105 protein-coding genes, 3 tRNA genes and 4 pseudogenes (1 of these 112 running past the window's edge) are annotated in these 112394 nt (G+C 70.4%); 54 read left to right on the top strand and 58 right to left on the bottom strand.

Annotation, left to right across the window (positions count from 1 at the left end):
- From AC5JOC_RS03720 to AC5JOC_RS03740, 5 genes and pseudogenes are all read right to left on the bottom strand, one after another.
- The gene (locus AC5JOC_RS03720; protein WP_494245410.1) at positions 1–1266 is read right to left on the bottom strand and encodes a GNAT family N-acetyltransferase; all 1266 of its coding nucleotides are present in this window, start codon (positions 1264–1266) and stop codon (positions 1–3) included.
- A gap of 119 nt (positions 1267–1385) precedes the next feature.
- Entirely contained in the window at positions 1386–1706 is a 321-nt protein-coding gene (locus AC5JOC_RS03725; RefSeq protein WP_494245411.1) for a cupin domain-containing protein, read from the bottom strand.
- Positions 1707–1791: 85 nt separating this feature from the next.
- The gene (locus AC5JOC_RS03730) at positions 1792–2244 is read right to left on the bottom strand and encodes an Lrp/AsnC family transcriptional regulator (protein ID WP_056013555.1); all 453 of its coding nucleotides are present in this window, start codon (positions 2242–2244) and stop codon (positions 1792–1794) included.
- Between the two features lie 191 nt (positions 2245–2435).
- On the bottom strand, positions 2436–2825 hold the full coding sequence (locus AC5JOC_RS03735) for an aldehyde dehydrogenase family protein (RefSeq protein WP_494245628.1): 390 nt from the start codon (positions 2823–2825) through the stop codon (positions 2436–2438).
- Positions 2767–3894, bottom strand: a pseudogene (locus AC5JOC_RS03740) (aldehyde dehydrogenase family protein); the annotation flags it as partial. The pseudogene AC5JOC_RS03740 and the gene AC5JOC_RS03735, both read right to left, overlap by 59 nt.
- A 247-nt stretch (positions 3895–4141) precedes the next feature.
- Between AC5JOC_RS03740 and AC5JOC_RS03745 the strand changes: the two are divergent.
- The 3 genes from AC5JOC_RS03745 (at position 4142) to AC5JOC_RS03755 (ending at position 8642) form a co-directional block, all read left to right on the top strand.
- Positions 4142–5617, top strand: a complete 1476-nt coding sequence (locus AC5JOC_RS03745) for an APC family permease (protein ID WP_079706530.1) — start codon at positions 4142–4144, stop codon at positions 5615–5617.
- A gap of 48 nt (positions 5618–5665) precedes the next feature.
- Complete coding sequence (locus AC5JOC_RS03750; RefSeq protein ID WP_494245414.1) at positions 5666–7099, top strand: NAD(P)/FAD-dependent oxidoreductase; 1434 nt, start codon at positions 5666–5668, stop codon at positions 7097–7099.
- A 163-nt stretch (positions 7100–7262) separates the two neighbouring features.
- Positions 7263–8642, top strand: coding sequence for an NAD-dependent succinate-semialdehyde dehydrogenase (locus AC5JOC_RS03755; protein WP_494245416.1), 1380 nt, complete (start codon positions 7263–7265; stop codon positions 8640–8642).
- Positions 8643–9200: 558 nt separating this feature from the next.
- On the opposite strand, the gene AC5JOC_RS03760 is transcribed toward AC5JOC_RS03755, so the two are convergent.
- Positions 9201–10763 carry a PucR family transcriptional regulator gene (locus AC5JOC_RS03760; RefSeq protein ID WP_494245418.1) on the bottom strand — a complete coding sequence of 521 codons (1563 nt, stop codon included), beginning with the start codon at positions 10761–10763 and terminating at the stop codon, positions 9201–9203.
- Positions 10764–10825: 62 nt separating this feature from the next.
- Between AC5JOC_RS03760 and AC5JOC_RS03765 the strand changes: the two genes are divergently transcribed.
- From AC5JOC_RS03765 to AC5JOC_RS03775, 3 genes are all read left to right on the top strand, one after another.
- Positions 10826–12148: an aspartate aminotransferase family protein gene (locus AC5JOC_RS03765; protein WP_411557013.1), complete on the top strand. Its 1323-nt coding sequence runs from the start codon at positions 10826–10828 to the stop codon at positions 12146–12148.
- 109 nt (positions 12149–12257) lie between these two features.
- Positions 12258–13793 carry a CoA-acylating methylmalonate-semialdehyde dehydrogenase gene (locus tag AC5JOC_RS03770; RefSeq protein WP_494245420.1) on the top strand — a complete coding sequence of 512 codons (1536 nt, stop codon included), beginning with the start codon at positions 12258–12260 and terminating at the stop codon, positions 13791–13793.
- 244 nt (positions 13794–14037) lie between these two features.
- Entirely contained in the window at positions 14038–14328 is a 291-nt protein-coding gene (locus tag AC5JOC_RS03775; RefSeq protein ID WP_426737603.1) for a DUF1905 domain-containing protein, read from the top strand.
- 71 nt (positions 14329–14399) lie between these two features.
- Here the strand turns inward: AC5JOC_RS03775 and AC5JOC_RS03780 are convergent, their stop codons facing one another.
- The 10 genes from AC5JOC_RS03780 to fdhA all read right to left on the bottom strand — a co-directional run bounded on the left by AC5JOC_RS03780 (position 14400) and on the right by fdhA (position 21162).
- On the bottom strand, positions 14400–14813 hold the full coding sequence (locus tag AC5JOC_RS03780; protein ID WP_124767521.1) for a hypothetical protein: 414 nt from the start codon (positions 14811–14813) through the stop codon (positions 14400–14402).
- A gap of 1 nt (position 14814) precedes the next feature.
- Positions 14815–15981, bottom strand: coding sequence for an Asp23/Gls24 family envelope stress response protein (locus tag AC5JOC_RS03785; RefSeq protein WP_494245423.1), 1167 nt, complete (start codon positions 15979–15981; stop codon positions 14815–14817).
- Positions 15982–15988: 7 nt separating this feature from the next.
- The gene (locus AC5JOC_RS03790) at positions 15989–16201 is read right to left on the bottom strand and encodes a hypothetical protein (RefSeq protein WP_494245425.1); all 213 of its coding nucleotides are present in this window, start codon (positions 16199–16201) and stop codon (positions 15989–15991) included.
- Between the two features lie 85 nt (positions 16202–16286).
- A complete protein-coding gene (locus tag AC5JOC_RS03795; protein WP_430893416.1) occupies positions 16287–16889 on the bottom strand; it encodes a hypothetical protein in 603 nt (200 codons plus the stop codon).
- On the bottom strand, positions 16889–17464 hold the full coding sequence (locus AC5JOC_RS03800; RefSeq protein ID WP_124767524.1) for a DUF6286 domain-containing protein: 576 nt from the start codon (positions 17462–17464) through the stop codon (positions 16889–16891). The genes AC5JOC_RS03795 and AC5JOC_RS03800 overlap by 1 nt, the downstream gene beginning before the upstream one ends.
- Positions 17461–17814 (bottom strand): hypothetical protein, encoded by a 354-nt coding sequence (locus tag AC5JOC_RS03805; protein ID WP_064296820.1) that lies wholly within the window; start codon positions 17812–17814, stop codon positions 17461–17463. The genes AC5JOC_RS03800 and AC5JOC_RS03805 overlap by 4 nt, the downstream gene beginning before the upstream one ends.
- On the bottom strand, positions 17811–17999 hold the full coding sequence (locus AC5JOC_RS03810; RefSeq protein ID WP_064296821.1) for a DUF2273 domain-containing protein: 189 nt from the start codon (positions 17997–17999) through the stop codon (positions 17811–17813). The genes AC5JOC_RS03805 and AC5JOC_RS03810 overlap by 4 nt, the downstream gene beginning before the upstream one ends.
- Positions 17996–18415 (bottom strand): Asp23/Gls24 family envelope stress response protein, encoded by a 420-nt coding sequence (locus tag AC5JOC_RS03815; protein WP_085513765.1) that lies wholly within the window; start codon positions 18413–18415, stop codon positions 17996–17998. The genes AC5JOC_RS03810 and AC5JOC_RS03815 overlap by 4 nt, the downstream gene beginning before the upstream one ends.
- Positions 18416–18583: 168 nt before the next feature.
- The gene (locus AC5JOC_RS03820) at positions 18584–19618 is read right to left on the bottom strand and encodes a helix-turn-helix transcriptional regulator (protein WP_494245428.1); all 1035 of its coding nucleotides are present in this window, start codon (positions 19616–19618) and stop codon (positions 18584–18586) included.
- A gap of 323 nt (positions 19619–19941) precedes the next feature.
- Positions 19942–21162: a formaldehyde dehydrogenase, glutathione-independent gene (fdhA, locus tag AC5JOC_RS03825; RefSeq protein WP_079706515.1), complete on the bottom strand. Its 1221-nt coding sequence runs from the start codon at positions 21160–21162 to the stop codon at positions 19942–19944.
- A 370-nt stretch (positions 21163–21532) separates the two neighbouring features.
- Between fdhA and AC5JOC_RS03830 the strand changes: the two genes are divergently transcribed.
- The 3 genes from AC5JOC_RS03830 (at position 21533) to AC5JOC_RS03840 (ending at position 22884) form a co-directional block, all read left to right on the top strand.
- Entirely contained in the window at positions 21533–21781 is a 249-nt protein-coding gene (locus AC5JOC_RS03830; protein ID WP_064296825.1) for a type II toxin-antitoxin system Phd/YefM family antitoxin, read from the top strand.
- Positions 21778–22038: a type II toxin-antitoxin system RelE family toxin gene (locus AC5JOC_RS03835; RefSeq protein ID WP_079706514.1), complete on the top strand. Its 261-nt coding sequence runs from the start codon at positions 21778–21780 to the stop codon at positions 22036–22038. The genes AC5JOC_RS03830 and AC5JOC_RS03835 overlap by 4 nt, the downstream gene beginning before the upstream one ends.
- Positions 22039–22296: 258 nt before the next feature.
- Positions 22297–22884, top strand: coding sequence for an HNH endonuclease family protein (locus tag AC5JOC_RS03840; RefSeq protein ID WP_494245430.1), 588 nt, complete (start codon positions 22297–22299; stop codon positions 22882–22884).
- A gap of 143 nt (positions 22885–23027) precedes the next feature.
- Here the strand turns inward: AC5JOC_RS03840 and AC5JOC_RS03845 are convergent.
- A tRNA-Arg gene (locus tag AC5JOC_RS03845) sits at positions 23028–23100 on the bottom strand.
- 294 nt (positions 23101–23394) lie between these two features.
- On the opposite strand from AC5JOC_RS03845, the gene AC5JOC_RS03850 reads away from it, so the two are divergent.
- The 5 genes from AC5JOC_RS03850 to AC5JOC_RS03870 all read left to right on the top strand — a co-directional run bounded on the left by AC5JOC_RS03850 (position 23395) and on the right by AC5JOC_RS03870 (position 27889).
- Positions 23395–25344 carry a hypothetical protein gene (locus AC5JOC_RS03850; protein WP_494245432.1) on the top strand — a complete coding sequence of 650 codons (1950 nt, stop codon included), beginning with the start codon at positions 23395–23397 and terminating at the stop codon, positions 25342–25344.
- A complete protein-coding gene (locus AC5JOC_RS03855; RefSeq protein ID WP_079706510.1) occupies positions 25329–25658 on the top strand; it encodes a PadR family transcriptional regulator in 330 nt (109 codons plus the stop codon). The genes AC5JOC_RS03850 and AC5JOC_RS03855 overlap by 16 nt, the downstream gene beginning before the upstream one ends.
- Positions 25659–25660: 2 nt before the next feature.
- The gene (locus AC5JOC_RS03860; RefSeq protein ID WP_494245434.1) at positions 25661–26023 is read left to right on the top strand and encodes a DUF1048 domain-containing protein; all 363 of its coding nucleotides are present in this window, start codon (positions 25661–25663) and stop codon (positions 26021–26023) included.
- Positions 26024–26249: 226 nt separating this feature from the next.
- Positions 26250–27086 carry an ABC transporter ATP-binding protein gene (locus AC5JOC_RS03865; protein ID WP_494245435.1) on the top strand — a complete coding sequence of 279 codons (837 nt, stop codon included), beginning with the start codon at positions 26250–26252 and terminating at the stop codon, positions 27084–27086.
- Positions 27083–27889, top strand: coding sequence for an ABC transporter permease (locus AC5JOC_RS03870; RefSeq protein ID WP_426737430.1), 807 nt, complete (start codon positions 27083–27085; stop codon positions 27887–27889). The genes AC5JOC_RS03865 and AC5JOC_RS03870 overlap by 4 nt, the downstream gene beginning before the upstream one ends.
- A gap of 54 nt (positions 27890–27943) precedes the next feature.
- On the opposite strand, the gene AC5JOC_RS03875 is transcribed toward AC5JOC_RS03870, so the two are convergent.
- The 5 genes from AC5JOC_RS03875 to AC5JOC_RS03895 form a co-directional block, all read right to left on the bottom strand.
- Positions 27944–28459: a hypothetical protein gene (locus AC5JOC_RS03875; protein WP_494245437.1), complete on the bottom strand. Its 516-nt coding sequence runs from the start codon at positions 28457–28459 to the stop codon at positions 27944–27946.
- A 106-nt stretch (positions 28460–28565) separates the two neighbouring features.
- Entirely contained in the window at positions 28566–29252 is a 687-nt protein-coding gene (locus AC5JOC_RS03880; RefSeq protein ID WP_494245439.1) for a GNAT family N-acetyltransferase, read from the bottom strand.
- A 49-nt stretch (positions 29253–29301) separates the two neighbouring features.
- Positions 29302–29628 (bottom strand): DMT family transporter, encoded by a 327-nt coding sequence (locus AC5JOC_RS03885; protein WP_071260538.1) that lies wholly within the window; start codon positions 29626–29628, stop codon positions 29302–29304.
- Positions 29625–29987 (bottom strand): DMT family transporter, encoded by a 363-nt coding sequence (locus AC5JOC_RS03890; RefSeq protein WP_086475329.1) that lies wholly within the window; start codon positions 29985–29987, stop codon positions 29625–29627. Before AC5JOC_RS03890 ends, AC5JOC_RS03885 begins: the two co-directional genes overlap by 4 nt.
- Complete coding sequence (locus tag AC5JOC_RS03895) at positions 29984–30520, bottom strand: TetR/AcrR family transcriptional regulator (protein WP_086475328.1); 537 nt, start codon at positions 30518–30520, stop codon at positions 29984–29986. The genes AC5JOC_RS03890 and AC5JOC_RS03895 overlap by 4 nt, the downstream gene beginning before the upstream one ends.
- Positions 30521–30713: 193 nt before the next feature.
- Between AC5JOC_RS03895 and AC5JOC_RS03900 the strand changes: the two genes are divergently transcribed.
- The 3 genes from AC5JOC_RS03900 (at position 30714) to AC5JOC_RS03910 (ending at position 34781) form a co-directional block, all read left to right on the top strand.
- The gene (locus tag AC5JOC_RS03900; protein WP_191941931.1) at positions 30714–32183 is read left to right on the top strand and encodes an NtaA/DmoA family FMN-dependent monooxygenase; all 1470 of its coding nucleotides are present in this window, start codon (positions 30714–30716) and stop codon (positions 32181–32183) included.
- Complete coding sequence (locus AC5JOC_RS03905) at positions 32180–33442, top strand: acyl-CoA dehydrogenase family protein (protein WP_494245442.1); 1263 nt, start codon at positions 32180–32182, stop codon at positions 33440–33442. The genes AC5JOC_RS03900 and AC5JOC_RS03905 overlap by 4 nt, the downstream gene beginning before the upstream one ends.
- Before the next feature lie 100 nt (positions 33443–33542).
- Positions 33543–34781, top strand: a complete 1239-nt coding sequence (locus AC5JOC_RS03910; RefSeq protein WP_494245443.1) for an acyl-CoA dehydrogenase family protein — start codon at positions 33543–33545, stop codon at positions 34779–34781.
- Between the two features lie 101 nt (positions 34782–34882).
- On the opposite strand, the gene AC5JOC_RS03915 is transcribed toward AC5JOC_RS03910, so the two are convergent.
- The 4 genes from AC5JOC_RS03915 to AC5JOC_RS03930 all read right to left on the bottom strand — a co-directional run bounded on the left by AC5JOC_RS03915 (position 34883) and on the right by AC5JOC_RS03930 (position 38778).
- Positions 34883–36265 (bottom strand): LLM class flavin-dependent oxidoreductase, encoded by a 1383-nt coding sequence (locus tag AC5JOC_RS03915; RefSeq protein ID WP_494245445.1) that lies wholly within the window; start codon positions 36263–36265, stop codon positions 34883–34885.
- A 23-nt stretch (positions 36266–36288) separates the two neighbouring features.
- Positions 36289–37827: a hypothetical protein gene (locus AC5JOC_RS03920; protein ID WP_494245446.1), complete on the bottom strand. Its 1539-nt coding sequence runs from the start codon at positions 37825–37827 to the stop codon at positions 36289–36291.
- Between the two features lie 95 nt (positions 37828–37922).
- Entirely contained in the window at positions 37923–38324 is a 402-nt protein-coding gene (locus tag AC5JOC_RS03925) for an MmcQ/YjbR family DNA-binding protein (RefSeq protein WP_137244098.1), read from the bottom strand.
- Between the two features lie 25 nt (positions 38325–38349).
- Entirely contained in the window at positions 38350–38778 is a 429-nt protein-coding gene (locus AC5JOC_RS03930; protein ID WP_494245447.1) for a winged helix-turn-helix transcriptional regulator, read from the bottom strand.
- A gap of 79 nt (positions 38779–38857) precedes the next feature.
- On the opposite strand from AC5JOC_RS03930, the gene AC5JOC_RS03935 reads away from it, so the two are divergent.
- Positions 38858–39664, top strand: coding sequence for an NAD(P)H-binding protein (locus AC5JOC_RS03935; protein ID WP_494245449.1), 807 nt, complete (start codon positions 38858–38860; stop codon positions 39662–39664).
- Positions 39665–39722: 58 nt separating this feature from the next.
- On the opposite strand, the gene AC5JOC_RS03940 is transcribed toward AC5JOC_RS03935, so the two are convergent.
- Together AC5JOC_RS03940 and AC5JOC_RS03945 are read right to left on the bottom strand one after the other, a co-directional pair.
- Positions 39723–40760 carry a DUF418 domain-containing protein gene (locus AC5JOC_RS03940; RefSeq protein WP_274500224.1) on the bottom strand — a complete coding sequence of 346 codons (1038 nt, stop codon included), beginning with the start codon at positions 40758–40760 and terminating at the stop codon, positions 39723–39725.
- A gap of 79 nt (positions 40761–40839) precedes the next feature.
- Entirely contained in the window at positions 40840–41082 is a 243-nt protein-coding gene (locus tag AC5JOC_RS03945; RefSeq protein WP_064296841.1) for a hypothetical protein, read from the bottom strand.
- A 38-nt stretch (positions 41083–41120) separates the two neighbouring features.
- Between AC5JOC_RS03945 and AC5JOC_RS03950 the strand changes: the two genes are divergently transcribed.
- Positions 41121–41612 carry a MarR family winged helix-turn-helix transcriptional regulator gene (locus AC5JOC_RS03950; RefSeq protein WP_191941939.1) on the top strand — a complete coding sequence of 164 codons (492 nt, stop codon included), beginning with the start codon at positions 41121–41123 and terminating at the stop codon, positions 41610–41612.
- Between the two features lie 27 nt (positions 41613–41639).
- Here the strand turns inward: AC5JOC_RS03950 and AC5JOC_RS03955 are convergent, their stop codons facing one another.
- Positions 41640–43022, bottom strand: coding sequence for an MFS transporter (locus AC5JOC_RS03955; protein WP_191941940.1), 1383 nt, complete (start codon positions 43020–43022; stop codon positions 41640–41642).
- Between the two features lie 143 nt (positions 43023–43165).
- Here AC5JOC_RS03955 and AC5JOC_RS03960 point away from each other — a divergent pair, with 143 nt between their 5' ends.
- The 6 genes and pseudogenes from AC5JOC_RS03960 (at position 43166) to AC5JOC_RS03985 (ending at position 50366) form a co-directional block, all read left to right on the top strand.
- Positions 43166–44437, top strand: a complete 1272-nt coding sequence (locus tag AC5JOC_RS03960; RefSeq protein WP_494245451.1) for a coiled-coil domain-containing protein — start codon at positions 43166–43168, stop codon at positions 44435–44437.
- A gap of 629 nt (positions 44438–45066) precedes the next feature.
- A pseudogene (locus tag AC5JOC_RS03965) lies at positions 45067–45444 on the top strand (MetQ/NlpA family ABC transporter substrate-binding protein); the annotation flags it as partial.
- Between the two features lie 124 nt (positions 45445–45568).
- Entirely contained in the window at positions 45569–46048 is a 480-nt protein-coding gene (locus tag AC5JOC_RS03970) for a MetQ/NlpA family ABC transporter substrate-binding protein (protein ID WP_494245629.1), read from the top strand.
- Positions 46049–46148: 100 nt separating this feature from the next.
- Positions 46149–47333: a methionine ABC transporter ATP-binding protein gene (locus AC5JOC_RS03975; protein WP_494245453.1), complete on the top strand. Its 1185-nt coding sequence runs from the start codon at positions 46149–46151 to the stop codon at positions 47331–47333.
- Positions 47326–47991, top strand: a complete 666-nt coding sequence (locus AC5JOC_RS03980; RefSeq protein WP_079706489.1) for a methionine ABC transporter permease — start codon at positions 47326–47328, stop codon at positions 47989–47991. The genes AC5JOC_RS03975 and AC5JOC_RS03980 overlap by 8 nt, the downstream gene beginning before the upstream one ends.
- The gene (locus AC5JOC_RS03985) at positions 47988–50366 is read left to right on the top strand and encodes an acyl-CoA dehydrogenase family protein (RefSeq protein WP_494245455.1); all 2379 of its coding nucleotides are present in this window, start codon (positions 47988–47990) and stop codon (positions 50364–50366) included. Before AC5JOC_RS03980 ends, AC5JOC_RS03985 begins: the two co-directional genes overlap by 4 nt.
- A 74-nt stretch (positions 50367–50440) precedes the next feature.
- On the opposite strand, the gene AC5JOC_RS03990 is transcribed toward AC5JOC_RS03985, so the two are convergent.
- From AC5JOC_RS03990 to AC5JOC_RS04010, 5 genes are all read right to left on the bottom strand, one after another.
- Positions 50441–51370: a carbohydrate ABC transporter permease gene (locus AC5JOC_RS03990; protein WP_079706486.1), complete on the bottom strand. Its 930-nt coding sequence runs from the start codon at positions 51368–51370 to the stop codon at positions 50441–50443.
- Positions 51363–52292, bottom strand: a complete 930-nt coding sequence (locus AC5JOC_RS03995; protein ID WP_494245457.1) for a carbohydrate ABC transporter permease — start codon at positions 52290–52292, stop codon at positions 51363–51365. The genes AC5JOC_RS03990 and AC5JOC_RS03995 overlap by 8 nt, the downstream gene beginning before the upstream one ends.
- A gap of 11 nt (positions 52293–52303) precedes the next feature.
- Positions 52304–53638 (bottom strand): ABC transporter substrate-binding protein, encoded by a 1335-nt coding sequence (locus AC5JOC_RS04000; protein ID WP_240044100.1) that lies wholly within the window; start codon positions 53636–53638, stop codon positions 52304–52306.
- Between the two features lie 23 nt (positions 53639–53661).
- Entirely contained in the window at positions 53662–54894 is a 1233-nt protein-coding gene (locus AC5JOC_RS04005) for a Gfo/Idh/MocA family protein (protein ID WP_494245459.1), read from the bottom strand.
- Positions 54895–55195: 301 nt separating this feature from the next.
- Positions 55196–55984: a DeoR/GlpR family DNA-binding transcription regulator gene (locus AC5JOC_RS04010; protein ID WP_079706484.1), complete on the bottom strand. Its 789-nt coding sequence runs from the start codon at positions 55982–55984 to the stop codon at positions 55196–55198.
- Between the two features lie 176 nt (positions 55985–56160).
- On the opposite strand from AC5JOC_RS04010, the gene AC5JOC_RS04015 reads away from it, so the two are divergent.
- From AC5JOC_RS04015 to AC5JOC_RS04045, 7 genes are all read left to right on the top strand, one after another.
- On the top strand, positions 56161–57045 hold the full coding sequence (locus tag AC5JOC_RS04015) for an SIS domain-containing protein (RefSeq protein ID WP_159876038.1): 885 nt from the start codon (positions 56161–56163) through the stop codon (positions 57043–57045).
- Positions 57042–57920: an ROK family protein gene (locus AC5JOC_RS04020; RefSeq protein WP_494245462.1), complete on the top strand. Its 879-nt coding sequence runs from the start codon at positions 57042–57044 to the stop codon at positions 57918–57920. The genes AC5JOC_RS04015 and AC5JOC_RS04020 overlap by 4 nt, the downstream gene beginning before the upstream one ends.
- Positions 57917–58867, top strand: a complete 951-nt coding sequence (locus tag AC5JOC_RS04025) for a 1-phosphofructokinase family hexose kinase (protein ID WP_494245464.1) — start codon at positions 57917–57919, stop codon at positions 58865–58867. The genes AC5JOC_RS04020 and AC5JOC_RS04025 overlap by 4 nt, the downstream gene beginning before the upstream one ends.
- The gene (locus tag AC5JOC_RS04030; protein ID WP_494245466.1) at positions 58864–59703 is read left to right on the top strand and encodes a class II fructose-bisphosphate aldolase; all 840 of its coding nucleotides are present in this window, start codon (positions 58864–58866) and stop codon (positions 59701–59703) included. Before AC5JOC_RS04025 ends, AC5JOC_RS04030 begins: the two co-directional genes overlap by 4 nt.
- Positions 59704–60274: 571 nt before the next feature.
- Positions 60275–60445: a hypothetical protein gene (locus AC5JOC_RS04035; RefSeq protein ID WP_159876045.1), complete on the top strand. Its 171-nt coding sequence runs from the start codon at positions 60275–60277 to the stop codon at positions 60443–60445.
- Between the two features lie 145 nt (positions 60446–60590).
- Positions 60591–62171, top strand: coding sequence for a cation:proton antiporter (locus tag AC5JOC_RS04040; RefSeq protein WP_064296856.1), 1581 nt, complete (start codon positions 60591–60593; stop codon positions 62169–62171).
- A 73-nt stretch (positions 62172–62244) separates the two neighbouring features.
- Positions 62245–63273: a YdcF family protein gene (locus AC5JOC_RS04045; protein ID WP_494245468.1), complete on the top strand. Its 1029-nt coding sequence runs from the start codon at positions 62245–62247 to the stop codon at positions 63271–63273.
- 96 nt (positions 63274–63369) lie between these two features.
- Here AC5JOC_RS04045 and AC5JOC_RS04050 read toward each other — a convergent pair whose 3' ends face one another.
- Positions 63370–63744 carry a hypothetical protein gene (locus AC5JOC_RS04050; RefSeq protein WP_124767560.1) on the bottom strand — a complete coding sequence of 125 codons (375 nt, stop codon included), beginning with the start codon at positions 63742–63744 and terminating at the stop codon, positions 63370–63372.
- A gap of 126 nt (positions 63745–63870) precedes the next feature.
- Between AC5JOC_RS04050 and AC5JOC_RS04055 the strand changes: the two genes are divergently transcribed.
- Complete coding sequence (locus tag AC5JOC_RS04055; protein WP_494245470.1) at positions 63871–64761, top strand: alanyl-tRNA editing protein; 891 nt, start codon at positions 63871–63873, stop codon at positions 64759–64761.
- Positions 64762–64787: 26 nt separating this feature from the next.
- On the opposite strand, the gene AC5JOC_RS04060 is transcribed toward AC5JOC_RS04055, so the two are convergent.
- Positions 64788–65300: a DUF4190 domain-containing protein gene (locus AC5JOC_RS04060; RefSeq protein WP_494245472.1), complete on the bottom strand. Its 513-nt coding sequence runs from the start codon at positions 65298–65300 to the stop codon at positions 64788–64790.
- 180 nt (positions 65301–65480) lie between these two features.
- On the opposite strand from AC5JOC_RS04060, the gene AC5JOC_RS04065 reads away from it, so the two are divergent.
- Positions 65481–67718: a HelD family protein gene (locus AC5JOC_RS04065; protein WP_411557053.1), complete on the top strand. Its 2238-nt coding sequence runs from the start codon at positions 65481–65483 to the stop codon at positions 67716–67718.
- 102 nt (positions 67719–67820) lie between these two features.
- Positions 67821–68531 carry an endonuclease/exonuclease/phosphatase family protein gene (locus tag AC5JOC_RS04070; protein ID WP_079706474.1) on the top strand — a complete coding sequence of 237 codons (711 nt, stop codon included), beginning with the start codon at positions 67821–67823 and terminating at the stop codon, positions 68529–68531.
- A gap of 132 nt (positions 68532–68663) precedes the next feature.
- Here the strand turns inward: AC5JOC_RS04070 and AC5JOC_RS04075 are convergent, their stop codons facing one another.
- The 4 genes and pseudogenes from AC5JOC_RS04075 to AC5JOC_RS04090 all read right to left on the bottom strand — a co-directional run bounded on the left by AC5JOC_RS04075 (position 68664) and on the right by AC5JOC_RS04090 (position 71493).
- The gene (locus AC5JOC_RS04075; protein ID WP_494245475.1) at positions 68664–69407 is read right to left on the bottom strand and encodes an RNase H family protein; all 744 of its coding nucleotides are present in this window, start codon (positions 69405–69407) and stop codon (positions 68664–68666) included.
- A gap of 106 nt (positions 69408–69513) precedes the next feature.
- Positions 69514–69879, bottom strand: coding sequence for a hypothetical protein (locus tag AC5JOC_RS04080; RefSeq protein WP_494245636.1), 366 nt, complete (start codon positions 69877–69879; stop codon positions 69514–69516).
- A 415-nt stretch (positions 69880–70294) separates the two neighbouring features.
- Positions 70295–70408: pseudogene (locus tag AC5JOC_RS04085) on the bottom strand (hypothetical protein); the annotation flags it as partial.
- 398 nt (positions 70409–70806) lie between these two features.
- On the bottom strand, positions 70807–71493 hold the full coding sequence (locus AC5JOC_RS04090; protein WP_494245477.1) for a hypothetical protein: 687 nt from the start codon (positions 71491–71493) through the stop codon (positions 70807–70809).
- Between the two features lie 102 nt (positions 71494–71595).
- On the opposite strand from AC5JOC_RS04090, the gene AC5JOC_RS04095 reads away from it, so the two are divergent.
- Positions 71596–71844, top strand: coding sequence for a DUF2795 domain-containing protein (locus AC5JOC_RS04095; RefSeq protein ID WP_139382499.1), 249 nt, complete (start codon positions 71596–71598; stop codon positions 71842–71844).
- Between the two features lie 203 nt (positions 71845–72047).
- On the opposite strand, the gene AC5JOC_RS04100 is transcribed toward AC5JOC_RS04095, so the two are convergent.
- The 6 genes from AC5JOC_RS04100 to serS form a co-directional block, all read right to left on the bottom strand.
- A tRNA-Ser gene (locus AC5JOC_RS04100) sits at positions 72048–72136 on the bottom strand.
- The gene (locus tag AC5JOC_RS04105) at positions 72122–73651 is read right to left on the bottom strand and encodes an LCP family protein (RefSeq protein ID WP_494245479.1); all 1530 of its coding nucleotides are present in this window, start codon (positions 73649–73651) and stop codon (positions 72122–72124) included. The genes AC5JOC_RS04100 and AC5JOC_RS04105 overlap by 15 nt, the downstream gene beginning before the upstream one ends.
- Before the next feature lie 167 nt (positions 73652–73818).
- Positions 73819–73903 (bottom strand) — tRNA-Ser (locus AC5JOC_RS04110).
- A 96-nt stretch (positions 73904–73999) separates the two neighbouring features.
- Positions 74000–75247 carry an LCP family protein gene (locus AC5JOC_RS04115; RefSeq protein WP_274500201.1) on the bottom strand — a complete coding sequence of 416 codons (1248 nt, stop codon included), beginning with the start codon at positions 75245–75247 and terminating at the stop codon, positions 74000–74002.
- 146 nt (positions 75248–75393) lie between these two features.
- Positions 75394–76218, bottom strand: coding sequence for an HAD family hydrolase (locus tag AC5JOC_RS04120; RefSeq protein WP_086475291.1), 825 nt, complete (start codon positions 76216–76218; stop codon positions 75394–75396).
- Positions 76215–77480, bottom strand: coding sequence for a serine--tRNA ligase (gene serS / locus AC5JOC_RS04125; protein ID WP_202939426.1), 1266 nt, complete (start codon positions 77478–77480; stop codon positions 76215–76217). Before serS ends, AC5JOC_RS04120 begins: the two co-directional genes overlap by 4 nt.
- A 57-nt stretch (positions 77481–77537) precedes the next feature.
- On the opposite strand from serS, the gene AC5JOC_RS04130 reads away from it, so the two are divergent.
- The 6 genes and pseudogenes from AC5JOC_RS04130 to AC5JOC_RS04155 all read left to right on the top strand — a co-directional run.
- On the top strand, positions 77538–78506 hold the full coding sequence (locus AC5JOC_RS04130) for a diacylglycerol/lipid kinase family protein (protein ID WP_079706466.1): 969 nt from the start codon (positions 77538–77540) through the stop codon (positions 78504–78506).
- A 268-nt stretch (positions 78507–78774) separates the two neighbouring features.
- Positions 78775–80445 carry a urocanate hydratase gene (gene hutU, locus AC5JOC_RS04135; RefSeq protein ID WP_192019160.1) on the top strand — a complete coding sequence of 557 codons (1671 nt, stop codon included), beginning with the start codon at positions 78775–78777 and terminating at the stop codon, positions 80443–80445.
- Complete coding sequence (locus AC5JOC_RS04140; protein ID WP_494245482.1) at positions 80442–81659, top strand: allantoate amidohydrolase; 1218 nt, start codon at positions 80442–80444, stop codon at positions 81657–81659. The genes hutU and AC5JOC_RS04140 overlap by 4 nt, the downstream gene beginning before the upstream one ends.
- The gene (locus AC5JOC_RS04145) at positions 81656–83125 is read left to right on the top strand and encodes a formimidoylglutamate deiminase (RefSeq protein WP_494245484.1); all 1470 of its coding nucleotides are present in this window, start codon (positions 81656–81658) and stop codon (positions 83123–83125) included. The genes AC5JOC_RS04140 and AC5JOC_RS04145 overlap by 4 nt, the downstream gene beginning before the upstream one ends.
- Positions 83122–84447, top strand: a complete 1326-nt coding sequence (gene hutI, locus AC5JOC_RS04150) for an imidazolonepropionase (RefSeq protein ID WP_494245486.1) — start codon at positions 83122–83124, stop codon at positions 84445–84447. The genes AC5JOC_RS04145 and hutI overlap by 4 nt, the downstream gene beginning before the upstream one ends.
- Before the next feature lie 95 nt (positions 84448–84542).
- Positions 84543–84956: pseudogene (locus tag AC5JOC_RS04155) on the top strand (HutD family protein); the annotation flags it as partial.
- Positions 84957–85257: 301 nt separating this feature from the next.
- On the opposite strand, the gene AC5JOC_RS04160 reads toward AC5JOC_RS04155, so the two are convergent.
- The 5 genes from AC5JOC_RS04160 to AC5JOC_RS04180 form a co-directional block, all read right to left on the bottom strand.
- Positions 85258–86832 (bottom strand): ABC transporter substrate-binding protein, encoded by a 1575-nt coding sequence (locus tag AC5JOC_RS04160; RefSeq protein WP_426739137.1) that lies wholly within the window; start codon positions 86830–86832, stop codon positions 85258–85260.
- Positions 86829–88055, bottom strand: coding sequence for an FAD-dependent oxidoreductase (locus tag AC5JOC_RS04165; protein WP_494245488.1), 1227 nt, complete (start codon positions 88053–88055; stop codon positions 86829–86831). Before AC5JOC_RS04165 ends, AC5JOC_RS04160 begins: the two co-directional genes overlap by 4 nt.
- A complete protein-coding gene (locus AC5JOC_RS04170; RefSeq protein WP_494245490.1) occupies positions 88052–89344 on the bottom strand; it encodes an NAD(P)/FAD-dependent oxidoreductase in 1293 nt (430 codons plus the stop codon). Before AC5JOC_RS04170 ends, AC5JOC_RS04165 begins: the two co-directional genes overlap by 4 nt.
- Positions 89345–89516: 172 nt before the next feature.
- On the bottom strand, positions 89517–90872 hold the full coding sequence (gdhA, locus tag AC5JOC_RS04175; protein WP_064296885.1) for an NADP-specific glutamate dehydrogenase: 1356 nt from the start codon (positions 90870–90872) through the stop codon (positions 89517–89519).
- A 188-nt stretch (positions 90873–91060) separates the two neighbouring features.
- On the bottom strand, positions 91061–92350 hold the full coding sequence (locus tag AC5JOC_RS04180; protein WP_425357596.1) for an MFS transporter: 1290 nt from the start codon (positions 92348–92350) through the stop codon (positions 91061–91063).
- Positions 92351–92443: 93 nt separating this feature from the next.
- Between AC5JOC_RS04180 and AC5JOC_RS04185 the strand changes: the two genes are divergently transcribed.
- Complete coding sequence (locus AC5JOC_RS04185; protein WP_192006256.1) at positions 92444–93112, top strand: GntR family transcriptional regulator; 669 nt, start codon at positions 92444–92446, stop codon at positions 93110–93112.
- A 120-nt stretch (positions 93113–93232) separates the two neighbouring features.
- Here the strand turns inward: AC5JOC_RS04185 and pheA are convergent, their stop codons facing one another.
- Positions 93233–94195 (bottom strand): prephenate dehydratase, encoded by a 963-nt coding sequence (gene pheA, locus AC5JOC_RS04190; protein WP_086475276.1) that lies wholly within the window; start codon positions 94193–94195, stop codon positions 93233–93235.
- Between the two features lie 289 nt (positions 94196–94484).
- On the opposite strand from pheA, the gene AC5JOC_RS04195 reads away from it, so the two are divergent.
- The 4 genes from AC5JOC_RS04195 (at position 94485) to pgm (ending at position 98512) form a co-directional block, all read left to right on the top strand.
- Positions 94485–96053: an alpha/beta hydrolase gene (locus AC5JOC_RS04195; protein WP_494245493.1), complete on the top strand. Its 1569-nt coding sequence runs from the start codon at positions 94485–94487 to the stop codon at positions 96051–96053.
- Between the two features lie 125 nt (positions 96054–96178).
- Complete coding sequence (locus tag AC5JOC_RS04200; protein ID WP_192006260.1) at positions 96179–96421, top strand: ribbon-helix-helix protein, CopG family; 243 nt, start codon at positions 96179–96181, stop codon at positions 96419–96421.
- Positions 96422–96423: 2 nt separating this feature from the next.
- A complete protein-coding gene (locus tag AC5JOC_RS04205; protein WP_236555280.1) occupies positions 96424–96864 on the top strand; it encodes a type II toxin-antitoxin system VapC family toxin in 441 nt (146 codons plus the stop codon).
- Positions 96865–96892: 28 nt separating this feature from the next.
- Positions 96893–98512 (top strand): phosphoglucomutase (alpha-D-glucose-1,6-bisphosphate-dependent), encoded by a 1620-nt coding sequence (pgm, locus tag AC5JOC_RS04210; protein WP_079706448.1) that lies wholly within the window; start codon positions 96893–96895, stop codon positions 98510–98512.
- Positions 98513–98652: 140 nt separating this feature from the next.
- Here the strand turns inward: pgm and AC5JOC_RS04215 are convergent, their stop codons facing one another.
- Positions 98653–99504, bottom strand: coding sequence for a M15 family metallopeptidase (locus AC5JOC_RS04215; protein ID WP_229939707.1), 852 nt, complete (start codon positions 99502–99504; stop codon positions 98653–98655).
- An 81-nt stretch (positions 99505–99585) separates the two neighbouring features.
- Here AC5JOC_RS04215 and AC5JOC_RS04220 point away from each other — a divergent pair, with 81 nt between their 5' ends.
- From AC5JOC_RS04220 to AC5JOC_RS04235, 4 genes are all read left to right on the top strand, one after another.
- The gene (locus AC5JOC_RS04220) at positions 99586–100680 is read left to right on the top strand and encodes an alpha/beta hydrolase (RefSeq protein WP_494245495.1); all 1095 of its coding nucleotides are present in this window, start codon (positions 99586–99588) and stop codon (positions 100678–100680) included.
- Positions 100681–100789: 109 nt separating this feature from the next.
- The gene (locus AC5JOC_RS04225) at positions 100790–102586 is read left to right on the top strand and encodes an MDR family MFS transporter (RefSeq protein ID WP_079706445.1); all 1797 of its coding nucleotides are present in this window, start codon (positions 100790–100792) and stop codon (positions 102584–102586) included.
- A gap of 300 nt (positions 102587–102886) precedes the next feature.
- Entirely contained in the window at positions 102887–104335 is a 1449-nt protein-coding gene (locus AC5JOC_RS04230) for a GH1 family beta-glucosidase (RefSeq protein ID WP_494245498.1), read from the top strand.
- A gap of 137 nt (positions 104336–104472) precedes the next feature.
- Positions 104473–105486 carry a LacI family DNA-binding transcriptional regulator gene (locus tag AC5JOC_RS04235; protein ID WP_159876110.1) on the top strand — a complete coding sequence of 338 codons (1014 nt, stop codon included), beginning with the start codon at positions 104473–104475 and terminating at the stop codon, positions 105484–105486.
- A gap of 78 nt (positions 105487–105564) precedes the next feature.
- Here the strand turns inward: AC5JOC_RS04235 and AC5JOC_RS04240 are convergent, their stop codons facing one another.
- Complete coding sequence (locus AC5JOC_RS04240) at positions 105565–106431, bottom strand: DNA-methyltransferase (RefSeq protein ID WP_079706442.1); 867 nt, start codon at positions 106429–106431, stop codon at positions 105565–105567.
- 70 nt (positions 106432–106501) lie between these two features.
- Here AC5JOC_RS04240 and AC5JOC_RS04245 point away from each other — a divergent pair, with 70 nt between their 5' ends.
- The 3 genes from AC5JOC_RS04245 (at position 106502) to AC5JOC_RS04255 (ending at position 108411) form a co-directional block, all read left to right on the top strand.
- Positions 106502–106795, top strand: coding sequence for a GNAT family N-acetyltransferase (locus tag AC5JOC_RS04245; protein ID WP_159876114.1), 294 nt, complete (start codon positions 106502–106504; stop codon positions 106793–106795).
- Positions 106796–106948: 153 nt separating this feature from the next.
- Positions 106949–107869: a polyphosphate kinase 2 gene (ppk2, locus tag AC5JOC_RS04250; RefSeq protein ID WP_124767589.1), complete on the top strand. Its 921-nt coding sequence runs from the start codon at positions 106949–106951 to the stop codon at positions 107867–107869.
- A 41-nt stretch (positions 107870–107910) separates the two neighbouring features.
- Positions 107911–108411, top strand: a complete 501-nt coding sequence (locus AC5JOC_RS04255) for a hypothetical protein (protein ID WP_079706439.1) — start codon at positions 107911–107913, stop codon at positions 108409–108411.
- Between the two features lie 72 nt (positions 108412–108483).
- On the opposite strand, the gene AC5JOC_RS04260 is transcribed toward AC5JOC_RS04255, so the two are convergent.
- The 4 genes from AC5JOC_RS04260 to AC5JOC_RS04275 all read right to left on the bottom strand — a co-directional run.
- Positions 108484–109029, bottom strand: a complete 546-nt coding sequence (locus AC5JOC_RS04260) for a HEAT repeat domain-containing protein (protein ID WP_192006272.1) — start codon at positions 109027–109029, stop codon at positions 108484–108486.
- A 91-nt stretch (positions 109030–109120) separates the two neighbouring features.
- Positions 109121–110170: a lipoate-protein ligase LplAB gene (gene lplAB / locus AC5JOC_RS04265; RefSeq protein WP_079706437.1), complete on the bottom strand. Its 1050-nt coding sequence runs from the start codon at positions 110168–110170 to the stop codon at positions 109121–109123.
- A 57-nt stretch (positions 110171–110227) separates the two neighbouring features.
- Positions 110228–111646: an NAD(P)/FAD-dependent oxidoreductase gene (locus tag AC5JOC_RS04270; protein WP_494245502.1), complete on the bottom strand. Its 1419-nt coding sequence runs from the start codon at positions 111644–111646 to the stop codon at positions 110228–110230.
- A 169-nt stretch (positions 111647–111815) separates the two neighbouring features.
- Positions 111816–112394 carry the 3' portion of an alpha/beta hydrolase gene (locus AC5JOC_RS04275; RefSeq protein WP_494245504.1) on the bottom strand. Its footprint extends 306 nt past the window's final position, so 579 of the gene's 885 nt are visible here — the last part of the coding sequence; its start codon lies off the right edge, out of view; it ends in the stop codon at positions 111816–111818.

A 112394-nucleotide genomic window follows, 5' to 3' on the forward strand; every position in this document is an offset into this window, starting at 1 on the left:
TTAGAAGTGCGTCCGCAGGAAGGGCGCCTGCTCCGTCGCGAAGGCGAGGTCGAGCGCTCGTACCGCCTCCGATGACCCGGTGATGAGCCCTGCTTCGGCGAGCGCCGACACGCGCGGGCCGCCGAGGAGGACGGCCGACAGCTCGTTGATGGTGAGGCGCACAGCGTCGTCGTCGGTCGATTCCGGCACGTCGCCGATGCGTTCCGCGACCGCGGCACCGTGCTCGTCGATGCGGAGCGCGAACCGACCGCCGGCGAGTCCGAGGGCGTCCTCGACATCGAGCAGGTGCTCGCGAGGATCGGACGCCGCAGGGACGGTGAACCGGCGCGCGCCGAGCACGGTCGGCACGTCGACGATCCGGAGCCAGAGCGAGTCGGCTCGCGCGGTGGTCTTGACGGCGCGACGGTCGACGAGTCGCCACTGGATGGCTTCGACCGTCGGAGCCTGGTGGAAGGTGACCTTCGTGGTGAGGCTGATCCCGGTGAGGTGCCGCCAGAGGGCGTAGCGGGCCTCCGGGGTGGTGGCGACGAGGTCGTCGACGACGATCGTGCCCCACTCCTCGCCGACGCGGTAGAGCGCGTAGCCCTGCGGCTCGCCGTCGGCGTCGTCGTAGCGGAGGGCGAGCGTGTCACCCTCACCGTGGCTGAAGTGGCGGATGGTCACCTCACGGAGGGCCTGCTTCCACCAGGCGACCCCGCGGTCGATGTCGCCGGTGCCGCGGGAGCGCTCGAACAGCCCGGGCGCGACGGTGGCGAGCGAGCGCGGGTCGAGCGTGTGGACGCGGCCGGCGGGCGGCGCACCCCGCCAAGCGACGCGCTTGGGGTCGACCTCGTGCGTGAACTCCCAGGTCGCCGGGGCGAAGCCGTAGCGACCGTAGATGGTCGCCTCGCTCGCGGTGAGCGCGACGACTGCGGCACCGGTGGCCTTCGCGTGGTGGAGTCGGTTCTCCATCAGTGACCGGGCGATCCCTCGACGTTCGTGGGAGGTCGAGACGGTCACCTCGGTGATGGCCAGGGCGCGGACGGTGCCGCCGGGGATCGACAGTGCGGTCGGGAAGGAACCGAGCGTGCCGACGGGGACGAGCGGTTCGGCCGCGGTGTCGTCGTAGACCCCGAGGATGGAGCTGCCGACGAGGAGCTGACGCCGCTCGGCACGCACCGCCACGTCGGTGTCGGGCTTCGAGAGGAAGCCGCGGGACGCTGCACCCCACCAGAGGTCGAGGGCGGCGTGGTCCGTGTGGTCGAGCTCGACGGTGCGCAGGTTCATGCGACAAGCCTATTGGGGTGGCTCGGAACGCAGGAGATCGGCGCGAGAGCAGGACGGGCGGGCGCGAAGCGTCCTGCTGTCGGGCGGATGTCCTGCTGCCGCGCCGGGAGTCGCGCGGGTCAGGCGACGTAGACCTTGCGGAGGGTCTCGCGGACGGTCCAGGTGGTGCGGGCGCCGGCGGCGAGTCGGCCGATGGAGCCGGCACGGAGCTCCAGCGACGGGGTGCCGTCGGCGAAGTCGACGGTCGCCTCGCCGGAGAGGACCACGAACACCTCGTCGATCTCGGTGTCCTGCACGACGCCGACACCCAGCTCCCAGACGCCGACCTCGGTGTCACCGACGGCCGTGAGCGTCACGATCCCGCTCCGCGGCGACCCCGAGACGACGTCCTCGGGCGCGAGCGGGTTGTCGGCGAGCGCCACGTCGGCGCCCTGGAGCACCGCGTTCGGGAGCGAGCAGGTGGTCGGTCATGAGGTACCTCTCTGAGCAGGACGGAGACGAGCGGGGTCGGCGCGGCCCGACGACCTACCCGACGCCCCAGCCGTAGGCGAGCTTGTGGGCTTCGAGCACGAAGAAGGTCTCGGTCGACCGCACCCCGGGCGTCGGCTGCAGGGTGTCGAGGAGGAAGGTCTTGTAGTGGTCCATGTCGCGGCACACGGCCTCGACCATCACGTCGAAGCCGCCGCTCGTGAGCACCACGTAGCTCGTCTCCGCGTGCTTCGACAGCTCCTGGCACACCCCGCGCGCCATCCCCGGCTCGCAGCGGATGCCGATGAGCGCCAGGTGGTCGAAGCCGATCGACAGCGGGTTCGCGATGCCGACGATCTGCAGGATCCCGGTGTCCTCGAGTCGCTGGATCCGGTAGCGGACGGACGACGCCGGCAGCCCGGTCTCGGTGGCGATCTCCGAGAACGCCTTCCGTCCGTCCTGCTGCAGGATCGCGATCAGCCGACGGTCGATGTCGTCAAGGTCGTTCATGTGGCTCCTCCGGCAGCGGGCGGATGGTCATCTGGCAAGCGTAGCGAGGGAAGCCGTGCGGCCCGGGTGCGGTGTCCGCCCCACCCGAGCCACGAGCCCCGGCCGACCGACCGACCCGAACGCGGGCGGTCGACCGGGGCGACGCCGATCGAGCGGACCGAGGGAGGTCGCTGATCGGCGGATCGGTCCGACTAGCGGACGTGGATCGCGCCGGTGCGGAGGTCGGTCATGTCGTGCAGCGTGTACATGCCACCGATCCGACCCCAGCCGGTGCCCTTGCCGCCCGCACCACCGAACGGCATGTTGATGTCCCACCAGCCGTTGGAGTCGTTGACGATGACCTGACCGGTCTCGAGCTCCTCCATGAAGCGGTAGGCCTTCGACAGGCTCTCGGTGAACACCGCGGACTGCAGGCCGAGCGCGTCGGCGTTGGCGATGCGGAGGATGTCGTCGTCGTCCTTGCGCCGTGAGGATGGGGAGGACCGGACCGAACGACTCCTCGCGCGACAGCAGGCTGTCCTCGGAGACGCCGTCGACGATCGTGAAGTCGTAGTAGAGGTCCGTCGGGTGGCCGGTGGCACGACCGCCGCCGAGCAGGATGTCGAAGCCGAGCGAGCGGGCCTCGTCGAGGTGGCGGTCCATCTTCGCGGCGACGCCCTCGTTGTTGAGCGGGCCGAGGTTGATCCCCTCGTCGAAGGGGTTGCCGAGTCGCACGGTGGCTTTCGCGTAGGCGAGGGCGGCCTCGACGAAGGCGTCGTGGACGTTGTGGTGGACGATGAGCCGCTCGGTCGCGCAGCAGACCTGCCCGCCGCTGTAGAACGCGGAGTCGACGGCGGCCTTCGCGGCGCGTTCGATGTTCGCGTCCTCGAGGACGACGATCGGGCCGTTGCCGGAGCACTCCATGAGCGAGCGCTTGAGGCCGGCGGTGCGGACGATCTTCGCCCCGGTGGCGGACGAGCCGATGAAGCCGATCGCGTCGATGCCGTCGTGGGAGACGAGCTCGGAACCGAACGCGCCGTCGCCGGGGAGGACGCTGACGAGCCCGGCCGGGACGCCCGCCTCGACGAGGCAGTCCATCGCCGCGAGGACCGCGAGGGGCGTGTTGCTCGGCGGCTTGACGATGCAGGCGTTGCCGGTCGCGAGGCCCGGGGCGACGAACTCGCTGAACATGAGGAGCGGGAAGTTCCAGGGCGTGATGATGCCCCAGACGCCGACCGGTGCGCGCCAGGTGAACATGCGCTTGTCGATGTCGCTCGACGGCAGCGTCTCGCCGTAGAGGCGGAGGGCGTCCTCGGCGTGGAGGTGGAAGAGCTGCGCGGCCTCGGCGATGTCGGCGATCGACTCGGCGAGCGGCTTGCCCTGCTCCAGCGTCTGCAGGCGGGCGAGCTCCTCGACGCGGGCGTTGATCGCGTCGCCGACCCGGTGACAGATCTCCGCGCGCTTGAACACGCCGAGCTTCCGCCACTCCCGCTGCGCCTCGTGCGCACGTCGCACCGCCTCGTCGAGTTCGGCGGTGCCGGCGACGGGGATCGACGCGATGACGTCACCGGTGACGGGGCTGATCACCTCCGAGCGCTCCGAGCTGGTTCCGTCGGTGAACTCGCCGGCGATGAAGAGCTGGGTGCGAGTGGGTGTCGGCAACGTGGTCATTCCGGACCTCCTGGTGTCGTGGCTGGGCCGACGACGCCGAACAGCGTCGTGCGGATGTCGTCGGGAGAATGTGGGATCAGCCTAGGACCTTGCGATTCCTCGAACAAGCAGTATTGTTTCGTCAAAGTTACGATTACAACAACTGAGAGCGATCACTGATCTTGTCGTTCACGACAATCCTTCGGCACATTGAGTGCACCAGCAGCGAGACAGCGACGTCTCGTCCCCCACGAATCGAGAAGAGCCCATGTCGACCGAACACGTCACCAGCACCGACGAGACCACGCACCTGCCGAAACGGATGCGCTGGTTCGACGGCTTCGCCATGGCGATGACCATGCCCGCCGCGCTCATCGCCACCCTCGGCGCCTCCATCACCGGCCTCGGCGGCTGGGGGGCCGCCGTCCTGTGGGCGATCTCCATGATCCTCGCCATGGGCGTCAACTGGATCTACACCGAGCTCGCCACCATGTTCCCGAACTCCTCCGGCGGCATCGCGCACTACGCGGCCGAAGCGTGGAAGTCGCGTGCACCCTGGGTCGCACCGATCACGGGCGTCGGCTACTGGCTCCCCTGGGGCACCAACCTCGCCACCTACGGCGCGGTCACCGGTGCACTCATCCAGGCCCAGTGGTTCCCGAACGAGGACTGGGTGATCCAGCTCGGCCCGATCTCCATCACCTTCCCGATCCTCATCGGGCTCGGCGTCATCGGCGTGATGTACCTCATCAACGTCATCGGCGTCCGCGTCACGATGGCGTTCGTCTACATCACGGCGGGCATCCTGCTCATCCCCCTGTTCGTGTTCATCGTCTTCCCGCTCTTCAGCGCCGACTGGGCACCGCTCGACCTCACCTGGAAGCTCGAGGGCATCGAGGGCCTGCACACCGCGATCGTCTGGCTGTACATCATGGCGTGGACCACCTTCGGTATCGAGGTCTGCGCGACCTTCGCCCCGGAGTACCGCGACTCGGTGAAGGACACGACCAAGGCGATCAAGGCCTCCGTCCTCTTCTGCCTCGGCGTCTTCTTCGTCATCCCGCTGACCCTCGGCGGCTACGCGGGTGAAGCGGCGATCGCCGACAACCCGGCGACCTTCTTCGTCGCGAGCTTCGCCTCGCTCGTCGGTGGCGCTGCGGACGTCATGGTGCTCTGCCTCATCGCCTCGCTGCTGCTCATCATGACCACCTCGGTGGCCGACGCCTCGCGCGTGCTGTTCAACATGGGCAAGGAGCGCGTCACCGTCCCGTCCCTCGGCGTGCTCAACCGTCGCGGGGTGCCGTTCCGCTCGCTCAACGTGATGCTCGTCATGAACGTCGTGATCCTCGTGGTGCTGCAGAACCCGCTCGCGATCATCGTGACCGGCAACCTCGGCTACATCCTCACGCACTTCTTCGCCGTCTCCGGCTTCTTCCTGCTGCGCAAGGACCGCCCCGACGCCGTCCGCCCGATCCGCCTGCCGCGCTTCTTCGTGCCGCTGTCGGTCGTGCTGTCGGTGCTCCTCGCGATCATCCTCATCGTCGGTGCCACCGGGTTCTCCACCACGGGCTACGGCGGGTTCCTCGAGCTCGGCATCGCGCTCGGCCTGCTCGCACTGGGCGTCGTGATCTGGCTGTTCGTGCAGCGGAGCACCAAGCGCGACGCGGGCCTCGGGAGCGGCGGGGCATCCGCCGGAACCCCACGTGCCGAGGCCGAACGCACCGACGCCGCCCGCACCGACTGACCGCGCACCACGCGACCGCACCGAACCACGCACCACAGGGGACCCACCATGAGAACCACCTACGAACTGGCCGAAGAGCTCGCCGACACCGCACGCCTGCGGGACCAGCTGGCCTCGGCCGAACCGGAGCCGTACTGGCTCGACGACCCGGCACGGCCCGCTCCACTCCCCCGCCTCGAGGCGGACGTCGAGACGGACCTGGCGATCGTCGGTGGTGGGTACTCGGGCCTGTGGACCGCCCTGCTCGCGAAGGAGCGCGACCCGGACCGCCGGGTCGTGCTCCTCGAGGGCCGGCGCATCGCGTGGGCGGCGTCCGGTCGCAACGGCGGGTTCTGCGAGCCGAGCCTCACCCACGGATCGTCGAACGGCAAGAGTCGCCTGCCGCACGAGTTCGACCGCCTGGAGGAGCTGGGGCGCGAGAACCTGCGCGAGATCGGCGAGACCATCGCCCGGTACGGCATGGACTGCGACTGGGAGGAGACGGGGCTGCTGCAGGCGGCGACGGCCCCACACCACGTCGACTGGTTGCGGGAGAGTGCCGAGGAGCACGGCGCCCGGTTCCTCGACCGCGAGGCGATGCAGGCGGAGGTCCACTCGCCGATCTTCCAGGCCGGCCTGTTCGAGCCCACCGGAGCGGCGCTCGTCAACCCGGCCAAGCTGGCGTGGGAGCTGCGACGCGTCTGCCTCGACCTGGGTGTGGAGATCCACGAGTACACGCACGTCCGCTCGATCCGGTCGGACGCGACGTCGGTCACCCTGACGACGACGCACGGCTCGGTCGTCGCGAAGCACGTCGCCCTCGGCACCAACGTCTTCAAGGCACTCATCCCGAGTGCCCGGAAGTACACGGTGCCGGTCTACGACTACGCGCTGATGACGAACCCGCTCTCCGCCGAACAGCTCGAGAGCCTGGGTTGGAAGGGCCGGCAGGGCATCTCCGACCTCGACAACCGCTTCCACTACTCGCGACTCACGACCGACGCGAACGGGTCGACCCGCATCCTCTACGGCGGCTACGACGCGGTGTACAACTACGGCGGGCGCGTCGAGCCGCGGTTCGACCAGCGCGAGGAGTCGTTCCTCAAGCTCGCCGCCCACTTCGCCCACACCTACCCGCAGCTCGCCGACCTCGGCTTCTCCCACAAGTGGGGCGGCGCGATCGACACCTGCGGGCGGTTCTTCTCCTTCTTCGAGACCGCGCACGGCGGCAAGGTCGCGCACGCGGCCGGGTTCACCGGCCTCGGCGTCGGGGCGACGCGGTACGGCGCGAACGTCATGCTCGACCTCCTCGCCGGCACGCCGACCGAGCGCACGACGATGGACTTCGTCCAGAAGAAGCCGACGCCGTTCCCGCCCGACCCGCTCGCGTTCATCGGCGCGCGCATCTCGCTGTCGGAGATGGCCCGAGCCGACCGCAACGAGGGCAAGCGCGGGCTCTGGCTCCGCACGATGGACGCCGTCGGGCTGGGCTTCGACTCCTGAGCCGGGTTTCGACGCAGGAGCCGCAGTCCAACCCATGACAGGCGGAGCGTGGTTCGATACGGTGCAGGTGGTGGTCCCGCTCCCGTCGAACCCGCACAGCTCGCATCGGCCGGCAACGGACACCGCACCGCACCAGCAGCACCTCAGACAAAGGAGCACACCAGTGAGCGACTACGCCGTCGTCAACCCCGCGACCGGAGAGACTCTCCGCGACTACCCGACGATCACGGACGAGGAGCTGCAGCAGGCGATCACCGCCGCGTCCGCCGCCCACGAGGAGTGGTCGCGTCGCGCTCCCGTCGCCGACCGCGCTGCGCTCGTCGCCCGCGTCGCCGCCCTCCACACGGAGCGCCGTGAGCAGCTGGCCGAGATCGCCGTCCGCGAGATGGGCAAGACGTACGAGCAGGCGCTCGGCGAGGTCGACTTCGCCGCCGCGATCTACCAGTACTACGCCGACAACGGCGAGGCCTTCTCCGCCGACGAGCCGATCGAGCTGTCCGACGGCACCGGCTCGGCGTTCATCCGTCGTGCGTCGCTCGGCGTGCTGCTCGGCATCATGCCGTGGAACTTCCCGTACTACCAGGTGGCGCGGTTCGTCGGCCCGAACGTCGTCAACGGCAACACGATCCTCCTCAAGCACGCACCGCAGTGCCCCGAGTCGGCGCTGGCGATCGCGCAGATCTTCGACGACGCCGAAGCCGAGCTGGGCGCCCACGATTCCGTGTACGTGAACATCTTCGCCACGAACGACCAGATCGCGACGGTCATCGCCGACCCGCGCGTGCAGGGCGTCTCGGTCACCGGTTCGGAGCGCGCCGGTTCCGCCGTCGCCGAGCTGGCCGGCAAGCACCTCAAGAAGGTCGTGCTCGAGCTCGGTGGGTCCGACCCGTTCATCCTGCTGTCGACCGACGACCTCGACGCCGCCGTCCAGGACGCCGTCAACGCCCGCATCGACAACAACGGGCAGTCCTGCAACGCCGCCAAGCGGTTCATCATCATCGACGAGCTGTTCGACGACTTCGCCGCGAAGTTCACCGAGGTCTTCACCGCGAACGCGCCGGCCGACCCGATGGCGGAGAGCACGCAGCTCGGCCCGCTGTCGTCGGCCGCCGCGACCGAGCGACTCGGCGAGCAGCTCGGCCGCGCGAAGGCGCAGGGCGCGACGATCCTGGCATCGGGCGAGCCGAATGGGAACTTCTTCCCGCCGGCCGTGCTCACCGACGTGACGCCTGAGATGGACGCGTTCCACGAGGAGTTCTTCGGACCCGTCGCGTCGCTGTACCGGGTCGCGTCCGAGGAGGAGGCCGTGCGCCTCGCGAACGACACCCCGTTCGGCCTCGGCTCCTACGTCTACACGACCGACCAGGAGCAGGCGCTGCGGGTCGCGGACGGGATCGACGCCGGCATGGTGTGGATCAACCTCGTCCTCGGCGACGCGGCGGAGCTGCCCTTCGGCGGCGTGAAGCGCTCCGGCACCGGCCGCGAGATGGGCAAGCCCGCGATGGACGAGTTCGTCAACAAGAAGCTCATCCGCATCGCCTAGGCGCTTCGGCCCCGGTCGCCGAGCTCGCACCACGGTCACTGACGCCCCATCCAGTCTCTGAGCTCGCACCACCGGTCACTGACGCCCCCATCCGGTCACTGAGCCTGTCGAAGTGCGGTCCCGCCCCATGTCGACCGCCCTTCGACAAGCTCAGGGACCGGGATGGGGTGCGCGCGAGGACCGGGACACGGTGCACCCGCTCACCGCGCTCCTCACCCGCGGAACGCTTTCCGGTCACTGAGCTTGTCGAAGTGCGGTCCCGTCGTGCGGTCGCTGCCCTTCGACAAGCTCAGGGACCGAGAGGAGTGCGACTCAGGGACCGGACCGGGATGGTGCAGCTCAGGGACCGGGACGGCAGGGTGCGGCTTGGGGACCGGAACCCCCGCTGGGGTTCGTCAGCAAGCGGCGGTCACCCCGAACCGTGCACCCTCTCCGCTCCCTGAGCCTGTCGAAGGGCCCACGGTGGCACCTCGACAAGCTCGGTGACCGGGGTGGGCTCGGTGACCGGGGTGGGCTCGGTGACCGGGGTGCGCTCAGCGACCGGGGCCCGAAGGACCTTCAGCCGTCGGTGAGCTGGAGGGCGCTCCACAGCTCGGCGCGGTCGCCGAAGCGCGAGAGGTCGAGGTCGAGCAGCGACTCCAGCGTGGTGATGCGCGCCCGGAGGGTCTGCCGGTGGATCCCGAGGCGGCCAGCCGCCTGATCGGTCACGCAGTTCGCCTCCAACCACGCCCGGGCCGTCTCCACGTGGACCGCCCGAGCCTCGGCTCCGAGCCCGCCCAACGGCTCCAGCAGCCGATTCGCCAGCACCGACCCGCCCGACGCGCTCAGCAACCCGAGCAACCCCTGCTCGGCGAGTGCCTCGTACCGCACGAGTCGCGGCGTCTCCCCGGCCGACGCGCGCGCCCGCTCGGCCTCGGCCAGCCCGTCCCGCAAGCCCTCCCAGCTCGTCCTCGCCGACACCCCGCCCGACAGCCCGTGGCGGCCGACGACGGCGTCCCAGAGTCCGGTGTCCGCGTCGCTCGACACGATGACGATCCGCTCGTCCTGCTCGGCGAAGAACAGCTTGCCGCCGTGCGCCGCGGCCTGCACGTCGAGTTCCGAGAGGAAGCCCAGCTCACCCACGGGGATGTCGACCACGGCGACGCGGATCGGGTCGGGCGGCAGCGGCCCCCAGAGCCGCTGGGCGGTGCGCTCGGCGACGGCGCGGTCCCCGGAGAGCAGCAGCTCGAGGAGCCCCGACCGCAGCTGCCGGCGTGCGAGGTCGAGGGCGCTGTGCTGCTCGAGGGCGATGCTCGCGAGGCCGATGACGCTGGAGACGAGGTCGTGCTCGGCGTGGTCGAGCGGCACGCTGGAGCCGACCGCGAGGATGCCCCGCAGCTCGCCCCGGCGACCGAGCGTCAGCAGCGTCGCGCCCTCGGCTCCGTCCGCGAGGTGCAGGCCGGCCCGCGACCCGCGGCGCAGCACCTCGGCGACGGCGGCCTCCACACCCTCCGGCACCGGCTCGCGCGTCCTCGTGGTGACCCGGTTGCCGAGCGCGTCGTACAGCGCGACCCAGCAGCCGAGCTGCTGCCCCAGCTCCGCGAGGATCGCCGTCAGGCCGTCGGGTCGGAGCGCCGCCCTCGCGACCGCACGCTGGGCGGCGAGCGACCATTCGAGCGACGCCACGCGCGCGGCCGCGACCGCGTCGGCGACGAACCGGATGATGCCGATGAACGGGGTCCGCTCGCCCACCTCGAGCAGGGTGAACCCGTGACGCTCGCACGCGTCGACGAGACGCTGCGGGATGTCGGCGTGGATGATCCCGGTGGCGAACCCGAGCGCGAGCACGCCCCGGGCGGAGAGGCGGCGGACGTACTCGTCGGCGCGGCGGTCGGCGAGCTCGTCGCTCATCTCGCCGGTGAACTGCATGCCGTCGGTGAGGAGCAGCTGGCCCGGTTCCAGCCAGGGTGTCGGGTCGCCGAGGTCCGAGCTGTGCACCCAGGCGATGTCGCGATCGAGGACGTCGGCGTCACCCGCGACGACGAGGCCGAGCTTGAAGACCGGCTCGGCCATGAGCGTGCGCAGGGACACGTTCGAGGACGCACGGCCGACCTCGCCAGCGATCACTGAAGTGGTGGACATGTGCCGAAGCTATCACCGATCCCGCCATGTACATCGGCCGCGTCGATTGCCAGGCTGCAGGAGTGATCAATGACTTCCTCTCCGGCCTCGACAACGCCGGCGTCCGCGACGCCGACACCCAGCGCGTCCTGCACTCCTGGTCCGCCCAGAGCACGCTCAAGCCACTCCCCATCGCGGGCGGGCTCGGCAGCACCGTGTGGGACCACGACGGACGCCACTACCTCGACTTCTCCAGCCAGCTCGTCAACGTGAACCTCGGGTACCAGCACCCGAAGGTGGTCGCGGCGATCCAGGAGCAGGCGGCGCAGCTCACCACGATCGCGCCCGCCGCGGCGAACGCGACCCGTGCCGAGGCGGCTCGGCTCATCCTCGACCGCGCCCCCGAGGGCTTCGAGAAGGTCTTCTTCACCAACGGCGGCGCCGACGCGAACGAGAACGCGATCCGCATGGCGCGCATCGCCACCGGCCGCGACAAGGTCATCTCGACCTACCGCTCGTACCACGGCAACACGGGCGCGGCCATCGTCGCGACGGGCGACTGGCGCCGCATCCCCAACGAGTACGCCCGCGGCCACGTGCACGTGTTCGGCCCGTACCTCTACCGCACCGAGTTCTGGGCGACGACGCCGGAGGAGGAGTCGGAGCGCGCCCTCCGCCACCTCGAGCGCACCGTCCAGGCGGAAGGCCCCGGCTCGATCGCCGCGATCCTCCTCGAGACCGTCCCCGGCACCGCCGGCATCCTGACCCCGCCGCCCGGCTACCTCGCGGGTGTCCGCGCGATCGCCGACCGCTACGGCATCATGCTCATCCTCGACGAGGTCATGGCCGGCTTCGCCCGCACCGGCGAGTGGTTCGCGTTCGACGCGTTCGACGTGCGCCCCGACCTCATCACCTTCGCGAAGGGCGTCAACTCCGGCTACGTGCCGCTCGGTGGCGTCATCGTCTCCGAGCACATCGCCCGCGTCTTCGACGAGCAGGTGTTCCCCGGTGGGCTCACGTACTCCGGCCACCCGCTCGCCGCCGCGAGTGTCGTCGCGACGCTCACCGCGATGGCCGAGGAGGGCGTCGTCGAACACGCCAAGGCGATCGGCGCCGACCACATCGGGCCCGCGCTCCGCTCCCTCGCCGAGCGTCACGAGCTCATCGGCGAGGTCCGCGGCAGCGGCGTGTTCTGGGCGGTCGAGCTCGTCGAGGACCGCGACACCCGCGCACCGCTCGATGCGGCGGCGATGGGTCGGTTCAAGTCGTCCCTGCTCGAGGCCGGCCTCCTGCCGTTCATCAGCGAGAACCGCATCCACGTCGTCCCGCCCGCCGTCGTGACCGCCGACGAGGTCGCCTCGGGCATCGCGATCATCGACGCCGCCCTCGGGGAGCTGCGCGCATGAGCGGCGACCCGGACCCGTTCTGGGACTCGGTGTCGGGACTCCCGGCACCCGTCCCGGCACGACCAGCACCCAGCACCCCTGCACCCCACGACGCCCAGGAGCCCTCCGCATGACCACCACCGCCACGAGCACCACCCCCACCACCGACGCCGGTTCGCTGCCGGTCGTCCCGCACTGGATCGACGGAGCCGAGGCCCCGTCCAGCTCCGGTCGCACCGCCCCGGTCTACGACCCGGCGCTCGGTGTCGCGACGAAGCACGTCGCGCTCGCGAACCAGTCGGAGATCGACCGCGCCGTCGCATCCGCCGCCGCGGCCTTCCCGGCCTGGCGCGACCTGCCGCTCGCGAAGCGTCAGCAGATCGTGTTCAAGTTCCGTGAGCTGCTCGAGGCGAAGAAGGGTGAGCTGGCGGAGATCATCACCGCGGAGCACGGCAAGGTCGTCTCCGACGCGCTGGGTGAGATCACGCGCGGGCAGGAGGTCGTGGAGTTCGCGACCGGCCTCGCGCACCACCTGAAGGGCGAGTTCTCCGAGCAGGTCTCCACCGGTGTCGACGTGTACTCCACGAAGCAGCCGCTCGGGGTCGTGGGCATCATCTCGCCGTTCAACTTCCCCGCGATGGTGCCGATGTGGTTCTTCCCGATCGCGATCGCCGCCGGGAACACGGTCGTGCTGAAGCCGAGCGAGAAGGACCCGTCCGCGGCGATCTGGCTCGCGAAGCTGTGGCAGGAAGCCGGGCTCCCCGACGGCGTGTTCACGGTGCTGAACGGTGACAAGGAGGCCGTCGACGGGCTCCTCACCCACCCCGACGTCCGCGCGATCTCCTTCGTGGGTTCCACGCCGATCGCGAAGTACGTGTACGAGACCGGCACCGCACACGGCAAGCGCGTCCAGGCGCTCGGCGGGGCGAAGAACCACATGCTCGTGCTGCCCGACGCCGACCTCGACCTCGTCGCCGACTCCGCCATCAACGCCGGCTTCGGCTCCGCCGGGGAGCGGTGCATGGCGATCTCGGTCGTCGTCGCCGTGGAGCCCGTCGCGGACGAGCTCATCGCCAAGATCGCCGAACGCGCAGCGACCCTGCGGATCGGTGACGGACGCCGGAACTGCGACATGGGCCCGCTGGTGACGAAGGTGCACCGCGACAAGGTCGCGTCCTACCTCGACATCGCCGAAGCCGACGGCGCGACGATCGTCGTCGACGGCCGCAACACGCCCATCGACGGCGACCCGAACGGGTTCTGGCTCGGCCCGACCCTCATCGACAACGTCCCGACGACGTCGAAGGTGTACACGGAGGAGATCTTCGGACCCGTCCTCGCCGTCGTCCGCGTGCAGTCCTACGAAGAGGGTGTCGCGCTCATCAACGGTGGTGCGTTCGGGAACGGGACGGCGATCTTCACCAACGACGGCGGCGCCGCCCGACGGTTCCAGAACGAGATCCAGGTCGGGATGATCGGCATCAACGTGCCGATCCCCGTCCCGGTCGCGACGTTCTCCTTCGGCGGGTGGAAGGACTCCCTGTTCGGCGACACCAAGGCCCACGGCGCCGAGGGCGTCCGGTTCTTCACCCAGCAGAAGGCCATCACCTCCCGCTGGCTCGACCCCTCCCACGGCGGCATCAACCTCGGCTTCCCCCAGAACTGAGGTTCCCGGCCCCTCGGCGGCGCTCCCCGCGAGCCTGCCGAGGGGCCGAGTGCTTCCGGGGCCCTTCGACAAGCGGTCCCTGAGCCTGTCGAAGGGCCATGCCTCCCCAGCTGCCCTTCGACAAGCTCAGGGACCGGACGTTCGGTCCGAGATCTCCGTGCGGCGGACGCTTGGGCCCTTGCCACGGGTCGGACTCAGCCGCGACAATGGCCCCGCCGACCACGACCGACGAGGGGCACCACCGATGGCCATCGAACCGACCGAGCTCGATCACCGCTTCACCGCGCCGATCGGCGTCGACGTGAAGGGCGACGTCTGGTCCTGCGTCGAGATGCCCGGCTCGGCCGAGTTCTTCGGCACCGGCAAGTCCGTCCGCGTCGATGCGACCGTCGACGGTGTCGACCTCCCGAACGTCGGGCTCATGCCGACCGGCTCCGGTGGTCACATGCTGTCCATCAGCGCGAAGCTGCGGAAGCGTCTCGGCAAGGACATCGGCGACACCGTCGACGTCCACCTCACCCGCCGCCTGAGCTGACGACAGGAGATCCGCGCGGCAGCAGGAGATCCTGAGGGAGGACCTCCTGCTGTCGGGCGGATCTCCTGTGCTCAGCCGCCCGTGACCCGGCGGATGAGGTCCTGGATGAACGGCACCACGTCCGATGCCTGGTCGACGCCCGCGAAGGCGACCGCCAGCAGCGGCCACAGCGACACGAGGAGCGCCGAGATCACCGCCGCGACGGCCAGCACCCAGGAGAGTGCGCCGTTGCGGCTGCGGACGCACCCGAGCAGGAACAGCAGCGCGAGGACGTACCCGATGAGGAGCGCGACCACGATGCCACCGACCGGGACGTTGAGCGCACCGACCGTCGCGCCGTCGGCCGCACCGATGAGCCCGAGGATCGGGATCAGCACCCCGACGACGATCAGGACGAGGAGGACGACTCCCGTGATCGCGGCCGCCCACACGGCACGCGGACGCGGACGGGCGCCGTACGACGTGGTCCGGCTGAAGAGCGGCATGTCACTGCTCCTTCGTCGGCGCCGCAGCTTGGACGGCCGTGGCCTCGGCGGGAGCGTCCGCCACCTCGTCGACGTCAGCGACCTTCGGGGCAGGCTGGTCGTGCGTGTCCTCGTCGGCGGGCTCGAGCGCGCTCGGGGTTCCGTCGACGGGCGCCGCGGCGCCGCCGTCCTGCTCGGGGGCCGAAACCAGGTCGGCATCAGCGATCGTTGCGGCAGGCTCTTCCGCTGGAGCGTCCTGGATCACGTCAGCCGCCCCGACGGGCTCAGCGTCGGCGAGGTTCGGGTCGGCGCCGTGCGTCACCTCGTCAGCGACGGTCGCGAGCGAGTCGGCCGCGGTGGCCAGCTGGCGGGCGGCCTCGGCGAGTTCCTCCGACACGTCGTCGGAGGATTCCGACACCACCTCATCGATCGGTTCACCGGCGACGTCGCCGTCGGCCGTGAGCTCGTCGTCGGCACCGGCGACCACGACCGGCTGCTCGTTCCCCAGCGACCGGCCGTCGTCGCCCTCGGACCGGCCGGTCCGCTGCTCCACCGCGTCGCCGGCGGCGTCGGCCAGGTCGGCCGCTCCGGCTCGCGCCGAGTCCACCGCGTCCGATGCAGCAGCCTTCGCCGTGCCGAGGGCATCCCCGGCGGCCTCCGCCGCATCGCCGATCGCGGCACCCGCCGCGGACGTCGCATTGCCGATGGCGGCCTTGGCGTCGTCGATCGCCTCGCCCGGATCGGGCTCGATCGGGTCGAACGGCCCGTGGATGTCGGTGACCGTGATGTCGATGTCGACCGGTCCGGGGTGGCGGGCCTCCAGCACGGCCGCGACGTCGGCCCGGACCGTGTCCGCGACCTCGTCGATGCCGGCCGGGTACTCGGCCACCAGTGAGACCTCGACGTTCAGCACGTCGTCGTCGGCCAGGACGTTGACGCCGGGGACGGCGGTGCGGCCGAGCAGGCGGGTGCGGGCGCTGTCGATGGCGCGGGCCGTCGGGGAACCGAGGGCGTGCACACCGGGGACCGTCTCGGCCGTCGTGGCGATGACCTGGGCGAGCTCGTCGGCCTCCTGCTCACGTCGCCGGCCGGCGTCGAGCTCGACCACCGGTGCGTCCGCCGGTTCCGGCGAAGCCACCGGCTCCGACACCGACACCGCCGGCGTCTCGGCGGAGACCGAGTCGGACACGGCCGGTTCAGCGGTCTCCGGTCCAGCGACCGCCGTGTCCGCCGGCAGCGACCGCCACAGGAGCGGGAGCGGTCCCGCCCACGTGCTCGCCGTCGTGCGATTCGATGCGGCGGACCTCGTCATCCGGATGCGCGGGCACGAGCACCGTCGGGTGCTCAGCCCGGACCTCGGCCGGGGTGGGGATGTGGTGCTGGTCCGGGTGCTTCGTGTCGTCGCTCATGCGATCCTCCTCGCACCGCGTCGGCGGTGCATCGGTCCTACTGCTGTCGATTCGGGTGCCGCAGGCGGCACCGCGGGGTGTCGGGTCAGACGACCCGGTTCGTGCTGGCGAGCCGCGTGCGCAGTCCGCTGACGATCTGGATGACCACCGGGGTGGACGTCCCGAGGACGCCGTCCCACTCGTGGATGGCCGCCTCGATGTCGCGCCGCAGCTGAACGGGCGAGGCGCCGCGACGAGCGTGTGCGGTGAGGCGCAGCGTGGACTGCTTGCGGATCCGGAAGCCGGTGACGTCGACGGCGACCACGTCGGGGTTGCGCCCGATCGCCTCCTCGAGGACCTGCTCGGCGACCTTCACGTCGAGCAGGACGCGACCACCGGTCGGGGTGTCCTTCGTCCGCTGCTCGTCGACCTGCAGCAGCGTTCCGGTGTGCCCGCGGCCCTGCCGGAACACGAACCAGAGGATGACCAGGATGAGCAGCAGGGCGACGACCGCCGCGACCCACAGGATCCACGGCTGGGCGTCGATGGTGTCGTTCGTCGGTCCGACGGCTCGCTCGGCGTTCTCGCTGATCGTGCGCTGCACGTCCGGCAGGAGCGCGCCCACGGACAGGGCCGCGCCGGCCGCGAGGACGACGAGTCCCACGACGAAGATGAAGAACCGGTTGAGGAATCGATTCGTGGAGTTCATCAGGCCACCGTTCCCTTGCTGCTCACGCGGACCTTGGCGCGGAGCGCCGGCCGGTAGTCGTAGGACGCGACCTCCGCGTCCACGGCCTGCTGGATCTCGCGCTGGTCGACGCGTCGGCCGCTCGTCGGCGTGACGTCGACGCGGGCGCTCCTGGCGCCGACGCTGACACTCACCTGCGAGGGGTCGATGTCACCGGCGTACGAGGCGACGCGGGCGAGCGACTGCGCGATCACGCGGTCGTCCACGACGGCCGCGGTGCGGTCGGCGATCGACCCGCGACGCCCTTGGCGGGCGGGGGCCAGCGACAGGACGATCAGCACGAGGCCGATGATCGCCGCGACCGCGCCGATGGCGACGAGCAGCGGGGCCGGAGCGGTCGCCGCGGTGAGCACCGCGGTGACGATGTCCTTCGGTGCGACGAGGAGCGCCGGCTGCCCGATCGCGGCCAGGACCGATTCGGTGCCGAGCCAGGCGAGCACGAGCGCGAGGATGATCGCGATCGTGATCGCGAGCGTCGACCGCGGCGAGTGGGTCTCGCGACGCACCGCGCGGCGGTACAGGGCTGGGGTGCTCACAACACCCTCCTTCGTTCTTCGAGCTTCGCGCCCGTGATGTGGAGGTCGACGCGTCCGATCGTCGACCCGGTCAGGTCCAGGCACCGCTCACGGATGCTGGTCTGTGCGCGTGCCAGGCGTTCGAGGACGGTTCCCGAGGTCCGGGATCCGGCGCCGAGCGGCGACACGTGGATGGGCGTGCTCGCGGTGACCGTGAGGGCCCCCTGGGCGTCGGAGAGCTCGACCGAGACCTCCGACGCCCGCACACCGAGTTCCTCCGCGGTGACGGCAGACACGACGCGACGCACGGCGCGGGAGCTGATCGTGTTGCGACCATGCACGGCCTGTTCGGCCGTCACCGCCGCGGTCACGACGACCGCCGCCCGCGGAGCGCGTCGGCGACACCGCGCAGGTCGAGCTTGCCCTCGAGCACGCGTCCGATGCCGAATCCGATCAGCATGAACAGCGCGACGAGGATCATGCTCCAGAACCCGAATGCGACGGCAGCCAGTGCCAGGACGGCACCGACGAGGATGCCGCGATCGGTCGTGGTCACTGGACGCGGCTCTCGTCAGCGTCGTTGTCGTCGTCCGACGGGATGTGGACGTCGGAGACGGTGACGTTGACCTCGGTGACGTCCATACCCACGACGTTCGAGATCGCGTCGGTGACGCTGCGACGGACGTCGTCCGCGACGCGCTGGAGGTCGACGGGGTACTCGGCGACGATCACGATGTCAGCGGCGACCTGCTTCTCGCCGACCTCGACCGAGACGCCCTGACCGCGGTCCTGGGCGTTGATGGCGTTGCGGATGGCGCCGATGGCGCGAGCTGCTCCGCCGCCGAGGTCGTGCACGCCGGGGACCTCGCGGGCTGCGATGCCGGCGACCTTCTGGACGACGCCGTCGGCGATGACGTTCTTGCCCGTGGAGGCGGTGGCTGCGTGGTTGGCGGTGTCGGTGGTGTTCGACATGGTGTTGCTCCTTCGGTGGCTGGTACTGCGGTTTCGCGGTCCGGGTGTCCGGTCGCGGTGCCCGTGTTCCGGGCGACATCTATGAGACTGCGCGTCACGCCCGATCCTCACGGTCGATCTCGTTTTCGTCGCGAAGCACTCAGTTTCTGGATATTCGCGACTCGTCGATCAGGCGCGGAGGGTCTGGCTCGGGCCCTCGCCGAAGCGGTTCCGGTAGGCGGAGGCGAAGCGGCCGAGGTGGACGAACCCCCACCGCTTCGCGACCTCGCCGACCGTGGTCTCCTGCGGCGAGCTGTCGGCGAGCTCGCGCCGGGTGCGGTCGAGGCGGATGTCGCGCAGGTAGGCGGTGGGCGACATGCCGAGCTCGCGACGGCAGTGGAGCTGCAGCGTCCTCGTGTGCAGCCCGGCCGCCTTCGCCGCGTCGGCGGGCGTGATGGGCTCCGCCGCGTGGTGGTGCAGGTATTCGACCGCGAGGCGGGTGCGCGCCATCGAGGGCTCGCGGAGCGGCTCCGGCAGGTCGACCACCGCCCACGGTGCGAGCTGCAGCAGCGCGAGGGCGAGCGGTCGCTGGGCGTTCATGCGGAGCAGCGGAGGGGCCGTCTCGTCGGTGAGCACCGGGGTGGAGGCGTTCAGCGCCACGCGCCAGCGCTCGATCGCCTCGGGTGTCGGCGTCGCCTCGAGGTCGAAGGACACCGCTTGACTCGGGCCGGCGTGGATCTCGGTCGCGATGTCCTCGAGGTACGGTGCGGAGAACAGCACGGAGTTCTGCCGATGCGGGGTGAGGTGCACCGTGTACGGCCGGTGGAACGGGAGGACGAACGGGTGTCGCGGGATCTCCATCCGTTGGCCGTCGCGACGCACGATCCAGCCGCCGCCGGTCGTGACCCACGAGACCACGTAGTCGGTGAGGCCGGGGGTCTCGCCGGTGACGTGCCCGGTCATCGTCGCGGTGCGGAGCGAGACACGGTCGTCGCCGATCGACACCCACTGGAACGAGAACGGCTCGGAACCGCGGGTGACGGTGAAGCGGCTGCCGTCGTAGGCGCGCTCGTAGTTCTGCCGGGCGACCGCCGGGTCGTCGCCGCTGACCGTGACCCTGCGGATCGGAACCGTCGACGCCGTACTGCTCGCACTGCCGAGCAGCGGGCCGGTGTCGGAGTCGCTCTCCGGATCTGATTCGGATGCGAGGAAGGAGTGTTGCATGGTCGTCCTTGTGCGAGTGGGGGTCTCTTCGTCGCGGGACGGGCCCCATGGCCCCGTCGGTTTCCCGCGTCATTGGAGAGACGGACCGTAGAGGAGGGAATCTCACGGTTCACTCAGCAGTTCGTCAGACAACGCCGTACCGGATGCCTCGCAGCACGCGTTTCGGTGAAAACTCAGTAGTCGGGACCTCCCGGTGAGGACATGAATCCGTCCCCGGCGCCCGGTCCCTGAGCCTGTCGACGGGCAGCCGAAAGCGCCCGTTCCGTCGTCCTGAAGCTCTCCAGACGACGCAACGGGCGCTCTCGGTGATGTCGCAGTGCCGCCTACGCTGCGTCCAGATACCCGTTCGGGTTGAGGACGAACTTCTGCGCAGCCCCCGCATCGAACTCGGCGTACCCGCGCGGGGCGTCCTCGAGGGTGATCGCGGTGGCGTTGACGTTCTTCGCGATGTGGACCTTGTCGTGCAGGATCGCCATCATCAGGCCGTGGTTGTACTTCATGACCGGGCACTGACCGGTGGTGAACGACAGCGACTTCGCCCAACCGGTGCCGAGACTCAGCGACAGCGCGCCCTTCTTCGCGGCCTCGTCGATGCCGCCCGGGTCACCCGTCACGTAGAGCCCGGGGATGCCGAGCGCACCGCCGGCCGCCGTGATGTCCATGAGCGAGTTGAGCACGGTCGCCGGGGCTTCATGACCCGCGTCACCGCCGTGGCCACGAGCCTCGAAGCCGACGGCGTCGACCGCGCAGTCGACCTCCGGGACACCGAGGATCTGTTCGATCTGCTCCGCCGGCTCGCCCTTGGTGAGGTCGACGGTCTCGCAACCGAAGCTCCGCGCCTGCGCCAACCGGTCGGCGTTCATGTCGCCGACGATGACCGCAGCGGCGCCGAGGAGCATGGCCCCGGTCGCTGCGGCGAGTCCGACGGGACCCGCACCTGCCACGTAGACGGTCGAGCCGACGCCGACACCCGCCGTCACCGCACCGTGGAAGCCGGTCGGGAAGATGTCGGAGAGCATCGTGAGGTCCATGATCTTCTCGAGCGCCTGGTCGCGGTCCGGGAACTTCAGGAGGTTCCAGTCCGCGTAGGGCACGAGCACGTACTCGGCCTGGCCGCCGACCCAGCCACCCATGTCGACGTAGCCGTAGGCACTGCCCGGGCGGTCGGGGTTCACGTTGAGGCAGATGCCGGTCTTGCGCTCCTTGCAGTTGCGACAGCGACCGCAGGCGATGTTGAAGGGCACCGAGACGATGTCGCCGACCTTGATGAACTCGACGTCCGGTCCGACCTCGACGACTTCACCGGTGATCTCGTGTCCGAGGACGAGGTTCGGCGGTGCCGTGGTGCGGCCGCGGACCATGTGCTGGTCGGAGCCGCAGATGTTGGTCGCGACGGTCTTGAGGATGGCGCCGTGGGGGACTTTCCGGCCGACGTTGGCCGGGTTCACCCCCGGTCCGTCCTTGAGTTCGAAGGTGGGGTAGTCGATGTCGATGACCTCGACGACACCCGCTGCTTTGTAGGCGACAGCTCTGTTACCTGACACGTGATCCTCCTTGATCGCGGGCGCCCGTTGTGGGGCACCCTGTGTCTGCTCGACCCTATCCCGCCCCTGCCGCGAGCGGCAGTCCCCCGGTCCCTGAGAACACCTCCGCCGGTCCCTGAGCGCACCTCCACCGGTCCCTGAGCGCACCTCCGCCGGTCCCTGAGCCTGTCGAAGGGCTGCCACCCCGAGACCGGCCCGCTCCTCCGCACGGTCCTCGGCCCACGTCCGGTCCCTGAGCCTGTCGAAGGGCACCCCTGTGGAGAGCGCCCTCGGTCGTCTGCACACCTTGTCTAGGCTGCTCTGAAGCCGTTTTCCGAAGCCGCGGTCATCCCACATGTACAGACGGAGGCTCAAAACGTACACTTGCGACATGTCCCGGATCAACGTCACCGAAGCTCGAGCGAAGTTCTCCGAGCTCATCGCGCGATCCCACACCGAAGCCGTCTTCGTGGAGCGTCGCGGGCGCGCGGAGGCCGTCATCATCAGTCCCGAACAGTACGACCGGATGATGGAGGCGCTCGAAGACGCCGAGGACGCCCGTGCCTTCGACGCGGCGATGGCCGAGGAGGGCGACAGCATCCCGTGGGCGCAGGCGAAGGCCGACCTCGGCTGGGAATGAGTCGATACGACATCGAGCTGCGGCCGGCCGCGATCAAGGCGCTCCGCAAGATCGACCATCAGGACCAGCGACGCATCCGGGCCGCGATCGCTCTGCTCGGGGAGAACCCACGCCCGCCGAGCGCCACGGCGTTGCAGGGGCGCCCCGGCTTCCGAGTCAGGGTGGGCAACTATCGGATCGTGTACACGATCGATGACGGTGTGCTCCTCGTGGTCGTCATCACGCTCGGCCATCGGAGCGACGTCTACCGGGGCTGACGTCCGGCGACCTCGTGTCGGCGCCCACCCCTACGCTGGTGGAGCAGACCCCGAGGAGAGCACCCAGCATGAAGAAGACTCCCTTGGCGTTGCTCGTCGCGCTCCTTGCAGCCGTCGTGGTGCTCGTCGCGACGCAGGTCGACGGCGGGATCGTGTTCGGCGAGCCAGGATCACCGACGCCGACATCGCGTCGCACCGACGCCCGCGGCGGTCAGCCCGAGCGCGCGGGCATCGCTCGAGGCCGCCGGCTTCGCTGTCGTGGACGCGTCCGGGCAGTTGGTCGTCTCGGCCACCGCCGTCGAAGACGCGCTGGCCGACGTCGACACCGCGACCCAGGTCGCCACCGGCTACGACCGGGACCGGTTCGGTCAGCGCTGGGCCGACATCGACCGCAACGGCTGCGACACCCGCAACGACGTGCTGGCGCGCGATCTCGTCGACGTCACCTTCAAGCCGGGGACCCGCGACTGCGTCGTCCTCACCGGCGTGCTGCACGACCTCTACACGGGGTCGACGATCGACTTCCAGCGCGGTGAGCGGTCGAGTCAGCTCGTCCAGATCGACCACGTCGTCCCACTCGCGTGGGGTTGGCGTCACGGCGGGAACACGTGGACGGAGCAGCAGCGGGAGCAGTTCGCGAACGACCCGATCAACCTGCAGGCCGTCGACGGCGCGACGAACTCCTCGAAGTCGGACTCCGGCCCCGGCGATTGGATGCCGCCGGCGGCCGCGTCGCACTGCGAGTACGCGGCGCGGTTCGTGCTCGTGCTGATGGCGTACGACCTCACGGTCGACGACGCCGACCGCCAGGCGCTCACGGGCACGCTGGACAGCTGCCGGGCGTAGCGCCGCGTCGGCACCGCACGAGAACAGGACAAACGCCCGAGAACCGGACGTTTCCCGCGATTCCATCCGGTTCTCGCGCCGATATCCTGCTGTCAGGCGGGACGAAAAAAGCGGCCCACCGAAGTGGACCGCTTTTCGAAATGTGCGCCCGAAGGGATTCGAACCCCCAACCTTCTGATCCGTAGTCAGATGCTCTATCCGTTGAGCTACGGGCGCATTGCTTGCTGAGAGAAGAGAACTTCGGCTCGGCAGGCCGAAGTAGAGCCTACAACACGGAAGCCGAAGACGCGAATCGTGCTGCGAGGGGTTCGGGGCCGGGGAGGGTCACGCCCTTCGACAAGCTCAGGGACCGGGAGGTGGTCGAGCTCAGGGACCGGAGGAGGTGGCTCAGGGACCGGAGAAGGTGACTCAGGGACCGGGTGCGGCCCGGGCAGCCATGGAAGGGCTCCCCATCGACACGACGGGCGCCGACATGGAACAGTCGATGCGACCACCTGCCGAGAGGACGATGTGAGCGCAGCACCAGGACCGACGAACGACGGCTTCACCATGATCGGCCGCCATCCCGTCAGGGCGAACCTCGTCCTCATCCTGATCCTGTCGGGCATCCTCGCCACCGTCCTCGGCTGGATCACCGGAAGCGTCATCGACGGCATCTTCGACATCGCACCCACGGCGCTCATCGTCATTCCGGTCTTCTTCATCCTCACCGCCGGCATCTGCCTGTCCTACCTCCGGACCGCCTTCCGCCCGGTCGGTGTCGACGCCGTCCGCGGCACAGCCCTCCTCGGCGGCCAGACGGTCCCGCTCCGCTCGATCGTGAGCGGCGAGCTCCTCACCCGCAATCCCGCCGCGACCACGCCGGCCCTCAGCCTGCGACTCACGACCGACACCGGCGCACGCGCCCGCATCATCATGAACGGCGGCTGGCTTCGCAGCCTCCCCACGTCGGACCTCGTGCCACTCGTCGCGCTCATCGCCGGCAGCGGCATCCCCGACGACACCGGCCAGGATCCGCTCGACGTCGGCCGGGAACGCATCTCGCGTTCACTCGCCGGGAAGGGCTCGGACGTCGCGATCGGTCGACGCGGGTTCATCGGCGACTGCATCGCCGTGGCGGAGTCCACCGGCGACGTGAAGCTGCTCGACGCGGTGGTCCAGGCCGCGGGGCCGCTCGGCCGGAGCATCCGGGACGAAGCGATGCGGGCCGCACAGGGCGCAGTGGAGGAGGTCGTGCGCGCGCATCAGGACGTGGCTCCAGCGGCGCCTGACGCCCCGAACCCCACTCCCCTCGTGCCGCCTGCGCCGCAGTACGGGTCGGTCGTCGCGGACGAGGACGAGGCGACGGCGGTCGACGACAACGACACGGACGACGACCGGTTCCGTCGACCGGACGACCCGGCCCGGCTGGCCGCGGAGCAGATCGTCGACCGAGTGCACCTCGACAAGCTCGGTGACCGGAATGGGGCGCTTGGCAATCGGGATGCGGAGCTTGGCAACCGGAATGGGGCGCTCGGCAATCGGGATGCGGAGCGCGGCGATCGGGATGCGGAGCGCGGCGACCCGGACGACGGACGCGAGTTGCCGTCGTGGATTCCGCCACAGGACCAGGCTCGGGTGCGGTCCTGGCTCGCGGACGACGACGACGTCGTCCACCTGCAACCGATCCCGGAGACGGTCGGCGCACGCACCCTCCGGAAGGTCTGCGACCGGATCCTCATCGGGCTCGCCGGGATCGGCCTGCTCGCGATCTTCGGGGCGGCCATCGCGGAAGGGGTCATCGACCGCCTCCTGCCGTCCGACGCGAACGCGCTCGTCGCCGTCGCCGTGGTCGGCTCGGCACTGCTCGCGTTCGTCGCGTGGATCGTCGGCGGCATCGCGCGGGCACGCGAGATCCACATCGCCCAGCAGCTTCTCCCTCGACTGGCTCGACCGGCGCGGCCCGGAACAACGCCGCCGCGGACTCCCGCCGGTGCTCCTGCAGCACTTCCTCGGCCCGATCCCCGCGTCGCGCCTGTTCGCAGCCGGAGCCTACGCCGGCACCTGCCTCGGCGGCGTCGGTGTCCTCGCGGGCGCCCTCCTCTCCGTCGACCCGGAGGAGCTCGGCGCGACCGGGCCGATCATGCTCGGCGTCAGCCTCGTGCTCACGGCCGTCGGGACGGTGCTGTTCATCGTGCGCTGGCGGCGGGTCAAGCGGCAGCGGGCGCTGGCGATCGAGCTCGGCGGCGAGCGCCTGGCGTACCTCGGGAACCTGTAGGCGAGCGGGCGGTCGGCGGGCCCTTCGACAAGCTCAGGGACCGGACGAAGAGATCCACCGCTTTCGACAAGCTCAGGGGCCGGACGAGGTCCCGCAAACCTGGGTCGAAAACACCCCTTGCGCAACCGGTACTCAGTGTTACTATCTACCAGTACCTAGTATCACTCAGTAGTCAGCAAGGAGTGCCATGGCGAAGCAGATGACCGAGATGCTCAAGGGGACGCTCGAAGGCATCGTCCTGGCGCTGCTCGCCGGCTCCCCCGCCTACGGCTACGAGATCACCGCCCGCCTGCGCGACAAGGGCTTCACCGACATCGCCGAAGGCACCATCTACGCGATCCTCGTCCGGATCGAGCAGAAGGGGCTCGTCAGCATCGAGAAGCGCCCCTCCGAGAAGGGCCCACCCCGCAAGGTGTACGCCCTCAACCCCGACGGCGAGCGCTATCTCGCCGAGTTCTGGAACACCTGGAGCTTCCTGTCCGAGCGACTCGAACAGCTCCGAGACGAAAGGTCCTGACCATGTTCCTCAGCCGCATGATCGAGGAGAAACGCCAATACAAGCGGTTCCGCGCACGCACCCGGGCGCTTCCGCCCAACTACCGGACGACCGTCGAGGCGCTCGAGCACTACGTGTACTACTTCGCCTCCGCGCGCAGCACGAACCTGCTCCCGCTCCTCGACAACCTCACCGAGCTCTTCGAAGAGGCCGCAGCCAACGACATGCCGATCCGCAGCATCGTCGGCGACGACCCGATCGAGTTCATCGAGGAACTCATCCGCAACTACGCACCCGGCGAGTGGATCCTCAAGGAACGCGCACGCCTCACGAGCGCGATCGACGCCGCTGCGCACGGCACCGGTCCCGGCAGCGACCCTCGCTGACCTCCCCGACGCCACCGCACTGACCACCCGCAGAGCCGGGCACACCGCACCTCCCGCCGCAGATCGCACCACAGGCACCAGGTCGACGCCGCAACCATCGACCATCGACACCGCGCCTGGGTAGCGCTGTTCGTCGCGCCCACCCGCGACCGCCTCGGCGGCTCCTCCACCCGCACCTCGCGCCCCTCCGAGCGCGTCCATCAGCGACCCCGAAAGGCCGGACACCATGCCCACGACCACCGCACCACCCGCCACTGCGCCGACATCCGCGATCCACCTCCGCGGACTCACCAAGTCCTTCGGCACACTCGACGTCCTGCGCGGCGTCGACCTCGACGTCGAACGCGGCAGCATCTTCGCCCTGCTCGGCTCCAACGGCGCCGGCAAGACCACCGTCGTCAACATCCTCTCGACACTGCTCCGTGGAGACGGCGGCACCGCGCAGGTCGGCGGGTTCGACGTCGTCTCGCAAGCCGCCCGGGTCCGCGAGATGATCAGCCTGACCGGCCAGTTCGCCGCCGTCGACGACACCCTCTCCGGGCGCGAGAACCTCGTCCTCGTCGCCCGACTCCGTCACCTGCCGCAGCCGAAACGGATCGCCGACGAACTCCTCGCGCGGTTCTCCCTCACCGATGCCGGCACCAGACGAGCGGGCACCTACTCGGGCGGGATGCGGCGCCGCCTCGACATCGCCATGAGCCTCGTGGGTGACCCCTCGGTCGTCTTCCTCGACGAGCCCACCACGGGGCTCGACCCGGAAGCACGACTCGAGGTCTGGGACGTCATCACGGAGCTGGCCGGACACGGCACCACCGTCCTCCTGACCACCCAGTACCTCGACGAGGCAGAGCACCTCGCCGACCGCATCGCCATCCTCCACGAGGGCCGCATCATCGCGAACGGGACCCTGTCCGAACTCAAGCGACTCCTGCCGCCGGCCGCGGTGGAGTACGTCGAGAAGCAGCCCAGCCTCGAGGACGTGTTCCTCGCCATCATCGGCCATCGCGACGCCCGGAACGACATCTCCACGACGCACTCCGACACCGACAGGGAGCAATCATGACCACGTTCACAGCACCCACAGCCCGTCCCGCCGTCGCCCGACGACGCTCGCACCTCCTCAGCGACACGAGTGTCCTGACGGGTCGATCCATGCGGCACATCACGCGCAGTCTCGACACGATCATCACGGTCACGATCACCCCGATCGCCCTGATGCTCCTGTTCACCTACGTCTTCGGCGGAGCCCTGGCGACGGGCACCGACACCTACGTCACCTACCTGCTCCCGGGCATCCTGCTCATCACGATCGCCTCCGGCATCGCGTACACGGCGCTCCGCTTGTACACCGATCTGCAGAGCGGTGTCTTCCAGCGGTTCCACTCCATGCCGATCTCACGATCGGCGATCCTCTGGGCGCACGTGCTCACGTCGCTGGTCTCCAACGGCCTGTCGCTCGTCATCGTCGTGGCGGTCGCCCTGGTGATGGGGTTCCGATCCCCGGCCGGTCCGCTCGCCTGGCTCGGCGTCGTCGGGATCCTGGCCCTGTTCACCCTCGCGCTGACCTGGGTCGCCGTGATCGCCGGGCTCGCGGCGAAGAGTCCCGACGGTGCGGGTGCGTTCGCCTACCCGCTGATCTTCCTGCCCTTCATCAGCTCGGCGTTCGTCCCGACCGACACCATGCCGGGCCCGGTGCGCTGGTTCGCCGAGCACCAGCCCGTCACCTCGATCGTCGACACCATCCGACGACTGTTGGCAGCCGAGGCCGTCGGCGGCGAGATCTGGATCGCGCTCGCGTGGTGCGTCGGGCTGCTCGTGGTCGCGTACGGGTTCGCGATGCTCGTCTACCGGCGACGCCTGGCGTGACCGCGGCGGCGAGTCGGCGACCGCCTCAGCGGACTCGTCGAGCGACCGGCAGCGCTACTGCGCGACGACCTTCGCGAGCACCCAGTGCGCGCGGTCGAGGGAGTTCGCGGGTGCCGGCTGGTACTGGAAGGCCCGCGCGCCACGCTGGACGGAGACACCCTGCGCCGTCGCAGCGGCCTCCAATTGACCGGTGAAGCGCTGCCAGCCGTCGAGCCCCTGCGGGAACCCGAAGTTCTCCTCCAGCGAGGTGACCAGCACCTCAGCGCCGGAACCCGCGGGCCACACCTCGATCACCGCGTCCTCCTTCGAGATCTGATTGAGGCCCCAGACGCCCGGACGCAGGGACTTCAACCGGCTCTTCGGCAGGCCCTCGATGAGCGCGACCGCACCGGCGGTGTCGGTCCCGAGGATGACGGAGCGACCGAACTCCTGCAGGGTCGCGGGGATCCTGGCCTGCTTGCTCTCGCCGGCCTCCCGGATCTTCCGGCGCCCGAGTCCCTTCAACACCCCCAGCCCGACGATGGCGAGCAGGACGAGAATGGCGATGATCGCGAGCACGTTGCTGTCCACAGGAGCCCCCCAAGGCTGTCGATTCCGGGCGGTTCGCCCAGGACGAGGATGCCGCAGACCCGACATCCCTTCAATGGGTACCGGTCCCCACCCCGTCAGGCCACGGTCAGGCCGGCGACGGGAGTCCAGCGTCAACGGGCGCCGACCCCCGCCTGTCCGTCGACGCCGAGACGGTCGACGCAGGAGCGAACCGTGCGACCTCCCGCCACATCGCAGCCGGCGTCACGCCCGGGATCCCCGTGATCGAGGCGATGCTCCGGAATCCGCTTCGCCGATACAGCGCGCGATTGCGCTCGTTCGACGACTCCAGGTACACGGGGAGGCCGTCGGCGTCGATGGTGCGCAGGCGTGACTCGAGGAGCGCACCCCCGACACCGGCCCCGCGAGCGCCGTCGCCGACGCCGATCTGTGCGAGGTACCAGTGCGGTTCGGCCGGACGGTGCAGCGCGAGAGTCCGCTGCAGGCGCATGGCTCGCGGAAGGCCGCGCAGCCCCAGCGCACGGGCGAACCTCGGCAGCTGCCGCACCTGGTCGAGCACGGAGTGGCGGGCGTCCGGCGTCTCCCAGACGGCGACACCGAGGACGACGCCGTCGGCGTCCCGGCGAGCGAGGTCGACGCGGCCACTCGATGCCGCACCCGAGCACAGCATCGCCTCGAAGAGGAGGGCGAGCCGGCGCTCACGGTCAGAACCGGAGACGAGCGTCGAGGTGACCGTGTCCTGTCGGAAGGCGGTCGCGAGCACGGCCGCGGCCTCCTCGAGGTCGGCGGGCGAGGCGGGAGCGATGGTGAACACGCGTTTCCTTTCGGGCGGAGAGTGAGTGTGGGGCGACGACCTGCGCGGGTCAGTGCGCCTGGGAACCGAGCTCGATGACGAGGACACCGACCGCGATCAGGCCGATGCCGACGATCATCTTCGGCGTCAGCTTCTCCTTGAAGAGCACGCGCGCACCGATGGCCGTGAGGGCGACCCCGCAGGCGGCCCAGATCCCGTAGGCGATCCCGACGGGCATCCCGTTCGCGAGTGCGATGGTCAGCAGTCCGAAGGCGGTCACGTAGAACACGGCGACGGGAGCGATCCACCGCTTCTTCCGCAGGCCTTCCGAGGCGCGCAGGGAGAGCGTCGCGGCGACCTCGGTGACGATGGCGCCGGCCAGGAGCAACCAGGTCATGCGCCGACCTCCTCGTTGGTCGCGGCGGGCGTCGGCGACTCCGGCGCGTGGCCCGTCTCCACGAGCACGACGCCGGCGATCACGATCGCGATGCCGAGCCCGATCGTGAAGGTGAACTGCTCGCCGAACACGAGCGACGCGAGCACCGCGGTGAGCGCGACGCCGGCGGCCGCCCAGATGCCGTAGACCACCCCGATCGGCACCCCCATGCGGAGCAGGAGCGACAGCGCGACGAACGCGCCCGCGTATCCGGCCACCGCGAGGATCGACCACCAGGGGTTCTCGATGGCGCCACGGAGCGAGAGGGTCGCCGTGACCTCCAACAGGATGGCGGCGGAGAGGATCAGCCACTTCTTCATCGGGCTTCACCTCCAGCGAGGGCCAGGAGTCGCGAGACGAGGTCGGCGCGCTGGTCGCGGCCGACGTCGAGGATGCCGGTCGCCTCGGCGATCCAGAGGCCGTTCGCCGCCAACCAGACGAGCAGGAGGGAGGTCGAATCGGTGTCCTCACCGAACCCGAACCAGGTGCGGAGGTACTCGAGCCAGGGAGCGGCGAGTTCGGGACGCCTGACCGCCTCGGCGAAGACGACGAACTCGCCCTGGCTCGCCCCGCCCTCCCCGGCGAAGGCGACGAAGGCCCGCACACGCTCCTCGAGTGTCGACGTCTCGAGCGGCGCCCCCAGCTCCTCCACGAGCTCGCGCTGCCAGCGAGCGACCACGTGCTCGATCACCGCGATCATCATCGCGTCCCGTGAGGGGAAGTGGTAGCGCAGGCCGGCCTTCGTCAGACCGACCTCCTGCGCCACCGCCTCGTAGGTGATGTCGGCCTCTCCGGAGGCGTCGACGACGCGGACGGCCGCATCGAGGATCTCGTTCCGCGCACTGGGTCTCATGGAAGTTACTTTACCTTACGTAAGGTAAAGTAACTCTGGGAAGGAACCGTGAGGAAGCGGACGCCTCAGCGGCCCATGTGACGCTCTGTTTCGGGCCCCTCGCGAGCACCCGAGCCCCCGAGTACCGTCGTGCTGGACGGCGCCGTGATCGCCGTCGGACCCAGCCTCGACGAGACGACCCGGTGGTATCCCTGTGAGCAAGCGCATCATCCTCAACGCGTTCGACATGAGCTGCGTGACCCATCAGGCGCCCGGCCTGTGGAAGCACCCCGACAACCAGGCGCACCGCTACAACGACATCGACTACTGGATCGACCTCGCCAGACTCCTCGAGCGGGGCACCTTCGACGCCCTGTTCATCGCGGACGTCGTCGGCATCTACGACGTCTACCGTCACTCCTCCGCGCCCGCGCTCATCGACTCCGCGCAGCTGCCCGTCGGCGACCCGATCATCCAGGTGTCGGCCATGGCGAAGGCGACCGAGCACCTCGGCTTCGGCGTCACCGTCGCGTCCACCTACGAGCTGCCGTACGCCCTCGCCCGCCGCTTCTCGACGCTCGACCACTTCACGAAGGGTCGCGTCGGCTGGAACGTCGTCACCTCCTACCTCGACTCCGCCGCCCGCAACCTCGGCCTCACCACCCAGATCAAGCACGACGACCGGTACGGCATCGGCGAGGAGTTCCTCGACGTCACCTACAAACTGTGGGAGGGCTCCTGGGAGGACGACGCGGTCGTCATCGACCGGGAGAACGGCGTCTACACCGACCCCACCAAGGTGCACCCCATCAACCACCGGGGCGAGCACTTCCAGGTCCCCGGCATCCACCTCTCGGAACCGTCGCCGCAGCGCACCCCGGTCATCTTCCAGGCCGGCGCCTCGGCCCGCGGTCGCCAGTTCGCAGCCACCCACGGCGAGGCGGTGTTCATCAACGGGCTCGTCCCGGAGCTGACCCGCAAGACGACCGACGACATCCGCGAACGCGCCGAGGCCCTCGGACGCCCGCGCGACAGCGTGAAGATCCTCACCCTCGCCACGGCGATCGTCGCCGAGACCGACGAGGAGGCGCAGGCCAAGTACGAGGAGTACCAGCAGTACATCTCGCTCGACGGCGCCCTCACCCTCTACGGCGGCTGGTCCGGCCTCGACCTCTCCTCCTTCGACCCCGACAAGCCGCTCAAGTACGTCGACACCGACGCCGCCCGCTCGGCGCTCGCGATCTTCACGCTCGCCGACCCGGAGCGCGAGTGGACGCCGCGCGACATCGCCCACTACATCGGCATCGGCGGCATCGGGCCGGTGTTCGTCGGCAGCGCCGCGACGGTCGCCGACGAGATCGAGCGCTGGATCGACGTCGCCGGTACCGACGGCTTCAACCTCGCCTACGTCATCACGCCCGGCACCTTCGAGGCCGTCGTCGACCTGCTCGTGCCCGAGCTGCGTCGCCGTGGCCGGGTCTGGGACGAGTACCCGGAGGGGACCCTCCGCGGCCGCCTGAACGGCACCGGCTCCCCCGTCGTGCCCGAGTGGCACCCGGCCCACCGGTACCGCGGTGCGTACGTCGGGCAGCCGTCCGCCGCCGACGACACCGCACCTTCCCTCTTCGACACCGACAACGCCGACGAGACCAACGCCTACGCCCCAGAAGGAGCCTCAGCATGAGCATCGACACGATCAGCACTTCGACAGGCTCAGTGACCGGGAAGCCGGTCCCCGAAGGGCGTACGCACTGGTCCGGCACCGCCGACGACGCCGAGCTCGCGCACTGGGACGCCGTCGCCACCGAGGTCGCCGCCAAGCTCGCGGTCGACGTCCTCGAACGCGACCGCGCGAACCTCGACCCCACCACCGAGCTCGACCTCCTCCGCGAATCGGGCCTCGTCAACCTGCTCGACCCCGCCGAGTTCGGCGGGGGTGGCGGACACTGGGAGAGCGCCTTCCGGGTCGTCCGCATCCTGTCGCGCGTCGACGCCTCCATCGGCCAGCTGCTCGCCTACCACTACATCAACGCCGGCAACATCGGCTTCACCGCCGACCCGGCCACGCAGGCCGAGTGGCACCGCAAGACCGTGGAGGGCCGGTGGATCTGGGGCGACTCCGTGAACCCGACGGACCCCGACCTCTCGCTCACCCAGGACGGCGACGCGTTCCGCCTCAACGGACTCAAGCGGTTCTCGACGGGCGCCTCGGCCGGCGACGTCATCCTCGTCAACGCGGTCGTCCGCGGTGGCGACCACGACGGCACGATCTTCCAGTTCGTCCTCGACCACGACCGCGCGGGCATCACCTACCTCGGCGACTGGGACGCGCTCGGCCAGCGGCTCTCCGCGTCGGGTTCCGTGCGGTTCGAGGACGTCCTCGTCGAGCAGACGGACATCCTCGGCACCGTCGGCGACGAACCGTTCTCCTCCCTCGTGACGCCCGGCATCCAGCTCGCGTTCGGCAACCTCTACCTCGGCATCGCGGAGGGAGCGCTCGCGCAGGGCACCGAGCTCGTCCGGGCACGGAAGAACGCCTGGTTCCTCAGCCACGCCGAGACCTACCGCGACGACCCGTTCGTGCAGCGCGTCGTCGGCGAGTTCGTGTCGTCGATCGCCGCCGTCGAGGCGCTCGCCGACCGCACGAACGCCCGCTTCGACCGCATCATCGAGCGGGGAGCGGACGTGACCGCGGAGGACCGCGGCGCCATCGCCATCGAGATCGCCAAGCTCAAGGTCGTCTCCACCGAGCTCGGCATCGAGGTCGCGAACCGCATCTTCGAGGTCACCGGCTCCAGCTCGGCGAAGGCCTCCGTGGGGCTCGACCTGTTCTGGCGGAACGTGCGCACGCACTCCCTCCACGACCCGGTCGACTACAAGAAGCTCGAAGTCGGCGCGAACCACCTGAACGGCGAGCTGCAGCCGATCTCGCTCTACACCTAGGCCTTCGCGCCACTCCCGCCCCTCGACAGGCTCAGGGACCGGACGACCTCCGGTCCCTGAGCTTGTCGAAGGGCCCCAGCCACCAACGGAACGGAACCAGATGTCCTCCGCACCCTCCACCACCGCCCGCCCGGTCGGCTTCGCGGCCGCCCGCGAGCTGCTCCTGCCGCTGTTCGCCGAGATCCAGGCCGGCGCCGTGGAGCGCGAACTCGAGCACCGGCTCCCGCGGGAGGAGGTGCGGAAGCTCGCCGCCGCCGGCTTCGGCGCGCTCCGGGTCCCCGCCGAGTTCGGCGGTTCGGGACTCACCTTCCCGGAGTTCACGGAACTCCTGATCGAGCTCGCCGCGGCGGACTCGAACCTCCCGCAGATCTTCCGCGGCCACATCGCCCTCGTCGAGGACCAGCTGGTCGCGGCCCCCAGCGACCGACGCACCGCCTGGCTCGAGCGGTTCGTCGCCGGTGAGATCGTCGGCAACGCCTGGAGCGAGGTCGGCTCGGGCGCGCTCGGCGTCTCCGGAACGGTCGTCACCGAGCGCGACGGTCGCTACGTCGTGAACGGCCGCAAGTTCTACACGACGGGCAGCATCTACGCCGACTGGACGGACGCCACCGCGCGACTCGTCGTCGAGGGCCAGCCCGACACCGAGGTCACCGTGCTCGTCCGCACGAACCAGCTGGGCGTGACGATCGCCGACGACTGGGACGGCTTCGGGCAGCAGCTCACCGGCACGGGGACGATCGTCTTCGAGGACGCCGTCGTCGACGCCGACCAGCTGCACCCCTTCACCGACCGGTTCCGCTACCAGACCGCGCTCTACCAGCACGTGCTCATCGCCGTGCACGCGGGGATCGCGGCGGCGGTCGAGCGCGACGCCGGGGAGCAGATCCGTGCGCGCACCCGCGTCTACACGCACGGTCTCGCGCCGCTCGTGAAGGACGACGGGCAGATCCAGGCGGTCGTCGGCGAGATCTCGTCGATCGCGTTCGTCGCGAAGCAGACCGTCCTCGGGGTCGCCGCGGCGATCGAGCGGGCATCGGAGACCGCCGCCGACCGGGATTCCGCGGACGACCTGCAGGCGAACATCGAGGCCGAGATCCGTTCCGCCCAGGCGCAGGTGGTGCTCTCGGAGCTCGTCCCACGGTCCGCGACGCTGCTGTTCAACACGCTCGGCGCCTCAGCCGTCAGCCGCACGAGCGCCCTCGACCGCCACTGGCGCAACGCCCGCACGGTCGCGTCGCACAACCCCGTCATCTACAAGACGCGCATCGTCGGCGACTGGTCCATCAACGGAACGCCGCCGCCCTTCGTCTGGGCCGTCGGCACGGCCAAGCCGGAGTAGCCCGCCGCGGCACGAGACCAGGACATCCGCCCGAGAGCAGGACATTCCGCGTCGAAACGTCCTGCTCTCGGGCGGATGTCCTGCTGCCGAGCGGGCGCGGGTCAGCGGTCGGCGAAGGCGCCGCGGTAGGCGCGCAGCGGGTGCGTCTCCGGGAGGGTGGGCTCCGCACCGAAGAGCTTCTCGCGGAGCGTGCCCGGCGCGTACTCGCGCTGGGCGAGCCCACGCTCCTGCAGCACCGGCATGACCTCGTCGACGAAGACCTCGTAGGAGTGCGGGATCATCCAGTTGGCGACGTTGATCCCGTCGATCCCGGCCGCTCGCCACTCGGCCAGGTGGTCGGCGATCTGCTCCGGCGTGCCGACGACGCGACCCCGCAGCTTCGCGGTGAGCTTGGCGAGGTCGCGCACGGTCGGCTCCCGGTCCGGCGACAGGGCCTGCAGCGCCTCGAGCATGCTGTGCCCGCCCTGGGTCTCGACGTCCTTCAGCGGGGTGTCCGGGTCGATCGGCTTGCCGGTCGCCTGGTCGGTGCCGAGGTTCGAGTGAGCGAGGAACGCGTCGGCCGACAGGAGTTCGTCGTACTCGGCCTCGATGCGCTTCGCCTCCTCCTCGGTGCTGCCGACGATGAACGACATCGCCTGCCAGAACTTGACGTCGCGCGGGTCGCGGCCGGTCTCGGCGACGAGCGCGCGCGTCGACTCCGCGGACGCCCGAGCGGCCTCGATGCTGGGCGCCATCATGAACTGCACCTCGGCGTAGTTCGCGGCGAACGCCTTCCCCGCGCCGGACGACCCGGCCTGGAACAGGAGCGGCGAGCGCTGCGGCGACGGCGACGACAGGTGCGGGCCCTCCACGCGGTACCGTTCGCCGACGTGGTCGATGCGGTGCACCTTGGTGGGGTCGGCGAAGACGCCGCTGGCCTTGTCGGCGAGGAGTGCGCCGTCGTCCCACGACCCCTCCCAGAGCTTGCCGACGACCGCCACGTACTCCTCGGCCCACGCGTACCGCTCGTCGTGCTCGACGAGGCGGTCGAGCCCGTAGTTGCGCGCCGCGTTCTCGAGGAAGCTCGTGACGATGTTCCAGCCGACCCGCCCACCGGACGCATGGTCGATCGTCGAGATCTTCCGGGCGAAGGTGAACGGGTGCTCCTGCAGGATCGACGAGGTGAACGCGAGGCCGAGGTGCTCGGTGCTGATCGCCAACGCCGACAGCAGCATCGACGGGTCGTTGCTCGGCAACTGCATGCCCTCGCGCGCGTTCACGTCGAAGGACGCTCCGGCACCGCCGTAGACCCCGACGACGTCGGCGAAGAAGATCGTGTCGAACCGACCCCGCTCGAGCGTCTTCGCGAGGTCGACCCAGAGGTTCACGTCGTCGAAGGTGTGCTGCTTCGCCTCCGGGTGGCGCCAGAGGCCGTGCTGCATGTGGGAGCCGGTGTTCATCACGAAGGCACCGAACTGGAGGCGGGAGGGCTGAGCGGCGGTCATCCCCTCACGCTACCGGCAGGGGCTCAACCGAAGGTGCCCTCCAGGTAGACGTCCCCCTCGGGGCCGGAGGTGTGGATCTGGTAGTCGGCGGGGTACCCCGACGGACTCGTTCCGGCGAGCGCCGGGTCCTGCAGGATGGCGACGATCGCTGCAGCCTCCTCCGGGGTCACGTCGTTCACGTAGAGCTTCGGTTGGGCGTTGACCTCGATCTCGACATCGGGGTAGGCCTCGACGACGGCGAGGATGGCGTCGACCATCGGCACGCTCAGCTCGGCCGGGTCGTCCGCCATGGAGAAGCGTTCCGGCACACGGTAGTGCGCGCCGTCCGGGTAGATCCCGCGGAGTTCCCGGACCGCCGCGGGAAGGGCGTCCATGGAGAAGACGGTGATGAGCGGTGCCCCCTCCGTGACGGCGATCGACACCTGCAGCCGCTCCGTCAGCATCAGCCGCTGCAGTTCGTCGGCGATCTCGTCGATGCTCTGATCGCTCGGCACGAGCTGCACCCGCCACGGTCCCCGTGGTGGATCCTGTTGCTGGGCGGCCGACGTCGGGTCCGGCTCGCGCTGGATGACGACGATCGCGATGCCCTCGAGGTCCTCCCCGGCACGCTTCGCCGCGTCCGCCGCGCCGAGCACCTGCCCGACGCCGGCATCGAGCGACATCGTCACCGTCGCGCCGTGACCGACGACCTCGATGTCGGCGATCCCGTCGATGTCCGCGAGCGCCCGAGTGAATCCGTCCTCGGCTTCGGACCGTTGCGCCGCGGCGACCTCACGCGCGGGCGGCGGGCGGAACGCACCGGTCGACGCCACGATGACGGCGACGACGATGAGACCGGCGAGCACCGCAGTGACGACCCGCACCCCTCGCCGACCGATGGCGAAGGAGAGGAGCATGATGAGCGCGGCGACGATCAGCACGGGGGCACCGTAGACGACGAGTCCGAAGACGAGTATCGCGAGTGCTGATCCGAGATTGCTCACCAGCCCACCAGCGGCTCCGCTGGCGATCAACCCCACGGGCGGTATCCCGAAGACCACCAGGACACCGAAGCCGATCCCGGCGACCATGACCGCCGTCAGGCCGCTCACGTAGGCGAGCCCGCGCGAGGGGGTCCTCCGACGGACGACCTCCATCACCGGTTGGACGATCACGAGCATGACGCCGACGGCGAGGAGGATCCACCCGCCGAGCGAGCCGAGCATCTGGTACCAGAGCTCCGCCCCCGACGGCCCGCCGAGCACGAGCGGCGCGTCGGGGCCGTACGACCCGGTCGACTGATCGACGCGCATGGCGGTGCCGACGATGTCGAACAGCGTCGTGACGACGCCCCCGATGGCGATGATGAGGACGGCCGAGACGACGAGGTCGACGGAGCGGATGAGATACGCGATCAGGAACGCGACTCGGGGCGACCGGCGGGCAGGATCCTGGGGATCCGCGGATGCGTCGTCGGGGTCGGTCGAGGTCGCCACGGTCGAGGTCGCGTGGACGGATCCGGTGGCGCTGGCCTCGGCGTCATCGCGCTCAGGTGATGTCCCGGCTGCGCCCCCGTCGCTCATGGCTCCCCACTTCCGATGCGTCTCGATGACGCTCCCCCGCTCGTCAGTCTGGCACGACCCTTTCGAGATGCTGCCGCGACCGGGCCCGTCCCGGGTCAGCGCGCGTCGAGCGCCCGGAGCTGCCGCTGGAGGGCGACCTGCCGGTACGAGGTGTCGATCAACTCAGCGATGAGTGCCCAGTCGACGTCGTCGAGCGTGCGGCCGTCGTCGCCGTCGAGACCGGCGTCGAACGCGAGCTTGCCCGACGGGCCGTCGTACTTCGGCGACCAGAACCGGTCGTCCTCGAGCCAGGCGCCGCGCTCCTCCTCGGCCGGCGTGAACGTGATGCTGTGCGGGATGCGCATCTCCGACCCGACGGTCACGAACACGCGCTTGCCCGCCTTGAACCGCGGGCGTCCGTGGCCGAACGTCTCGACGGCCTCCGGATAGGCGAGGCACAACCGCCTGACGCGTTCGACGAACGGGTCGTCGGGATCATGCACGATCGGATGCTCCATGCGCCGACGCTACTCCGCGCGGGCGTCACGCGACAGTGCTCACCGGATGGCGGTGCCCCGGGTGGGCGGCGTCGTACGCCGAACGCGACGCCGCGATCACCGGCCGCTGCTCGAGCGACCAGTCGGCGAGCGTCTTGATCAGGTGGGAGAGCCCAGCACCGGACGAGGTGAGCGCGTAGGACACCTGCGCGGGAACCGTCGGGTACACGGTCCGGTCGACGAGGCCGTCGCGTTCGAGGCGGCGGAGGGTCAGCGTCAGCATGCGTTGGGAGATCCCGTCGATCGCCCGCTGGAGCTCGCGGAACCGGCGGTCGCCCGACGCGAGCTCGACGACGACGAGGACCGACCAGGTGTCGCCGATGCGGTCGAGGACGTCCCGGATGCCGCAGTCCGGGTGGTCCTCCTTGCCGCAGGGTTCGAGGTCGGCGGTTACCGCGGTGTGCGTGAGTGACATGGAAGTGCCTTCTTGTGGGGCCGGAACAGGGGACGCAGACTCGTCCGAGTCATCAGTCCGAACACCGAAAGGCCCTGAAATGATCCTCGTCACCGGAACCACCGGCCAACTCGGCAGCGCGATCCTCGATGCGCTCACCGCCCGTGGGGCTGCACCGCTCGCGAGCAACCGCAGCGGACAGGACGGCGCGCGACGGATCGACTTCGACGACCCCGACACCGTCTCCTTCGTCGGGGTCGACACGCTCGTCCTCGTATCGGCGGGTGAAGCCGAGGACGACGTCGTGATCGCCCGACACGAGACGGCGATCACCGCGGCCGAGCGGGACGGGGTTCAGCACGTCGTGTACACGAGCCTCACCTCGGCCGGAGACCACCTCGCGTTCGCGCTCGCGCACCGGTGGACCGAGCGTCGGCTGCAGCACAGCAGCCTGGCCTGGACGATCCTGCGGAACGGCCTGTACGCCGAACTGTTCGGGTCGCTCCTGGCGTGGTCGGGCGACTCGCTCGGTTCGGCGTTCGGCGACGGCGCGCTCGCCGCCGTCGCACGAGCCGACCTCGCCGAGGCCGCGGCCGTCGTCGCGATGTCACCGTCGGACCACGTCGGTCGCAGTTACGACCTCGTGGGCGAACCGATCACGGCCGCGCAGGTGGCCGATCGGCTGGGCCGTCCCGCTTCGCATGCCGTCTCCCTCGCCGAGCAGCGGTCGACGCTGGCTGAGGCCGCGCTCAAGCCGTTCCAGCCCGCCATGCTCATGTCGATCTTCACCAGCGTCCGGCACGGATTCCTCGACGGCACGGGTGACGACCTCCGAACCCTGCTCGGACGCGAACCAGCGGACACGGTCGCGGTCGCTGCCGCCGCCGCCTCGCTCCCGCCCCGCTGAGTCGCCCGGATCTGCACGAATCCGAGCCGAAATCGTGCAGATCCGGGCGACTCAGCGCTCAGGCGGCCGGCAGCGCAGCACCCCGCAGCGGGACGGCGCGACGCCAGGTGGCCATCCGCCAGACCCACTCGACCGGCCCGTAGCGGAAGTGTCGCAGCCAGAGGCGGCTGAGTACCGACTGCACCGCGATGAGCGCGACCGCTGCGACGCTCACCGCGGCCAGGTCGTCGATCTCCCGGAAGGGGACGACCAGCCCGACGACCGCGAACACGGCGCTCGCGGCGAGGTAGTTGGTGAGGGCCATGCGACCGAGAGGTTCGAAGACGGCCGCGAGCACCCGACGCACCGGCGTCTGCCAGAGCAGCGCGAATCCGGTGACGTACACGACGGCGAGGATCCCGCCCGCGATCCCTCCGGCGGTCGTGAACCGTGGGTCGCCGGGCTCGGTGGTCTGCCAGACGACGGCCGGGACGGCGAGGGCCGCCGCCACGAGGAAGGTGATCCACACGGGCCGCCGCCCGGCGTCGAGCACCTTCGGCAAGCCGTACGCCGCCGCCCCCGCACCGGCGAGGAACAGTCCGGGCAGGGTCGCGAGGCCACCGCCCGTGAGCGCGTAGGCGGCGATCGTGAGCACGACGCCGGACCCGAGCAGCGCCCAGCGCGGCAACCACAGCATGAGGGGGAGCATGAGGATCCCGCAGATCGCGTACTCGCGGAGGATCTCGCCCGGGTAGAGGAACCCGTGCGCGACACCGATCAGGAGCAACGCTCCGAGACGCAGCAGCATCGGGACGAGCGCGCCGGTGCCGCGACGGCGGGCGCCCTGGATCACGAGCATCGCGCTCAGCCCGAAGAGGAAGGCGAAGATGGGGACGAACCGCGTCTGCACCGCGAACTCGAGCACGGTGTCCATGAGCGTGGACTGTCGCTGGTCGAACGGGATGTCGCTACCGAGCCGGGTGATGTCGGGGACGTTGACGAAGAGGATGCCGACGAGTGCGAACCCGCGGAGGGCGTCGATGAGGTGCCAGCGACGCGAGGTGGCGTCGCCGGTGGACGGGACCGGCGGCGTGGAAGAAATGTTGACCTGAGGCATATCACCAGTTCAGCAGGCGTGGCGGAAGCCCGCATGCACCTGGAGGATGACGTCCTGCCACCCGGGATGGAGATCGTCCTCAGGCGGCCGGCGCCTTCGGGCAGTGCAGCTGCGTGCGCGGGCCGGTCGTGCGGTCGACGATGTGCTCCGACATGGCGTGGCCGCAGATCGGGCACCCCGATTGCGCGGCCGGAGGCAACGGCTCCTCGTTGTACGGACCGAGGGGCGGCGGACCGAGCACCTTCCACATGCGGCCGTTCACCCAGCCGTACAGACCACCGGCCTCGCGCACGGACTCCCGGAAGGATCGTTTCTCGCTCATATTGATGAGTGTACTAATCATTTGGGTACGATGGGACCGTGACCGCCAACGAATCCACCACCGTCGCCACGGCCGACGACCTGCTCCAGCTCGAGAACCAGGTCTGCTTCGCGCTCGCCGTCGCGTCGCGCAGCGTCATCTCGCTCTACAGGCCGATCCTCGAACCGCTCGGTCTCACCCATCCGCAGTACCTCGTGATGCTCGCCCTCTGGCAGCACAGCCCGCGCTCGGTCAAGGACCTCGGCGGAGCGCTGCAGCTCGAGCCGGCGACGTTGTCCCCGCTCCTCAAGCGCCTCGAGACCGCCGGGCTCGTCCGACGCGACCGCAGCCGACTCGACGAACGCGTGCTCGACGTCTCACTCACCACCGCCGGCCGTGAGCTGCGCACCCAGGCGGAGGCCATCCCGCACCGGGTCATGAACGAGCTCCGGATGGACGCCGAGCATCTCACCCAGCTCCGCGAGATGCTCCACGCGGTGATCGGGGCGGCCACCACCGCGCCCGCCGTCACGGGTGTCGACCCGCGCTGACCGAGGGCTCGCCGCCAGGCGACAGCGTCAGGCCGGCGACGAGGTCGTCGTCTCCGGCGCGGTCGCGGTCCGCGGATTCCGGATGCCGACGAACGACACCACACCGCCGACGAACATGAACACGGCGGTCGCCAGGACCACCCGTGGGAACCCGTCGACGCCGAGCGCGCCACCGGCGATGATGCCGACCAGGGCGATCGACACGAGGCCGGCCACGCGCGACACCGCGTTGTTGACCGCCGATCCGATGCCGGCATGGGCCGGGTCGATCGATCCGAGGATGCCCGCGGTGAGCGGCGCGACCGTGATCGCGAGGCCGAGACCGACGAGCAGGATGCCCGGGAACAGCTGCACCCAGTAGTTCAGGTCCTGCTGCGCACCCATCATCAGCAGGAAGCCGACGCCGGCGACGATCGGCCCGATCGTCATGAACAGCCGCGGTCCGTGCTTGCCGGCCAGCTTGCCGAACCAGGACGACAACGCGAGCATGACGAGCGTCGGCGGCAGCGTCGCGATGCCGGCCAGCGTGGCGCTGAAGCCCGCCGTCTGCTGGATGAAGACCGCGATGGCGAAGAAGCCGAGCGAGAGGGCGCCGTAGATGAAGACGGTCGCGATGTTGCCGTAGCCGAAGTTCCGCACGCGGAAGAGCGACAGCGGCAGCATCGGGTCGGGGTGGCGGCGCTCCCACCAGAGGAACGCGACGAAGGACACGACCCCGCCGATGAGCGGCACGAGCAGCATCGGGCTCGACCAGCTGTAGCGCTCCTGCTCGATGAGCGCGAAGACAGGACCGCCGAGCCCGACGGCGCCGAGCACCGCGCCGACGACGTCGATCCGCGGGCGGTGTTCGGGCTCGGGTACGCGGTCGGTGCGCATCATGAGCCACAGGGTGACGAGGATCGGGATGATGTTGATGGCGAAGATGAGGCGCCAGGACAGCGTGTCGACGAGCACCCCGCCGAGCAGCGGGCCGGTGATGCCCGCGGCCCCCGTCCATGCCGTCCAGGTGCCGATCGCCTTGCCCTGCGCGACGCCGCTGAACGTCGAGATGATGATGGCGAGCGAACTCGGCACGAGCAGCGCAGCCGCGCCACCCTGGAGCAGCCGGGCGACGATGAGGACCTCGGCGGTCGGTGCGACCGCGCACAGGATCGAGGTGACGCCGAAGCCGATGAGCCCGATGCGGAGGATGCGGATGCGCCCGAACGCGTCGGAGAGCGAGCCCGCGAGCAGGATCAGGGACCCGAGGGTGATCAGGTAGGCGTCGACCACCCACTGCTGCACGATGAGGCCGCCGCCGAGTTCCTTCGTCATCGCGGGGAGCGCGACGTTCACGACCGAGCCGTCGAGGAACGCCACGAACGAGGAGAGGATCGCGATCGTGAGCACGAGGCGCTGCTGGCGGGTCATGGGTTCAGGGTAGCCCCGCGGACCGACGCGTCGAACGCGATCCCGAGGAAGCTCGACAGGCGTCGAAACGCCGTCGACGACCGACGCCCGACGCCACGTCCTTCCCAGCCGATCGCCCGTTCCGCGTTCGTAGACTGGAGCCCATGGACGACCTGTGGTGGCTCCCCTCGCTGATCGTGTTCGGGGGCGTCGGCATCATCGTCTGGTTGCTCGTCACCCTGCTGCGTCGGCGCAACCCGAAGACCCCCGTCGCCTCCATCGACGACCTCCACCGCCGCGCGGGCATCGCCCTCGTCCGCACCGACGACGCGGTCCGCGAGGCCGAGGACGAGGTCGGATTCGCCGAAGCGGAGTTCGGACGCGAAGCCGCCCGAGGGTATGCGGCCGACGTCGCCTCGGCGCGCTCGGCGCTCGGGGAGGCGTTCCGGCTCCGTCAGTCGCTCGAGGACGAGATCGCCGACACGGAGGCGCAGCGTCGCACCTGGAACGAGCGGATCATCAGCGTCTGCGAGGACGTCGAGCGCACGCTGAGCGCCCGACTGCGCGGCTTCGACGAGCGGCGTGGAGCGGAGCGCTCGGCCCCCGACCTCCTCGACCAGCTCGAGCGACGCATCGACCGCGCGCGCGAACGACTCACCACCACCGGCCTCGCGATCGCCTCGGCCGCCGATCGCTATGCGGCGAGCGCCGTCGAGGACGCCCGGGTGCTCCGCCGGGCCGCGCAGGACGCAGTCGACCAGGCGACGGCCGATGCGGCGAAGACGAAGGATCGGATCGACACCGCCCAGCCGGCCGCCGCGTCACTGCACGCCCTGGGGCGCGAGCTGCAGCAGGCGGAGGACCGGCTGGACGCCGTCGAGCGTTCGCTCGCGGGCATCGCTGCAGCGGAGACCGAACTCGCCGCAGCGGGGCGGGAGCTCCGCACGGTGATCGCCGAAGCGGAGGCCTTGGGCGCGACGGTGGAACGCGCGGAGACGGCCGCCGTCATCGCGGCTGCCGTCGAGCGGGCGAACCGCGCGCTCCTCGAGGCGGAGTCGACCACGTCCACGGACGGCGACCGCGTCCTGCCCGATCCGGTGCGACGTCTGGAGGCGGTTCGCGCCGCCGACATCGATCTCGACGCGGCCCTCGCGACCGCCCGGAGCGCACAGCAGCGCCTCGACAACGCACGCGAGGCGATGCGCGGGGCGCTGTTCACCGCGGACAGCAACATCCGCGTCGCCGTCGACGTCATCTCCGCGCACCGAGGGAGGGTGGGTGCCGACGCGAGGACGCGCCTCGCCGAGGCACAGCGGCAGCTCGCGCTCGCGGAGGCGGCAGCGGTCGACGATCCGGTCGAGGCGCTCGACGCCGCCCGCCGCGCGTCGCGGATCGCCCAGGACGCGGACGCTCTGGCTCGCTACGACGTCGGGTGACCCTCGATCTCCGACGACGCGAGGTCGACACTCAGCATTCATGTTCTAGAATATGAGTTCTGCTGTCGCGACGTACTCACCGTGATCGCGAAGCCCTCGCCGCCGACTCCCGAGAGGACCCCGTGCCCAGCTCGTCCGCGCGCCCGCCGCGCTCCGCGTCCCCGATCTTCACGACGCTCACCCACGGGTTCGACGCGCGGGCGGCGTCCTCTCCTCCGGAACAGACCCCTCTGGCCGGAGCACCGACCCACCACGGGTCGCCGATCCCCTCACCCGACTGCCCGATCTTCGATCAGCTCGCGGGCCGACGCCTCGCCCGCCGCCGGAGCAACGTCGTCCACCCCGCCTGACCCCACCCTTCGACAGGCTCAGGGACCGGTAGAGGCGCGCGGGGCGCCCCGATCATTGAGCCCCGGCCCCGGTCACTGAGCCTGTCGAAGTGCCCGGGAGGTGCGGAGCGCCGGTCGACGCGCCGCAGTGTAGGGACGATCGCCCGCCCGTGCAGCGCGTTTACGTTTCATCTCGAACGGTGACGGTCCGCGGTAACGCAACGGGCGTCCCTCCGCATGCCTGTGGAAACTGGCTCCGTGCACGCACCAGTGCACCCACAGACAGAGCCGAGGACCATCATGAGTGAGCACACGGGACCAGAACCGAGCGAATTGCGGGCGTCGATCGCCTCCGGCAAACGGAAGCGCCGGAACCTGCTGATCGGCGGTGTCGCGGTCGTCGCCGTCGCCGCGATCGCCGTCGTCGTCTCGGTCGTCGTCGGTGGCCAGAACGGGGCAGCCGACGCGGCGACCGGTTCCGGTGCGCCCGCCGAGCGCCTCAGCGTGAAGATCGCGGTGTCGGAGGACACGCAGTTCCAGGACGCCGTCAAGGAGGTCGCCGCCGAGAAGGGCCTCGACGTCGAGTGGGTGAACGTGAAGGACTGGGTCCTCCCGAACACCGAACTCGTCGCCGGCACCGTCGACGCGAACGCCTTCCAGCACATCCTCTACCTCTCGGCCTTCAACGCGGAGAACGACGCCGATCTGACGCCGGTGTTCTCGACCGTCATCACGCAGTGGGGCGATCTTCTCGAAGACGCTCACCGACGTCAAGGACCTCGCCGACGGCGCGCGCATCGCGATCCCGGACGACCCGTCCAACGGCGGCCGTGCCCTGAACATCCTGGCTGCGGCCGGACTCATCGAGATCGCAGCGGACGCGGGGAACTTCCCGACCGTCGAGGACGTCACCGCGAACGACAAGAACCTCCAGTTCGTGCCACTGCCCGCGACGAGCATCCCGCAGCAGTTCGACGACCCGTCCCTCGCGGCCGTCGTCGTCGGGACCTCCTACTTCGACCCGAGCCAGGGCATCACGAAGGACGACGCGCTCTTCCTCGACGACTCGCTCTCCGAGAAGAACCTGCCCTACGTCAACGTCATCGCCACCCGCGCAGAGGACAAGGACAACCCGGCCTGGAAGATCCTCGAGGACACCTACGCCGACCCGCGCGTCGCCGAGGCGCTCGACGACGAGTTCGCCGGGAACTCGATCCTCGTGAAGGTCCCGGTGAAGGACCTCCGCGACAAGCTCGCCGAGCTCCAAGCCGAAGCCGAGTAGGACGACGGCGGCCGGTCATCGCCTCCCGCGATGACCGGCCGCCACCACGCAGTGGCCGTCCGGGGTCTCCCGGACGGCCCTCCCGCGAGAGGAGCAGGTGATGAACACAGCAATCGTCTTCGAGGACGTCAGCAAGACGTTCGAGGTGAAGGGCCGCGCCTTCGAGGCGCTGCGCCACGTCGACCTGACGGTCGAGCGGGGTGAGATCTTCGGCATCGTCGGATACTCCGGCGCCGGGAAGTCGACCCTCCTGCGCACCGTCAACGCCCTCGAGCGGCCGACGAGCGGGCGGGTGGTCGTCGAGGGCCTCGAGATCTCCGCACTCGCCGGGCAGGCGCTCTACGCCGCCCGTCAGCGGATCGGCATGATCTTCCAGCAGTTCAACCTCCTGGAGTCCCGGACCGTCTACAAGAACATCGCCTACCCGCTCAAACTCGCGAAGGTGCCGGACGCCGAGATCCTCGACCGCGTCGAAGAGCTGCTCGCGTTCGTCGGGCTGAGCGACAAGGCCCTCGCCTACCCGTCGCAGCTCTCCGGCGGGCAGAAGCAGCGGGTCGGCATCGCCCGCGCCCTCGCCACCCGCCCCGAGATCCTCATCTCCGACGAGGCGACCAGCGCCCTCGACCCGCAGACGACCGGCGAGGTCCTCGAGCTCCTCCGGCGGGTGAACGAGGAGTACGGCGTCACGATCCTGCTCGTCACCCACGAGATCGACGTCATCCGCGAACTCGCCGACCGGGTCGCCGTCATGGAGAGTGGCGAGGTGGTGGAGCAGGGCAGTGTGTACGAGGTGTTCTCGGCACCACGCACCGCGACCGCGCGACGCTTCGTCTCGTCGGTGCTCCACCACATCCCCTCCGACGAGGTGCTCGCGAAGATCCGGGCCGTGCACCACGGGCGCCTGGTCCAGCTGCACGTCGAGGACCGCGACACCAACCACCCGTTCCTCTCGCGGGTCGCACGCGACAACGACATCGACTTCAACGTCGTGTTCGGCGGCGTCGACGAACTCCAGGGGCGACTGTTCGGCAGTCTCACGGTCGAGCTGCTCGGACCGGACGACCGCGTGGACGCCGCCATCGCGGGGCTCCGCGCCACGGCGACCGTCACCGCGATCGACCCTGCGCCGACCTCGCGGGCCCCTGAACTCGCGCAGGTCCCTGAGCCTGCTCCGGTCCCTGAGCCCACGCCGGTCCCTGAGCCTGCTCCGGTCCCTGAGCCTGTCGAAGGGCATGAACCGCTCGCCGAGGACCCCACCACGCTGAAGGAGCACACCCATGCGTGACTTCGATCCCGACGCGTTCTTCCCGCGTCTGCTCAAGGCCATCGGGGAGACCGGCCTCATGGTCTCCGTCTCCTTCGCCGTCGCGACGGTCATCGGGATCCTGCTGGGCCTCCTGCTCTACGCGAGCCGGCCCGGAAACCTCCTGCAGAACCGCGTCGTGTTCGGCGTTCTCAACTTCGTCATCAACGTCATCCGACCGGTGCCCTTCCTCATCGTCGCGATCGCGCTCATCCCGCTCACGCGGCTCGTGTTCGGCACCGGCCTCGGACCGCTTCCGGCGACGATCCCGCTCATCCTCGTCGCGAGCGTCGCCATCGGTCGCGTCTCCGAGTCGAACCTCGTCGCCGTCTCACCGGGTGCCATCGAGGCAGGCGCGGCCATGGGGGCGAGCCCCGTGCGGGTGCTGTTCACGATCGTCGTGCCCGAGGCGCTCGGCCCACTCATCCTCGGACTGACCTACATCCTCGTCGCCCTCGTCGATGCGACGGCCGTGGCCGGTGTGCTCGGCGGCGGCGGCCTCGGCGACCTCGCCATGACCTACGGTTACCAGCGGTTCGACTGGATCGTCGTCGGACTCGTGGTCGTCACGCTCGTCCTGCTCGTGCAGCTCGCCCAGTTGCTCGGCAACGTGCTGGCGAAGCGGGTGCTGCACCGATGAGCGCCGACGACTTCGACTCGTTCCTCTCCTCCATCCGCGGCGGCGCCGTGTCGCGCGAGACCGACCGGCGCCTCCTGTTCGACGAGGTCGCCGAGCTCAAGCACCTGGGCTTCGCCGCTGCCAGAGTCCCGGTCGCGTCCGGCGGCGGCGGGCTCACGCTCGAGCAGCTGTTCGCGCGGCTCATCACGCTCTCGGCGGCGGACTCGAGCCTCGGGCACGTCTGGCGGGGACACATCCTGTTCGTCGAGGCGCTGCTCGCCTCGCCCGACACCGCCTATCGGGAGCACTGGTTCGCCCGGCTGAGCGTCGGCGACCTCGTCGGGAACGCGCAGTCGGAGCGGCACGCGACCGCGCACCTCGAGACCGTCCTCGACCGCGACGGCGAACTCCTCACGGTGACCGGCACGAAGTACTACACGACCGGCAGCATCTACGCCGACTGGATCTACCTGTCCGCGCTCGACGGGACCGACCGCGTCGCCGTGACCGTCTCCGCGCACGATCCTGGCACCCGCTCGGTGGACGACTGGGACGGCTTCGGACAACCGTTGACCGGAAGCGGGACGACCACCTTCGACCGCGTGCCGGTGGACCCGCGCGACCTCGTCGTCCACAGCGGCGACGCGGCGGGGTGGCACCGGACGGGCGCCCTCCAACAGCTCATCCTGCTCGGTGTGGTGGCGGGCATCGCGCAACGTGCCCTCGAGGACACCGTCGACTACGTGCGCGCCAGGCGACGGACCGTCGGCCACGCGGGCGAGCACCTGCCACGCGAGGATCCGCTCGTGCAGTCGATCGTGGGCCAGCTGAGCAGCGTCGTGCACACGGCCCGCGCGCTCGTCCTCGCGTCCGCTCGGACCCTGGATGAACCGACCATCCGATCCCGACGCCGCGCGCTCGGCACTCCTGGAGGTCTTCCGCGTCCAGCAGGTCGTCCTCCCGCTCGTCCTCGATGCCCTCAGCCGCCTGTTCGAGGTCGGTGGTGCCTCCGCCGTCGGCCGGTCGACCGCGCTGGACCGGCACTGGCGGAACGTCCGGACGATCGCCTCCCACAATCCCGCCGTGCAGCGTTCGGCGGCACTCGGGCAGTTCGAGCTCAACGGCACCCTGCCCGAGTGGCAGGCTCCGGGGGCGCGACACGAGACCGAGCCCGTTCCGGCGGATGGAGAGCAGGCATGAGCGAGACGGCGACGATCGACCGGGACCTGGCGCAGCGCTTCGCGCCGCTCTTCGACGAGCTCGGGCGGGACGCCGCCGAACGGGAGCGTGAGCGCCGGCTGCCGTATGCCGAGGTGGAGGCACTGCGTCAAGCAGGCTTCACCCGCGTGACGCTGCCGCGACGGTACGGCGGCGAGGAGGCCACGCACGGCGAGCTGTTCGAGCTGCTCGCCGAGCTGGCCAGACGCGACCCGAACCTCGCGCAACTGTTCCGCTCCCACTTCTCCTACATCGACCGCACTCTGCACGCGCCGGCGTCCGCGGACCGCGAGGCGCGCCTCGCCCGGCTGGCCGACGGAGCCATCGTCGGCAACGCGAGCCACGAGCGGTCGACCGCGAAGGTGGGATCCCTCGCCACCCGACTCACCGAGACGCCGGGCGGTCTCCGACTGAACGGCACCAAGTTCTACAGCACGGGCACCCTGTTCGCCGACCTCGTCGGGGTCGCCGCCGAACAGGACGGCGAGTTCGTCTCGGTGCTGGTGGAGACGGACGCCACGGGTGTCGATCGGATCGACGATTGGACCGGGTTCGGACAACGACTGACGGGCAGCGGCACCACCGTCTTCACGGAGGTCGCCGTCGACGCGTCGGCGGTGACCCGGCGCGAGCCGGAACGCCCCTCGCACGGCGGCGCGTTCGTGCAGTTGGTCCTGCTGGCGGCGGTGACGGGCATCGGCCGCGCCATCGTCGACGACGCCGGCGCGTTCGTCCGCACGCGGACCAGGACCTACAGCCACGGTGCGGCGTCGACCGCCCAGGCCGACCCGATCGTGCAGGAGGTCGTGGGTGAGCTGTCGGCGAAGTCGTTCGCTGCCGACGCCGCCCTGGCCGCCGCGACGACCGCGCTGGAGCGTTCGAGCGCGGCGATCCTCGGTGCCGAACCGGATCTCGTCCAGGAACGGATCGCCGCCGTCGAACTCGCGACGGCGCGCGCGCAGCTGGTGATCCTGCCCGCCGTGCTCGACGCCGCGACCGCCCTGTTCGACGTGGGCGGCGCGAGCGCCGTGGAGACGCACCGGGCGCTCGACCGGCACTGGCGGAACGCCCGCACGATCGCTTCGCACAACCCGTCCCGCTTCAAGGCCAGGGCGATCGGCGACCACGTCGTGAACGGGACGCCGATCGCCTCCTGGTGGAGCACCGGCGAGGCGTGACGCCCCGCCGGTCACACCCGTCGACAAGCCGGTTCCTGAGCCTGTCGAAGGCGCAGGAACCACTTGTCGAGGGGCTACTTCAGCCCGGAGAACGCCAGCCCGTCGATCACCCGGCGCTGGAGCACGATGAACAGGATGAGTACCGGTGCCATCGCGAGGATCGACGCGGCCATCATCACCGGGTAGTCCGTCGTCTTGTCGCTCGAGAGCGTCGCGAGACCGGCGGCGAGCGGCATCGAGTTCGCGTACGTGGAGACCACGAGCGGCCAGAGCAGTTCGTTCCACGACCAGAGCACGGTCGTGATCGCGAGGACGCTGATGCTGGGCCTCGCGAGCGGCAGCATGATCTTCCAGAAGATCTGGAAGGGCCCGGCGCCGTCGATCCGCGCCGCCTCCTCGAGCTCCGTCGGCAGGTTCAGGAACGCCGTCCGCATGAGGAACGTGCCGAACGCGCTGAACAGGCCCGGTGCGACGATGCCGAGCGTGGTGTTCAGCCAACCGAAGCCCTGCACGATCTGGTACTGCGAGATGAGATACGCCTGCGACGGCACCATGAGGATCGACAGCGTCACGGCGAGCAGCACCGCGCGCCCGCGGAACCGCATCCGCGCGAACGCGTACCCCGCCATCGTGCAGAGGACGATCTGCGCGAGCGTCCTGATCACGGTGATGACGATCGACGTGCGCAGCTGGTCGAGGAACGGGAGGCGCTCGAACACAGCGGCGTAGTTCTGCCACTGCAGTTCGGCCGGCCAGAACGTGGGGACCACGCTCTGCACCTCCGCGTTCGTCGACAGCGACATGATGATCTGCCAGATGAACGGGAACGCCATGATGAGGCCACCGACGCCGAGCACGATGTGGGCGACGACGTGCGACCCGCGACGCTGGCCGGGGCGACCGGCCTCGCGGCGTCGCGCGGACGCAGCGGACGGACGACCCGAACCCGGAACGGTGACGGCACGGGTGGTGAGCGGTGCTGTGGCCGTGAGTTGCTCAGTCATTGTTCACCCATCGTTTCTGGAGCCGGAACTGGAGGAGCGTCACGAGTCCGATGATCAGGAAGATCACGATCGCGATCGCCGCCGCGTACCCCTTGTCGTTCTGGACGAAGCCCTGGTCGTAGAAGAAGTAGACGAGCGACATGCTCTTCGGGAGCACCGGGTTGGTGCTGCCGAGGATCGCGTACAGCAGGTCGAAGAGCTGGAAGCTCGAGATGACCGTGATGATCGTGACGAAGAAGATGCTCGGAGTGAGCAGCGGCACCGTGATCGAGCGGAACTGCCGCCACCGGGTGGCGCCGTCGAGCTCGGCCGCCTCGTAGAGCTCCGGTGCGATGTTCTTGAGTCCGGACGCCAGGATGATCATCGAGAAGCCGAGCGACGACCAGAGGCCGACGATCGCCACGGCGAACATCGCGGTGCCCGGCGTGCTGATCCAGTAGGGGCCGTCGATGCCGACGAGCGACAGCGTGTAGTTGAGGATGCCGAAGTCACCGTTGAAGATGATCCGCCAGACGATGGCCACGGCGGTCGGCATCGCGACGTACGGCAGGAAGAACAGCACCCGGTAGAAACTCGCGAACCGCAGGCCGGGGAGGTTCAACAGGCTCGCGAGGTAGACGGCGATCGGAATGCCGAGGAGGACCACCGCCGTGTAGATCAGCGTGTTGCCGAGGGAGGCGTAGAGCCGCGGGTCGGCGAACAACCGGACGTAGTTCTCGACACCCGTGAAGGTGGTTCCGCCGAAGACGCCCCACTCGGTGAACGAGTAGTAGGCGGTCTGGATCATCGGCCAGATGAAGAAGACGCCGATGCCGGTGAGGAGCGGGAGGACGAAGACCCACGGCCAGGCACCCTCGCCGCGGGCGGCACCCCGCCGGGCCACTCTCCGTGAGGAGAGCGGCGCCGACGGGGTGCGCAGCACGGTCTGACCGGTCACTTCTTGGCCAGCGCTGCGTTCATCTGCTCGGCGATGTCCTTCGCCACATCGGCGACGGGCTTGTCGCCGCTGAACGCGTCGGGCAGGAGCTCGACCTCGAGCGCGTTCCACGCGGCGGTGTTCTCCGACACCGGCAGCGGCTTGGCGTAGTCGAGGGCGTCGAGGAAGACCTGCAGGTTCATCGTCGGGTAGGAGTCGACGAAGGACTGCTGCGTGCCGGTGAAGGCGGGGATGACGGCGCCGAGATCGCCCTGCTGCTGCTGGGCCTCCTCGCTCGCCAGGAACACCTGCAGTGCCTGAGCGGCCTGCTTGTTCTTGCTCGCCGCCGCGACGACGTTCGAGACGCCGTGGATGACCGTCGCCTGCTCCTTGCCGGTGGGCAGCGGGAAGGCCTGCGTGGTGGCGGCGACATCGGACTCACCGACGAGGGGTCGCAGCCAGCTGCCGCCCCAGTACATGGCGACCTTGCCCGAGGTGAACCACTGGTCGGCCGGCGTGTCCGTCAGCTGTTGCATGCTGGGCGAGGAGCCGTTCGCGATGAGGTCGGTCCAGAACTGGAGCCCTTCCTGGGCCTCGGGGCTGTCGTACTCGGACTCGGTCTGGTCGGCGTTGATGACCTCGCCGCCGGCCTGCAGGATCGTGTTGTAGTAGGTGGTCTGTCCGTCCATACCGCCGGCCGCACCGTAGACGCCCTGGTCCTTGAGGTTCGTCGAGATCGTCTGCGCGGCGGTGTCGAAGTCGTCCCAGGTCCAGTCGTCGGCGGGCAGGGCGACGCCGGCCTGCTCGAAGAGCGCCGTGTTGACCCAGACGCCGACGGTGTCGAAGTCCTTCGGCACGCCGTACTGGGTGTCGTCGAGCGAGTACAGCTCGTTCAGGGCCTCGGGGTAGTTCTTCGGGTCGATGTCGCCCGCCTTCACGGCGCCGGTGATCGGCTCGATCTTGCCGTTCGCCGCGTAGACCTGGAAGTTCGGCCCGTTCAACCAGAAGAGGTCGGGCAGGGTGTCGCTCGAGGCCTGCGTCTGGAGCTTCGACCAGTACGAGGCCCAGGGGGTGACGTTCACGTTGACGGTGATGTCGGGGTAGACCTTGTTGAAGGCCTCGATGTTGGCGTCGATCGCCTCGACCTGGGCCTGATCCCAGACACCGTAGGTGATCTCGGCCTTGAGGTCCTTCGGGGCGGCGGCGTACTCGCCACCGGTGGCGCCACCGCCACCGGTGCTGCAGCCGGCGGTGAGCGCGGCGGCGGCGAGGAGGCCGATGCCGCTGAGGATGGCACGGCGTCGGTTGCGACCACCGGGTGCGGCGTTGCGGTTCATGAACGGCGAAGGCATGACTGGAGTCCTTTCGAGGTGCGCTACCGGGCGGCGGCGTCGAGGGAGTGCGGTGCGGTGCTGGCGGTGAGGGAGGAGAAGTACTCGACGAGTGCGGGGTCGAGTGGCGGGACGTCGAGCGGGATCGAACCGTTGCGGAGGGAGTGTGCGGCGAGGGCACCGGCGGCGACGGCCTGGCGTGCGGCGACCGGCGACAAGGTGGTCGGGGTGCCGTCGGCGACGAAGGCGAGGAACTCGTTCATCGTGTCGAGATCGGCGTCGGCGTGCCCCTCCTCGACGCCCGCGATCGGGTACTCGACGTCGCCCTCGGTGCTCCAGGTGCGACGACGGTTCCAGACCTTGACGGTGCCACCGGCGGTGTCGCCGATGTTCTCGAGCCGGCCGTGCGTCCCGATGACGGTGTAGTTCCGCCAGTAATCGGGGGTGAAGTGGCATTGCTCGTAACTGGCGGTGATCCCGTGCTCGAGGGTCATGAGCATCATCGAGACGTCCTCGACGTCGACCACGGGGTTCAGGCCGCGCTGCGCCTCGGGCGGCCAGTTGTCGTAGGAGAACCAGTCGGCCATGGTCTGGCCGCTGCGGTCCTCGTGATCGTCGATGTCGCCGTAGACCGCGAGGTCGCCCATCGCGACGACGCGCTGCGTGTACGCGCCGGCGAGGAAGTGGACGACGTCGATGTCGTGGCTCGCCTTCTGCAGGAGCAGGGTGTTCACGCGCGAGCGGTCGGCGTGCCAGTCCTTGAAGTAGTAGTCGCCGCCGTTGCCGACGAAGTGACGCACCCAGACGGACTTGACCGCGCCGATCTCGCCGCGCTCGATGACCTCGTGCATGAGCCGGACGACGGCCGCATGCCGGAAGTTGTGACCGACGTAGAGCGGCGTCCGCGACTCGTAGGCGGCCTGGAGGACCGCGTCGGCGTCGTCGAGCGTGATCGCGAGCGGCTTCTCCAGGTAGACCGCGATGCCGGCGCGCAGCAGGTCGACCGCGATCTCCTTGTGGGTCCAGTCGGGCGTCGTCACGATCGCCGCGTCGACACCGCCCTGCGCGATGAGCGCCTCGTGGGAGTCGAACACCTCGATGTCGTCGCCGAACAGCTGCCGTGCCCGACCGCGACCGATCTCGGTGGTGTCGACCGCCGCGACGACCGATGCGGACGTGGGGCTCGTGGCGACGTGTTCGGCGATGTAGGCCCGCTGGCCGGTGCCGATGACGGCGACCCGGAGGCCTTCTGGGGTGGTGGCTGGTGCAGTGCTCACTCGATCACATCCGCTTCCTTGCGTGAAGTTGATTCATATGATGCCAAAACGATCATGAAATGACAATAGGCGATCACAGCGCTGACGCAAGTGCGGGGTGGCCGATGTGGAGAGGTTTTACCGCGCGGAAACATGGGGAGCGGGGTCGCACTTCGACAGGCTCAGTGACCGGGAGGGGATGGCTCAGCGGCCGAGAGGGGGCTCAACGAGCGGGAGGGTGGGGCACTTCGACAGGCTCAGTGACCGGGAAGGGCCGCTCAGCGACCGGGAGGGGGCGGCTCAGCGACCGGAAGGTGAGGACTCAGGCGGCGATGATGAGCTCGACGCCGGCCGCGGCCAGGGCGTCGGCGAGCGTCGGATCCACCGGCTGGTCGGTGACGAGCACGTCGATGCGGTCGAGCGGGCAGATGCGGGCGAAGGTCGCCTTCGTCATCTTGGTGCTGTCGGCGACCACGATGACCCGCTTCGCGACCTTGACGAACTCCTGGCTCACCGAGGCCTCACCCTCGTGGAGGGTGGTGGCGCCGAACTGCGCGCTCAGGCCGTCGACGCCCAGGATCGCGACGTCGAGGGCGATCTCGGCGAGCGCCCCCGCGACGAGCGATCCCACGAGTTCATAGGACTGGCGTCGTGCGACGCCACCCGTCACGACGATCTTCACGTGCGAGCGCACGGACAGTTCGAAGGCGATGTTGAGCGCGTTCGTCACGATCGTGACCGAGGCGTCGCCGTCCGAACGGACGAGGTGCTCACTCCGCCCGATCACGCGCGCGACCTCACTCGTGGTGGTGCCGCCGTTGAGTCCGACGGCGTCGCCGACGTTGATCAGGGCGGCCGTGGCCTTCGCGATGGCCATCTTGGCGTCGGCCTGGCGGGCGATCTTGTACTGCAGCGGCAGCTCGTAGCCGGTGCCGAGGGCGGCGGCACCGCCGTGGGTCCGCGTGACGAGTCGCTGTTCGGCGAGCGCCGTCAGGTCGCGGCGGGCGGTGGCCGCGGAGATGCCGAGCGCTTCGCCGATCTCGGCGATCGTCACGTTGCCGCGTTCGCTCACGAGCTCGAGCAGGGCGTTGAGTCGCTGTTGCTGCGTCATCTGTCCTGCTTTTCCGGTCGGGTCGGGCGTACTGTGACCATCATATGGGCGCCCAGCCAGCGTCCTGTCTGATTGATTCTGACGATTTGCACTGGTATCGATCAGATTCGATCCGGTATGGTTGCGGCAACGCATCGCCACGCTGCGATCGCGTCCCCTCACGTGAAAGGCACGTCATGCCCGAGACCTTCGTCGCCGCCGAACTGGCGTCGCAGCCCGAATCCTGGCGCACCGCCGCCGCCCTCGTGCCGGAGGCCGCCGCCGTACTGCCGCAGCCAGGTGAGCGCGTCGCGGTGGTCGGGTGCGGCACCAGCTGGTTCATCGCGATGAGCTACGCCGTGCTGCGCGAACAGGCGGGGCTCGGCATCACGGACGCGTTCGCGGGCTCGGAGTTCCCCGGCATCCGCGACTACGACCGCATCGTCGCCATCTCACGCTCCGGCACGACCACGGAGATCGTGCACCTGCTGGAGGCGGTGGGCGACTCGGTCACCACCGTCCTCATCACCGCGGTCGACGACTCCCCCGCGACCGTTCCGGCGGCACACGTCATCGCCCTCCCCTTCGCCGACGAGCGTTCCGTGGTCCAGACCCGCTTCGCCACGACGACGCTCGCGCTCCTCCGCGGCTCGCTCGGACACGACGTCGAGGCACTCGCCGTGGAAGCCGAGCGGGCGCTGCAGATCCCGATCGACGAGTACCTCGCCGCCGACCAGGTCTCCTTCATCGGACTCGGGCACGCCGTGGGCCTCACCTTCGAGGCCGCGCTCAAGACCCGGGAGGCGGCACAGTTCTGGGCGGAGTCCTACCCCGCCATGGACTACCGCCACGGTCCTATCGCGATCGCGCAGCCCGGCCGACTCGTCTGGTCCCTCGGTCCGACGCCCGCCGGCCTGCCGGAGGACGTCGCGGCCACCGGAGCGACCTTCGTGCAGCACGACCTCGACCCCATCGCCGGGCTCGTCGTCGCCCAGCGCTTCGCGGTCGCGTTGGCTGAGGCCCGCGGCCTCGACGCCGACCACCCCCGTTCGCTCACGCGCTCCGTCATCCTGACGCCGTGACCGAGCGGGCGGTCCTCGGCATCGACGTCGGCGGGACCGGGATCAAAGCCGCATTGACGGATGCCGACGGCACGGTCCTCGGGCGCTGGCGCGAGGCGACGCCTTCGGGCGACACCTCGGGTGTCCTGACTCGCGACATCGTCCTCGGACTCGTCGCCGCCGCGAGCCGCGTCGCAGCCCCAGCGGCCGTCGGGGTGGTCGTGCCCGGCGTCGTCGACGAGGAGCACGGCGTCTGCATCCACGCGGTCAACCTCGGTTGGCGCGACCTCGCCTTCCCCGAGCTCCTCCGTCCCGCGCTCGAGGTGCCGCTCGCCTTCGGGCAGGACGTCCGCGCCGGGGCGCTGGCGGAGGCGGTCTCGGGCGCTGCAGCCGACGTCACGGGCACGATCGCGTTCGTACCGGTCGGAACCGGTCTGGCCTCGGCGCTCGTCATCGACGGCATCCCCTTCGCCGGCGGCGGCTGGGCCGGCGAGATCGGCCAGCGCGTGATCCAGGACGGCCCGCACCGCGGGCTCCGGGTCGAGGAACTCGCCTCGGCGGGCGGCATCGCACGACGCGCGGGCACCCGCGACGCGAAGACCGTCGCCGACGCCGTCGCTCGCGGGGACGCGGCCGCCATCGTCATCTGGAACGACGCCGTCGATGCACTCGCCGAGGCCCTCGCCGGCATCACCGTCGTCGCCGCACCCACCGCCATCGTGATCGGCGGTGGGCTCGCCCTCGCCGGAGCCGCCCTCTTCGAGCCACTCGAGCACGGACTCCGCGAGCGGCTCGACGTGGTCCGCGTCCCGCAGCTCCTGCCCGCTCGTCACGGCGACGAGGCGGCCACGGTCGGTGCGGGGATCCTCGCTCGCCGACTGGTGGCAGCCCGATGACGACCACCCCCGCACCGCGTCGCGTCGTGGTCGTGACGCCGAACCCGGCCGTCGACATCACCTACACGGTCGCCGAGCAGCAGCTCGGGGTCACGCAACGCGTCCAGTCCGTCGTGCGGCGTGCCGGAGGGAAGGGCGTGAACGTCGCTCGCGTCCTCGAGTCGCTCAGCGTCCCGACCCTGCAGGTGCTCCCCCTCGGTGGCGCCTCCGGCACCTGGCTCGCGGACGCCCTCGCGGCCGACGACCTCCCCACCCGGGTCGTGGAGCTCCGCGCCGAGACACGCTCGACGGTCGCGGTCGTCGACGGCATCCACCATCCGACCCTCTTCGCCGAGGCCGGTCCGGTCGTGACGCCCGAGGAGTGGACCACCCTGACGACCGAGCTCCGACGCGCCCTCCAGGACGCGAGCGCACTCGTCATCTCGGGCTCGCTCCCGCCGGCCACGCCCGACACCGTCGTCGAAGCCCTCGTCCGAACCGGCCACGACGCCGGCGTCCCCGTGATCGTCGACGTCAGCGGCACGGCGCTCCTCGCCGCGGCCCGCGCCGGTGCGACGATCCTCAAACCCAACCTCGACGAGGCCCTCGAGGCGACTGGCGCGGCCGACCTCGCATCCGCTCGCGCAGCACTCCTCGCGCTCGGGGCCCGCGCGGTCGTCATCTCCCGTGGGGCCGACGGCCTCACCGCCGGCGACGCCGATGGTGCCCACGAGGTCCCGGCCGTCCCCGGCGTCAGCGGCAACCCGACCGGCGCCGGCGATGCCGCCACGGCCGGCCTGGTCGCAGCACTCCGCGCGGGAGCCACACTTCCCGAGGCACTCCGCACGGCGGCGGCCGCAGGCGCGGCGGCCGTGCTCGAACCGATCGCCGGCGCGATCGACCTCGCCGCCTTCCACCGATTCCTCGACGCACCCGCCGCACCCGACCCCATTGGAGCAACCGAATGACCACCGCCCTCGACTTCACCGCGCTCCTCGCCAACGCCTCGGCCTCGAACGCCGGCATCGCGGCGTGCAACGTGGTCCTCCTCGAGCACGCGGAGGCGATCGTCGCCGGCGCCGAGGAGGCCGGGCTGCCGGTCATCCTGCAGATCAGCGAGAACTGCGTGCGGTACCACGGGTCGCTCGCCCCCATCACACTCGCCTCGCTGGCCATCGCCCGTGCAGCGACGGTCCCGGTCCTCGTCCACCTCGACCACGTGGAGTCGGCCGAGCTCGTGCGCGAGGGTGTCGAGCTCGGCGTGGACAGCGTGATGTACGACGCCTCGACCCTGCCGTACGACGAGAACGTCCGCGCGACGAAGGAGATCGTGGACTTCTGCCACGCGCGCGGCGTGGCCGTCGAAGCGGAGCTCGGCGAGGTCGGCGGGAAGGACGGCGTCCACGCTCCGGGCGCACGCACGGTGCCCGCAGAGGCCGTCGCGTTCGTCGCAGCGACCGGCGTCGACGCCCTGGCCGTGGCCGTCGGCACCTCGCACGCGATGACGAGCCGGGAGGCCGCCGTCGACCACGCGCTGATCGCGCAGCTCCGCCGCGAGGTGCCCGTCCCGCTCGTGCTGCACGGCTCCTCCGGGCTCCCCGACGACGAGCTCCGCGCGGCGGTCCGTTCCGGGATGACGAAGATCAACCTCTCGACGCACCTCAACGGCTTGTTCACCCGGGCGGTGCGCGACGTCCTCGACGAGCAGCCGAAGCTCGTCGACCCCCGCACCTACGTCCGGGCCGGTCGCAGCGCGGTCGCGGCCGAGACCGCGCGGATCCTGCGCCTCCTTGCGACCGACTGAGCACTCCCAGCAATCCCACAGCAACACGCAACGCTGAGCTGTTAATATATATTGTGTTGGAGTTCTTCCAACGCCTCCACCGGTAACCGATCGTCCCCCGCGATCACCCTCCGGCCTCCCGAGCCCGATATCCCTTCGGGTGCGCGGGAGATACGGCCACCCCTCCCCTAGGTGCGGTGGCCCGAAGCTCTGCGACACCGCCGGTCGATGCTCGGGTCCAACCTCGGGCATCGACCCGCGCAAGCACTGACGCCAGGCATTCCCAGGTCGTTCTCAGCTTGGTCGCGTACGTTCGTTCCTCGAGTGCCGATGTCACAACCGGCTTCCGTGTGCAGAGTCCACACCTCCACGGATACGCCGATGCTCCCGACACGACACCACCAGCCGCCCTCCAGAGCGGCGAAGAACGATCCACCGGACGGCCCCAGCCGACCAGCGCAGCCGAATCTCGGCGCAGCTGCATACCGGACGGTCTCGTCGCTCCATCCATGCGACCTGCACCGATCGTCATCGCATTCCCCCTCTGGAACCGGCCCATCCATCATCCGCAACACCAGAATCGAGAACCACCATGTCCATCACTCAGACTCGGACCCCAGCGTCCTCCAACCGTTCCGCGGGCACCGCCGTCCACGGCCGCGGTCACTCCACCGAGAAGCTCACCTACCGCTTCGGTCTCCGCACCCGGGAGACCGGTGCGGAGCAGCGCGGCTCCAGCAGCACGGCCAACCGCCGCGGCTGAGCTCCCTCGCCGTTCCAACCGACGCCCCCGCACGGCTTGACCATGCGGGGGCGTCGTGCGTCCGGAACCGGCGCCGATCCCGGCCGCTCCGGAGTTCGGACGATCGTACGGACGACCACGGCCTCCCAGGTGGGAGAATCCCCACATGGATCCCGTCGCGCTCATCTCGTGGATCGTCGTGTTCGTCGTCGTCACCGTCATCGTCTCCGGCCTGTCCGGCCGAGCGGGCGTCTCCGCCCCGGTGGCCCTGGTGCTCGTCGGCGGCGTCGCGTCGTTCATCCCCGCCGTCCCGACCGTCGAGATCGAACCCGACCTGATCCTCTACGGACTGTTGCCGCCGCTGCTCTTCGCGTCGGCGATCCGGATCTCCCTCATCGACATCCGTGCCCGTAACGACGGCATCATCCTGCTCTCGGTGGGTGCGGTCGCGTTCACCGTCGTGTCGGTCGGGTTCGCCAGCTGGCTCCTCATCCCGTCGATCACCCTCGCGGCGGCGTTCGCGTTCGCAGCGGTCATCGCTCCGACCGACGCCGTCGCCGTGAGCGCGATCGCCGGACGACTCGGGCTCCCGCGCCGCGTGCTGACGATCCTCGAGGGCGAGAGCCTGCTCAACGACGCCACCGCACTCGTGGCACTCAACGCCTCGATCCTCGCCATCACGAGCGTCGTCAACCCGGTCATGATCGCCGGCGAGTTCGTCATCGAGGTCGTCGCCGGCGTCGGCGTCGGTCTCGCGGTCGGCTGGGTGCTGTCCGAGGTCCGCCGACGCCTGCGCGCCCCAGTCCTCGACACCTGCCTCTCCCTCATCACCCCGTTCCTGGCGTTCCTCCTGGCGCAGGCGATCCACGGTTCGGGTGTGCTCGCGGTCGTCACCGCCGGGCTACTGCTCGGCTACCGGGCGCCCATCGTGCAGTCGGCCGAGGCGCGCATCGCCGAGTCGCTCAACTGGCGCACCATCCAGTTCCTCCTCGAGAACGCCGTCTTCCTGTTCATCGGGCTCAACCTGGCCGGCATCCTCGAGGGCGCGATCCAGACCGGTCCTGGGCTCTGGCCGACCGTGTTCATCAGCATCGGGGTCCTCGCGGCGCTCATCGTCTCGCGGTTCGTGTGGGAGATGACGGTCACGGCGATCTACCGGCTCGGGCCGAGACGGCTCCGTGAGCGGAGCTGGTCGTGGGGCAACGGGATAGCCGTCTCCGCAGCCGGCGTCCGTGGCGTGGTGACCCTGGCGGCCGTGTTCCTGCTGCCCGAGGACACCCCGTCGCGCGAGTTCCTGCAGTTCCTGGCGTTCGTCGTCGTGGTCGGCACGCTCCTCTCGGGGCTCGCGCTCCCCCGGATCATCCGCGCACTGCACCTCCCGCCGCCGAACCACAGCCAGGAGCGCGTCGAACAACTGATGCTCATGGCGGAGGTCCAGACGGCCGGCCTGGACCGCCTCGACGAACTGACGACCGAGGCGGACGAGGAACAGGTGCTCAACCGTCTGCGGACCAATGCGAGCTTCGTGGCCAACGCCCTCGAGCAGTACACGGGTGACGGCTCGGAACTCCGCACGGTCGCGTTCGCCCGGCTCCGCCGCCAGATGATCGCGGCGGAACGCGAGGCGCTCCTCTCGGCGCGCGCCGAGGGTCGCTACCAGGAACCGGCGGTCGCCGCGGTCCTGGCGGCGATCGACGCCGAGGAGGCGACACTCAAGGCGATGACGCCGAAGCCGCCGCGGTCATAGCACCCCGGACGCGCTGCCCGCACGCCCCATCCGAACGACCGGTACAGGACGATCGGTCGGGCAGGATGAGGGCATGATCATGTTGTTCCCGGCCGCCGTCTTCGCGGTGCTCTACGTCGCGAGCCGACGCCGCGACGCCCGCCGCCTGCGCAACGGGGTCTTCCTGGTCTCCGCGATCGCCTGCGGGCTGGTGGCGCTCCTCTCGGAGGCGTCCCGCACGACGCCGTTCACCGTGCTCCTCGCCGCGTTCGGCACGGTCCTGCTGGTGGGCGTGCTCGGGGTCCTCCTCATCGGCAACGGCATCACGATGCTCCGGCTCGAAGGACGCAGCCTGGGCAACCTGCTCTCGCTGTTCGCCGGGGTCGCGATCCTCGTCCTGCCCGTGCTGGCCGTGCTGCTGGTCCTCGGAGCGCACCCGCAGTCCCTGCCCTCCTGGCTGACGATCGTCCTCGTCGCGCTGGGTCTCCTGCTCGGGTTCGCGTGCTTCTACGCGGCGGCGACCTTCGCGGCCTTCGGCGTGTACTCACTCGTCTACAGCCGCTACCGTCACACCCGGACGCCCGACGCCCTCGTCGTCCTCGGTTCCGGCCTCATCCACGGCGAGGTCCCGCCGTTACTGCGCAGTCGCCTGGACCTGGCACTCCGCATCTACCGGGCGACAGCACCGGGGACGACGCGACCGATCCTGATCCCGTCCGGCGGCCAGGGCGACGACGAACCGCGCCCGGAGGGGACGGCCATGGCCGAGTACCTCGTCGCGAACGGCGCGGACCCGACGGACGTGCTCCCGGAGACCGCGTCCACGAGCACGCGCGAGAACCTGTTGCTCTCCCGGGACCTGCAGCAGTCGGCCGGGCGGGACGGCGAGACGATCGTGGTGACGAACAACTACCACGTCCTCCGCGCGGCGCTCCTCGCACGTTCGATCGGGAGCGACGCGCAGGTCATCGGCTCCCCGACGGCCGCCTACTACGTGCCGAGCGCGTTCCTCCGCGAGTACGTCGCCATCATGGTCGAGCACCGCCTGCTGAACGCGCTGGCGATCGCGGGCGTCGCTGGCCTGATCGCCCTCGCCGTGGTCTGGTCGCTCCTGCCGATCTGAGCCGCCGTCTCCGCCCGAGCACGGCGTCCGCGAGCGCGCGACGGGCCGTCGTCCGAATGGATCGGAGGACGGCCCGTCGGTCGTGTGGTGTCCGACTCAGTCGGGTGCGGTGTCGTAGACCTCGCGGGCGTCGTCGGTGGCCTCGGAGGCCGGCCCGGAGTCGGGCTGGTGGTCGGCCGAACCGTCGGCGTCGCCACCCTCGCCCTCGGCCAGCGGTGCGTCGAGCTCGGTCGAGGGCTCCGGGGTCTCGACGGCCTCCTCGGTCGCCTGCTCCTCGTCGGGAGCCGCGTCCTCCGAGCCGGTGCCGTCGACGGTCTGACTCGACCCGTCCGAGCCCGGTCCGGCGGTCGTCTGGTCGGAGCTCACGAGCTCTGCGGTGTCGATGTCGGCACCCTCCCAGGCTTCCTGGTCCGCTCCGGCCGCACCGGTCGCGAGGTCGTCGCTTGAACGCTGGTCCTGCTGATCCGTCATGATGCACTCCTCTCCGCGGAACGCGTCGCGCTCCGTGTCCTCGGACTCTACGTCGTGATCCTCCACGGTCTCCCGGGGTTGACAGCCGCCGACGGGCGCCCGGGCCGGTCGCGATAGCGTGGGGACATGAGCCTCCCCGTCACGGACACGCGCGTCACCTATCCCTCCGGAGCCCTCGTCTCGACGGGCACGGTGCTGCACGTCGAACCCGTCGGCGACCACCTCGCCGTCGTGCTCGACGAGACGGCCTGCCACCCGGTCGACGCCGCGTGGCCCGACCAGCCCGCCGACACGGCGACCATCACCTTCGGTGCGGGCACGAGTGCCGTGGAGGTCGCCGTGACCGACTGCGTCGTCGCCGCGACCGACGGCACTCAGTTGTACCTCGGCGCCGACATCCCCGTGAAGAAGGGCACCGAGGGGTGGGCCTTCCTCGTCGCCCACCTGGTCTCCGCCGAGGCGACCCCGAGCGCCGTCGAGGGCGAGACGGCCCGCGTCGAGGTGGACGCGTCCACCCGACACGCGCTCTCCGCCGGACACACCGGTTGCCACCTCGCATCACTCGCCCTGAACGCCGCGCTCGCCGACGCCTGGCGCAAGGAGGTCGTCCCCGACGCCCTCGGGGCTCCGGATTTCGACGCGCTCGCCTGCGAGTCGTCGCGGATCGCTCCGAACGCGTCGACCGACCGTTACCGCATCGGCAAGTCGCTCCGGCGGAAGGGGTTCGACCCGGCCGCCCTCGACGACCTCGACGCGCTCGGGTCACGCATCCGGAACACGCTCGACGGTTGGTTGGACAGCGGCGCCGCCGTCCGGATCGATCGCGAGGGCGAGCTGCTCACGGATCGGCGCAGCTGGCACTGCGAGCTCCCGGGCGGCCCCGCGGTCATCGCCTGCGGCGGCACCCACGTGGCGTCATTGGGCGAGTTCTCGAACATCGCCGTCTGGCTGGAACGCGAAGACGTCGACGGCGCCGTGGTGCTGTCGATGGTCAGCACGGTCGTCCCGGCCGGCTGACCGGCGGCTCGGCGGTTGACCGGCGACTAGGCGGCGATGCCGGTGGAGGCCGCGCTGCCGACGCCGGCGAGCAGGCCACCCATGACGAACACCCAGAGCAGCACGAGCGCCGCCCAGCCGAGCAGGAACAGCCCGTTGAGCACGACGCCCGTGATGGCCATCGCGCGACCGGCGGGCTCGCGGCGGAGCCCCATGAGGCCGAGGACGAATCCGACGACCGGGAGCACGAAGGTGAACCCGAAGAACAGCGACACCAGGCCGATGACCATGCTGGAGATGCTGAGACCCTTCGGCGGCGACGCCGGGTACGGGTACGGCGCGGGGTACACGGGCGCATACGGCTGCGCGTACGGCTGCATGCCGTACTGCGGCGGGTAGGGCTGCTGCTGCGGGTAGGGCGCCTGCTGGGCGTACGGCTGCACCCCGTACTGCTGCGGCTGGAGCTGCTGTTGCGGGTACGACTGCGGCGGAACCGACTGCTGCGAGTACGCCTGCTGCGGCGCAGAGGGCTGCGGCTTGGATCCGTCCGGTGTGCTCATGCCCGTCAGCCTACCGACCAGCCCGCGCTCGATGCCCGACCCCTCGCCCCGACGGCAGCCTCCAGCTCTCTGGGAGCTCACGCTCAAGGGCGGTGAGGGGCCCGGAAAGCGACTACCGTATTCGTGCGGTCCTCGCAGTGAACCCGGAACACGGACCGCGCCACACCCAGAAGGAGCACCGTGCAGAACGACGCGATCGCCGAGGAACAGGACCATCTCGATCGGCTGCACGACGTGATCCGGTCGCAGTCGGACCTCGAGGAACGACGCTCCGAACTCGCCCTCCGCGCCTTCGACGGCGACGACGACTCGAGCTTCTCGGAACGCGACGCCCTGGTCGCCCACCACCGCCAGCGGATGGTCGAGCTGCGTTCGTCCAGCTACGGACTCCTCTTCGGCCTCCTCGAACGCGAGACCGACGAACGCCACCACATCGGGCGCATCGGCCTGCGCGACCCGGAGAGCGGCGACCAGCTCCTGTTGGACTGGCGCGCACCGGCCTCGCGCCCGTTCTACACCGCGACGCCACTCCGCCCCGAAGGCCTCCGGCTGCGCCGCCGCATCGGCACGGCCGGTCGCCGCGTCACGGAAGTGCACGACGAGGTCCTCGACACGACCATGCTCAGCGACGACGAGCCGAGCGGCATCGGCGAGTCCGGTGCGCTGCTGGCGGCCCTCGGTCGCGCCCGGACCAAGCACATGGCGGACATCGTCGACACCATCCAGGCCGAGCAGGACGCGATCATCCGCGCGCCGCTCCCCGGCACGCTCCTCGTCCAGGGCGGTCCGGGCACCGGGAAGACCGCCGTCGCGCTCCACCGCGCCGCGTACCTCCTCTACGAGCACCGCGAGCGGCTCATGCGCAGTGTCGTGCTCATCGTCGGGCCGAACTCGACCTTCCTCGACTACATCAGCCGCGTGCTGCCGTCGCTCGGCGAGACCGCCGTCGTCCTCGTCACGCCCGCGACCCTCGTGCCCGGACTCGACGCACACGCGGAGGACTCGCTCGAGGCCGCCGAACTCAAGGGTCGACTGCGGATGGCCGACGTCGTCGCCCGGGCCGTCCGCGAGCGCCAGGTGCCGCTCGACGAGCCGGTCACGATCCGCATCGCCGGTGACGGCCCGCTCCGCGTCACGCCGGGCGTCCTGCGCCGGATCAAGGCCGGCATCGAGCGCTCGGGCACGCCGCACAACGAGGCGAAGCTGCGGTTCGACCGCGCCGTGCTGACGCACCTCATCGGGCTCGAGGCGAAGCGCGACGGCTTCGAGCCCCGCACGGGCGAGGACGCCGACGAGCGTCGACAGGAGCTGAGCGAGGAGCCCGAGGTCGAGGAGCTGCTCGACACGATGTGGCCGATCCTCGAGCCGGCCGAGATCATCGACCGCCTCTTCACCGATCCCGAGCTGCTCGCTCGCGTCGCGCCCGACCACACCGAGGAGGAGCGTCGCCTCCTGCTCCGCGAACCCGTCGCCGGAACGGACGGCGCAGGTGAGACCGACTGGGCGGCCCGGCTCACGCCCGGCGACATCGCCCTCGTCGACGAGGCCGCCGAGCTCATCGGCGAGGACCAGCGTCCCGAGCTGGAACGCCAGCGCCGCGCCGCCTACGAGCGCCGGCACGACGTCGAGTACGCGCGCAGTGTGCTCGAGATGATCGGTGACATCAGCATCGACGACGAGGCCCAGGACGACGACTACCTCCGTTCCGCCCAGGACCTCGCCGACCGCCAGACCGTGGAGGACGACCGCAGCCCCGCGGAACGCGCCGCGAGCGACCGCACCTGGGTCTACGGGCACGTCATCATCGACGAGGCGCAGGAGCTCACCCCCATGCTGCTGCGGGCCGTCCTGCGACGCGGTCCCAACCGCTCGATGACGCTCGTCGGCGACATCAACCAGCAGAGCACCTCCGCCACCCGCTCCAGCTGGCAGGAGCTGCTCGGCCCCCAGCTCCCGCGCTGGACCGAGGAGCTGCTCACCGTCAACTACCGGACGCCCGAGCAGATCATGGCGCTCGCCGATCCCGTCCGGCTCGAACTCGACCCGGACTCCCCGGCGCCCGTGTCGATCCGACGCGGCGAGGAGGAGCCCGTGCAGCTCACGGTCGAACCCGCCGCGCTGGCCCCGACGGCGGTCCGCGCCGCCGTCGACGCGATCACCGCACACGCCGGTATCGCGGGCGTCATCGCACCCCGCGCGCTCCTGGCGGAGATCGACACCCTCCTCGCCGACGCCGGAGCCGATCGCGCGCGGGTGTGGACCGGCACCGCGCGTGAGAGCAAGGGCCTCGAGTTCGACAGCGTCGTCCTCGTGCAGCCCGACGCGCTGGGCGGGACAGGACACGCGGCCCTGTCGCTCCGGTACGTCGCGCTCACCCGTGCCACCCAACGGCTCACGGTCGTCGACTCGTCGAGCTGACCGTGGGCAACCGGCGACGCACCGTCGTCCGGACCCCTCCAGAGCACCGGGCGACGGGAAGGACCGTAGGCTTGGGCTCTGCCAACAGAATGTGAGGCTGGGATGAAGGTCATCAGCTACAACCTCCGCAAGAACAAGGCCAGCGGCGAGCTCGTCGCACTCACCGAAGAGTTCGGCCCGGACGTCCTCGCGTTGCAGGAGGCCGACACCCTGCAGCTGCCCGCCGAGCTCGGCGGCCTGCACCTCGCCGACAGCACCCACCGCAACCGGCTCGGCCTCGCGATCTACTACCGCCGCGACCGGTTCACCGCCGAGTCGACGCAGACGTTCGCGCTGAAGAAGTCGCTGCACGACATGGTGCTCGCGCCGGCGCACGAGCGCCTCATCGGCACCCGCCTCACCGACGTCGAGGCCGGGCGCGAACTCATCGTCGCCTCGTTCCACGCGGCCCCGCTCACCGCGCTCAACTCACTGCGTCGGCACCAGATCAAGGCCGCGCACGAGCAGCTGCACGCGATGGGCGACGTCCCGACGCTCATGGTCGGCGACTACAACTACCCGCTCTTCCAGAAGGGCCTCGGCACCAAGATGCAGGAGAGCGGCTACGACCTGAGCCTCAGTGACCGCAGCACCTACACCCGCTACAAGATGTTCCGTGGGCACTTCGACTTCGCGACGTCCGTGGGCCTCAAGATCGACCGGGTGCAGACGCTCCGCCGCGGCATCTCGGACCACCTGCCGATCCTCGTGGACGCGAGCTACGGCTTCGCCGTGCCCGAGGACGACGACGCGCCGGAGTCCGCCGCCCGCTGACCCGGTCGCCTGCCCCTGCGCGCGCCCCGTCCGGTTCGCAATTCAGGATGCGCTCGGCGCGGCGCCCTCCTGCCGCGGCGTGTCACGCGGGAAACGCCGCGCTCGTCCTGAGTTGTGAACTCGGAAGCGACGTCAGATGAGGCCGCGGAGGAACTCCTGGACGCTCGTCCCGGCCTCGCGGGCGCGACGGACCAGGCGCTCGTGCTCGTCGGACGTGAGGTCGAGGGTGAGCTGGTGCCACGTCGGTTCGACGTCGAGCGAGAACAGCGCGCCGTCGTCCTCCGCGTCGAACACGGGGGCGGTGCGTTCCTCCTCGACCTCGAGGTCGGCGAACAGCTCCGGCTCGGTCGTCTCGGGAGCGTCTTCAGCGTCGGCATCAGCCTCGGGGGTCGACGGGGTCTCCGCAGCTCCGGCGCCGGTCCAACCGGGTCCCTCCGGCACCGGCGTCTTGCGCTGGAAGGCCTCAGCCGCCGTGCGGGCGCGGATGTCGGCGGCCTCGTTGAGTCGGTGACCGACGTGCCCCTTCACCCACTCGAACCGGTAGCGCCGCCCGGCGATGGCGGCGTCGATCTCCTGCATGAGCTCGAGGTTCATGACGGGCTTGCCGTCGCCCTTCTTCCAGCCCTTCTTCTTCCAGCCCGGCATCCACTTCGTGATCGAGTCGATGACGTACTTGCTGTCGCAGAGGATGTGGAGGTCCTCGTCGAGGTGCTCGGTGGCGCGGAACAGTTCGAGGACGGCGCGCAGCTCGCCCATGTTGTTCGTGCCGTGCGGCCATCCCCCGGCTGCCCAGCAATCGTCGTCGACATACCAGGCCCAGCCGGCGGGTCCGGGGTTGCCGAGGGCGGAGCCGTCTGCGGCAGCGGTGATCGTCATGAGCGCCTTTCGATGAGTGCCCTCCATCGTATCGACGCACCACCGACGCCCCGACGCCGGTCCCGTGGTGCCGGTGTCGGGCTGGCCCGGCGTCGGGCGGGCGACGTCAGGCGGGCGCGAAGACGCTGAGCGTGACGGCGACCGTGACCGTCGTGTAGCCGGGCAGGTCGGCGATCGCCTGCTCGAAGACGTCGTCGTCGAGGTGGTGGGCGCTCGGCCCCATGCGGACCTCGTCGCGCACCTCTTCCGGCATCAACTCGACGGCGTAGTCGAGCGTGTCGCGGGAGCGGAGCTCGAACCCGTCGAGCTGCGCGTCGAGGCGGGCGTCCTTGCGCTCGGCGATCCCGATCATGCCGAGCCGGTCGCGCAGCTCGGCCAGGTGACCGGGTTGCGGCGTCACGACGGTGAGCAGGCCGTCCGGGCGGAGCACCCGACGCATCTCGGGACCGTTGCGTGGGCCGAAGATGCTCAACAGGTGGTCGACCGAGGCGGTCCGGCAGCGGGAAGGGTGCCCAGGCGTCGGCCGTGGCGGCTGCCGCTCGTCCGTGCGCGCGGGCGGCGCGACGAGCAGCGAGCGGCGACAGGTCGAACCCGAACCCGCGCCAGGCCGGCCGGGCGTCGAGGATCCGGCCCAGGTAGTAGCCGGTCCCGCCGGCGATGTCCACGACGAGCGGGGCGCTGTCGTCGTCGACCGAGCCGTCCGGGAGGAAGCGCGCGAGCGGCAGGGTCGTGGCGACGTGGTCGGCGATCGGCTCGTAGTGCTCGGCCTCGAGGAACGCTGCGCGGGCCGCGACCATCTCCTGCGTGTCGCCGGTCTTCGGCGTCCGACCGCCGACGACGAGCGAGGCGTACCCCTGCCGGGCGATGTCGAAGCTGTGACCGGCGGGGCAGCGGAGCACGCGGTCGCCGAGCTCGAGGGTCGCGGTGCAGATCGTGCACGCGAGATCGGGGGCGACGAGGCTCAGCCGATCGTGCTGCGGGACGTCAGCGAGGATCGGCATGCCTTCGAAACGCTCCGCTTCCAGCTGCTGTGTCCGTCGCCGCCGCGATGCTTCCGGTTGTCGCACTTCACCCACACGGTGAGTCTAGGCGCGCGCCGCATGGTGCGTGCGCCGGAACGTTCGAGCAGCGATCCGTCGCGGCGGGCTTCGGCACCGCGGTGACTCGATCGGCTCGGTGACTCAGTCCTCGAGCGCGCTCCGCAGACGCTCGACGTCCTCGTGTGCTGCGTCGCTCGCACGCTGCGCCCGGTCAGCCTCTCGTCTGGCGTCGGGCCCACTCGCGATCGGCGTCGGCGATGTCCGCGTCGAGCTCCTCGAGCCGCCGTGCGAGGTCCTCGCGGTCACGCTGCAGTCCCGATCGCCGGACCGCCGACTCGTCCAGGAAGGCGGTCGCCTCCTCACTCGCGCTGGACGCTGCCTCCTCGTCGCGCTCGGCCGCCTCCAGCCGGGCCCGAAGGCGTCGGCGTCGGTCGTCGTCCTCGTCGGAATGGTCGCCGTCTCCGTCGCCCCACGTCCCGAGGGAGCCGTCGGCGGTGGAGCGCCCACTGGGGGATCCTGGCACCGCCGACCACACCACCCCACCCCGCTCCGCTCGAGGTCGGGGCGTCGGTCAGCCGCCCGGACGACACCTGCGCGGCGAGATCGGCGTCGGCACTCGCCGCTTGCAGACTCTGGCGGACGGTCTCGATCACCGCTCCGGAGAGGGACGCCCCCTCCGCTGCTGCGGCCTCGACGGTGGCGGTGACGAGCGTCGCGATCAGCGAGCGACGTTCGGTGCCGAGCGTGCGGAGCGCTGTGGCGTCGCCGGAGCGTTGAGCGTCGCCGAGCGCGGAGCCGAGTTGTTCCAGTTCGCTGAGCAGGTCCGGGCGGTGCGCCGTCAACACGTTGAGCGCCCAGGCGGCGACCGACGGTTTGCGGAGCGCGAGGATCGCCGTCGCCAGGTCGTCGTCCCCGTCGTCGCGCGCTGCGACGGCCAGGCGTTTGCGCTCCGCCACGAAGCCGCTGAGGGGGACGCGCAGCAACTCGACGGCGGCGGAGGCGAGGCCAGTCGGGGCCGGCGTTCCGGTGTCGCGGTCATCGGGCACGGTGCCGCTCCCTCGCATCATTTCACGTCAGGCTAGCGCCCTCTTGCGCCAGAACGGAGTCCGACTGTCGCCTTTTCGGGGGTCGATACCGACAATGTGGACATGGATGCCAGACCTTACCCCGACACAGCGGAGCCGCCAGAAACAGCGGCCTGCACCGACTTGAAGACCCTCCTCAGGACCGTGGACTTCCCGATCTCACGCCGCGAACTGCAGTCGATCGCCGTCCGTTCCGGACTCGACCGCGGGACGCTCGCCGCGCTCAACACGCTCACCGAAGAGCACTACGCCGGCTCGTTCAGCATCCTCCGCGAACTCCGCCACCACGGCGAGCTCCGTCGCTCCGCCTGACCACCCCGTCCGACACCTGGTGGACTCCCCAGCGCGGTGCGCTGACGTGAGCGCGGGTCACAGACGCGGGCGCGGGTCTCCGGAGGGGCGCGCTCACGCGTGCGGGGCGCGGTGACGTCAGCGCACCGCGCTGGCGTTTCCGGCAGACATCGTGCAACGCAGAAACCCCCGGCGAACCGAGGGTTTCGAGCTGAGATCCAGTGCGGAGACGGCGGGATTTGAACCCGCGGTCCCCTTACGGGGACTCCACCTTAGCAGGGTGGTGCACTAGGCCGAACTATGCGACGTCTCCATGTGCGCTCGCAAGCGGACGCACGACGACCAGCATAACCGGTGATGGGCGTGGTGACGAATCCCCGGGTCCGAACCCGGGTCCGAGACGCCCTTCGACACTCGACGGGCTCAGTTCGGCGCAGCCAGGGACCGGACCAGGTCTGGGACCGGGCCGCTGACGGACCGGGACGCCTACTGGTCGTCGAGGGTACGACCGCGGGAGCAGGTGCGCTGGTCGGCGGTCTGGCCCGTCACGGACGACGGGAGGACCACTGCACCACCGGCGGAGGGGTCGGTCGCATCGGCAGGCGGGGCCGTCGCGGCAGGGTCGGCCACCGGCATCCGCACCCTCGGCCGGGTCGACCGCGGTCGGGTCGGTCGGGTTCGCCACCGCACCGGCGCCGGTCGCGCCCGAGAGCTGGATGGGCTGATCGTTGCCGAGCGCCTCGAAGAGCGCGGCCGCCGCATCGTCGATCGGCTCGACCCCACCCTCCACGGCGGCGTTGGGGTACTGCACGAAGGCGATGTTCGCGAGGTCGACCTCACGCAGCGTCATGGCGATCGCGATCATCGTGTCGAGGCTCGTCAGGCTGTCGGACAGCTGCATGTTCTTCGCCGCCGCTTTGGCCAGGGAGTACAGGATTCCAGGATTGGTCAGTGTCTCGGCGCTCTTGACCTGCTGCATCATCGCCGACAGGAACACCTGCTGGTTGCTGATGCGACTGAGGTCGCTGCCGTCGCCGACACCGTGCCTGGTGCGGAGGAACTGCAGTGCCTCGTACCCCTCGAGCGTGTGCTCGCCCGCCGAGAGGAAGGTGTTCGTGTACTCGTCCTCGATCGGGTCGGCGACGCACACCGTCACCCCGCCGAGCGCGGTCGACATCGCCATCACGCCACTGAACTGGACCTCTGCGGCGAACGGGATCTCGAGCCCCGTGAGCTGCGACACCGTCAGCGCCGTGCAGGCGAGCCCGCCGTAGCTGAGCGAGGTGTTGATCTTCTGCCGGCTCATCGAGTCGAACGAGCCACCGGACGGGTCGGGGCAGGACGGGATCGGGACGAACATGTCGCGCGGGAAGCTGACGACGGTCGCGTTGCTGTGGTCCTCGGAGATGTGCACGAGCATCGTGACGTCGTTGAGGTTGCCTGTCTCCTCTTCGGCATCACCGAAGACGGGATCCTGACCGGCGCGCGAGTCGCTGCCGACGATCAGGAGGTTGACGCCACCGGGATACGCTCCGATCGCGGGCAGATCGGTGACCGCCTCACCCTGCGAGTCGACGAGCGCGACGCCGGGTTTCACGGTCGCGGCGACGTCCCAGAGGGCGATGCCGGCGACGATGCCACCGCTGACCAGCGCGACCGCGAGCGTCGAGGCGACGATCTTCAGGGCGGTCGCGATCGGGTTCGACCGCTTGAGTCGTCCGTGGCGGGCGATGGTCGCGAGCTTCTTCGGGCGGGGCCCACGAGCTGCCGTTCGGCGTGCCGCGGCGTCGCCGGCGGGCTCGTCGATGTCGGTCGAATGCGGGGGCATTCGTCGATTCAACCACGGGTTCATGTGAAGCGCACAGCCCGGAGCCGTGGGCTCCGAGGCGCGGGAGTCTCTCGGGGCGGTGAAAGCAGTGCGGAGGGCGTGGGATTCGAACCCCGCAACGCGCCAGCGTTGCGCCGCCAGGCCCAACCAGCCATCTGAAGAACGTGCGGAGGGCGTGGGATTCGAACCCACGAGACATTTCTGCCCACCAGTTTTCAAGACTGGCTCCATCGGCCGCTCGGACAGCCCTCCTGATGGTCGATCGCCCGCGATGACGCAGCTGACGACCAGGATCGAGTGTATCGGATGGGGCCAGCGACGAAGCGGCCCCATCCGATCACGCGGTGACTACTGGTCTTCCTCCGGACGACCGGCCGTGCAGGTGTTCTGCGCGGCGTTCTGGCCCGTGATCGTGTCGGGCAAGGCGACGGGGCCGGCGGCGGACGGGTCCGCGGGCGCTGCCGGGTCCGCCGTGGCAGCGGGATCGGCAGCCGCGTCGGTGGTCGCCGGGTCTGGCGTGACCGGCGCGTTCGGGTCGGTCACGACGTACTTGCCGGTGGCGGACAGGGCGACGGCCTGGTCGCTCTGCAGCGCCGTCCACAGGACGTCGGCATCGGACGTCGCCTCGACTCCGCCCTCGACCGTGGCCGTCGGCGTCTGGACGAACGCGACGCGGTCGAGCGGGATGTCCTTGAGCGCTGCGGCGATCGACACCATCGTGTCGATGTTGTTCAGGCTGCTCGACAGGGTCACGTTCTTCAGCGCGGCGCGGGCGATCGAGTAGAGCTTGATCGGGTCGGAGAGCGTGTCGCTGCTCTTCAGCGTGCGGACGAGCGAGGAGAGGAACACCTGCTGGTTCGAGATCCGCGAGAGGTCGCTGCCGTCGCCGACGCCGTGACGTGAGCGGAGGAAGGCGAGGGCGGACGCGCCCGAGAGGTCGTGGGTGCCGACGTCGAGGTTGATGCCGCTCCAGGCGTCGTTGAGGGGCTCGGTGACACACACCGGCACGCCGCCGACCGCGTTCGACATCGAGATGACGCCGTCGAAGCCGATCTGCGCGGCGAACGGGATGGAGAGGCCGGTGATGCCCTCGACCGTGGAGACCGCGCAGGCGAGCCCGCCGTCGGCCCCGCCGTACATGAGGGCGGTGTTCATCTTGTCGCGACCGTTGCCGCCGTCGGCGCAGTCGCCGATCTGCACGTACATGTCGCGCGGGAAGCTGACCACGGTCGCGCTCGAGTGGTCTGCCGAGATGTGCATGAGGATCGTGACGTCGTTGAGGTTCTCCTCGCGGTCGCCGTACGCCGCATTGCCGTCGCCGGAGTCGCTACCGACGAGGAGCAGGTTGACGCCGCCCTCGATCGCGCCGATGTTGGGCGGCGGCGCACCCGGCGTCTCGTTGTCGAGGTGGGCGACGGGCTTGACGCTGTTGGCGAGGTCGAGCGCGGCCACACCGGCGACCGCGATGCCGCTCACGCCGACGACGGCGGCCGTCGCGGCGACGATCTTCGCGACGGTGACGAACGGGTTCGACTTGCGGAGTCTGCCGTGACGGACGGCGGCGCGCGGTTTGGACGCGTCGGCGTTGCGGGTCATGGATCTCGCTCTCGTCTCAGGAACAGGGGTGGCCGGAACCCAGGAGACCGGGCTGCGGCGAGTCGTCCGGCGACCCCTGGAGCAGGCGCGCACCGACGCCCCGTGCCCACCGGAAACGGCGTATCGGCACGGAGCTTTGGACGATGCTAACCCGAAATGCTCCTCAGGAGCTGAGAGAGACCGTCGTCGGTGACCGTGCCGGTGACCTCCGACGCGACCGCGAGGACCTCCTCGGGCGCCTGGCCCATGGCGACACCGCGCCCTCCGGCGGCGGCCCAGCCGAGCATGTCGACGTCGTTGCGGCCGTCGCCGACGGCGACCATCTGCGAGCGCTCGAGCCCCAGCCACTCCCGGACACGCTCCAGCGCGGTCGCCTTGTTGACGCCCTTCGGCGCGATGTCGAGCCATGCCGTCCAGCCGATCGCGTAGCTCACCTGGCTGAGCCCGATCTTGTCGACGATGCGGAGGAACTCCTCCTCGTCGTGGCTCGGTGAGACGACGACGACGCGCGTCACGGGGCTCGTGACGAGCTCCTCGAACGGCACCTCGATCGCGTTCTCGAGGTTCCAGTCCTCCATGCCGACCGTGTACTTGCGGAAGCCGTCGGGGTATTCGACCATGTAGCTGCCCTCGGAGAGGTGCGGCTGGATGAGCCCGAGGACCTCGGTCGGGTCGAAGGTCTCCATGAAGAAGCGCTCGTAGGAGTCGGGCTTCGACTCGTCGCGCTTCATGATGAGCGCACCGTTCGCGCAGACGACGTACTGCGGCGTCAGCTCGAGCTCCTCGAGCACCGGGCGCGTGCTCTCCCAGCTGCGACCGGTGGCCAACGTGACGATGTGGCCGAGCGAGACCACGCGGCGCACCTCGTCGGCGACCGACAGGCTGAGCGAACCGTCCTCGTGCAGCACGGTGCCGTCGATGTCGAGGGCGATGAGCAACGGGGTCGCGGTGGTGGTCGTCTCGTCCGTCATCGGATCGGCCTCGCGACCTCGATGCCGCCCAGGTACGGACGCAGCACCTCGGGGATGACGACGCTGCCGTCCTCCTGCTGGTGCGTCTCGAGGATCGCGACGATCCAGCGGGTGGTCGCGAGCGTTCCGTTGAGCGTCGCGACCGGCGTGGTCTTGCCCGACTCCCCGCGGTACCGGGTGTCGAGGCGACGCGCCTGGTAGGTGGTGCAGTTCGAGGTGCTGGTGAGCTCGCGGTACGCGTCCTGCGTCGGCACCCAGGCCTCGACGTCGAACTTGCGTGCCGCGCTCGACCCGAGGTCGCCGGCGGCCGTGTCGATGACCCGGTAGCTGAGGCCGAGCGACTGCAGCATCGCCTCCTGGTACGACAGCAGGCGCTCGTGCTCGGCGGCGGCGTCCTCCGGCTTGGTGTAGACGAACATCTCGAGCTTGTTGAACTGGTGCACCCGGATGATGCCGCGGGTGTCGCGCCCGTAGGACCCGGCCTCCTTGCGGTAGCAGGTCGACCAGCCGGCGTAGCGGAGCGCGCCCTCCTCGAGGTCGAGGATCTCGTCGGAGTGGTACCCGGCGAGCGCCACCTCGCTCGTGCCGGTGAGGAAGAGGTCTTCACCGGCGATCTGGTAGACCTCGTCGGCGTGCTCGCCGAGGAAGCCGGTGCCCTTCATGATCTCGGGGCGCACGAGCGTCGGCGTGATGAGCGGGACGAAGCCGGCCTCGATCGCGCGGTCGAGCGCGAGGTTCATGAGGGCGATCTCGAGGCGGGCGCCGATGCCGCGGAGGAAGTAGAAGCGCGAGCCGCTGACCTTGGTGCCGCGCTGCATGTCGATGGCGCCGAGGAGTTCGCCGAGCTCGAGGTGGTCGCGCGGGGTGAAGTCGAACGAGGGGCGTTCGCCGACCTCGCGGAGCGTGATGAAGTCGGCCTCGCCGCCGGCGGGCACGCCGTCGAGCACCGGGTTCTGGATGCGACCGGCGACGTCGGCGAAGTAGGCCTCGGCCTCGGTCGCGACCTGCTGGGCCTCCTTGACGCGGGCGGCGAGCTGCTGCGCCTGGGCGACGAGTGCGGCCTTCTCCTCCTTGGGGGCCTTGGCGACCTGCTTGCCGAACGCGTTCTGCTCGGCACGGAGTTCCTCGAACCCGGTGATCGCAGCGCGGCGTGCGGTGTCGGCGTCGATCGCCTGGTCGACGAGGTCGACGGAGGACCCTCGCTTCTGCTGCGACGCTCGGAGGACTTCTGGCTGTTCGCGGAGGAGTACGGGATCGATCACCCGGCAAGTCTAGCGATCGAGGTCGGTGACGAGGCCCCGGGACAGTACCGTTGGGCCATGCCGACTCCCCCGCACGCCGCGCTCGTGTACAACCCGGTGAAGGTCGACGCCACCCGGCTGCGGAGCGCGTTGGAGGCACGGTCGCAGGAGGCGGGATGGGCGGCTCCGCACCTGTACGAGACGAGTGTCGACGACCCCGGTGTCGGTCAGGCGCGGCGCGCGGTCCTCGACGGTGCTCAGGTGGTGCTCGTGGCCGGCGGCGACGGGACCGTGCGGGCCGTCGCAGAAGGCCTGCGCGGGAGCGGTGTGCCGCTGACCCTCATCCCCTCGGGGACCGGCAACCTGCTCGCGAGGAACCTGAAGCTGCCGCTCGGCGACCAGCTGGCCGCGATCGGGACGGCGTTCACGGGCGACACGCGCGCGATCGACATCGGCGTCGCCATGATCACCCGTGCCGACGGGTCGGAGGAGGAGCACGCGTTCGTCGTGATGGCCGGCATGGGCATCGACGCGATGATGATCGCCACCGCGAACCCCGACCTCAAGAAGTCGCTCGGCTGGCTCGCCTACGTCGAGTCCGGTCTCCGCTCGATCGCCACGGCCGCGCCGTTCCGCATCCACTACCAGTTGCGCGGGCACCGTCAGCATGCGGCGACCGTGAGCTCGGTGCTCGTCGGGAACTGCGGCACGCTGCAGGGCGGGGTGCAGCTCATGCCGGACGCCGAACTCGACGACGGGTTCCTCGACGTCGCGGTGCTGCAACCGAAGGGTGCCTTCGGCTGGCTGCTCGTGTGGCGGAAGGTGACGTGGGAGAACCGGGTCCTGCGGCGGACTGCCGTGGGGCGACGGATGATCCGTTTCACCGAGGGCCGGGGTGGGAACACCGTGACGAACCTGCGTGCTGAGGCCCTGACCGTGCGGGTCGACGAGGCCCAGGACCTGGAGCTCGACGGCGACGCGTTCGGCATGGCGACCATGGTCGCGTTCGACGCGCACCGCGGCGGGTTGCTCGTCAAGCTCCCGTAGCCACCATGCGTCCCCCATCCTGGCTCGGTTTGAGTGGGGTGCCAGCGCGGTGCGCTGGCGTGAGCGCGGGTCATCGACGTGAGCGCGGGTCTCCGGAGGGGCGCGCTCACGTCGATGACCCGCAGTGACGCCGATGCGTGCATGGTGACGTCAGCGCACCGCGCTGACGGACGAACAGCGACCCGAAACACCCGGATGTCTGGCGGACCAGACAGCCACAGCCCGGTCGCTCTCGCCGCGCGGGCCCCGGGAGGAGTGGACTGATCACATGACCGACATGCCGACCACCACCCGGACCATCCGTGCCGCTCGCGGCACCACCCTCACCGCCAAGAGCTGGCAGACCGAGGGCCCGCTCCGGATGCTCATGAACAACCTCGACCCCGAGGTCGCCGAGCACCCCGAGGACCTCGTCGTCTACGGCGGCACCGGGAAGGCCGCGCGCAACTGGGAGGCGTACGACGCGATCGTCCGCACGCTCGAAGGACTGGAGGCCGACGAGACCCTGCTCGTGCAGTCCGGCAAGCCCGTCGGCGTCTTCCGCACGCACGAGTGGGCACCGCGCGTGCTCATCGCGAACTCCAACCTCGTCGGCGACTGGGCGACGTGGCCCGAGTTCCGCAAGCTCGAGGCCGAGGGTCTCACCATGTACGGGCAGATGACCGCCGGCTCGTGGATCTACATCGGCACGCAGGGCATCCTCCAGGGCACCTACGAGACCTTCGCCGCCATCGCCGACAAGCGGTTCGGCGGCACCCTCGCCGGGACGCTGACCCTCACCGGCGGCGCCGGCGGCATGGGCGGGGCACAGCCGCTCGCCGTGACGCTCAACGAGGGCGTCGTGCTCATCGTCGACGTCGACCCGAGCCGACTGGAGCGACGCGTCGAGCACCGCTACCTCGACGAGATGACGGACGACCTCGACGACGCCGTCGAACGCGTGCTCGCCGCCAAGGCCGAACGGCGCCCGCTGTCGGTCGGTCTCGTCGGCAACGCCGCGACCGTCTTCCCCGAACTGCTGCGGCGCGGTGTCGCCATCGACATCGTCACCGACCAGACGAGCGCTCACGACCCGCTCGCCTACCTGCCCGAGGACACGGCGCTCGCCGACTGGCAGACCGAGGCGGCGGCCGACCCGGTCGACTTCACGCGCCGCTCGCGACTCGCCATGGCGAAGCAGGTGCAGGCGATGGTCGACTTCCAGGACGCCGGCGCCGAGGTCTTCGACTACGGCAACTCCATCCGCGCCGAGGCGAAACTCGGCGGTTGCGAGCGCGCCTTCGACTTCCCCGGCTTCGTGCCCGCCTACATCCGGCCGCTCTTCGCCGAGGGCAAGGGCCCGTTCCGCTGGGCGGCCCTGTCCGGCGACCCGGCGGACATCGCCGCGACCGACCGCGCCATCCTCGAACTGTTCCCCGAGGACGAGAAGCTGCGCCGCTGGATCACCTCGGCCGGCGAGAAGATCGCCTTCGAGGGGCTGCCCGCCCGCATCTGCTGGCTCGGCTACCAGGAGCGCCACCTCGCCGGCCTGAAGTTCAACGAGATGGTCGCCTCGGGTGAGCTGAGCGCGCCCGTGGTCATCGGCCGCGACCACCTCGACTCCGGTTCCGTCGCCTCGCCGTACCGCGAGACGGAGGCCATGGCCGACGGCTCCGACGCGATCGCCGACTGGCCGCTGCTCAACGCCCTGCTCAACACGGCGTCCGGCGCGACCTGGGTGTCGATCCACCACGGCGGCGGGGTCGGCATCGGCCGGTCCATCCACGCCGGTCAGGTGATCGTCGCCGACGGGACGCCGCTCGCCGCCGAGAAGATCGCGCGCGTGCTCGTCAACGACCCGGGCACCGGCGTCATGCGTCACGTCGACGCCGGCTATGAGCGGGCGGCCGAGGTCGCCCGCGAACGCGGCCTGCGGGTGCCGATGTGGGAGGGCGAGTGACCGACGGCCTGATCGCCCACGGTCGGCTCGCCGGGCTCGACGAGATCACCGGCGTCGGGGTCGATCCGGCACGCGGCGGGTACTCCCGGCACGTCTGGACGCCGGCCGAGTTCGAGCTGCGCGAGTGGTTCACCGCTCGCGCCGCCCGACTCGGGCTCGACGTCGAGACGGACCGGAACGGCAACCTGTGGGCGTGGTGGGGCGCGCCTGGGCCCGACGCGGTCGTCACCGGCAGCCACCTCGACTCCGTCCCGGGCGGCGGCGCCTTCGACGGGCCGCTCGGCGTCGTCTCAGCGCTGGACGCCGTCGCGCGTCTGCAGGCCACCGGGTTCCAACCGTCGCGTCCCGTCGCCGTCGTGGTGTTCGCCGAGGAGGAGGGGTCCCGGTTCGGGGTCGCCTGCCTCGGATCCCGGCTCCTGTCCGGTGCGATCACCGCGGACGCCGCCCGAGCGCTGACGGACGCCGACGGGGTCACCGTGGCGGAGGCCGCAGCGGCCGCCGGGCTCGCTCCCGAGCACCTCGGCCGCGACGACGAGGCGCTCGGCCGCATCGGACTCTTCATCGAGTTGCACGTGGAACAGGGTCGCGGCCTCATCGACCTCGGCTCGCCCACCGCCGTCGCCTCGTCGATCCTCGCCCACGGCCGCTGGCGACTCCGCGTGAGCGGTCAGGGGAACCACGCCGGCGCGACCGGCATGCGCGAGCGCCGTGATCCCGTGGTCGCCGCGGCACGGGCCGTCCTCGCGGTCGAGCAGGCAGCCCTCGCGACGGACGACGCCCGCGCCACCGTCGGCCGCATGCGCATCGTGCCGGGCGGCACCAACGTCATCGCCTCCGAGGTCGACGCCTGGGTGGACGCCCGCGCCGCCACCGACGCCGGCACGCGCGCCCTCGTCGCGGACATCGAGAGCCGGGTGCAAGAGGCCGTCGCCGGTTCCGGCTGTACAGCTGAGCTGGTCGAGGAGTCGTGGTCGGGCGTCGTCGAGTTCGACCCCGAGCTCGCCGCGCGGCTGGCGGGCACGCTCGGCGGGGTCCCCCTGCTGCCGACGGGTGCCGGTCACGACGCCGGTGTCCTGAACGGAGCCGTGCCGACGGCGATGGTCTTCGTGCGGAACCCGACGGGCGTCTCGCACTCGCCGGAGGAGTTCGCCGAGGCGGACGACTGCGTCGCCGGTGTCGAGGCGCTCGAGACCCTGCTCCGGAGCGTCCTGTGACGGTCGCGAGCGTCGACGCCGGCGCGGCGGACGTGCGGCCTCCCATCTGGGCCGCGACGGCGATCATCGACGGTCGCCCGACCGGCCGCGTGCGCTTCACGGCCGACGACTCCGGACGGATCACCGCCGTCGAGCGGGGCGTCGAGCCGGAAGCGGGCGACCGACGCCTCGGAACGGTCGTCCCCGGCATGGGGAACGCCCACTCCCACGCGTTCCACCGTCTGCTCCGCGGACGCACCCACGCCGACGGCGGCGACTTCTGGCAGTGGCGCGAGGCGATGTACGCGGCGGCCGCCAGCCTCGACCCGGACCACTACGGCCGGGTCGCTCGCGCCGTGTTCGGCGAGATGCTCGTCTGCGGCTGGACGGCGGTCGGCGAGTTCCACTACGTGCACCACCAGGCCGACGGCACCCCGTACCCGACCGCCCACGCGATGGAACTGGCGGTCGCCGGAGCCGCCGCCGACGTCGGCATCCGGCTCACCCTCCTCGACACGGCCTACCTCGCGAGTGGCCTCGGGCCCGCCGGGGGTCCCGCCGCTCCGCTGCTCACCGAACAGCTCGCGTTCGGCGACGGCGACGCGTCCGGCTGGCTCGCCCGCTGGCATCGACTGCGCGACGCGCTCTCCGGCTCGGTCGGCGCCACCGGGCTCGTCACGCTCGGTGCCGCGCTGCACTCCGTGCGCGCCGTGCCCGTCGACGCCATGCGCACGATCCTCGCCGGCCTGCCCGACGACGTCCCGCTGCACGTCCACCTGTCGGAGCAACCGCAGGAGAACGTCGACACGCTCGCGAAGACGGGCAGGACGCCGACGGGCGTGCTCGCCGCGCTCGGTGCGCTCGCCCCACGCATCAGCCTCGTCCACGCGACGCACCTGACCGACGCGGACGTCACGGCGATCGGGCGGTCCGGCGCGACCGTCGTGATGTGCCCGACGACCGAGGCCGACCTCGGCGACGGCATCGGACCGGCCCGCCGCCTCGCGGACGCGGGGGCCCGGATCGCCGTCGGCTCCGACCAGAACGCGGTGGTCGACCCGCTGCTCGAACTGCGTGGCCTCGAAGCCGGGGAACGGCTCGCCTCCGGCAGACGCGGCCGGTTCTCGCCCGCCGAGCTCCTCGAGGCGGGCACCGACAACGGATACCGTTCGCTCGGACTCGGGCGGCACACGCTGGATGTCGGCGACCCGCTCGACCTCGTCGAGGTGTCGACGTCGAGCCTCCGCACGACCGGCACCGACCCGGCACAACTCGCCCTCGTCGCGACCGCGTCCGACGTCGAGCGGGTCGTCGTCGGCGGACGGCTCGTGGCGGAGCGAGGCCGGCTGCTCGCGACGTCACGGGAGCCGACGCCGGAACAGCTCCTCGCGGTGGCGCTCGCCCAGCTGGCAGCATCGACGGAGACGCCCCGGACAGCCACCTCGTCCCCGACACCTGATCACCACTCGCAGGAGATGCAGCCATGACCAGCGAACTCATCACCGGCATCGCCGAGCTCACGACCAACGCGGGCTCCGGGCCGGGCGACGTCGACGGCAACCGGATCACCGATGCGGCGCTCATCATCGAGGACGGCCGGATCGCGTGGCTCGGCGCAGCGGTCGACGCGCCCGACGCCGACGCGCGGACCGACGTGGGCGGGCGCGCCGTGCTCCCGGGTTGGGTCGACACGCACACGCATCTCGTGTTCGCGGGCGACCGCTCGGCGGAGTTCGAGGCGCGCATGGCCGGCGGCCGGTATGCGGCGGGCGGGATCGCGACGACCGTGGCGGCCACCCGGGCGGCTTCCGAGGAGCAGCTCGTCACGGGTGCGCGGCGGTTGCGGGCGGAGGCGCTCGCGCAGGGGACGACGTTCCTCGAGGCGAAGACCGGCTACGCGCTCGACGTGGAGGGCGAGGCGCGATCCGCTCGGGCGGCGGCCGAGGTCGCCGACGTCGTCACCTTCCTCGGAGCCCATCTCGTGCCGGCCGGTGTCGACCGCCGCGACTACCTCGACCTCGTGACCGGGCCGATGCTCGCGGCGGTGGCTCCGTTCGCGTCCTACATCGACGCGTTCTGCGAGGTCGGCGCCTTCGACGTCGAGGAGTCGCGCGAGGTGCTGCTCGCCGGTCGCGCCGCTGGCTTGGGTGTCCGGGTGCACGGGAACCAGCTCGGCGAGAGCGGCGGGGTGCGCCTCGCGGTCGAGTTGGAGGCGGCGAGTGTCGACCACTGCAACCACCTCTCTGACGCCGACGTCGACCTCCTGGCGGGTTCGTCGACGGTCGCCACCCTGCTGCCCGCCTGCGACCTGTCCACGCGCGAACCGTTCCCGCCGGCGCGCGCACTCATCGACGCCGGTGCTTCGATCGCGCTCGCGACCAATTGCAACCCGGGCACCTCGTACACGACGTCGATGGCGTACTGCGTGGCGACCGCCGTGCTGCAGATGCGGCTGACGATCGCCGAGGCGGTGTGGGCGGCGACGCGAGGGGCCGCGGTGGCGGTCGGCCGCGAGCACGGTGTCGACGCCGTCGGATCGCTTCGCGTGGGTGGTCTCGCGGACCTGCAGGTGCTCGACGCGCCCTCGGTCTCGCACCTCGCCTACCGGCCCGGTGTGCCGTTGACGGTCGGCGTCCGGCAGCGCGGCGAGCGCGTCACGATCGGTGAGACGGCGATGAGCGGCGAGGCTGACGAGCGTGCCGTCGTGCTGGTTGCCCGCGTCCGGGCATCGGAGCTACCGGTGGCGGAACGGGCTGGGGACGGCGGCGGAGATCGCGGCGGAACCGGTCGAGGCTGGAAACGGCGGTGACGGGACCGCGACCAGGGACGGGCGCGGGGACGCGCCGACCGGGCCGGGTTGGACGCTGAGCATCGCGACGGTCGACGTCGGACGTCGTCTTCTCGTCGTTCCCGGGTGTCGACCGACAACTGATGGCGTTGTCGGCGGGCGGACTCGGACTCGTGATCGACGGTGAGCCGGTCGAGTTGGACCGGTGGCAGGTCGCCGCCTTCGACGGGGCCTCAGCGGTGTCGTCGCGGGGCGTGGTCGGGCCGACGCTCGATCTCAACCTGATGGTGTCGCGGGACCGGTTCCGTGGATCGCTCGAGGTCGGCGTCGTCGACGGGTCGAGGCTCGTCACCACGCCGCCGGGAGCCACCACGTTCGTCGTGTTCCTCGATGGACTGCTGTCGGCGGAGGGGCCAGGTCTCGGCCCTGGTGCGCTCCAGCGGCACGACACCCTCCGACTCGAGGCCGGCACCCTGTCCCTGACCGGCGACGCCACGATCGCGCTCGCCCAGGTCCTCCCCCACTTGTGATGGATGCCAGCGCGGTGCGCTGACGCGAGCGCGCCCCGCAGCCGCGAGCGCGGGTCTCCAGAGGGGTGCGCTCACCTCCCAGACCCGCGCCCACGCCGATTCGGCAGGTCTCGCGCCAGCGCACCGCGCTGACCTGAGACCTCCCCACCGGGTGCCGGCGCGGTGCGCCCGCGTGAATGACGCACACCCGGCGTGAGCGCTCCCCGCGCACGCGAGCGCGGGTCTCCGGAGGGGCGCGCTCACGTCACAGACCCGCGCTCACGCCAGCGCACCGCGCTGGCGCACACCCCGGCGGCGACGGCTACTTCGTTCGGTCGAGGACCGCGAAGCGGAAGGTGTAGGTGGCGTCGAGCGTGTCCTCGAGGCCCGTCACGTTCTTCTGGGCGAGGACCGTCTCGGTGCCCTGGAGCAGCGGGATGATCGGAGCCGCGGTCGCGGTCAGCGCCTGGATCTGCTCGATCGCCGCGATGCGCGCCGCCGGGTCGGTCGCCGTCGCCTCGGTGTCGATGAGCGCGTCGACGGCCGGGTCCGAGTACCCGTTGGCGACGGACGCGCCGGTCGTCGAGTACGCCGATCGCAGGAAGTTGTCGGGGTCCGGGTAGTCCGGGAAGAACCCGAGCTGGTACGCCGGGTAACCCGACTCCGGGTTCAGCTCCTTCACGTAGCTCGTCCACTCCGTCGACTGCAGGTCGACGGTGAACAGGCCGGACGTCTCCAGCTGCGACTTGATGAGCGCGTACTCCTGGTCGGAGTCGGGGCCGTAGTGGTCGCTCGTGTACTGGATCGGCAGGGCGACCGGGGTGCTGACGCCCGCGGCCGCGAGGATCGCCGCGGCCTTCGCCGGGTCCGGCGCGTCACCGTACGCGGTCTGGAACGCGGGCGTCGCACCCGTCTGCCCGTCGAGGACGACCGAGTAGGCCGGCGCGTAGGTGCCCTTGTAGACCTGGTCGGCGATCTCCTCACGATCGACGAGCGACGCGACCGCCTGCCGGATGGCGAGCTTCTGCGCGTCGTTCGCGCCCGGCTGGGTGTTCAGGTTGAACGTGAGGAACCGCACCGAACCGCCCGGCCCCTCGACGACCTGCAGGTCGGAGTCGCTCCGGAGGTCGGCGACGTCCGTCGCGGTCAGCGAGCGGTAGGCGATGTCGACGTCGCCCTTCTCCAGGTCGAGCCGCAGGTTCGACGCCGTCGTGTACGGCTTGAGCACGACGTGCTGCGTCTTCGCGCGGGTCCCGGAGTAGCGCGAGTTCGCCTCGAGGGAGAGCAGCCCGCCCGCCTGGTAGCTGTCGACGGCGTAGGGGCCGGAGCCGATCACGTCGTCGTCGCTCAGCAGCTTGTCCGCCGGGAAGACCTCTTCGTCGACGATCGGCCCGGCCATGCTCGTGAGCACGTAGGGCCAGGTCTGGTCGTTCGGCACCGTGAGGTGGAAGACGACCTGGTTGTCGTCACCCTCCTCGACGCTGTCGAGGTTCGCGAGCAGCGGCGACGGACCGTTGTCGGCGGCGATCTCACGGACGCGGGTGAAGGAGTAGACGACGTCCTCGGCCGTGAGCGCGTGGCCGTTGGAGAAGGTCAGCCCCTCCTTGACCGTGCAGACGTAGGTGGTCTCGTCGGTGAAGTCGCACGATTCCGCCGCGTCGGGGGCGGGGACGACGTCGCCCTCGTCGTAGCTGAGGAGGTGCTGGTAGATCTGGTTCTGCGGCGTGAAGGAGCCGCGATCCCAGGCACCGGCCGGGTCGAGCGAGACGATCTGATCGGTCGTGCCGATGACGAGCGCGGTGGTCGTGGTGGTCCCGCCCTGGGCCGTGCAACCGGTGAGGGCGGCGACGACACCGAGGCCGATGGCGACCGTGGCGAATCTGGCGGATCGGTTCATGGAGCGGTTCCTTCGGGTGACTGCGGGGGTGCTGATGCTGATGGCGCGACGGGGACCGCGTGGGCGGCGAGCGCGAACCTCGGGTGCGGTTCGGCTCCGTCGACGAGCTCGGCGATGAGGCGTCCCAGCACCGGGCCGAACTTGAACCCGTGACCGGAGAATCCCGTCGTGACGATGATGCTGTCGATCCGGTCGATCACGAAATCCTCGCTGGGGCTCAGATCGTAGAGGCAGCTGATGGTATGGGGTGCGGACGCGTCGACGCCGGGCACCCATTCGGCGACGTAGGCGGTGAGCCGCGCGAGTTCCACGGGTTCGGCGAGGCCGTCGCGTTCGTCGGGGTGGACGTGGACGGCACCGCCGTGCAGCCCGACCTTGACCCCCTCGCCCGGCGTCAGCAGGCCGTACACGCTCGACCCCTCGGCGGGATAGTGGACGAAACTCGGCCAGGCGTCGGCGCCCAGTTCGCTCGGGAAATGCGCGGGCTGGACCTGCGTCACGACGATCTCGGGCAGCGGACGACCGACGCTGCGAGCGAGGTCGCCGACGAGGTCGGGCGTCCAGGAGCCGGCCGCGACGACCACGTGGTCCGCGACGACGTCGCCCAGCTCGGTGCGGACGACGGCGCCGTCGACACCCGCGGTCGGATCGTTCGACTCGGCCGGTTCGACGCCCGTCACCCGCACGCCGAAGCGCAGGGTCGCTCCGGCCACCTCGGCGAGGTCGAGCAGGGCTTCGATCGCCTCGGCGGAGTACAGTCGCCCGCCGGTCGCGTGGTGGAGGACCTCGCGGTCGAACCGCAGTCCGGGCCAGCGGTCGCTCGCCTGCTCCGGGGTGAGGCGCTCCGACGCGATCCCGCCTCGGGTCATCGCCGCCTCGATCGCCGAGAGCATCTCGGGTCGGCCGTGGTCGAGCGCGCCGGTGAGGTCGAGCAGCGTCCGTCCGCTCGCCGACTCGAGCGCCCGCCAGGCCGCGAGCGCCTCCGAGGTCAGGGAGACGTAGTCGTCGGCGTCGTAGCCCTGACGGAAGATGCGGGTCGCGCCATGTGAGGAGCCGTGCTCGTGACCGCGCGGGTACCGCTCGAGGAGCAGCACGTCCCGGCCCTGCTCGGCCAGCGAGCGCGCAGCCGCCGCACCGACGATCCCGGCACCGATGACCACGACCTCGGCGCGCGCCGGCAGCGCGGTCGGCGTCGCGTCCGCTGCCGGACCCGGCGCGGTCATCGGCCCGACTCCGCAGGCAGGCCCGACTCCGTGGTCGCGCGCGTCGCTGCGGTGGCGCGCGCGTCGACCGCCCGACGAGCCGGCATCGCGGCGGCCACGGCGGCCTCGTCGGCGAACGGACGGGACGGGAATCGACCGGGCGCGTATCGCGACGCGTCGACGAAGGGGCTCTCACCCGTGACCATCAGTTCGGCGAGCATCCGGCCGAGTCCGGGGCCGTGCGTGACGCCGGACTCGTTGTCGCCGGCCACGACGTACAGCCCGTCGAGCTCCGGGACGGGCCCCGCGATGAAGCGGCGGTCCGCGGTGTACGACACGATCCCCTGCACGGCTTCGGCGTCGTCGACGACGGGCGCGGCGGCCGGGACGAGCTCGGCGATGATCGGCGACAGGTGCTCCCGCATCGCCTCGACGAGGTCGGGGCGGTCCGGGCGACGGTCGGCCGGGCTGTCATGCACCGCGAGCGCCTCGTAGCCGACGCCGTTGCCATAGGTGAGACCGCCGAGGTGTTCCCGGATCCACAGTCCGTCGAGTTCCGGGATCATGAGGGTCGGCACCTCGCCGAGGCCGAACGGGGCGGTGGTCAGGCGGCTCGCGATCACGCGTGCGAACGGCAGCACGCGGTCCGTGGCGGCGAGGAGTCCGTTCGTCCAGGACCCTGCGGCGAGGACGACCTCGTCGCCGAGGACGCGCTCGCCGGTGGCGGTCAGCACGCCGACGGCTCGGCCGCCCTCGGCGAGGAGATCGACGACGGGCGTGTGCTCGACGATCTCGACGCCCTCGGCCCGGGCGAGCGCCGCGAGCGCGAGTCCGGCGTCGGGCGCGCTGATCTGGATGCCGTCGGGATGGATGAACGCCCCGACGATGGCCTCAGGGTCGAGACCTGGAACGAGCTCAGCGGTCTCGACGGCGGTGAGCAGGCGGGCGTCCTCGGGTCGGAGCGGGTGCTCGGCGAACGGCAGCAGGTGATCGAGCACGGCCTGCTCGGTGAGCGCGAGCCACACGTTGCCCGTGTTCCGCAGCCCGATGTCGTATCCGGCCGCGTCGAGCCCGCGGTAGAAGTCGAGGCCCGCCTGCTCGAGGGCGAGTTCCGACTCGTCCCAGTACCAGGCGTAGCCCGCCGCCCACAGGCCGACGAAGCCCGCTCCCGCCGCGGTCGTCGCTCCGGCGGCGGTGCCCGACTCGAGGACCGTCACCCGTCGCCCGGCGCGGGCGAGGTGGACGGCGGTCGCCAAGCCGAAGAGGCCGGCACCGACGATGACGGTGGTTGCGGGGCGGGGGTCGGTCACCCTTCGAGGCTAGTCACTCGCCGTCCAGGAGCCGACCACCCCGTCGCAATCCGACACCCGCCGTGTCCTTCGCCGGCGGATTCCGCGTCCCCGACTCAGGAGGTGCGCGGCGCGCCGGGCCCGTCAGCGGTCGACGCGCCGGAGCACTCCTGAGTCGGGGACGAGGGCGGGACTAGATGACGCCCTGGGCGAGCATCGCGTCCGCGACCTTCACGAACGCGGCGGTGTTCGCCCCGACGACGTAGTCGCCCGGCCGGCCGTAGCGCTCGGCGGCCTCGTAGGCGGCGCGGTGCACGCCGTGCATGATGCCGCGCAATTTCACCTCGCTGTCGTCGAAGGACCACCGCTGCCTGGCAGCGTTCTGGCTCATCTCGAGCGCCGAGGTCGCCACGCCACCGGCGTTCGCCGCCTTCCCCGGGCCGAAGAGGACGCCGGCCTGCTGGAACACCCGCACGGCCTCGGGCGTCGACGGCATGTTCGCGCCCTCCGCGACCGCGATGACGCCGTGCTTCACGAGGGCGATCGCGTCGCGTTCGTGCAGCTCGTTCTGCGTCGCACTCGGCAGCGCGATCTCCCCCGGGACGTCCCAGACGCTGCCGCCGGCGACGAAGTGGGCGCCCTGACGGCGGGCGGCGTACTCGGAGATCCGGCCGCGCTCGACCTCCTTGATCTGCTTGAGGAGCTCGAGGTCGATGCCGGCGTCGTCGACCACGTATCCGGAGGAGTCCGACGCGGTGACGGCGGTCCCGCCGAGCTGGTGGACCTTCTCGATCGCGTAGGTCGCGACGTTCCCGGAACCCGACACGATGACGCGCTTGCCCTCGACCCCGCGGCCGTCGACGGCGAGCATCTCGTCCACGAAGAACACCGTCCCGTACCCGGTCGCCTCGGTACGCACCTCGGCGCCGCCCCAGCCGACACCCTTGCCGGTGAACATGCCCGACTCGTGACGGTTGGTGATCTTCCGGTACTGGCCGAAGAGGAAGCCGATCTCGCGCGCGCCGACGCCGATGTCGCCGGCCGGGACGTCGGTGTGCTCGCCGAGGTGGCGGTAGAGCTCGTTCATGAAGCTCTGGCAGAAGCGCATGATCTCGGCGTCCGACCGCCCGTGCGGGTCGAAGTCGCTGCCGCCCTTCGCGCCGCCGATGCCCTGCGCGGTGAGGGCGTTCTTGAAGATCTGCTCGAACCCGAGGAACTTCACGATCGACAGGTTCACGCTCGGGTGGAAGCGCAACCCGCCCTTGTACGGGCCGAGCGCCGAGTTGAACTGGACGCGGAATCCGCGGTTCACCTGCACCCGGTTGCGGTCGTCGGTCCACGGCACACGGAAGACGACCTGCCGCTCGGGTTCGACGAGACGTTCGAGGATGCCCGCCTCGAGGTACTCGGGGTGTTCGTCGAGCGCCGGGCGGATGGACTCGAGGACTTCGAGGAGCGCCTGGTGGAACTCGGGTTCGCCCGCGTTGCGCCGCAGGGCGGCCTCCGCGACGGCGTGGACGGGGTCGGTGGACGTGGTGGTGCCGGTCACTGTGGTGCTTTCTGATCGGCCGACCAGGCGTCTCCGGCTGTCGCTCGACGGTGGTCGGAGGCAGTGGAGCGCGACTCGCCGGCGGGGAGGTACACGGGCCGTCGTGGGGCCTCGGCAAGCCTGGCAGCCGCGATAGATATCCGTCAAACGTCGACTAGACGAGCCGGCCGGACCAGTGGGACGACGACCTAGAGGTGGTCGTGCTCCGCGGCCTCGCTCGGGATGATCGGGATCGCGAGGGCCGGGAGCACCGCGACCGCGAGGAAGGCGAGCGGATAGCCGACCAAGCCGATGAGCGCACCGACCGCCGGACCGACGACCGACGCGGCGATGAACTGGCCGGTGTTCTGCGCTCCCAGCGCCCGCCCGGCCCAGGCGGGGCCGGCCATCTCGGCGACCGAGGTGAAGGCCAGCCCGTTGTCGGCGACCGTCACGGCACTGGCGACGACGAGCGCGACGGCGACAGCCACGGGCCACTGCAGCAGCCCGACGCCGGCGAGGAGCAACATGACGACGACCGCCGACACCGCCACCCAGCGCAGCGGTCGCACCCGGCTGCCGACCCGGTCGCTCAACACCCCGACGCCGATCCGACCGATCGCTCCGACGAACTGCGCGACACCGACGAGCACGCCCGCCGCGAGCGCGTTCCAGCCCTGATCGGTGACGAGCCAGACGAGCGCGAAGGTCGTGAGCGTGAACTGCGGCACCACGAGCAGGATCGACACCGCGTGGATGCGCCAGAGGAAGCCGTCGCCTCGGTAGGGGTTGCGTGGTCGCGCGGCCACGGGGTTCGGCGTCGTCTCCGTCGAGACCGGCTTCGGCACGACGGTCCGTGGCGGATTCCGGAGTCCGACGGTGCAGGCCACGGCGAGGACACCCGTCGCGACGAGCGAGATCAGGAGTGCGGCGGAGATGCCCGACGCCGCCGCCACGGACGGCACCGTCACCGCGGCCGCCGTGACGCCGAGCGGCTGTGACATCTGGCGGATCCCCATCGCGAGGCCGCGGCGGTCCTTCGGGAACCAGCCGACGACGATCCGGCCGCTCGCCGAGTTCGTGCTCGCGGAGGCGGCACCACCGAGGAGGAGCAGGATGCCGAGTGGACCGTAGCCGAGCGAGGGGATGAGGCCGTCCGCGGCGATCGCCCCGGCAGCGGCCAGCGCGGTGAGGGCGAGGCCGCCGGCGATGACGATGCGCTCGCCGACACGGTCGGCCAGCCAGCCCCAGGCGATGAGCGTCAGCACCATGCCGAGCGTGGGGGCAGCGGCCAGGACGCCGGCCTCGGCGAGCGACATGCCCCGCTCGGCGTGCAGGAGCGGGATGAGGAACGCCGGGGTGCTGACGAAGAGCGTGCCGGCGGTCTGCGCGGCGACGCCGAGCCCGAGGACGGTCCAGGCCCGACCGGCGTTCGGCATCGGTGGACGCGCCCCGCGAGCGGTCGCCGGGGCCACGGGGGCTGGTGTCGTTCCGGTCATCGTGCCGCTTCCTGCGCTGGGCGTCTCCCACTGCTAGCATGACGGTACACCATTTTGGTATACCAATCGCCACCGGCCGGATCGGGAACACGGATGAGCACTCCGACGCAGACCACGCAGCTCTACGAGCGCCTCCGCGGGGCGATCCTGACCCTCGACCTCGCGCCCGGGCAGCCGCTCACCGAGCGGGGGCTCGAGCAACGCTTCGCGGCGTCACGGACGCCCGTGCGCGCCGCACTCACCCGGCTCGAGGCCGAGGGACTGGCGCGTCGCGACGGCCGCGGCTGGATCGTCGCCCCCATCGACCTCGAGGAGATCGGCCTCATCGCCGAGGTCCGTGAGGCGCTCGAGACCGCCGGCGTCCGGCTCGCCGCCGAACGCGCGACCGAAGCGCAGCTCGCCGCGATCCGCACCCTGCTCGACGAACCCCGCCCCGACGACGAGCACACGGTGCTCCGCGTCGGCGGCGACTTCCACGAGGAGCTCGCGGCGCTGTCCGCGAACCACCTGCTCGCCGAAGGGGTGCACGGCGCGATGGTCCGGCTCGCCCGCACCCGCTGGCTCGAGGTACGGACGCCCGAGGCCCGAGAGCAGGCCGCCACGGAGCACCGCGCCATCCTCGACGCGGTCGCGGCGCGCGACCCCGAGCGCGCGGCGGACCTCGTCGCGCGCCACATCCGCGGGACGAACGAGCGGCTCATCGCCTCGCTCACCGCCGACCAGCGGCGCCTCCGCGGTCACGGTGTCGACATCGTCAGCTGAAGCACCGTTGACGCGCGGTCGGCGTCCACAACTCCTGCACCCGGCCGCGAATCCCGCTGACACCCCGTCCCCGAGCTCGGACACGGACCGACAGCAGGAGTTACGCGCGAACGTGACAGCTCAGTCGTCGAGCGGCTCCGCCGAGAGCAGCCCGCGCAACCAGTCGCGGGCCTCGATGAACACCTCGTCGTTGTACCGGGAGTGGTAGTCGACGGCGGTGCGATCGGCGCTCGGGTACGAGCCCAGGAAGATCACATTCGGGCTGAAGCGTCGGAGCCCCAGCAGGGCGTCGGCCATCCGCTCGTCCTCGATGTGTCCGAGGGCGTCGATCACGAAGCGGTACCGGCCGAGCGCGTCGCCGATGGGCCGCGACTCGATGAGGCTCAGGTTCACGCCTCGCGTGGAGAACTGCTCGAGCATGCCGAGCAGCGAGCCGGACTCGTCGTTCGGCAGCTCGACGATGAGGCTCGTCTTGTCGGCGCCCGTCCTGGCCGGGATCTCCCGTGAGCGACTGACGACGACGAAGCGGGTCACGGCGTTCGGGTTGTCGCCGATGTTCTCCGCGAGGACGTCGAGGTCGTAGTGGTTCACGATGCCGGGCGGGGCGACCGCGGCGTCGGCGGTGGAGGTGCCGTCGAGGAGCGAGGCCGCGGCGGCGACGTTGCTCGACGCCGGGATGTGTCCGTGCGAGGGCAGCTTGGCGTCGAGCCAGAGGTGGCACTGCCCGTAGGCGACGGGGTGCGCGTTCACGACCGAGACGTCCTCGAGGCGGGTTCCGGGGCGGGCGACGAGCACGAAGTTCACCGGCACGAGCACCTCGCCGACGATGCGGAGACCGGGCATCGTGGCGAGTGCATCCTGCGCCACGGACACCCCTCCGTCGACCGAGTTCTCGATGGCGATGACCGCGGCTGTGCTGCGGCCCTCGAGGACGTCGCCGAGCGCCTCGCCGACGTTCGACACGGGCTTCCAGATCTGGCCCCTGGCCTCCTCGACCTGGCCGAGCGCCACCTCGGTGAAGGTCCCGCTCGGACCGAGGAAACTGTAGCTCCGGAGGGCGTCGTCGGCGGGTGCGGCTGGCATGCCTCCGAGCGTACCGTGTGGTTCGCGACACGCCCTTGGACGACCGTTGACTCCCATCCAGGTCACATTCGGGTGATTTCCAGGAAGATCGGGTCATTTCGGCCCCGATACCCCCCGTTTTGAGCTATTCAAATCACGCCACTACCCGCCACAATGGATACAAGGGTGTATTGAGCGCTGCCGCTCGTCTCGGGAAGCGAGTTCACGGCCGTTCGTCTCCCCGATCTCGATGCGTGATCCATGTCGCGCGAGGCTCCACCCGACGGGCTGAGACAGGAACAGGAGTGACGTGACGAGTGTCTTCACCGACGCCGCCCCGCGGTCCACTCCCCGACTGAACCTGGCGAGCGGCAGCGAGGCCGCGTTCAGCCTCGGCTCCTCCTGGAGCCTCCCGTCGTTGTCGCTGCCGACCTGGGTGCACCGGCCGATCTCGGCGGCCCGCGCGACCCTCGTCAAGTCGCTCGTCATGACCGTCGCGATCGCCGCGATCCTGGCCGGCGTGGTCACGGTGACGCAGACCTCGACCGCCGGTGCGTCCGCGATCTCCGCCGCCGACTTCGCACCGGCGGCCTCCTCCGTCCCGACGATGACGGCCGCCGCCTTCACCACCGCCTACGCCGGGGATCTCGCCGCGGCGGCGACGACCCTCACGACGATGTCCTCATCGCAGGTCGCGCAGCTGTGGACCGAGCTCGCTCCTGGATACCGCGCACTGCTCATCACCGGTTACCCGGCGGTCATCGGCAACCTCGAGGGCGTCGCCTACACGGACCGGGCGACGGCCAACGTCTCCCGGCTCGCCGGCCTCCTCGCCGACACCGAGGCGAGCTACCGCTCGCTGACGGTGAGCAGCGACCAGGTCGACGGGCAGGCGGACTCGGCGGCCCTCGCCACGACCCTGTCGCGCCTGGACGCGATCAAGCTGCTCGCCGACCGGTACGCACCGGACGCGATCGCCGCCCGCCTCCAGCCGGAGTACCTGATCACGTTGCAGGCGGGCGGCTCCGGACCCCCGCGGGTCGCGGTCGCCGTCGGAGACGTGGACACCGCCGCCTACGTCACGGTGCTCGTCCCCGGGATGAACAGCAGCGCCCTCGAACTCGACGACTACCTGCGCGGGGCGAAGCGCATCCAGACCGCCGCAGCCGACAGTGCGGTCATCCTCTGGATCGGCGGACACAGCCCGAGCGCACTCGAGGTGCCGTCGAACGACCGGGCCATCGAGGGGGCTCCCCTGCTCGCCGGGGTGCTCGCCGGATACGACGCCGTCCGTTCCGCTCACGGCGTCGTCTCCCGGTTGAGCGTCGTGGCGCACTCCTACGGCACGGCGACGGCCTCGCTCGCGTTGGCGTCCGGCGACTATCACGTCGACGACTTCGTCATGCTCGGTTCGGCCGGCATCCCGACGGAGATCGGGATCGACGATCTGCACGTCCCGGCCGGCCGCGTCTACGCCTCCCAAGCGAGCGCCGACACCCTCGCCGGTCTCGGCCAGCTCCTGTCCGGTCGAGCCGACCCAGCGACGAGCTCCTGGGGCGCGACCACCTTCGGCTCGGACGGGCTGACGCTCGGCGACGGCGACCACCTCGGCGCCGTCGAGGGACACAACGCGGTCGGGTCGAGCAACGCCGACGACCGGGGCAAGTACCTCGGGCCGGCCACCGAGAGCCTCTACGCCATCCAGCGCATCGTCACGGGTCAGGCCTACGCGGTCGCCGACCTGACGACGCCCGGGTCGTCCCACCAGCGCACCTCCGTGCCGGACGCCGCGGGCGCCGGGGCGGGCGCATCCACGACGAGCACCTCCACGACCGCCTCCGCTTCCGCCTCGGCCGCGGCGCTCCTCGCCACGCGCTAGTCGACGGCCCTCCACAGGCACCCGGAGCAGCGACCTCTCCACAGATCTGTGTCGGCCCGCCCCTGCGCCGAGGGAACCGGGTAGCGTCGTTGACATACCGACATACGCCTTCGTAGGCTCGGCTCATGCGAACGACCATCCGACTCGCCGACGAGTTCTACGAGGCCGTCCGCGAGCACGCCTCGCAGGAGGGGAAGACCGTGACCGCCTACATCGAAGAGGCCCTGCGCGCGAAGCTGGCCGCAGCGGCCGCACCGCCCGAGCGGGAGCCCTACAAGGTCGTGCCGTACGGCCAGGGAGGACCCCGCCCAGGAATCGACCTCACGAACAACGCGCAACTCGAGGACATCATGGACGGTTTCGAGTGAAGGTGGTCGACACCAACGTCCTCATCGGCGCGTTCCGACCCGATTCACAACACCACCGCACGCTCGCAACCTGGTTGGAAGATGCCGTCCGATCGAGAGAGCCCCTGGGCGTCAGCGAAGCCGTGCTCGCGGGGTACATCCGGATCGTGACCCAGCGTCGGATCTTCGTCGACCCCACTCCGATCTCCGTCGCGCTCGAGCAGATGCAGCGACTCCGCGACGAGCCCGGCGTTCAGGTCGTCCGCCCTGGCCCGTCGTTCTGGACGGTCTTCACCTCGCTCTGTGCAGCGGTCGAGGCCCAAGGCAACCTCGTCTCGGACGCGGCCCACGCCGCACTCGCGATCGAACACCGGGCCACCTTCGTCACGCTCGATCGCGACTTCGCGCGCTTCCCCGACCTCCGCTGGGAATCGCCACTCGCCACGGGTCAAGCGCCTTCCTGACATCGGTCGTTCCTGCCAGACTGGTGCGATGAACGATCGCGCAGGTACCCCCGCCACCGAAGCAGATCTGATCGACGTCCCGTCGCTCATCGACGCGTACTACACGCTGAAGCCGGACGTCTCGATCCCCGAGCAGCGGGTGGTGTTCGGCACCTCCGGCCACCGCGGCTCCTCGCTGAACACCGCGTTCAACCAGGACCACATCGCCGCCACCACGCAGGCGATCGTCGAGTACCGCGCGAGCCAGGGGATCACCGGGCCGCTCTTCATCGGCTCCGACACCCACGCGCTCAGCGGGCCGGCGCAGACGACGGCCCTCGAGGTCCTGGTCGCCAACGGTGTGCGCGTCCTGGTCGACGAGTTCGACGACTTCGTGCCGACCCCGGCGCTCAGCCACGCGATCCTCAAGTACAACGCCGAGGGCAACGGCGACCAGGCGGACGGCATCGTCGTCACGCCCAGCCACAACCCGCCGGCCGACGGCGGCTTCAAGTACAACCCCCCGCACGGCGGACCTGCCGACTCCGACGCGACCTCCTGGATCGCGAACCGCGCCAACGAGCTCATCGCCGGTGGGCTGCACGACGTCAAGATGGCGGAACCGTCTGCCGTCGAGACGTACGACTTCCGCGGCAACTACGTCGACGACCTGAAGCACATCATCAACCTCGACGCCATCAAGCGCAGCGGGATCCGCATCGGTGCCGACCCCCTCGGCGGTGCGAGCGTCCACTACTGGCAGGCGATCGCCGACCGCTACGAGATCGACCTCACCGTCGTGAACCCGCACGTCGACCCGGCCTGGGCGTTCATGACGCTCGACTGGGACGGCAAGATCCGCATGGACCCGTCGTCGCCCTCCGCCATGGCGGCGCTCGTCGCACGACGCGACGAGTTCGACCTCCTCACCGGCAATGACGCCGACGCGGACCGCCACGGCATCGTCACGCCCGACGCCGGGCTCATGAACCCCAACCATTACCTCGCCGTCGCGATCGACTACCTCTACGCGAACCGGCCGGGTTGGCGCGAGGACGCAGCCGTGGGCAAGACCCTCGTGTCGTCGTCGGTCGTCGACCGCGTGGCCGAGTCCCTCGGACGCCGCCTCTGGGAGGTCCCGGTCGGCTTCAAGTGGTTCGTTCCCGGTCTCGTCGACGGCTCGGTCGGCTTCGGTGGCGAGGAGAGCGCCGGCGCGAGCTTCCTCCGCTTCGACGGCTCGGTGTGGACCACCGACAAGGACGGCATCCTCCTCTGCCTGCTCGCCGCCGAGATCCTCGCCGTGACGGGCAAGACCCCTTCGGTGCTCTACCGGGAGCTGACCGAGCGCTTCGGCGACCCCGTGTACGAGCGCGTCGACGCCGCCGCCTCGAAGGAACAGAAGGCGCGGCTCGGCAAGCTCGACGGCGACGCCATCACGGCGACCGAGCTCGCCGGCGACCCGATCGTCGCGAAGCTCAGTCACGCGCCGGGCAACGACGCGGCCATCGGCGGCGTCAAGGTCGTGACCGAGCACGCGTGGTTCGCCGCGCGTCCGTCCGGCACCGAGGACGTCTACAAGATCTACGCCGAGTCGTTCAAGGGCGCGGAGCACCTCAAGCTCGTCCAGGCGGAGGCGAAGCAGATCGTCGACGCCGCCCTCGGCGCCTAGGCAGCCGACGCCTCGACGGGCTCGGTGAGCGGACACACGCTCGCCGAGCCCGTCGCCTGCATCCGGGCCTGTCGCCTAGGGACGAGCCGACCCCCGGTCCCTGAGCCCGCTCCGCCCCGGTCCCTGAGCCTGTCGAAGGGCTAGTTCAGGTACCCGGGAGCCGCCGGGAGCCCGAAGAACTCCTCGAGCGTCGTCACGCCCGTGTTGTGCATCTCGGTCGCGAGCGGCACGCCGATGTAGCGGTAGTGCCATGGCTCGAACGAGAAGCCGGTGACGTCGACCTTGTCGGCCGGGTACCGCAGGAGGAACCCGAAGCGGTAGGCGTTCGCGGCGAGCCACTGCCCCTCCGCCGTGTCGCCGAAGCAGGTGTTGAGCGAGCAGTTGCCGCTCTCGGCACCGATGTCCATCGTCCAGCCGGTCTGGTGCTCGCTGTAGCCGGGGCGCGCGGTCGTCGAGTCGTCGGGTTCACTGTTGTACACCGACACCTGGCTCGAGTAGCTGCGGTACGCGCTGTTCGAAGCGAGCGACAGGCCGGCCTCTGCCGAGGCGGTGTCGAACAGCTGCACGATCGCGGCGGCGGCCTCGGCACGCAACAGCGGGTCCCACGTGTGGGCGACGGGGACGGACACGAGGTCCGGTGGTGTGTAGTCGACCGGGTTCAGCGGCCGGGTCTTGTTGACGACCACCCACGGGCTCAGCGGGTCGTCGATCGAGTAGGCGGCCTTGTCGAACGCCGGCGGGGCTGGGGGCGCGACCGGAACCGTCTCCGTCGGCGTCGGCGTGGGGGTCGGCGTCGGGGTGACGGACGGGGTCGCGCTCGGCGTCTTCGTGGCGGCGGCCGGGGTGGGCGTGGCGCCGCCGGCGATGTTCACGACGAGCACCACGAGCAGGATCGCGAGCGCGGCGGCCAGGACGCTCAACGCGATCACGCGGTTGCGTCGGACGCGCCGCGAAACCGGGCGTCGGTGGGAGGGCTGGTGGGCTGCGGTCACACGTCGAGCCTAACCGCGACACGGCGCATGCGCCTCTGCCACACTGTCGACAGGCTTGCACACCGGACGAGGGGCCCGACCATGACCGCAGGGACGCCAGCACACCACGCGCCGACGCACCGGAAGCGCCCGCGATTCCGTCGGCTCCTGACCGCGGCCGCCGTCGTGATCGGTCTCGGCCTCGTCGTCGCGGTCATCGCGGCCATCACCCCGTGGCCGTCCGCGCTCCTCATCCGCTCGGTGTTCGAACGCGGCGGTGCTGCGACGGTCGCCGAGATGGAACCGTACGTCCCCGACACGAAGCTCACGGAGTTCCGCGACATCGCGTACGCGGCACCGAGCGGCGGCCGACCACAGGTGGACACCACCCTCGACGTCTTCACCCCAGCGGACGGCACCGAACCGCTGACCACGATCGTCTGGATCCACGGCGGCGCCTGGATCTCCGGCGAGAAGGGCAACGTCGAGCCCTACCTCCGCATCCTCGCAGCAGCGGGGTACACGACGATCGCGGTCAACTACACGATCGCTCCCGAGGCCGTCTATCCGACGGCCGTGAACCAACTCAACGACGCCCTCGCGTACATCTCGGAGCACGCCGCCGAGTGGAACGGGAACCCGGATCGCCTCGTGCTCGCGGGCGACTCAGCGGGATCGCAGCTCGCCAGCCAGCTCGCCGTCCTCACGACCAACCCCGACTACGCGACGCTGTCGGGCATGACCCCTGGTATCGACGCCGACCAGCTCGTCGGGACGATCCTCAACTGCGGGGTCTACGACCTGCCGTCGATGGCCGAGCTCGACGGCATCGGCGCCTGGGGCCTCCAGACCGCCCTCTGGGCCTACGCGGGTACGAAGGACTGGTCGGAGACGTCGACCGGCGCGCTCATGTCGACGATCGACTTCGTCACCGCCGACTTCCCGCCGACCTTCATCACCGGCGGGAACGGCGACGCGCTCACCTGGTTGCAGTCGGTCCCGATGAGCAGCGCCCTCGAGGACGCCGGCGTCGACGTCACGAAGCTGTTCTGGGCCGCGGACCACGAGCCGGCACTCCCCCACGAGTACCAGTTCCACCTCGACCTCGACGACGCCCACGTGGCACTCACGGCCACCCTGGACTACCTCGCGGCGCTCGACGCGAACCTCGACGCAGCGCCGACCACCACGCCCTGACCGAAGCGGTTGCCGCGGAACTTGCGCCGGGTGTAAGTTTGCACACTACGCAAAATCCCCAACGTCGGTGCGCCTGCAAACCGGCGCGCCCAGAGTCGAACGAGACCGCATGTCATCCAGTTCCCCCGCCTCGACCGAGCCGTCGGGATCCGCCCCCGTCCTCAGTCACCGGCAGATCCTCTTCATCATCTTCGGCCTCATGGCCGGGATGTTCCTCTCCGCACTCGACCAGACCATCGTCGGCACCTCGATGCGCACGATCGCCGACGACCTCGACGGCATGGCCCTCCAGGCGTGGGTCACCACCGCGTACCTGATCACCTCGACCGTCTCGACGCCGATCTACGGCAAGCTGTCCGACATCTTCGGCCGCCGCCCGCTGTTCATCATCGCGATCTCGATCTTCCTCATCGGCTCGCTCCTCGCCGGCATGTCCGGTTCGATGTACGAGCTGGCGATCTTCCGTGCCATCCAGGGCCTCGGCGCCGGTGGCCTCATGGCCCTGCCGCTGACGATCATGGGCGACATGCTGGCCCCGCGCGAGCGCGCCAAGTACCAGGGGTACTTCCTCGCGGTCTTCGGCGTCTCGAGCGTCATCGGCCCGCTCATCGGCGGCCTGTTCGCCGGTGCCCCCGAGCTGCTGTTCATCACCGGCTGGCGCTGGGTGTTCCTCATCAACCTGCCGATCGGTGTCATCGCGCTCGCGATCGTCCTCCGTTTCCTGCACATCCCGCACACGCGCCACAGCGTCCGCATCGACTGGTGGGGTGCCGCCACGGTCGTCCTCGCCGTCGTGCCGCTGCTGCTCGTCGCCGAGCAGGGCCGCATCTGGGGCTGGGCCTCGGCCGGGTCCATCGCCTGCTACGCCATCGGGGTCGCCGGCATCATCGGGTTCATCCTCGTCGAGCGGGCCATGGGCGACGATGCGCTCATCCCGTTGAAGCTCTTCAAGAACTCGACCTTCCGGGTCGCCACCATCCTCGGCGTGCTCGTCGGGTTCGGCATGTTCGGCGCGATGATGACGGTGCCGCTGTTCCTGCAGCTCGTCGAGGGCGCGACGCCGACCGAGTCCGGCCTGCTGATGCTGCCGATGATCCTCGGCCTCATGATCTCGTCGATCGCGAGCGGCCAGATCATCGCGCGGACCGGCAAGTACAAGGCGTTCCCGATCGTCGGGACCTTCCTGCTCCTGAGCGGCTTCTTCTACTTCAGCTTCGCGACGGCCGACAAGCCGGTCTGGTGGATGATGGGCGGCATGCTGCTCGTCGGCCTCGGACTCGGCCAGCTGATGCAGACGCTGACGATCGCGAGCCAGAACGCCGTCGAGGCACGCGACATCGGGGTGGCGACGAGCTCGTCGACCTTCTTCCGTCAGATCGGTGGAACGCTGGGCACGGCCGTGATCTTCTCCGTGCTCTACACGCGGATCCCGACGACCATCGCGGCGGCGTTCGCCGACCCGACGCTCAGCGAGCGGGTCCGGGCTGCGGCGCAGGACCCGGCCGTGCTGTCGGACCCGGCGAACGAGGGCATCCTCAAGGTGCTGCAGCGGGCGCAGGAGAACAGCGGCTCGGCCGGTTCCGCGCTCGACGGCGACACCTCGTTCCTCGTCGGTGCGAACCACGACCTGGCCGCGCCGTTCCTCACGGGGTTCGCGGATGCGACCGTGACCGTGTTCTGGGTGAGCTTCGCGGTGGTCGCCGTCGCGTTCGTGCTGAGCTGGTTCCTCAAGGCGCCGCCGCTGCGGGCGAAGTCCGCGCTGCAGGAGCGCACCGACGCCCAGGCCGCGGAGGACGCCGAGGACGAGTTGTCGCTCGCCGCCCAGCGTGCCGCCGAGCTGGCGGGGTCGCAGCTGTCACCCGACACCGCGAGCAACCGCGTCGTCGATCCGTCCGCCCGTCGCTGACCGTCGTTCGTCGGTTTGCCAGCGCACCGCGCTGACGTGAGCGCGGGGTGACCGCCGCCAGCGCACCGCGCTGAAGGGTCATCCGGGTGCCAGCGCGCGCTGACGTGACCGCTGTCGAATCGGCGTCACCGCGGCCCCAGCGCGTGAGCGCGCCCCTCCGGAGGGGCGCGCTCACGCCGCAGACCCGCGCTCGCGTCAGCGCACCGCGCTGGCGCCACACCCCACCCACACATCAGACCAGCATGAGAGCGCTCTCAGCAGGCGATAGCATGGGCGTGCACCCAGCCACGAGGAGCTTCGATGACGCACGCCCCCCAGCCCACCACCCGTCCGGCCCTGATCCTGCCGCCGTTCCTCTGGGGTTCCGCCACCGCGGCCGCCCAGGTCGAGGGAGCAGCGCACGAGGACGGCAAGGAGGACTCCATCTGGGACGCCTTCGCCCGGGTGCCCGGCGCGATCGCCAACGGTGACGACCTCGAGGTCGCCGTCGACCACTACCACCGCACCGCCGGCGACGTCGCGATCATGTCCGAGCTGGGCCTCGACGCCTACCGCTTCTCCACGAGCTGGGCGCGCATCAAGCCGGGCGACCGCGACGTCAACCCCGCCGGCCTCGACTTCTACAGCCGTCTCGTCGACCAGCTCCTCGACGCCGGCATCCTCCCCTGGCTCACCCTGTACCACTGGGACCTCCCGCAGGCGCTCGAGGAGCAGGGCGGCTGGACGAACCGCGACACCGCCCTGCGCTTCGTCGACTACGCCGAGGCCACCTACGAGGCGCTCGGCGACCGCGTCCAGCACTGGACGACCTTCAACGAACCGTTCTGCTCCTCCCTGCTCGGCTACGCCGTCGGCGTGCACGCACCCGGCCGCCGCGACGAGGCCGCCGCGCTCGCCGCCATCCACCACCAGCACCTCGCCCACGGCCTGGCCGCCACGCGCCTCCGCGAGCTCGGTGCCGAGCAGATCGGCATCACCCTCAACCTCACGAACGCGATCCCGGCGGACCCCACCGACCCGGCCGACGTCGACGCCGCCCGCCGCGTCGACGGGATCATGAACCGCATCTTCCTCGAACCGATCGTCCTCGGTGCGTACCCGGCCGACGTCGCCCACGACCTCGAGGGCCTCGGCCTCGACACGCTCGTCCACGACGGCGACCTCGAGACCATCTCCGCCCCGATCGACTTCCTCGGCGTCAACCACTACCACGACGACCTCGTGTCGGGTCACCCCGACGACTCCGGCGCCGACGGCGGCCACTCCGGCGCGACCGAGCGCGAGGCCGGTTCGCCCTGGCTCGCCTCGCCCGACATCTCCTTCCCGAGCCGCGGACTCCCGCGCACCGCGATGGACTGGGAGGTGCACCCCGCCGGCCTCCGCACCCTGCTCGTCCGGCTCGGCCGCGAGTACCCGACGCTGCCGCCGCTGTACGTGACCGAGAACGGTGCGGCCTACGACGACGTCGTCGCAGAGGACGGCCGCATCCACGACGTCGACCGCGACGCCTTCATCCAGGACCACATCGACCAGGTGGAACTCGCGATCGCCGACGGTGCCGACGTGCGCGGCTACTTCGTCTGGTCGCTGCTCGACAACTTCGAGTGGGCGTACGGCTACGACAAGCGGTTCGGCATCGTGCGGGTCGATTACGACACGCAGGAGCGCACGATCAAGGACAGCGGACTCGCCTACGCGCGCCGCATCGCCGCCTCGCGTGTGGTGCCCGCCGTGGCGGAGCTTCCCTGACGCAGGAACACTCCGGCGTGTCGCGATCGAGGGGACGCGACACGCCGGTCACCTCCTGAGGAGCGGCACCGGCCACGGACGTCCAGACGCCCGGCGATACACTGCACTCGACACGCTCACCCGCTCGGAAGGGGACGATGATGCAGTCCGGTCAAGGAGCCCCCACGCTCGAGATGGTCGCGGCCCGCGCAGGCGTCTCCCGCGCGACCGTGTCGCGCGTCGTCAACGGCTCACCGAAGGTCACGGCCGAGGTCGTCGCCGTCGTGAACGAGGCCATCGCCGCGCTCGACTACGTCCCGAACCGCGCCGCCCGGTCCCTGGCCTCCCGCCGAACCCAGGTCATCGCGCTCGTCGTTCCGGAGTCGACCGCCCGGGTGTTCTCGGACCCCTTCTTCGCGTCGGTCGTGCAGGGCGTCGCGCTCGAACTGGCGGAGACCGACTACACGCTCAACCTCCTCATCGCGAGTGAGGCGAACTCCGAGAAGACCCGTCGCTACCTGCTCGGCGGCAACGTCGACGGCGCGCTCGTCGTGTCGCACCACAGTGGCGACCACTCGTACACCCGACTCGGCCGGGAGCTCCCGATCGTGTTCGGCGGTCGCCCCATGGGTGCCGACGTCGTCGACAGCACGTACGTCGACGTCGACAACGTCGAGGGCGCGAGGACCGCGGCCCGCCACCTCATCGAGGCCGGCCGGACGCGGATCGCGACGATCGCGGGCCGTCAGGACATGCCGGGTGGGGTCGACCGACTCGCGGGGTGGCGTGCGGAGCTCGAGCTCGCGGGTCTTCCACACGACCTCGTCGAGGTGGGCGACTTCTCCCCGGCCGACGGCGCTGCCGCGATGCGGCGTCTCCTCGCCCGCGGCGTGCCCATCGACGGGCTCTTCGCCGCGAACGACCAGATGGCCGCCGGCGCGTACTCCGTCATCCGCGAGGCCGGCCTGACGATCCCCGGCGACATCGCCGTCGTGGGCTACGACGACGACCGCTACGGCGAGACCGCCGCACCGCCGCTCACGACGATCGCGCAGTCGCCCGTCGACCTCGGCGCCGAGATGGCGAGGGTGCTGGTCCGTCGCCTCGCGGGCGAGCCGGTCGAGCGCGTCACGATGATGCCGACCCGCCTCGTCCCGCGCGCCTCCGTCTGACCCTCCCCGCCAGCCCGCGAACTGTCACCAGACGACAGTCCCGGGCGCAGCGACTGTGCTGAACTGACAGTTCGCGGGCTAGGAGAGGCGGGCGCGGATGATCTCGAGCGCCTGCGGGTTCTCGTCGACGAGGACGTAACGACGGCCGAGCGCCTTCGCGACCGCCCCCGTCGTGCCGCTGCCGGCGAAGAAGTCGAGCACCCAGTCGCCCTCGCGGGAGGACGCCTGCACGATACGACGCAGGATGCCCTCCGGCTTCTGGGTCGGGTACCCGGTCTTCTCGCGACCGGTCGGGGAGACGATCGTGTGCCACCAGACGTCGGTGGGCAGCTTGCCGCGCGCCGCCTTCTCCGCGGTGACGAGCCCGGGCGCCATGTAGGGCTCGCGATCGACGGTCGCGTTGTCGAAGTGGTACCCCTTCGGGTCCTTCACGTAGACGAGGATCGTGTCGTGCTTCGTCGGCCAGCGGCTCTGCGCCTTCGCGCCGTAGTCGTAGGCCCAGATGATCTCGTTGAGGAAGCACTCCCGGCCGAAGAGGGCGTCGAGGAGCACCTTGGCGTAGTGCGCCTCGCGGTAGTCGAGGTGGAGGTAGAGGGTGCCGTCGGCGGCCAGGACGCGCCAGGCCTCGACGAGACGCGGCTCGAGGAAGCCCCAGTAGTCGTCGAAGGCGTCGTCGAAACGTCGGAGGTCGCCGCGGATGCGCTCGTACGCCTGCCCCTTGAATCCGGCGAAACGGTTCACCCCCGTCTCGGCCGTCCGCACCGAGGTCGAGGAGTGACGACGTTGCACCCGCCCGGTGTTGAACGGCGGGTCGAGGTAGATGAGCGTGAACGACTCGTCGGGCAGCTGCGCCACGACGTCGAGGTTGTCGCCCTCGAGGACGAGGTCGGGGCCGTCCGGGGTCCATCGCAGCGGCACTTCATCGGCTGCTGCGGCGAGGGACATGTGCCTATTCTGGCAGCCAGCAGCCCGCACACCCGGGAAGGAACGATCGGCCCCGCGCGTTGTACCGCGTATGACCACGGAGTTCGCCAACGAGACCGATGCCCAGCGCTACACCATGCACGTCGACGGCCAGCTGGTGAGCGTCGTCGACTACCGGATCTCCGGCGACTCGATCTCGTTCCCCCGCACCTTCACCACGCCGCCCTTCCGCGGCAAGGGGTACGCGGGTGACCTCGTCGCCTACGCGGTCGACGACGTCGAGCAGCACAGCAAGCGGCGCATCGTGCCGATGTGCTGGTACGTGGGCGAGTGGTTCGACGCGCACCCCGAGCGTCAGGACCTCCTCACCCGCTCCGCCGGCTAGCCACCGTTCACAACTCAGGGGCACTCCGGCGCGTCGCGATCGGAGGCCCGTCCTCGGCGCTGACACGCCGGACGCGTCCTGAGTTGTGAACCGCCACCAGCGCGTCACCCACCGGCCACCTGACGGTTACGCGCGGGGACTAGCGTCCCGACCATGCAGCAGCTCGTCTCGCACTACGCCCCGCCGCCCGCGCTCGACCAGGTCGACGGCTACCAGGTGGTCGACGTCGACGACGACGACCCCATCCTGCTCGACGCCTCCGGCAGCCACATCGACACGTGGCGCGAGGGCTACCCGTACGCCGAGCGCATGTCGCGAGAGCAGTACGAGAGCGACAAGCGACTGCTCCAGATCGAGCTGCTGAAGCTGCAGAACTGGATCAAGGCGAACGACCGTCGGCTGGTCGTCGTGTTCGAGGGACGCGACGCGGCCGGCAAGGGCGGCACGATCAAGCGCTTCACGGAGCACCTCAACCCGCGCGGCGCCCGCGTCGTCGCGCTCGAGAAGCCCACCACCCGCGAGTCCACGCAGTGGTACTTCCAGCGCTACGTCCAGCACCTGCCGGCCGCCGGCGAGATCGTGCTGTTCGACCGGTCCTGGTACAACCGCGCGGGCGTCGAACGCGTGATGGGGTTCTGCACCCCGGCGCAGTACGACGAGTTCATGCGCCAGGCCCCGCTGTTCGAGCAGATGCTCGTCGGCGACGGCGTCGACCTCGTGAAGTTCTGGTTCTCCGTCTCCGCCGACGAGCAGCGCACGCGCTTCGCGATCCGCCAGGTCGACCCGGTCCGGCAGTGGAAGCTCTCCCCGATGGACCTCGCCTCACTCGACAAGTGGGGCGACTACACCCGCGCGAAGGAGGCGATGCTCGAGGCGACGGACACGGCCGACGCGCCGTGGACGATCGTCAAGAGCAACGACAAGAAGCGCGCCAGGGTCGAGGCGATGCGGCATGTGCTGCACCGCTTCGACTACGACAACAAGGACCACGAGGTCGTCGGCACGCCCGACACCAACATCGTCGGGCCAGCGGCCTCGGTCTACGAACGCGGCGAGCGCAACCTCGGCGACTGAACCGGGGACGCCGGGCCGCAGCGCCCGCTATCCTCTGGATCATGCAGCCGAAACCGTCACCGTTGCGACGCCTCACCTCGTCGAGCGCGATCTACGGCACCGTCGTCTACGCCGGCCTCGTCGGCGCGTCGAGTGTGTACGAGGAGGACGACGTCGAGCAGGTGCTCATCACGAGTGCGCTGACCCTCATCGTGTTCTGGCTCGCGCACGTCTACTCGGCCGCCCTCGCGCACCACGGCGACGACCGGCACGAGGCGTTGGTGACGCTCGGCGCGTCGATCAGGCACGGGTTCCAGGAGTCGTCCGGGATGCTCCTGTCCGCCGTCCTTCCGACGATCCCGCTCGTGTTCGGCGTCGCCGGCGTGCTCAGCCATGAGCACGCCGTGATCCTGGCGTTGCAGGTGTCGACGCTGATGCTCTTCGTGCTCGGGTGCGCGGCGTTCGTGGTGCGCGGGTCACGCTGGTGGTGGTGTCTCCTCGGCGGCGTCGCGACGGCCCTGTTCGGGATCGTGATCATCCTGCTCGAGGCCGGCACCCACTAGTCCGGCCCGCGACGGGTCCCGAATGGCTGGTGTCGAGCGTCCGGGACCCACCGTTCGAGCCCCTTCGCGAGCTCAGCGGCGGGCGGCGAGCGCTTTCGCGGACTGCTGCGCGGCGCGACGGACCTCGCGGTCGGGGTCGCGGAGGAGCGCCTCGAGGAGCGGCTTGGCGTCCTCACCACCGACGACGGCGAGCGCCCGGGCTCCGGCAGCGCGCACACGGGCGTGGTCGTCGCTCAGCAGTGGTGCGATCGCGGCGACGTCGCCGATGCGGCGTTCGGCGCAGACGCGCGCGGCCATCTCGCGGACGCGCCAGGCCTGGTTGCCGAGTGCTCCGATGACGGGCGCGGTCGCCGAGTCGTCCCACACGTGCAGCAGGGCGCGGGTGCCCCAGAGCTCGGGCCAGTACAGCGCGGGCGCTCCGCCGAGGATGCCCTCGGCGTGGTGTCCGCCGACGACGCGGAGGAAGTCCTCACCCTCGTAGCGACCGGCGAGGAGGGACACGCAGCGTTCGACGACCCGGGTCTCGCTCTCGGCGGCCACCGCGTCGGCGAGCCGCTGCTCGAGGGACGCCTGCGTGGCGGGGGTCGACGGGTCGGGTGTCTCGTTCTGCGCTGTCATCGTCCCCCCACCCTAGCCCGCGAGCTGTCACCAACGGTGGGTGATGCAGCCGCACACCCGCCACTGGTGACAGTTCGCGGGCTGCGGCAGGCTACGGGACGCGGGTGAGCCAGGCGTCGGTGGCGAACTTGTCGGTGACGAGCTGCTCGGCGGCGGCGCGCTCGGCATCCGTGACATGGCCAGGGGTCGCGCCGGTGATCTCGACGAAGGTGTCCTTCATGCGATCGATGATCTCGGCCCGCGAGAGCCCGGTCTGGCTGCGGAGCGGGTCGACGCGTTTGGCGGCCGAGGTGGTGCCCTTGTCGCTGAGCTTCTCGCGCCCGATGCGGAGCACCTGCGTCATGAGCTCGCCGTCCATGTCGTAGCTCATCGTGACGTGGTGCAGCACGGCGCCGTTCCCGAGCCGCTTCTGCGCGGCACCGCCGATCTTGCCCGACGGGCTCGTGATGTCGTTGAGCGGCTGGTACGTCGCCTCGATGCCGAGCGAACGGAGGGCGACGAGCACCCAGTCGTCGAGGTAGGCGTAGGAGTCGGCGAAGGTCATGCCGTTCACGAGCTCGGCCGGGACGTAGAGCGAGTAGGTGATGATGCCACCGCGCTGCATCATCATCGCGCCACCGCCGGAGACGCGGCGGACGACCTCGAAGCCGTTCGCCTTCGCGTTGTCGAGGTCGACCTCGTTCTTGAGCGACTGGAAGCTGCCGATGACGACCGCCGACTGGTCCCACTCCCAGATGCGGAGCGTCGGACCGCGGCGGCCCTCGCCGACCTCGTTCGTCAGCACCTCGTCGAGCGCGAGGTGGAGTTGCGGCGACACCGAGCCCTCATGGATGAGCTGCCAGTCGTAGTCGCCCCAGCCCGTCGCCTTCGCGAGGGAGCGGCGAATGGCCGTCGCGACCGCCTCGGGCGTGAACCCGAGGAGCACGGCGTCCTCCGGCAGGGCGCCGCGGATGGCGGCGGCGAGACCTGCGGCGTCCGTGGTGGCGGGGAGCCCGGTGACGGCGCGGTCGATCAGCGCGAGCGCGTCGTCGGGTTCGAGGAAGAAGTCACCGGCGAGGCGGAAGTCCGCGATGCGGTCGTCGACCACCTCGAGATCGACGACGACGAGCTTGCCACCCGGGACCTTGTACTCACCATGCATGCCCCCAGCCTATTCCTGGACGGCGTCCGGATTCCCCGGAAGGGGCGTCGAACCAGGTCAGGAGTCGAAGCCGATGCCGAAGCGGTCCATGACCTTCAGGAGCAGGCCGTCGCGGCCCTCGTTCGCGTCGGAACGGGCGACCGCGCGGCGGACGGTCTGGATCGCGGGGTTCGCGATGGGCTCCGGCGGGATGGGGATCGGTTTGGACCGGACCATCTTCAGGCGGGTCAGCTCGGTCGACTCACCACTCAGGAGATCGAGCATGACCTTCGCCCCGAAGCGCGTCGCGCCGACCCCGAGCCCGGTGAACCCGGCGCTGTAGGCGACGCGTCCGCCGAGGGCCGTGCCCTGGAACGCCGAGAGCCGCGAACACATGTCGATCATGCCGCCCCACGCGTGGGTGAACCGGACGTCGAGTTGCGGGTAGGTCGTGAAGAAGTGGTCGGCGAGGGTCTCGAACGTCTCGCGGCGCTGATCGTGCTCCGGTCGGATCCTGCCACCCCGGTGGTAGACCGCGTCGAAGCCGCCGTAGAGGATGCGGTCGTCGGCTGACCGGCGGGAGTAGTGGAACTCACGACTCGAATCGGCGATGCCGAAGCGGTCGGTCCACCCGATGCTCTCGAGCTGCTCCGGGGAGAGCGGCTCGGTCATGAGCACGTAGTCGTACACGGGGATCGTCAGGAGCTCCGTGCGCTTGAGGAGCGACGGGAAGCCGTTGGTGGCGAGCGCGACCTGCCGAGCCTGTACCCCGCCCTGCTTCGTGGTCACCGCGACGCCGTCGCCCGAGCGCCGCAGCCGGGTCGCCGGGGTGTGCTCGAAGACCCGCACGCCGAGCTCGATGCACGCGCGCTTCAGACCCCAGGCGAGCTTCGCCGGGTGGACGAGCGCGGTGCTCTTCCACTCGCGCTGACCAGCCAGGTACACCGGCGAATGCACGAGTGCCTGGACAGCCTCGCGATCGAGGAACACACCGTCCCCCGACACCTCGCGCAGCGCGTCCACCTGGTGCGGCTCGGTCGCGACCGTGAGCACACCCGTGTGCTCGAACTCGGCGTCGATCCCGAGGCGGTCGAGCGTGGCGACGAACTCGTCGAAGTTCTCGTCCGCCAGGCGATCGAGCTCCGGCAGTTCGTCGGCGAAGTGGCGCTCGCCGTTGTCGACGCCGTGGGTGAGGCTCTCCTCGAAGAAGCCGCCGTTCCGGCCACTCGCCGCCCAGCCGACCTCCTTGCCCTCGATGAGCACGACGTCACGCGAGGGGTCGGCCTCCTTGGCGATGAGCGCCGTCCAGAGTCCGGAATAGCCGCCACCGACGACCAGGAGATCCGCCGTGACCTGGCCGACGAGTCGAGGCTCCGGCGACGGCCGATCAGGGCTGTCGAGCCAGTACGGGACCGTGCTCGCTCCCGCGAGCGACCGCGCGATGCGCTCCGCCGAGTTCCGTCTGCGGTGGCTGTAGGTGGGTCCGTCCGAGGTCACCGGGTCTCCTCTGCGTCGAGTGTGGGTGCCGCGACTGTACCCCGCGGCCTCTGAGCTTGTCACCGGGTGGTGGCGTTCGCTGCCCGTCGACAGGCTCAGGGACCGGAGCGGGCGCTCACGGACCGGGCGGGCGCTCAGGCCGGGGCGGGCGCTGCCGGGCCGGGGCGGCTCAGGTGCGCTTGTCGAGCCACTCCACGACGTCGCGCTCGACGTCCTCGCGGTTCAGCTCGTTGAAGATCTCGTGCCGCGCCTCGGGGTAGATGACGAGCGTCACGTCCGTCAGCTTCGACCGCTTCACGTACGCGTCGCGGAGGAGGGTCAGGCCACGGACACCACCGAGGGAGTCGTCGGATCCGCCCAGAATCAGTACGGGCAGCTTGCGCGGCAGACGCTTCGGCGGGCGACCGAGGAAGGCGAACGCCTGGATCGGGTTCCACACCGGGGTGACGCCGATGTCGAAGTTGCGCTCGTCGGCGGCGAATGCGGCCCAGGCGGCCGGGTCGCGGTTGAGCCACTCGAGACCGGTCTTCCCGGTCTTCCGCCAGCGCTTGTTGAGGTCGCCGGCGTTGATGACGCCGGGCATCGCGAGCGAGGTGCCCGAGAGGATGAGGAGCTCGTACAGATCGTGTTCGGCGACGACCTTCTGCGCCATGAGCGAGCCCCAGCTGTGCCCGAGCAAGGCGAGCCGCGACTCGGGGAAGCGGGTCCGCAGGTACCGGCCGACGGCGGCGACGGAGTCGATCGCACC

The organism is Plantibacter sp. (assembly GCF_059073635.1).

Excerpts from the sequence above, each read along its gene's own strand:
- AC5JOC_RS03720 (WP_494245410.1), bottom strand. The coding sequence starts at position 1,266 with ATGAACCTGCGCACCGTCGAGCTCGACCACACGGACCACGCCGCCCTC.
- AC5JOC_RS03730 (WP_056013555.1), bottom strand. The coding sequence starts at position 2,244 with ATGAACGACCTTGACGACATCGACCGTCGGCTGATCGCGATCCTGCAG.
- AC5JOC_RS03745 (WP_079706530.1), top strand. The coding sequence starts at position 4,142 with ATGTCGACCGAACACGTCACCAGCACCGACGAGACCACGCACCTGCCG.
- AC5JOC_RS03750 (WP_494245414.1), top strand. The coding sequence starts at position 5,666 with ATGAGAACCACCTACGAACTGGCCGAAGAGCTCGCCGACACCGCACGC.
- AC5JOC_RS03760 (WP_494245418.1), bottom strand. The coding sequence starts at position 10,763 with ATGTCCACCACTTCAGTGATCGCTGGCGAGGTCGGCCGTGCGTCCTCG.
- AC5JOC_RS03770 (WP_494245420.1), top strand. The coding sequence starts at position 12,258 with ATGACCACCACCGCCACGAGCACCACCCCCACCACCGACGCCGGTTCG.
- AC5JOC_RS03775 (WP_426737603.1), top strand. The coding sequence starts at position 14,038 with ATGGCCATCGAACCGACCGAGCTCGATCACCGCTTCACCGCGCCGATC.
- AC5JOC_RS03780 (WP_124767521.1), bottom strand. The coding sequence starts at position 14,813 with ATGCCGCTCTTCAGCCGGACCACGTCGTACGGCGCCCGTCCGCGTCCG.
- AC5JOC_RS03790 (WP_494245425.1), bottom strand. The coding sequence starts at position 16,201 with ATGAGCGACGACACGAAGCACCCGGACCAGCACCACATCCCCACCCCG.
- AC5JOC_RS03795 (WP_430893416.1), bottom strand. The coding sequence starts at position 16,889 with ATGAACTCCACGAATCGATTCCTCAACCGGTTCTTCATCTTCGTCGTG.
- AC5JOC_RS03815 (WP_085513765.1), bottom strand. The coding sequence starts at position 18,415 with ATGTCGAACACCACCGACACCGCCAACCACGCAGCCACCGCCTCCACG.
- AC5JOC_RS03820 (WP_494245428.1), bottom strand. The coding sequence starts at position 19,618 with ATGCAACACTCCTTCCTCGCATCCGAATCAGATCCGGAGAGCGACTCC.
- AC5JOC_RS03830 (WP_064296825.1), top strand. The coding sequence starts at position 21,533 with ATGTCCCGGATCAACGTCACCGAAGCTCGAGCGAAGTTCTCCGAGCTC.
- AC5JOC_RS03835 (WP_079706514.1), top strand. The coding sequence starts at position 21,778 with ATGAGTCGATACGACATCGAGCTGCGGCCGGCCGCGATCAAGGCGCTC.
- AC5JOC_RS03855 (WP_079706510.1), top strand. The coding sequence starts at position 25,329 with ATGGCGAAGCAGATGACCGAGATGCTCAAGGGGACGCTCGAAGGCATC.
- AC5JOC_RS03860 (WP_494245434.1), top strand. The coding sequence starts at position 25,661 with ATGTTCCTCAGCCGCATGATCGAGGAGAAACGCCAATACAAGCGGTTC.
- AC5JOC_RS03865 (WP_494245435.1), top strand. The coding sequence starts at position 26,250 with ATGCCCACGACCACCGCACCACCCGCCACTGCGCCGACATCCGCGATC.
- AC5JOC_RS03870 (WP_426737430.1), top strand. The coding sequence starts at position 27,083 with ATGACCACGTTCACAGCACCCACAGCCCGTCCCGCCGTCGCCCGACGA.
- AC5JOC_RS03885 (WP_071260538.1), bottom strand. The coding sequence starts at position 29,628 with ATGACCTGGTTGCTCCTGGCCGGCGCCATCGTCACCGAGGTCGCCGCG.
- AC5JOC_RS03890 (WP_086475329.1), bottom strand. The coding sequence starts at position 29,987 with ATGAAGAAGTGGCTGATCCTCTCCGCCGCCATCCTGTTGGAGGTCACG.
- AC5JOC_RS03895 (WP_086475328.1), bottom strand. The coding sequence starts at position 30,520 with ATGAGACCCAGTGCGCGGAACGAGATCCTCGATGCGGCCGTCCGCGTC.
- AC5JOC_RS03905 (WP_494245442.1), top strand. The coding sequence starts at position 32,180 with ATGAGCATCGACACGATCAGCACTTCGACAGGCTCAGTGACCGGGAAG.
- AC5JOC_RS03910 (WP_494245443.1), top strand. The coding sequence starts at position 33,543 with ATGTCCTCCGCACCCTCCACCACCGCCCGCCCGGTCGGCTTCGCGGCC.
- AC5JOC_RS03915 (WP_494245445.1), bottom strand. The coding sequence starts at position 36,265 with ATGACCGCCGCTCAGCCCTCCCGCCTCCAGTTCGGTGCCTTCGTGATG.
- AC5JOC_RS03920 (WP_494245446.1), bottom strand. The coding sequence starts at position 37,827 with ATGAGCGACGGGGGCGCAGCCGGGACATCACCTGAGCGCGATGACGCC.
- AC5JOC_RS03925 (WP_137244098.1), bottom strand. The coding sequence starts at position 38,324 with ATGGAGCATCCGATCGTGCATGATCCCGACGACCCGTTCGTCGAACGC.
- AC5JOC_RS03930 (WP_494245447.1), bottom strand. The coding sequence starts at position 38,778 with ATGTCACTCACGCACACCGCGGTAACCGCCGACCTCGAACCCTGCGGC.
- AC5JOC_RS03935 (WP_494245449.1), top strand. The coding sequence starts at position 38,858 with ATGATCCTCGTCACCGGAACCACCGGCCAACTCGGCAGCGCGATCCTC.
- AC5JOC_RS03940 (WP_274500224.1), bottom strand. The coding sequence starts at position 40,760 with ATGCCTCAGGTCAACATTTCTTCCACGCCGCCGGTCCCGTCCACCGGC.
- AC5JOC_RS03945 (WP_064296841.1), bottom strand. The coding sequence starts at position 41,082 with ATGAGCGAGAAACGATCCTTCCGGGAGTCCGTGCGCGAGGCCGGTGGT.
- AC5JOC_RS03955 (WP_191941940.1), bottom strand. The coding sequence starts at position 43,022 with ATGACCCGCCAGCAGCGCCTCGTGCTCACGATCGCGATCCTCTCCTCG.
- AC5JOC_RS03960 (WP_494245451.1), top strand. The coding sequence starts at position 43,166 with ATGGACGACCTGTGGTGGCTCCCCTCGCTGATCGTGTTCGGGGGCGTC.
- AC5JOC_RS03975 (WP_494245453.1), top strand. The coding sequence starts at position 46,149 with ATGAACACAGCAATCGTCTTCGAGGACGTCAGCAAGACGTTCGAGGTG.
- AC5JOC_RS03980 (WP_079706489.1), top strand. The coding sequence starts at position 47,326 with ATGCGTGACTTCGATCCCGACGCGTTCTTCCCGCGTCTGCTCAAGGCC.
- AC5JOC_RS03985 (WP_494245455.1), top strand. The coding sequence starts at position 47,988 with ATGAGCGCCGACGACTTCGACTCGTTCCTCTCCTCCATCCGCGGCGGC.
- AC5JOC_RS03990 (WP_079706486.1), bottom strand. The coding sequence starts at position 51,370 with ATGACTGAGCAACTCACGGCCACAGCACCGCTCACCACCCGTGCCGTC.
- AC5JOC_RS04000 (WP_240044100.1), bottom strand. The coding sequence starts at position 53,638 with ATGCCTTCGCCGTTCATGAACCGCAACGCCGCACCCGGTGGTCGCAAC.
- AC5JOC_RS04010 (WP_079706484.1), bottom strand. The coding sequence starts at position 55,984 with ATGACGCAGCAACAGCGACTCAACGCCCTGCTCGAGCTCGTGAGCGAA.
- AC5JOC_RS04015 (WP_159876038.1), top strand. The coding sequence starts at position 56,161 with ATGCCCGAGACCTTCGTCGCCGCCGAACTGGCGTCGCAGCCCGAATCC.
- AC5JOC_RS04025 (WP_494245464.1), top strand. The coding sequence starts at position 57,917 with ATGACGACCACCCCCGCACCGCGTCGCGTCGTGGTCGTGACGCCGAAC.
- AC5JOC_RS04030 (WP_494245466.1), top strand. The coding sequence starts at position 58,864 with ATGACCACCGCCCTCGACTTCACCGCGCTCCTCGCCAACGCCTCGGCC.
- AC5JOC_RS04035 (WP_159876045.1), top strand. The coding sequence starts at position 60,275 with ATGTCCATCACTCAGACTCGGACCCCAGCGTCCTCCAACCGTTCCGCG.
- AC5JOC_RS04040 (WP_064296856.1), top strand. The coding sequence starts at position 60,591 with ATGGATCCCGTCGCGCTCATCTCGTGGATCGTCGTGTTCGTCGTCGTC.
- AC5JOC_RS04045 (WP_494245468.1), top strand. The coding sequence starts at position 62,245 with ATGATCATGTTGTTCCCGGCCGCCGTCTTCGCGGTGCTCTACGTCGCG.
- AC5JOC_RS04050 (WP_124767560.1), bottom strand. The coding sequence starts at position 63,744 with ATGACGGATCAGCAGGACCAGCGTTCAAGCGACGACCTCGCGACCGGT.
- AC5JOC_RS04055 (WP_494245470.1), top strand. The coding sequence starts at position 63,871 with ATGAGCCTCCCCGTCACGGACACGCGCGTCACCTATCCCTCCGGAGCC.
- AC5JOC_RS04060 (WP_494245472.1), bottom strand. The coding sequence starts at position 65,300 with ATGAGCACACCGGACGGATCCAAGCCGCAGCCCTCTGCGCCGCAGCAG.
- AC5JOC_RS04070 (WP_079706474.1), top strand. The coding sequence starts at position 67,821 with ATGAAGGTCATCAGCTACAACCTCCGCAAGAACAAGGCCAGCGGCGAG.
- AC5JOC_RS04075 (WP_494245475.1), bottom strand. The coding sequence starts at position 69,407 with ATGACGATCACCGCTGCCGCAGACGGCTCCGCCCTCGGCAACCCCGGA.
- AC5JOC_RS04095 (WP_139382499.1), top strand. The coding sequence starts at position 71,596 with ATGGATGCCAGACCTTACCCCGACACAGCGGAGCCGCCAGAAACAGCG.
- AC5JOC_RS04105 (WP_494245479.1), bottom strand. The coding sequence starts at position 73,651 with ATGCCCCCGCATTCGACCGACATCGACGAGCCCGCCGGCGACGCCGCG.
- AC5JOC_RS04115 (WP_274500201.1), bottom strand. The coding sequence starts at position 75,247 with ATGACCCGCAACGCCGACGCGTCCAAACCGCGCGCCGCCGTCCGTCAC.
- AC5JOC_RS04120 (WP_086475291.1), bottom strand. The coding sequence starts at position 76,218 with ATGACGGACGAGACGACCACCACCGCGACCCCGTTGCTCATCGCCCTC.
- AC5JOC_RS04130 (WP_079706466.1), top strand. The coding sequence starts at position 77,538 with ATGCCGACTCCCCCGCACGCCGCGCTCGTGTACAACCCGGTGAAGGTC.
- hutU (WP_192019160.1), top strand. The coding sequence starts at position 78,775 with ATGACCGACATGCCGACCACCACCCGGACCATCCGTGCCGCTCGCGGC.
- hutI (WP_494245486.1), top strand. The coding sequence starts at position 83,122 with ATGACCAGCGAACTCATCACCGGCATCGCCGAGCTCACGACCAACGCG.
- AC5JOC_RS04160 (WP_426739137.1), bottom strand. The coding sequence starts at position 86,832 with ATGAACCGATCCGCCAGATTCGCCACGGTCGCCATCGGCCTCGGTGTC.
- AC5JOC_RS04165 (WP_494245488.1), bottom strand. The coding sequence starts at position 88,055 with ATGACCGCGCCGGGTCCGGCAGCGGACGCGACGCCGACCGCGCTGCCG.
- AC5JOC_RS04180 (WP_425357596.1), bottom strand. The coding sequence starts at position 92,350 with ATGACCGGAACGACACCAGCCCCCGTGGCCCCGGCGACCGCTCGCGGG.
- AC5JOC_RS04185 (WP_192006256.1), top strand. The coding sequence starts at position 92,444 with ATGAGCACTCCGACGCAGACCACGCAGCTCTACGAGCGCCTCCGCGGG.
- pheA (WP_086475276.1), bottom strand. The coding sequence starts at position 94,195 with ATGCCAGCCGCACCCGCCGACGACGCCCTCCGGAGCTACAGTTTCCTC.
- AC5JOC_RS04200 (WP_192006260.1), top strand. The coding sequence starts at position 96,179 with ATGCGAACGACCATCCGACTCGCCGACGAGTTCTACGAGGCCGTCCGC.
- pgm (WP_079706448.1), top strand. The coding sequence starts at position 96,893 with ATGAACGATCGCGCAGGTACCCCCGCCACCGAAGCAGATCTGATCGAC.
- AC5JOC_RS04220 (WP_494245495.1), top strand. The coding sequence starts at position 99,586 with ATGACCGCAGGGACGCCAGCACACCACGCGCCGACGCACCGGAAGCGC.
- AC5JOC_RS04225 (WP_079706445.1), top strand. The coding sequence starts at position 100,790 with ATGTCATCCAGTTCCCCCGCCTCGACCGAGCCGTCGGGATCCGCCCCC.
- AC5JOC_RS04230 (WP_494245498.1), top strand. The coding sequence starts at position 102,887 with ATGACGCACGCCCCCCAGCCCACCACCCGTCCGGCCCTGATCCTGCCG.
- AC5JOC_RS04235 (WP_159876110.1), top strand. The coding sequence starts at position 104,473 with ATGATGCAGTCCGGTCAAGGAGCCCCCACGCTCGAGATGGTCGCGGCC.
- AC5JOC_RS04240 (WP_079706442.1), bottom strand. The coding sequence starts at position 106,431 with ATGTCCCTCGCCGCAGCAGCCGATGAAGTGCCGCTGCGATGGACCCCG.
- AC5JOC_RS04245 (WP_159876114.1), top strand. The coding sequence starts at position 106,502 with ATGACCACGGAGTTCGCCAACGAGACCGATGCCCAGCGCTACACCATG.
- ppk2 (WP_124767589.1), top strand. The coding sequence starts at position 106,949 with ATGCAGCAGCTCGTCTCGCACTACGCCCCGCCGCCCGCGCTCGACCAG.
- AC5JOC_RS04255 (WP_079706439.1), top strand. The coding sequence starts at position 107,911 with ATGCAGCCGAAACCGTCACCGTTGCGACGCCTCACCTCGTCGAGCGCG.
- AC5JOC_RS04260 (WP_192006272.1), bottom strand. The coding sequence starts at position 109,029 with ATGACAGCGCAGAACGAGACACCCGACCCGTCGACCCCCGCCACGCAG.
- lplAB (WP_079706437.1), bottom strand. The coding sequence starts at position 110,170 with ATGCATGGTGAGTACAAGGTCCCGGGTGGCAAGCTCGTCGTCGTCGAT.